Consider the following 111,293-nt stretch of genomic DNA (forward strand, 5'->3'; position numbering starts at 1 on the left):
GACCGCCCACCGCGCCGGCTCCCGGGCGGCCTCCTGGTCCGCGGGCCTCCCCCGGCGCGCCGCCGGACGCCGCTCACGGCGACGACGGGCGGCCTCCTGATCGTGCTCGCGCATCGCCTGGGCGGCCCGCGGCGAGCTCGCCCTCAGCCACTCGCGCGCCAGCGCCGCCCACTCCCTCGCTCCCGCCATCACGACGGCATTTACCCCCAACACTGCCCAATACTCTGTACGAGTGGGTCTAGAGGAGGAGCTGGCGGGCATCGCCGCGGCGTACGGCGGCACGGGCGAGCCCGTGCGACACCAGACACGGACCGACGTGGTCGTGTTACGGATGGGCGAGGTGGTGGTCAAGGCCCACTCCGCCCGCGACGAGGTGGAGCCGCTGCGCGCCCGCCTCAGGGCCGCCGCCGCGGCCGCGGTCAACGGCGTGCTGCTGGCCCCGCTGGAGGCCGAGGTGCTGACGGCGGCGGGCCGCGCGGTCAGCGTCTGGCCGGCCGGCCGGCCGGTCCCCCACGACGATCCCGGGTCCGCCCCCTGGGAGGAGGGCGCGCGGCTGCTGGCCCGGCTGCACGCCGTCCCCCTGACGGTGGTGCCGCCGATGCCGCCCGCCGGGGGCCCGGCGCGGGCCGCCCGCGCGGTGTCCAGGATGAGCGGCGACGGCCCGGTCGAGCAGCTCGTCAGGCACGCGTTCAAGGAGCTGCCCGAGCCCGCCCCGGTGCCGGGCCTGCTCACCCATGGCGACTGGCACCTGGGCCAGCTCGTCTGCCGCGACCGCTGGCTGCTCATCGACGTCGACGACCTGGGCGTCGGCGACCCGGCCTGGGACCTGGCGCGACCGGCCGCCTGGTATGCGGCGGGCCTGCTGGAGCCGGCCGTCTGGGAGCGGTTCCTCGGCGCGTACCTGGCCTCGGGCGGCCCCGCGCTCGGCCAGGGCGACGATCCCTGGCAGCGGCTCGACCTGCCGGCCCGGGCGCTGACCGTGCAACTGGCCGCCGTGGCCGTGCTCAACGCCGAGCGCGAGAACCGGGAACTCGACGAGGTGGAGCACGCGTTAATCGAATCGTGCAGCAGAATCGTCCGAGCGTGACGGGGGCCGCACGCGGTAGGTTTCAGCCTTAGACCCCGGATCCAAGGAGAGCGACTTAGATGCAGTGCCCGAAGTGCCGCGGCAACATGCGGACATATGAGCGCAACGGCGTCCACATCGAGCAGTGCGACAACTGCCGTGGGATCTTCCTCGACTATGGCGAGCTGGAGACCCTGACCCGCATGGAGTCGCAGTACCACGCCGCTCCGCCGCCGCCCCCCGCCCCCGGGCCGGCCTGGGGCGCCCCTCACCACGGCGGTCACCACTACGGCCACCACCGCCAGCGCAGCTGGGTGGGCATGCTGTTCTCGACCTGATCGTCCCGGCAGCCGGAAAAGGGCCGCGCGTTCGCGCGGCCCTTTCGCGTGTGCGGGCCCGGCTCTGGAGGGTCAGCTCGGGAAGTCGTCGGGGTTGACGGGCGCGGTGCGGGCGTTGCCGCCGGAGATGGCGTGCAGGGTGACCCGCCAGTCGTGCCAGAGGATCTGGGTGGCGGTGACCGTGGTCTTGAACTTCACCGACTTCTGGAACCGCTCGAAGCTGCACTGGCGGCTGAAGGACCGGCTCTTGCCGTCCCAGTCCACGCCGTGGGTGAAGTAGATCTTGTACGTGCCGTCGGGCACGCCCCTGACCTTGAACTTGGCCTTCTTGCGCACGTACACGCTGAACGTCTTGCCGCCGCCCCTGACCGCCGTGACGACGGCGTCGCGGGTGCCGCCGTTGTCGACCTCCAGGGAGCTGCGTCCGCCGAGGGAGGTCCGGCGGATGAACGCGCCGTTCTTCAGCCGCCTGTTCTGCTTGCCGCCGGCCTTGACGGTGACGACGTCGGCCGGGTAGTCGCCGGCGCTCTGCAGCGCCTCGCCCGCCTTGTTCAGGGCGGTGAGCTTGGTGTTCAGGTCGCTCAGCACGGCCGAAGGGGTGCACAGCTCGCGGCTGCCGACCTTGCCCGCCGTGGAGCCGAGCTCGGTGGCGAAGTCGCGCAGGCTGGTGACGTACGCGTCGTGCTGGGCGCGGATCTCGGCGGGCGGGGCGATCGCGGACAGGGCGTCGGCGGCGCCGCTCAGCGCCTGCTCGGCCTTGTCCACGCGCTGGTTGAGCGCCTGGACGCCGCGCGCGCCGGCCAGGCCGCTGATCGCGCCGGTCATCGCCTTGTGCCTGCTGTCGAGCTCGCCCTTGTACGCCTCCGGCGTCAGGGCGCTGACGGCGGGGCTGGACCCCGACGAGGGGTCGCCGCCGGGATCGCCACTGGGATCGCCGCTGAAGGCTCCGCCCTTGCCGTCCGCCACGCCGCTGACCTTCGGCTCACCGCCGGTCAGCGGTGGCGGAGAGGAGCAGGCGGCGAGCGTCACCGTCGCCAGGGCGAGAACGCAGGAGATCAACCGGGGTGAAGCCACCTGCCCCACTATTGCCCGGTTGATCCCCAGACGTCAATTACGATTCGGCCAGTCCCTCATCCCGATCCTGTCGCAGCCACCGGGTGATCCCCAGCGTCTCCAGGAACGGGACGTCGTGGCTGGCCACGACGAGCGCGCCCCGGTAGGCCGCCAGCGCCTGGGAGAGCTGGCGAACGCTGGACATGTCCAGGTTGTTCGTCGGCTCGTCCAGCAGGAGCAGCTGCGGCGGCGGATCGGCCGACAGCAGCGCGGCCAGGGCGGCGCGGAACCGCTCGCCGCCCGACAGCGTGCCCACGGGCTGGTCGGCCCGCGTGCCGCGGAACAGGAAGCGAGCCAGCCGCGCCCGCACGTCGTTGACCGAGGCGGCCGGCGCCACGGCCCGGACGTTGTCCACGACGCTCAGCGCGTCGTCGAGGACGTCCAGCCGCTGCGGCAGGTACCCCACCGGGACGTGCGCGCCGTGCTCGACGATCCTGCGCAGCAGGGTCGTCTTGCCCGACCCGTTGGGCCCGAGCAGCGCGATGCGTTCGGGGCCCCGGACGACCAGCCGGTCGAGCGCCTTGAGCCCCTCCCGGCCGGGCGTGCCGTCGGGGCCGCCGGAGCGGTCGGGAGGGTCGAGCGGCAGCGTCAGCAGGGTCCGGCCGGCCGGGACGGCGGTGCCGGGCAGCTCGACGCGGATCTCGGCGTCGTCGCGCACGGCCAGCTCCGCCTCGGTCAGCCTGCCCCTGGCCTCGGCCAGCCGCTCCTGGTGCAGCGCGCGGTGCTTGCCCGCCGACACCTGGGCCTTCATCGTGAGCCCGCCGGCGACGATCTTGGGCACCTTCTTGTTCTCGAACGCCTTCCGCGCGGTGCGGCTGCGCCGGTCGAGCTTGGTCCTGGCCTCGATCAGCTCGCGCTGCTGCCGCCGCACCTCGCCCTCGGCGGTCCTGACCGTACGCTCGGCCGCCTCCTGCTCGGCGGCGACCTGCTCCTCGTAGTCGCTCAGATTGCCGCCGTGCAGGCGCACGGCGGCGTCGCGGAGCTCGGCGACCTGGTCCACGAGGTCGAGCAGCGCCCGGTCGTGGCTGACCACGACCAGCACCCCGGGGTACGCCGAGACCGCGGCGTAGAGCCGCCGCCGGGCGTCCAGGTCGAGGTTGTTGGTGGGCTCGTCGAGCAGCAGCACGGCGGGACGCCTGAGGATCTGGGCGGCCAGCGCGACCATGACGGCCTCGCCGCCCGACAGCGTCGCGACCGTGCGGTCGAGCCCGACGTGGCCGAGCCCGAGCCGGTCGAGCTCGGCCCGCGCGCGTTCCTCGACGTCCCAGTCGTCCCCGATGGCGGTGAAGTGCTCCTCGGCGACGTCGCCGCTCTCGACGGCGTGCAGCGCGGCCCGCTTCCCGCTGATCTCCAGCAGGTCGGACACCGTGCGGCTGCCCTCCAGCGGCACGTTCTGCGGCAGGTACCCCACCTCGCCGGTGACCGAGACCGAGCCCGATCCCGGGGTCAGCTCCCCGGCGATGATCTTGAGCAGGGTGGACTTGCCCGACCCGTTCGCCCCGATGAGCCCGGTACGTCCGGCAGGGAAGGCGGCGTCGAGACGGTCGAGCACCATGGTCCCGTCGGGCCAGCCGAAGGACACGTGATCGACGACAATGGAGAAAGACATGTGGCGGCTCCCATCACAAAAATCGAAATTTCGTGACTTGGCGGGAACACCGCTGCGCGCGCGACAACCGGACAGCTTGAGCTGGGAAGAACCGGGGCGAAGAGGTCGCCGAGGTCGAGGTGCGCACGCGACAGAGCCCGTGACCGGGCGGTAGGCGCGGTGCCCGCGGCCTCAGATCCTCACGTCAGCTGCCCCCAGGGGTCGGCGATACGACCCGGACACACTACCCGAAACACGACCGACGGGCAACGTCCCGGGCGCGATGGGCGGCCACGTTGACCCGGTTCGCGCAGGTCAGGGAGCAGAACCGGCGCCGCCCGTTACGCGAGGTGTCCACATAGACGGTCTCGCACCCCGTCCGGTCGCACCGCCCGAGCCGCCGCCCGTCGGAGAAGCACACGGCCATGGCCAGCCCGCCCGCGGTGGTGTCCTTGGCCCTGGAGACGATGTCGGCCTCGGCGGAGAAGAAGTGCAGGTGGGGTTCGAGGCCGTCGTGGGTGCTGATGTGCGGCCTGGACGCGGTGATCTCCAGCAGCTCGTTGATCAGCCGCACCTGGACGCCGAGGTCGGGCTCCCCGAAGACGGGGGCCAGCCGGCGCGCCCAGGCCGCCAGCTCCGCCGCCTGGGCCGGGGTGACGTCCGTGCGCCACATGGCGTTGGCCGTGAGCGTCTCCCGCACCGCGGCCGGGCTGAAGTCGCTCGCGTTGACCAGGGCCGCGGCGAGTTCGGCGCCGTTGCCGCCGTAAGTGTTGAAATGCACAAGGTCATTACATCAGGTTGGAGTCATGCATCCCGGAGAGCCGCACGACCCCTTCGCCCTGACCCTCGTCTCCTCCCACCGCACCTCCGAGGGCCTGGTCTCCTACCTGCGCTGCGCCTGCGGCGCATGGGAGGTGCGCACGTCCAGGACGGTCGCCAGCGCCGGCCCGCCCCCGGCCGGCGGCAGGTCGATCACGGCCATCGACTGATCCGGCGCACTCGTCCTAGAGTCGGCGGCACACCCCTCAGGAGGTCAGGCATGTCCAGCATTCCCTCCCTGCTGCGCGACCGGATCGCGGCCACCCCCGACGCCGAGGCGTACCGGGTGCCGTCGGGCGAGGCGTGGACCTCCCTGTCGTGGAGCGAGGTCGGCGAGCGCGTCCGCGGACTGGCGCTGGGGCTGTCCAGGCTCGGCGCGGGGCCCGGCAGGCGCGTGTCGATCCTCTGCTCGACCCGGCTCGAATGGATCCTCGCCGACCTGGCCGTGCTCTCCACGGGCGCGGCCACCACCACCATCTACCCGTCGAACACGGCCGCCGAGTGCGCCTTCGTCATCACCGACTCCGGCAGCACGATCGTCATCGCCGAGGACGACGAGCAGGTGGCCAAGCTCAGGTCCGTGCAGAAGGAGCTGCCCGACGTCACGCGCGTGGTGGTCGTCGACGGCTCGGCGAGCGACGACGGCTGGGTGGTCACCCTCGACTCGGTCGGCCAGGGCGAGCGCGACGCGCCGGACGACTACGACGCCCTGGTGGACGCCATCGCCCAGGACGACCTGGCCACGCTCATCTACACCTCCGGCACCACCGGACGTCCCAAGGGCGTCGAGCTCACCCACGACAACTGGCTGTTCGCGGCCGGCTCGGTCCGCGAGATCGGCCTGCTGTCCCCCGCCGACCTGCACTTCCTGTGGCTGCCGCTGTCCCACTCGTTCGGCAAGCTGCTGGAGGTCGTGATGATCGACATCGGCGTGCCGACCGCGATCGACGGCCGCCTCGACCGCATCGCCGACAACCTGGGGGCGCTGCGCCCGACCGTGATGGCCGCCGCGCCGCGCATCTTCGAGAAGATCCACAACACGGTCGTCGCCACCGTGCGCCGCGAGGGCGGGGTCAAGCTGCGCATCTTCGAGTGGGCGCGGGAGACCGGCCTGCGGGTCAGCCGGGCGCGGCAGCGCGAGGCGGCCGTCCCGCTCACCACCCGGGTCGAGCGCGCGCTGGCCGACCGGCTGGTCTTCGCCAAGCTGCGGGCGCGCTTCGGCGGCCGGATCCGGTTCTTCATCTCCGGGGCCGCGCCGCTGTCGCGGGACGTGGCCGAGTTCTTCGACGGCGCCGGCCTGACGATCCTGGAGGGGTACGGCCTGACCGAGTCGTCGGCGGGCAGCTTCCTCAACCGTCCCGAGTCGGTGCGGTTCGGCACGGTAGGCCCGCCGCTGCCGGGCACCGAGGTCCGCATCGCCGACGACGGCGAGATCCTCATCGGCGGGCGCGGCGTGATGCGCGGCTACCACGGCCTGCCCCAGGAGACGGCCGAGGCGCTGGCGGACGGCTGGCTGCACACCGGCGACATCGGCGAGCTCGACCAGGCCGGCCGGCTGCTGATCACCGACCGCAAGAAGGAGCTGATCAAGACCTCGGGCGGCAAGTACGTCGCCCCCACCTACCTGGAGGGCCGGATCAAGGCCGCCTGCCCGTTCGCCTCGCACGTGTTCGTGCACGGCGACCGCCGCAACTACGTGACGGCGCTGGTCACCCTCGACATGGACGTCGTGCGCCCGTGGGCCGAGGCCGAGTCGCTGCCGGCCGACCCCGAGGCGCTGTGCGGGCACCCGCGCATGCGCGAGGAGGTCGACAAGGCGATCCGGCAGGTCAACGCCGACCAGGCCAGCTACGCCACGGTCAAGAAGTTCGCGATCCTGGCCGGCGACTTCACCGTGGAGACCGGCGAGCTGACGCCCAGCCTCAAGATCAGGCGCAAGGCCGTCGAGGAACGCCACGCCGACGTCCTCGACGGCTTCTACGCCGACTGACGACGCCCGCCGACCGACGGCGGCGGGCCCGAGGACCCGCCGCCGGCCGGCGAGCCTGGCGCCGGGGGCCGTCGTCTCACTCCTGGCCGGAGGGCTTGCGGAACTGCTCGATCAGCGCCGTGTAGCCCGCGCCGCCGTGGCCCGCCGCGACGGCCCGGCCGGCCAGCTCCCTGATGAAGCGCGGCAGCGTGGCGTCCACGCCGTGCGACTCGCTCTCGCGCACGAGGTGGTCCATGGCCGCGACGTGCGTGTCGAGGGTCGAGTCGGTGGCCGGGTGCGCGCCCTCGTCGATCTGCCGCGCGTAGTCGGCCAGCCAGCCGGCCACGGTCTCGACGCCGTTCCGCGCGACCGGGGCGAACGCCGCCGCCTCCACCCCGGCGGCCCCGAGCAGCGCGGCGCCCTGGAGGAAGCCGTTGAGGATGTTCCACATCAGGCTCAGCACCCCGACGTCGTAGAGCGCCGACAGGCCGTGGTCCGCGCCGAGGTACGTCGTCGCCCCGCCGAGGCTGCGCAGGGCCGGCTCGTGCAGGTCGAAGGCCGATCGCGGGCCGCTGTAGAGCAGGGCGGCCGCCGGGGTGCCGATGGCGGCGGGGGTGGTCATGATCGCGCCGTCGAGATAGGCGCCGCCGTGCCGGGCCACCCGCGCGGCGGTGTCGCGGGCCTCGGCGGAGGTGCCGGAGGTGAGGTTGACCAGCACCCGGCCGTCCAGGGCGGCGCCCAGCGGGTCGAGCACCTCGCGCACGGCGTCGTACCCGGTCAGGCAGACGACCACGAGCGGGGCGGCGGTCACGGCCTCCAGCGCCGACCCGGCCCGTACGGCGCCCTGCCCGGCCAGCCGGTCGGCCTTGGCCGCCGTACGGTTCCAGACGGTCGTCGGCCGGCCGTCGCGCAGGAGCGCCCCGGCCAGCGCCTCCCCCATCAGCCCCAGGCCGAGGACGGTCACGGGGGTACGGCTTTCCTTCGTCATCACAGTCGCTCTCCCAAAAGAGGTGGTTCAGCAGCTATGGGAGAATCGTCAACGTTCAGACCGGTATGAAGGTCAAGGGGGACGGCCGTGCTGATCGGTGACCTGAGCCGGCGGACCGGCGTCCGCCCGCACCAGTTGCGCTACTACGAGGCCCAGGGCCTGCTGGAGCCCAGCCGCCGCGCCAGCGGCTACCGCGAGTACGACGACGGCGCCGTGCTGACCGTGGCCCAGATCAGGAAGCTGCTCGACGCCGGGCTGTCGACCGACGAGATCGCGTACCTGCTGCCCTGCGTCACGGGCCCCGACCCCGATCTGGTGCCCTGCCCCGAGCTGCTGGACACGCTGCGCGCCCGGCTGCGCGGCCTCGACGAGCAGATCGACACGCTCAGCCGCTCCCGGCGCGCCCTGCGCGGCTACCTGGAGACCACCGAACGGCGCGCGCCGGCCGATGAGGCCGGCCGGGCCCCCGCGGGAGCGCGGCCGGCCTGATCGGGAGCCGGGGAGGCGGTCAGCAGGACAGGTTGCCGCCGGGGGCGACGCCGAGGATCTGGGTGAAGCGCTGGTAGGCGTTGACCCGGCTCTGCACCTGGCCCGGGTTGCCGCCGTTGCACTCCAGGCTGCCGTTGATGCTGCGGATGGTCTCGCCGAAGCCGCGGCTGTTGACCATGGCGTCGTGCGGGGTCATGGTGCCGGGGCCGTTCTGGGTCATCCAGTACCACAGCGCGGTCTTCCAGGCCACGGACGCGTTCCGCTCCACCTGCCAGGGGTCGTTCAGCAGGTTGATGCCGAGGGCGTCGCCGGCGGCCTTGTAGTTGAAGTTCCAGCTCAGCTGGATGGGCCCGCGGCCGTAGTAGGCGGCCTGCCCGGCCGGGCAGCCGTAGGGCTGGGTCGCGTCGCAGTAGTGCGGGTAGTTCGCGGTGTTCTGCTCGACGATGTAGACCAGCCCGCCGGTCTCGTGGCTGACGTTGGCCAGGAAGGCGGCGGCCTCCTGCTTCCTGACGGTGGCCGAGCCGGTCCCGGCGAAGGCGGGGAAGGCGGCGATCGCCGTGGTCAGGCCGCTGTAGCTGTAGAAGGAGTTGCGGCCGGGGAACATCTGGTCGAACTGCGCCTGACTCACCACGAAGCCTCCCGGGTCCGGCGGGTCGGTGGGCGTGCCGCCGCCGTCGCAGGCGTACGGGTCCCAGTACCAGGTGCTGATCACGGGGTCGTAGCCGGGATTGTCGTGGACGGCGATGTAGTAGTTGCCGTCGGTGTAGCGCACGATGCTGCCGGTGGCGTAGTACCGGCCGGCCACCCAGTTCGGGTGGTCGCAGCCGGGCGTGGGGGTACCGCCGCCGCAGGCGCCCTGGTCGGCCCAGACCGCGGCGGTGCCGGGGGTCTCGTTCTGCGTCCACCACCTGGCCGACCAGTTGTGCCCGCCTCGGGACACCACCGCGCCGCCGTTGTAGGCCGTCGAGGCGTTCCACGGCGTCGCGCACGTGGCCGCCCCGGCCGGCGGGGCCGGCACGACGGCCGACAGGACGCCCGCCACCAGCAGCGCGGCGGCGAACAGCGTCAGGCTCCGGCGCACCCCGATCACTTCCCTTCACGGAATCTCTTAAGAAAGTTTCCTAAGAGTTAGCGCGATGGTGGCACGCCGCCGAGGGCCCGGCAAGGCCCAAAGTCAAGCCCGCAGTCAGAGAACGCGCCTGGCCCCCGGCAACGACCGGACCGCGTACGCCAGCCCCCAGCACAACGGCAGCGACACCGCCAGCACGAGGGCGAACTTGACGACCGCCGCCGCGTGCAGCCCCCGCACCGCCCAGGCCACGGCGACCAGCACCAGCGGGTGGATGACGTAGACCGCGTAGGCGTTGCCGGCCAGGAACCTGCCGCGCGGCCCCTGCTCGGCGAACCGCTCCCTGAACAGCACCGTCAGCCCGACGATCATGCCGACGGCGACCACGGACTCCCACAAAGCCATGGCCGCCGACGCCACCAGGCCCGTGGTCAGGCTCGACACCGGCAGCAGCACCAGGCTCGCCACGCCCGTGACGGCGAACCCGGCGCGGGCCGCCCGCCTGGGCAGCGCCTCGAACCAGCCGCGCCGGAAGGCGACCACGCCGGCCGCGAACATCGCCGCGTACTGCGGCAGGAAGTAGGGCGTGGGCAAGCCCAGCACCGGCACGTACGTGCCCTGCGGCACCGGGACGCGCCACAGGACGGTGACCGCCGCCAGCCCCAGGGTGAACAGCACGACGCCCTTCAGGCTCGGCGCCCCGGCCGCCTGCCCGCCGGACCTGCCCGCACGCCGCCACCACGCGTAGATCAGGGCGAAGACGATCAGCACCTCGACGAACCACATCGGCCCCGGGTCCCACGAGACGACGTACCACTTCCAGAACGGCATGCCGTGGTCGCCGAGCGTCAGCAGCGGCCGCAGCAGCAGGACGAAGACCAGCAGCGGCACCCCGAGCCTGACCAGCCGGTCGCGGACGAACGCCCGCCCGCCCTTGCGGTCGTGGGAGCCGGGGGTGAAGAAGCCGGAGATGAGGAAGAAGAACCCCATGAAGAACGCCTGGTTGAAGACCACCAGGAGGTCGAGCGCCACCCCGGAGGGGTCGGTGGCCGGTTCGTCGTAGTACCAAATCGGGATGTTGCCGTACGTGACGGCGACGTGATGGGCGACGACCAGCGCGGTCAGCAGCACGCGCAGGTTGTCGACGGCCAGGAGTCTGGTGCCGGTCTCGGTCTTCATCGCCTGCATGCCCTCTCGAACAGGTCGGCCAGCTCCGCGGCGTGCGCGTCGAGGTCGTGGTCGGGGTTCGCCACCCAGTAGGCGAACATGTCGTCGATGGCGGAGAAGTGGGTGATGGCCATGACGCGGCGGTCGAAGTCGCGGAACTCGCCGCTGGACTGGCCGTAGGCGTAGATCTGCTCCATCAGCTGGTAGAGCTCGTCGTTGGCGTTGACGCCGTAGCGCGGCTCCCCGTCGGCGGTGCGCAGGTTGTAGAAGATCTCGCCGAGGGCCTTGAGCCGGGTGCGGTGGTCGCGCATGTGCTCGGCGACGGCGAGGATGTGCGTGCGCACCATGGCGGTGGGGCCTTCGACGCCCTTCATCCGCGCCATGACGTGTGCGGCGATCTCGCCGTAGACGCTGTTGACCACCTCCTCCATCAGCTCTTCCTTGCCGGCGAAGTGGTAGGAGATGACGCCCTTGCTGATGCCCGCGTGCTGGGCGATGCGCGCCAGCGACGCCTGACCGAACCCGACCTCGGCGATCACCTCCACGGCCGAGGCGATGATCTGCGCCCGCCTGGCCTCCTCGATGAACGAGCGCGCCTTCTGGCCGCCCGACTGATTTTCTGACCGCATGGCCAAAATCTAGCACAGGCGGCCAGAAACGCGGGTGGGTCAGGGGTCGCACAGGGGTCGGAAACCGCGAGAGGTCAGGGACCGCGCCGGGGTCAGGCACCGCGCCGGGGTCAGGGACCGCGCCGGGGTCAGGACAGGCGGTCGCGGTAGACCTCTCTGGCCTGGTCCAGCAGGGCGATGTGGTCGGCGAGCTGGCCGGGGGCGGTCAGGCGGGCGTGCGACCTGATCAGCTCCTCCAGCAGGTCCAGCCACTCCAGGCACCAGCGCACGTCGTCCCGCCTGGCCACCCGGCGGCCGGCCAGGTCCACGTAGACGGGGCTGGTCAGGGCGTAGCCGGTGCCGGTCATGGTGCGCGGGTGGGGGTCGCACACGACCTCGGCCAGCACGTACGTCGGCTCGTCCACGCGCAGGTCGGCCGTCACGGTCAGGCGTTCCTCGCCGTCCGGGCGCCGCTCGCCGGCCGGGCGCCGTTCGCCGGCCGGGCGCCGTTCGCCGGCCGGGCGCCGTTCGCCGGCCGGGAGCCGTTCGCCGGCCGGGAGCCGTTCCGCGCCCGCGCGCACGCCCTCGGCCGTGCGGACGCGCACGGCGGCCACCTCCGGGCCGATCGCGGTGGCGGTGACCCGGACGAGGTCGCCGGGGCGGGCGTCGATGACGTGGCCGGGGCCGTGCCCGTCCACCGTCAGCTCCAGCCAGGGGCCGGTGGTGGCGAACGTGCGGCCCGCCCGTACCGCGTCGGCGAACGCGCGGGCGGTCAGCTCGCCCTCCACCCGGGCGTAGACGCGGGCCCAGCCGGGCGGGTTGGACTGGTTGTCCGAACGCGTGAAGGAGATCATCGAGTCGGTCCCGGCGGTGACGGCGAGCCGGTTGCCGGCGCCGATCAGCCGCCGGTAGACGGCCGCCGTGGACGGGATCGAGGCGTGGGTGAGCACGTCGAGGCTGTCCACCAGGCCGAGCGCGGCGTCGGCGACCAGCTCGCGGGCGGCGCAGTTGCGCGGCGCCGGGGAGACGACGGCCCTGGGCGGGTCGCCGTCGGCGAGCGGCGTGGCGAAGGGGTGGCTGTAGCCGAGGACCGCGCCGAGGCCGCGCAGCTCGCGCAGCCCCTCGGCGTTCGGCGGCCAGTCGGCGTCGCCGGCGAACCCGGTGTGGAACCGGCCCGGCGCGCGCTCCGGGGCGAAGGCGTAGACGTGGCCGAGCAGGTCGTTGCGGTACTCGACGCCCATGCGGGCCAGGTGGGTGGCGTCGGACCAGGGCAGGTCCTCCCCCGCCCAGTGGTCGAGGGCCTCCCGGTCGTAGACGCGCGGCCCCGAGACGTTCCCGGCGAGCAGGTTGAGCACGTGCAGGTCCTCGCCGAGCTGGGCGGCGGCCGCGTCGGCGGGCAGGCCCACCAGGTCGCCGGCCCAGTTGAGGTGGACGTGCAGGTCTCCGCCGTACCAGCCGCGGGCGGCGGCGTCGTAGAGGCGTTCCGGGGTGAGCCGGACCACGCGTTCCTCGCCCGGGGCCAGGGTGACGTCCAGGGCGGACTCGGTGTACTCCATGCCGCGGGTGACGGTGATCGTCAGCGGTTCGGCCGGGACGTCGAGGGTGCGGCCGTCACCGTGGAAGTAGGGCCTGCCGTGGTAGTCGTGCCGGGCCGGGACGCCGGGCGGGTACCAGCCGCGGCCGTCCCCGGAGGCGACGCTCCACCGGCACGGCTCCCCCGCCACCAGCGTGAGCCGGGCGGCCGGGACCGGGCGCAGCAGGGGGTCGAGGCGGACGCGCTGCCCGTCGGCCACGATCACGCTGCCGGCGTCGGCCTCGACCAGCCAGGCCCCGTGGGGGGCCAGCTCGCGGCGGGCGCCGTCCACGCTGACCGGGCAGGGGGTGTCGCGGGAGGAGTCGACGAGCAGGAAGACCTTCTCCGCACCGCGCCCGGAGGGCGACGGCGGCGCCTCGACGGCCGTCGCGGGCCGGGCGTCCGCGACCGGCACCGCGCCCACCCCGCGCGGGCCCGGGTGCGGGCCCTGGTGCGGGCCCGAGTGCGGGCCCGGGTGCGGGCCCGAGTGCGGCTCTCCCGGGGTCAGGACGGTGATCGGCGCTCCGCGCAGCTCGATCCGGTCGGGGCCGACGCGCAGCGCGGTCAGGTGCGGCGGCAGCTCGCCGGCCAGGACGTCGCGCAGCACCCGGTCGTAGTCGGGCTCGGCGAGGTGGGCGGCCAGCCGGTCGATCGGCTGCCCCGGGTGCAGCCGCGCGGCCTCCTCGAAGGCCAGGCGCCAGAACGTGCCGAACAGCGAGGGCGGCAGCACCCTGCGCCGGGCGAAGAACTTCACGTAGTGGATCTCCGGCTCGCCCCAGGTGATGCCGTGCTCGGCCAGCAGGCGACCGTACTCCTCCAGGGCCTCCGCGACCGTTCCGGGCAGCATCGGTTCCGCACACATCTGCGCATCTCCCCACGTCGGTTGCGCGACATCGTGACATGTCCCGCTCAAGCCGTCGGATCGGAGATGACGCTGTGGATGGGGATATTTCTCCCCCGGGCGCAAGTCTGTTCCTCCGAGGAGTGGAGAGCTCCCGGCGCCCGCAGCCGGACGTCAGGGCCACTCGAACACCGACAGCCGGACGTCAGGGGCGCTCGAACAGCCACGGCCGGGCGTCAGGGCCGTTTGAACACCGACAGCAGGCGGTCGGCGGCGAGCGCGGGGGTCAGCTCCCCCGCCAGCACCTCCCGCTCGACCTCTGCCGTGATCGCCGCCACCTCGGGGTCGTGACGCAGCTCGGCGAGCAGGCGGTCGCGGACCAGCGTCCAGGTCCACTGGACCTGCTGACGGCGGCGCTTGGCGGCCAGGTCCAGCGAGTCCTGATGGGCCAGGATCCGCCGCCACAGCTCCTCCAGACCGTCGCCGGTGAGCCCGCTGCAGGTCAGGACGGGCGGCGGCCCGGCGTCCGAGCGGAGCATGCGCAACGCTCCGGCCAGCTCCCTGGCCGCCTTCCTGGCCGCGAGCTCGTACTCGCCGTCGGCCTTGTTGACCGCGATCACGTCGGCCAGCTCCAGCACGCCCTTCTTGATCCCCTGGAGCTGGTCGCCGGTACGGGCCAGGGTGAGCAGCAGGAACGTGTCCACCATGTCGGCCACGGCGGTCTCCGACTGCCCGACCCCGACGGTCTCGACCAGCACCACGTCGAACCCGGCGGCCTCCACCACGACCATGGCCTCCCTGGTCGCCTTCGTGACGCCGCCGAGCGTGCCGGAGGTCGGCGACGGGCGGATGAACGCGGCCGGATCGACCGACAGCCGGGCCATCCGGGTCTTGTCGCCGAGGATGCTGCCGCCCGTCCTGGTCGAGGAGGGGTCGACGGCCAGCACGGCCACCCGGTGCCCCTGGCCGGTGAGGTACGTGCCGAGCGCGTCGATGAAGGTGGACTTGCCCACGCCGGGCACGCCCGAGACGCCGACCCGGCGGGCCCGGCCGGACAGCGGGGTGAGCTCGACGAGCAGCCGCTGGGCCAGCGCCATGTGGTCCGGTCTGGTCGACTCGACCAGGGTGATCGCGCGGGCGATCCACGTACGGGAGCCTGCCCGTACGCCTTGGGCGTAGTCCTCCAGCGAGCGCACGCGGTTCACCCCTTTCTTCTCATTGATCAGCCTAACTTCTGACAAGTCCGGTTATTTGCCAGTAAGGTGCTGGAGTTCTGATCACAGCCGTCACAGGAGTCACTCCCCTCATGCCCAACGTCGAACCCCTCCGCGAGGGCGACCCGGCGGCGGTGGGACCCTACCGGCTGGCCGGGCGGCTCGGCGCGGGCGGCCACGGTGTCGTCTACCTCGCCCGCGGGCGCGACGGCGGTCCGGTGGCCGTCAAGGTGCTCGCCGAGGGCGTCACCGCCGGTGAGCCGTTCGCCAGGGAGATCGCCGCCGCGCGTGCCGTGGCGCCGTCCTGCGTCGCGCGGGTGCTGGACGCCTCGGTCAGGGGCCGGCCGTACGTCGTCACCGAGTACGTGGACGGGCCCTCACTCCAGGACGCCGGCGCCCTGCGCGGCGCGGACGAGCTGCGGCGGCTGGCGGTGACGACCGCGACGGCACTGGCCGAGGCGCACCGGGCGGGCGTCGCGCACCGCGACTTCACGCCGTCCAACGTGCTGCTCGGGCCGGACGGTCCGCGGGTGACCGACCTCGGCGTCTCGGCGGCGTTCGGGACGGGGGTGAGCGCGACCGGGGCCATCACGGGCACGCCCGCGTACATGGCGCCCGAGCAGCTCTCGGGACGGGAGGCGGGCGCGCCCGCGGACGTGTTCGCGTGGGCGTCGGTGATCGTCTTCGCGGCGACGGGGATGCCGCCGTTCGGCGAGGACTCGCTGCCGGCGGTGATCAACCGCATCCTGCACGACGAACCCCGCACCGGCGACCTGCCGCAACCGCTGCTCGGCGTGGTCCTCGCCTGCCTGGCCAAGGACCCCGCCCGCCGCCCGCCCATGGCCGACGTCCTCCGCCACCTGCTCACCATCCCCGCCCCCACCTCCGGCCCCTCCCCCCACCCGGCGCCATCGGGATCCCGACCCCACCCAGCACCGTCGGGACCCCCGACCCACCCGGCACCCGCCGGAGCGTCACCCCACCCGGCACCCGCCGGCCCCTCGCCTCGCCCGGCACCCGCCGGAACGCCGACCCGCCCGGCGGCCCCCGGGGCGCCGGCTCGTCCCGGGCCCGCCGCAGGGCCGGGGGTCGCGTCGGGGACCACCGGACTGCGTCTGGTCGCGGGCACGCCGCCCCTCCCCCACGGGGGATCGCCGGACCCACAGGCCCCGGCCCCACAGGCCCCCGCCCCACAGGCCGCCACGCCGGGAACCGCGCCCAAGGTCAAGGTGCGGCGGCGGGTGAAGACGGCGATGGTGGCCGGGATCTCCGGGGTGTCCGTGCTGGTGTTGTCGGGCGCGATCGTGTGGCTCACTCCCTCGACGCCCACGCCCAAGGCCACCCACGTGGCCGACGTGACCACCGCCCCCACCCCCGCGCCCACTCCCGGCACCGCGACCTCCCCCACCCGACGCCCACGACACACCCGCACACCGGTCCCCGGGCCGCAGGACGAGAGCACCTCCGGCGCCACCCCGGCCCCCGACCGCCTCACCCTGGCCTCCCTGCGCCCGTCCGGCGGCACCAGGAACGGCGACTGCTGGGACGGCGCGGTACGGCTCCAGGCGGCGGTGACCAGGACCGGCGCCCCGGTAACCCTCCGGTACACCTGGATCGTCGACGGCACGGTCACCGCCCGCTCCTCGGCCACGGTCGCCGAGGACGCCCCCCGCCACCTGACCTCGCCGACCGCGCTGACGACCGCCGGCCCCCACAGCGTCACGCTGCGGATCACCGCGCCGGTCACCCGTCAGCGCACCGTCGCCGTCACCATCTGCGACGACGCCCTCTGACCCGGGCGAGCCGCCCGAAGGGTCACGGGCGGCCGGTGCCCCGCCGAGCCGCCCGCAGCGCTACGGGCGGCCGGTGAGCGTCCGGAGAGTGCTACGGGCGGCCGGTGAGCGTCCGGAGCAGGTCGAGGGCGGCGTCGGCGATCACCGTGCCCGGCGGGAAGATGGCGGCGGCGCCGGCGGCGCGCAGCTCGTCGTGGTCGCCCGGTGGGATGACGCCGCCCACCACGATCATGATGTCCGCGGCGTCGAGGTCGGCCAGGGCGCGCCGCAGCGCGGGCACCAGCGTGAGGTGCCCGGCCGCCAGCGACGAGACGCCCACGATGTGCACGTCGGCCTCGACCGCCTGCCTGGCCACCTCTTCCGGCGTCTGGAACAGCGGGCCGACGTCGACGTCGAAGCCCAGGTCGGCGAAGGCGGTGGCGATCACCTTCTGGCCCCGGTCGTGGCCGTCCTGGCCCATCTTGGCGACCAGGATGCGCGGGCGGCGGCCCTCGTCCCGCTCGAAGTCGGCGCAGGCCAGGCGGACGCGCTCGATGGCCTCGGCGTTGCCTGACTCGTCGCGGTACACACCGGAGATGGTACGCACCTGCTCGGCGTGCCGGCCGAACACCCGCTCCAGGGCGTCGGAGATCTCGCCGACGGTGGCCTTGGCGCGGGCGGCGTCCACGGCGAGCTTGAGCAGGTTGGCGTCGAGGCCCGGCGCAGGGTTCTCGGCGGCCTTGGTGAGCGCGTCGAGCGCGCGCTGCACGGCCTCGCCGTCGCGCTCGGCCCGGAGACGGGCCAGCTTGTCGAGCTGCTGGGCGCGTACGGCGCTGTTGTCGACCTTGAGCACCTCGATGGGCTCGTCGTCGGCGGCGCGGTACTTGTTGACCCCGATGACCGGCTGGCGGCCGGAGTCGATGCGCGCCTGGGTACGGGCCGCGGCCTCCTCGATGCGCAGCTTGGGCAGGCCCGCCTCGATGGCCCTGGCCATGCCGCCGGCCGCCTCGACCTCCTCGATGTGGGCCCAGGCGCGCTCGGCGAGGTCGTGGGTGAGCCGCTCGACGTAGTACGAGCCGCCCCAGGGGTCGATGACCTGGGTGGTGCCCGACTCCTGCTGCAGGAGGAGCTGGGTGTTGCGGGCGATGCGGGCCGAGAAGTCGGTGGGCAGCGCGAGCGCCTCGTCGAGGGCGTTGGTGTGCAGCGACTGGGTGTGGCCCTGGGTGGCGGCCATGGCCTCGACGCAGGTGCGGGCGACGTTGTTGAAGACGTCCTGGGCGGTGAGCGACCAGCCGGAGGTCTGGCTGTGCGTGCGCAGGCTCAGCGACTTGGGGTTGGCCGCCCCGAACCGCGACACCAGCTTGGCCCACAGCAGCCGCGCGGCGCGCAGCTTGGCGACCTCCATGAAGAAGTTCATGCCGATGCACCAGAAGAACGACAGCCGGGGGGCGAACCGGTCGACGTCCATCCCGGCGGCGATCCCGGCGCGCAGGTACTCGACGCCGTCGGCGAGGGTGTAGGCGAGTTCGAGGTCGCAGGTCGCCCCGGCTTCCTGGATGTGATAGCCAGAAATGCTGATCGAGTTGAACTTCGGCATCTTTTCGCTCGTATAAGCGAAAATATCCGAGATTATGCGCATCGAAGGGGCCGGCGGATAGATGTAGGTGTTGCGGACCATGAACTCCTTGAGGATGTCGTTCTGGATGGTCCCGGCCAGCTCCTCCGGCGCGACGCCCTGCTCCTCCGCCGCCACGATGTACATCGCGAGCACGGGCAGCACCGCGCCGTTCATGGTCATCGACACCGACATGCGGTCGAGCGGGATGCCGTCGAAGAGCTGCCGCATGTCGTAGATGGAGTCGATCGCCACCCCGGCCATGCCCACGTCGCCGGCCACGCGCGGGTGGTCGGAGTCGTAGCCCCGGTGCGTGGCCAGGTCGAAGGCGACCGACAGGCCCTTCTGCCCGGCCGCCAGGTTGCGCCGGTAGAAGGCGTTGGAGTCCTCGGCCGTGGAGAAGCCCGCGTACTGGCGGATCGTCCAGGGCTGGTTGACGTACATGGTGGGGTAGGGCCCGCGCAGGTACGGGGCCGCGCCGGGATAGGTGCGCAGGAAGTCGAGCCCGTCGAGGTCGGCGGCCGTGTAGAGCGGCTTGACCCCGATGCCCTCGGGCGTCTCCCACACCTCGCCCCCGGGGACGGCCGCCGCGCCGGAGCCGGCCCCCGGCCCGAGCGGGACGCCCGAGAAGTCGGGGATCATCGCAGCACCTCCAGGTCCTCGAACGTCTGACGGAGCACGGCGAGCGCGTCGCACCCCGCGTAGAGGCAGGCGTCCACGCCCTCGTAGTCTCCCTTCCCCGCCAGCCAGACGCGTCTCGCGCCCGCGTGCCGCAGGGCGGCGGCCACGGCGCGGGCGTGCTGGGCGTACAGCTTGTCGGTGGAGCACAGGCAGGCGACGGCGGCGCCGCTCACGGCGAAGGCGGTGGCGATCTGCTCGGGGTCGGCGCCCGGCCCGGCGGTCTCGGTGGCCAGGCCGCCGGCGTGGAACAGGTTGGCGGCGAAGGAGGCCCGCGCGGTGTGCGCGGCGACCGGGCCGATGGTGGCCAGGAACACCTTCGGACGCTCGGGCAGGGCGTCGGCGACGTCGCGCAGCGCCTCGAACTCCTGGGCGTAGCGGGCCACGGGCCGCCCGGCGGGGGCGGGCGGCCGGCGCAGCGGCTTCTCGCCGGGGTCGGGGAACTCGCTGACGCCGGTGATCGGGAAGCGGCGGTGGGCGATGTCGTCGTCGCGGCGGGCCCGGGTGGCCGCGACGCGCCGCTCGATCAGCTCCCCGGCGGCCGCCACGCCTCCGGCGGCCTCGATCTCCTGGAACCACGCCCAGGCACGCTCGGCCAGGTCGGCGGTGCGGCGCTCGACGTACCAGGAGCCGCCGGCGGGGTCGGTCACCCGCCCGATCCCCGACTCCTCCAGCAGCAGCGACTGCGTGTTGCGGGCGATGCGCCGGGAGAAGGCGTCGGGCAGGCCGAGCGCGGCGTCGAACGGCTGCACGGTGACCGCCTCCGCCCCGCCGACGCCCGCCGCGAAGCAGGCCAGCGTGGTGCGCAGCATGTTCACCCAGGGGTCGCGGGCGGTCATCATGGCCGCGCTGGTGACGGCGTGCTGCCGCTGGCCGCCGTGCTCGGCGGCGCCGCACACCTCGGCCACCCTGGCCCACAACCGGCGCGCCGCGCGCAGCTTGGCGATGGTGGCGAACTGGTCTGCGGTGGCGGCGTACCGGAAGTCGATCTGGCCTAGCGCTTGCTCAACCGTGAGGCCGGCGCCGGTGAGCGTGCGCAACTCGGCCACGCCCCGCGCGATCGAGCAGCCCAGCTCCTCGGCGTCGGCGGCGCCCGCGTCGTGGTACGGCGTGGCGTCGACCATGACCGCGCGCAGCCCCGGGACCGCGACGCACCGCCCGGCCAGCTCCGCCCCCTCGACGCCGCTCGCGCCCAGGTTGCCGCTGGGCGTGACGCCCTGCGCGGCGGCCAGGCCGAACAGCGCCTCGGCGGCCTCCCGCGTGTGCTCCCCCGCCTCCAGCACGATCGGGGCCAGGTCGAGGTAGACGTCCTTCAGCACGGCGGGCAGCGCGCCCACCGGGATCGCGCCGTCGCCGACGACCAGCCAGAGCGAGGTGACGCCGTTCTCCAGATCGGCCAGCACCGCCTCGGGGTCGGCCACGGCGTGCCGCTGCCGGACGTCCCAGCCGGGCCGCGCCCGCGCCCCCCGCGTGAACGGCGGCGCGCCCGGCAGCCCCGGATCGCCCGGCAGGTCGCCCGCGTCGTAGAGCGGCATGACCGGCACGCCGTCGTAGGTCGGGCTGGACAGCGCCTCCTCGGGCGAGCCCGCCTCGACCCCCGACTTGCGCAGGACCTCGACCGCCAGCCTCCGCCAGTCGTCGCGAGTGGTGGGAGGAAAGCCCGCTGCCAGTTCCATGCAACGGATAGTAGGCGCTGCCCGGCCGCCGCAGTAATCCGGGGGTTACCCGTCAGCCGTCGGCGCCTCCCAGGCCAGCTTCCACGTGAGCGGGCCCACGATCCCGTCGTCCTCGACGCCCTGCTCGCGCTGGAACTCGCGGCACACGTCGCGGGACCGGGCGCCGTACGCGCCGTCGACGGTCAGGTCGTAGCCGCGCTTGTGCATCTGCCGCTGCCAGGTGCGCACGTCCTCGCCCTCCATGACCGGCGGGTACTTCAGCAACCGGCCGGGGAAGGGCGGCGCGCCCTTGGGCGGCGGCGGGGTGGTGCCGCCGCCGGGGCGGGGCGCGCCGCGCTTGATCCAGGCGTACAGGGGGTCGCCGGGGCAGTCGGTCGAGTAGCCGTCGCGGTGGCCCTTGATCTCCTTGCCGGCGCCGCCCCGGTCGCGCACGTACTGGACGGCGTCGAGGACGGCGTCCAGCATCGCGTCGGGCGGCTGCACGAGCCCGGCGTTGCCGACCAGCCCGAGCACGGCGTAGTGACCGGCGTTGAGCCCGGGACCGTTGGCCGCCGGCAGGTGATGCAGCCCCCGCCCCTCGAACACCTTCCGGTGCGGACAGGCGACGAAGCTGTAGCCGATGTCCATCCAGCCGTTGCCGTCCATGTGGTACGCCTGGATCGATCGCACGAGGGAGACGCAGCCGGCGTGGTCGGACACGATGGCGGGTTCGACCCGGCCGCCGGTGTAGTGGACCTTGACGCCCTTGGTCGAGTCAAGCTGGGTGTAGGAACCGCGGGGCGCGCGGGCCTGCCAGTCGCGGCGTAACACCAGATCGATGTCCACGAGTGCTCTCCGAGAGTAGATATCGGGACGACCGAGCGTAACGCCAGCGAGGTGAGCAGGTCCGGGGATCGCGCTATTTCACGGTCTGATCACCCGCCGTTCGGTCACGATCGCGGTGATCAGATCGTGCGGCGTCACGTCGAACGCGGGGTTCAGCGCCTGTGTGCCCTCGGGGGCCAGGCGTACACCTCCGACGGTGAGGATCTCCTCGGGGTCGCGGTCCTCGATCTCGATGTGGTCGCCGGTCGGCGTGGCGGGGTCGATGGTGGACTCGGGCGCGACCACGATGAACGGCACTCCGGCCCGTTCGGCGCCGAGCGCGAGCGCGTACGAGCCGATCTTGTTGGCGGTGTCGCCGTTGGCGGCGATGCGGTCGGCGCCGATGAGCACCGCGTCCACCTCGCCCTTGGCCAGCAGGTACGGCCCCGCCGAGTCGGCGACCAGCCGGTGCGGCGCGCCCATCCTGGCCAGTTCCCAGGTGGTGAGCCGGGCGCCCTGGAGCAGCGGGCGGGTCTCCAGGGCGAGCACCTCGGCCAGGCGGCCGCGTTCGTGCAGCGTCTGGACGACGCCGAGGGCGGTGCCGCGTTCGACGGCGGCCAGGCCGCCGGTGTTGCACACGGTCATGATCCGCAGCCGGTCGCCCTCCAGCAGGGCGGCGCCGCGCTCGCCCATGGCCAGGCAGGCGGCGATGTCGTCGTCGCGGATCCGCAGCGCGGCCGCCAGGACCGCCTGCCGGCCCTTGTCCACGTGGGCGGCGGCCTGGTCGACGCCCCAGGCCAGGTTGGCGGCGGTCGGGCGGGCCGCGCGCAGTTCGGCGATCTGGCCGCGGTCGCCGTCGGCGAGGACGACGCCGAGCGCGCCGGCCACGCCGAGCGCGGGGGCGCCGCGCACGGCCAGCCGCCTGATCGCCGCGACGAGCTCGGCCACGGTCTCGACGCGCAGCCGCACGCACCGGCCGGGCAGCAGGGTCTGGTCCACGAGCTCGACGGCGTCGCCGGCCCAGTCGATGGTCCTCACGCCGCACACGGTAGCCGACGGGTCGTGGGCCGGGCCGGGGGTCAGCGTTCGGCCAGGACGATCACCGAGTCCCCCCGGCCGAGGACGACGGTGTCGCTCTTGGCGGGGTTCAGCACGATGCCGTAGTGCGGCGGGACGTTCCTGGAGACGTTGTCGCGGTAGCCGATCGCGGTCTCGCCCCTGCGCCGGGCCGCCTCGACGATGGTGGCGAAGGTGACCTCTGTGCCGGTCCGGACGTAGGAGGCGGCGGGCCGGGGGTAGATCTCCGAGCCGTGCGAGTCGAACAGGTAGCCGAACACGTCGGCGAGGTGCCGGTTCTCGGCGAGCTGGGCCAGCAGCAGGCCGATGACGGTGTCGCTGATGACGATGTCGTCGGCCTCGGTGACCTCGGCCAGCGCCCGGTTGCCCTCGTCGTGCATCTCGCTGACGATCGAGTAGTGCTCGCCGAGCGTGCTCTGCATGTCGCGGAGCTGGAGCAGGGTCATGAGCGTGCGGGTGTCGGCGTGGTGGGGGTCGAAGCGGTCGTCGGACAGGACGATGACGTGCTGGTAGAGGCCGACGCCGAGGGATTCCAGCGCGTACCGGTCGGTGGTGTCGCAGTCCTTGACGTTGACGGTGAGGGTGCGCAGCCCGGTCAGGCCGGTGCCGGCCTTGGGGTGGTCGGCGGCGATGTCCAGGACCGAGCCCGTGGAGACGTAGCCGTCCAGGTAGCGCACGATCTGCTCGGCGCGGCCGTTCCAGTTGAGCAGGAGGGTGCGTTCGGGCTCGGGCTGCGGGGCGGCGGCGGTGGTGACGGCCTGTTCGTCGATCGGGGGCTCGCCGGTGGCGAGGGTGATGTGGGAGTCGTCGTGGGCGATGACGACGACCTGATCCTTGGCCGTGATGACGGTGTCCATGGGCGGGTTGAGCACGACGCCGGCCGGGCCGCGTAAGCCGATGACGGCGGCGGTCTCGTAGGCGTGCAGGGCCTTGCTGTAGGTGGCGCCGACCAGTTCCTCGTCGGCGCGCAGGTAGATCTCGCCGCCGTCGAAGTTGAGCAGGTCCATGCAGACGACGGACATGCCGGACTGGCGGGAGGACTGCACGATCAGCCGGGAGGCGGTGTCGTCGGAGTCGACGAGGTGCACGTCCTCGCCGCCGGCCAGCCGGGCGGCGGCGAGGTTGCGGGCGGAGGCCAGGGCGGCGACCACGGGCGGGTGGGAGCCGTCCCGTTTGGCCAGGGCGAGCAGGATCTTGATGACGTGTGCGTCGGGGTCCTCGCCCTCGGGTGAGAGCACGACGACGGACCTGGCGGCGGTGAGGTTCATCAGGCCGAGGTCGCGCGGCTCGGTGGGACGTCCGGTGCGGCAGACCAGGCGGGTCCTGCCGAGGTCGCCGACGTGCTCGCGGATGTCCTCCTCCATGGCGAGCTTGTCGCGGTCGGCCAGGACGGCGATGACCGAGTTCTTCTGGCTGGCGTGCGCCTTGACGAGCTCGGTGACGATCGTGAAGATCTGGTCGGACCAGCCGAGCACCACGGTGTGGCCGGACTCGACGATGCGCGAGCGGCCTCTGCGCAGGCGGTCCACCTTCTGCTTGAGGCCGTTGGACAGCAGGCCGACGAGCATGCTGACGATGAAGATGCCGCCCAGCGATCCGGCGAACATGACGGTCATGTAGCCGAACGAGCCCTTGTCGCTGGCGACCTTGCTGGGGGTGAGGGCGTGCATGAGGGCCACCCACAGCACCTGCCCGGGGCCGCTGACGCCGTCGGGCTCGTCGGGCGCGAGCCAGAGCGTGAGCGCGGCCACCACGAGGATGAGCGCGACCGACACCACCGCGAGCCAGCCGATGAGCGAGGCCGTCCCCCTGGACATGGTGTTGTCGAACCAGTACCGCGCCCGTTCGCGGACCGTGATCCTCGACACTTCCCCGATACCTCCGTGTAAGGAGTGATTTAAACCGACGTCACAAGGTACCGGGCGATCTTGGCTTCCGCATGGCGACCGGTAACGTAGCCGCCATGGTGACCCCCCTCACACCGGACGATCCGGCGTTCCTGGGCGATTTCCGGCTGGCCGGGCGTCTGGGCGAGGGCGGGCAGGGCGTGGTCTACCTGGCCCACTCCGCCTCCGGTGAGCCGGTCGCGGTCAAGCTGCTCAACGCCGGTGACCAGGAGACCCGGGCCAGGCTGGCGCGCGAGCTCGACGCGCTGGAGTCGATCGCCTCCTTCTGCACGGCCCGCGTGCTCGGCGTCTCGACGCGGGGCTCGCGGCCGTACGTGGTGAGCGAGTTCGTGGACGGGCCCTCGCTGGCCGACCGGGTGGCCGGGAACACCGCCGGGAACGCCGCCGGGAACGCCGCCGGGAACGCCGCCGGGCGCGGCCCGCTGCGCGGCGGGGAGCTGGAGCGCCTGGCGGTCGGCACGGCCACCGCGCTGGCGGCCATCCACGCGGCCGGGGTCGTCCACCGGGACTTCAAGCCGTCCAACGTGCTGCTCGGGCCGGACGGGCCGCGGGTGGTGGACTTCGGCATCGCCAGGGCCGAGGGGGCGGCGACGCACACCTCGGGGCTGGTCGGCACGCCCGCGTACCTGTCGCCGGAGCAGATCGCGGGCTCGCCCGCCTCCGGGGCCTCCGACGTGTTCGCGTGGGGGGCGACGATGGTCTACGCGGCAACGGGGGTCAGCCCGTTCGGGGCGGACACCGTGCCGGCGGTGCTGCACCGGGTGCTGCACGCCGAGCCCGACCTGTCGGCGCTGCCGCCCCGGCTGCGCGGGCCGGTCGCCGGCGCCCTGGCCAAGGACCCCGCCCACCGCCCGACGGCCGCCGCCCTCCTGATGACCCTGGTCTCCCCCACCCCGGCCACAGGCGCGGGGCCGGGAGCGGGGCCGGGAGCGGGGCCGGGAGCGGGGCCGGGTGCGGGGGCTCTGAGGGGCGATCCGGGGGCGGCCGACACGCGCGAGAGCCGCGCGGCCCGAAATCGGGGACGCCGCGCCCTCGTCGGCGCCGGAGCGGCCCTGCTGGCCCTGGCCGTGGCAGGCGGCGTGGTCCTGCTGACCACCCGCACGCCCGGCTCGACCGCCACCCTGTCCACCCCGCCGCCGTCCACGGCCGCCGCCGCCCTCTCCACCCCGCCGGCCACGGCCACCGGCCCCGCCACACCCGCCACGACCTCCGGGACGGGCACGGCGGCGGCCACCGCGACCCCCGGCGGCACCGGCGATCTGAAGATCCCGGCCGCCTTCGCCGGCACCTGGTCCGGCCACACCGACACCACCAACCCGCTCGACCCCGACGGCGCCGAGAACGCGGTGGAACTGAAGGCCGGCCAGTCGCGGGCGGCCTGGACGGAGAAGGACTCCCAGGTCGACTGCGCCGCCACGATCACCCTGACCGAGGTGCGCCCGGACCGGCTGACTTTCTCCCTCGGGACGTCCACGGGCGGCTGCATCCCGGGTACTGTCTGGCTGGAGCTTGAAGGCGACACTCTCACCTACACCTGGCGGGACGTGCCCGGCCTGGGCATGGTCACCCAGACCGGCGATCTCGGCAAGAAGTGACCGAACCACTCGTATAACCCTTCGACATCCGAGCCCACGAAGGAGATCCTTTACCTATGTCTGTGATCAGGGAGGTGCCGTTCCCCAGCGCGGACTCCTCGTCCGAGCTGCCGATGAACATCTGGATCGACGACGCCGACTCAGCGATCGACGTCATCGACGCCCTGGCGTTGTCGCCGTTCGCGACCGGCGTCCAGCCCTGGTCCAAGCTGGCCAATCTGGAGCGCGTACGTCCGGACGCCCGGTTGCAGCCGGCCGAGGGCCGGATGCTGCGCACCGCGCAGGTGGAGGACGGTTCGGAGTCGCGGCTCATCTGCGGCGAGGGCTGGACGCTGCGGGTCGTGCGGCACCGCAACCGCACCGCCACGGTGAGCGTGACGGCGGTGAGCGAGGAGCTGGCCGCCTCGGTGCTGAAGGAGAGCATCGACGGCGCCGAGGAGCCGATGCCCGACGCCGACCACGTCGAGATGGGCTTCTGGTGGCGCGGCTCCCACGGCGGCAACCGGTCGGAGAAGCCGATCACCGCCCAGCCGTGGGACGAGATCGGCACGAACTACTCGGCGCAGGTGCGCCCGGCGCTCGGCCGCCTGATGGCGACCACGCCCGCCGACGTCAACGGCCGGCTCATCCTGCTGCACGGCCAGCCCGGCACCGGCAAGACCACGCTGCTGCGCACGCTGGCCAAGCAGTGGCACGACTGGTGCCAGGTCGACTGCGTGCTCGACCCCGAGCGGCTGTTCAACGACCCGGGCTACCTGATGGAGGTGGCGGTCGGCTACGACACCGACGACGACACGCAGCGGTGGCGGCTGCTGGTGCTGGAGGACTGCGACGAGCTGATCAGCTCGGGCGCCAAGGCCCAGGCGGGGCAGGGGCTGTCACGGCTGCTCAACCTCACCGACGGCCTGCTCGGCCAGGGCCGCGACGTGCTGGTGGCCATCACCACGAACGAAGACCTGACCCGCCTGCACCCGGCCGTGATCCGTCCGGGCCGCTGCCTGGCGCAGATCGAGGTGGGCCCGCTGACCAGGGACGAGGCCGTCGCCTGGCTGGGGTCGTCGCAGGGCGTGGGCGCCTCGGGGGCGACGCTCGCCGAGCTGTACGCCCTGCGCGCCGGCCGCGCGATCGCCCCGGCGGGCACGGACGAGTCCACCGGTCTCTACCTCTGATCCGGCTCCGCCGGGGGCGCCATGCGCGTCCCCGGCGTTCCGCGCGCCGGGGGCACGTCCGGGCTGGTACGTAAACCAACCGATGTGCGACACCGGGTGTGAAACCACAATATGGCTGGTGCTCACCGTCGATCTGGCGCGCGTCGCCTTCACCCGTCTCACCGTGCCCGGGGGCACGTGGACCAGCGAGGAACACCGGGTCGGCTTCGCGGCCACCCAGCTCGTGCCCTCGTGGACCGCGCGCACCCCGCCCGGCGGCGGGGTCGAGGTGGAGCTGCGGGCCAGGACCGGGGCGGGCACGCTGACCAAGTGGTACGTCATGGGCCGGTGGTCCGAGCACGGGCCGCGCACCTCGGTGCCCGGCCAGGGCGACGAGGACGGCGACGTGGCCGTGGACACGTTCGTGGCCAGGCGGCCGGTCGTGGCGTTCCAGCTGAGGGTCACCGCGCGCGGCGAGGGCGCGCGGATGACCTCTCTCGGCGTGCTGGCCTCGGCCCTGCCGCAGCGTCCGGTCACGGTGAGCACGCCCGGGGTGGCCGGGCACGTCGAGCTGGACGTGCCCGGCCACTCCCAGTACGCGCACGCCGGGCACCACCCGCGCTGGGACGGCGGCGGCGCGAACTGGTGCAGCCCCGCCTCGGTGGCGATGGTGCTGGCCTTCTGGGGCCGCGGCCCCGAGCCCGGCGAGCTCTCCTGGGTGGGCGCGGACGACCCCGCCCCGGCGGTGGACCACGCGGCCATGGGCACCTACGACGACAGCTACCAGGGCACCGGGAACTGGCCGTTCAACGTGGCCTACGCCGGGCGTTACGGGCTGACCGGCTTCGTGACCAGGCTGCTGTCGGCGGCCGAGCTGGAGGCGTTCGTGCTGGCGGGGATCCCGGTGATCGCCTCGCTGTCGTTCCGGGCCCATGAGCTGCCCGGCTCCGGCTACTCCACGAACGGCCACATCCTCGTCGTCACCGGCTTCACCGCCGCGGGCGACGTCGTCGTCAACGACCCCGCCGCGCCCGCGGACGGCGAGGTTCGGCGGATCTACCCGCGGGCAGCGTTCGAGAACGTGTGGCTGAGGAGCTCGGGCAGCGGCGGCATCGTGTACGTCCTCCATCCGCCCGGGCACCCGCTGCCTCCCTGTACCAACGGCAATTGGTGATCTTTCATGAGTATTCGACCGATCGATGTGGCGCGTACCGACGGCGGCCCCCAGTGGGTGGAGGCCGTCGCCACGCCCGAGGGCGTGGAGGTGTGGTGGGACGAGCCGCGCCCGCACGAGGGCGGCAGGCGCTGCGTGGTGCGCCGCCTGCCCGACGGCTCGCGCGCCGACGCGCTGCCTCAGGGCTGGAACGCCCGCAACCGCCTGGTCGAGTACGGCGGCCGCTCCTGGCGCCCGCTGCCGGGCGGCGGCCTGGTCTTCACCCATTGGGCCGACCAGCGGCTCTACCGCCTGGACGCCGCCCCCGGGACGGCCGCCGAGCCGGTCGCCCTGACGCCCGAGGGCCCGGCCCGGTACGGCGACCTCTACCTGCCGCCCGGCCGCGACGAGGTGTGGGCGGTCCGCGAGATCGACGACGCGCGTGACCTGGTCGCGGTCCCCCTGGACGGCGGCCCGCTCAGGGTCGTCGCCCGCGCCCACCACTTCCTGATGAACCCCCGCCTGTCCCCCGGCGGCACCCGGGTCGCCTGGATCGGCTGGAACCACCCCGACATGCCCTGGGACGGCACCGAGCTGTGCGTGGCCGGCCTGTCCCCGGACGGCGTCGCGGGCCCCCACCGGGTCGTGGCGGGCGGCCCCGAGGAGTCGGTGACGCAGGCCGAGTGGCGCGACGAGGAGTCCCTGTACGCCGTCACCGACCCGACCGGCTGGTGGAACGTGCACCTCGTGCACCTCGACGGCTCCCCCTCGCGCAACCTCACCCCCGTGGAGCTGGAGTTCGGCGCGGCGGCCTGGAAGCCGGGCCTGGCCTGCCTGGCCCCGGCGGGCGAGCAGCTGGTCGTCGTGTACGGCACCGCCGACCACCGCCGCCTGGGCGTGCTGGACCCGGCGACGGGCGGCCTGCGGGAGATCGGCGGGGACGGGCACACGTACTGGGCCTCGACGGTGTCGGCGGCCGGGGGCAAGGCGGTGGCGGTGGGGGCGACGCCGTACACGCCGCTGGAGGTGACGCTGGTCGATCTCGCCACCGGCGGGCACGAGGTCGTCTCGGCCCCCAAGCCGCTGCCGGACCGGGCGCTGCTACCCACGCCGGAGGCGGTGACGATCGAGGGCGTGCACGCCCATCTCCACCCGCCGGCGGGGGTCGCCGGGCCGGCGCCATACGTGATCTTCGTGCACGGCGGCCCGACCGGGAACACGCCGGTCGTGCTGGACCTGGAGGTCGCCTACTTCACCAGCAGAGGGATCGGCGTGGCCGTGGTGAACTACGGCGGCTCCACCGGTTACGGCCGGGCCTACCGCGAGCGGCTGCGGCACCAGTGGGGCGTGGTGGACGTCCAGGACTGCGCGAAGGTGGCGCGCGGGCTGGTGCAGCTCGGCCTGGCGGACGCGGCCAGGATCGCGATCCGGGGCGGCAGCGCCGGCGGCTGGACCACGGTGGCCGCGCTGGTGCACAGCGACGTGTTCGCGGGCGGCGTCGCGCACTACGCGATCACCGACCCGGAGAGCTGGGCGGCCGAGACGCACGACTTCGAGTCGCGCTACCTCGACGGCCTGGTGGGCCCGTTGCCCGAGACGCGGCAGCGGTACACCGACCGCTCGCCGCTCCTGAACGCGGCCCGGGCATCGGGCCCATGCCTCATGTTGCACGGTCTGGAGGACGCGATCGTGGACGTGAGCCAGGCCGAGCGATTCACCGCCGAACTGGACAAGCACGGCAAACAGTGGGCTCTGCTCACCTTCGCCGGCGAGCAGCACGGCTGGCGCAGGGAAGAGACCATCGTGGCGGTGCTGGAGGCCGAGCTGGCCTTCTACGGGCTGATCTTCGACCTGGAGACGCCCGGCGTGCCGCCGCTGACGCTGAAGGGGAGAGCGTGAAGAGCGTCGCCGAGATCTGCTCGGACCTGATCAGGTTCGACACCACCAACCCGGGCTCGGGCGAGCGCCCGGCGGCCGAGTACGTGGCCACGCTGCTGGCCGACGCGGGGCTGGAGCCGGTGGTGTTCGAGTCGGAGCCCCGGCGGACGACCGTCGTGGCCAGGATCGACGGCGACTCCTCCGACGCGCTGCTCGTCCACGGCCACCTGGACGTGGTGCCGGCCGACCCCGCCGAGTGGCGGATGCACCCGTTCTCCGGCGAGATCACCGACGGCTGCGTGTACGGCCGGGGCGCGGTGGACATGAAGGGCTCGTGCGCGATGACGCTCGCGGCCGTGCTGGACATGGCGGCGCGCGGCGTGCGGCCGAAGCGGGACCTGGTGCTGGCCTTCCTGGCCGACGAGGAGGCGACCGGCGACCACGGTTCCCGGTACGCGGTGACCGAGCACCGGCACCTGTTCGACGGCGTCACCGAGGCCATCAGCGAGTCGGGCGGCTTCAGCGTCGAGGCCGGCGGGCGGCGCGTCTACCCGATCGCCGTCGGCGAGCGCGGCACCGCCTGGATGAAGGTGACCGCCCACGGCGTGGCGGGCCACGGCTCGCGGCCCGCCGTGGACAACCCCGTCGCCACGCTGGCCCACGCCCTGTCGCGGGTCGCCGCGCACCAGTGGCCGGTACGCCTGACGCCGTCGGTCGCCGCGCTCCTGGAGAGCCTGTCGGAGATCACCGGCCGGCCGATCGACCTGGACCGGCTGGACGCCGAGGCCGCCCGGCTGGGCGCGCTCGGCGAGCTGTTCCATGGCCAGATCCGCAACTCGGCGAACCCGACGATGCTGGCGGCCGGTTACAAGGTGAACGTGGTGCCCTCGACGGCCTCCGCGCACGTGGACGGTCGGTACCTGCCGGGCCTGCAGGAGGAGTTCCTCGCGACGATCGACGAGCTGCTCGGGCCGAAGATCACCCGCGAGTTCGTGAACCTGGAGGAGGCGCCCGCCGCGCCGTACCCGTCGGCGTTCTTCGACGAGCTGGCGGGGGCGCTGGTGGCCGAGGATCCGCAGGCGCGGCCGGTCCCGTACGTGATGAGCGGCGGCACCGACGCCAAGTCCTTCGCCACCATCGGCATCCAGGGGTACGGCTTCGCCCCGCTCATGCTCCGGCCCGACCTGGACTACTTCGGCATGTTCCACGGCAAGGACGAGCGGGTGCCGGTGGAGGGCCTGGAGTTCGGCACCCGCGTGCTGACCCGCCTGCTCACCTGACCGTCCCGGCCCGGCGACGCCCTCAGGCCGCCGGGCCGAACCAGGCCCTGGACCTGCTGATCGACGGTCTCGCACGAGCTGCCGCAAACTAGTGGAACAAAGCATTCCGTTCTGCTAATATGGAGTCATCTCGAAAGGAGCTCCACATGGGCGACATCATCAGCGGCTGGGACGTTCTGGACGCCTCGCACGAGGCGCTGCGCAAGGCCGTCAGCGGCATCCCGGCCGGCGGCTGGGACCTGCCGACCCCGTGCTCCGAGTGGAGCGTCACCAAGGTCTTCAAGCACGCGGTGGGCGACCAGATCGGCTTCGCCGCCACGCTCACGGGCGAGGCCGGGCCGGCGTTCAACCCGTTCGACCCGCCCGCCGAGCCGGGCGCCGACCCGGCGGCCGAGCTGGAGGACGCGCTGACCCGCTCGGCCAGGGCGTGGGCCGCGGTCGACCGGGACGCCGCCGAGGTGCCCACGCCGGTGCCGCCGAACAAGATGTCGCCGTGGGCGGGCTCGACGGCGTGCGCGCTCGACGCGGCCGTGCACGCCTGGGACATCGCCGTGGCCACCGGTCAGCCCTCGCCGCTGACGCCGGAGATGGCCGGGCCGCTGCTGGAGGTCGCCCGGCAGATCGCCGACCCGCTGCGCCCGTGGGGCGCCTACGCCCCGGCGCTCCCGGACGACCCCTCCGGCGACGAGGTCGGGGCCCTGCTTCGCTACCTCGGCCGCGACCCGCACTGGTCGCCGGCCGCCTGAGGCCCGCGTGCGCCCCGCCCTGAGCGGCGGGGCGCGGCGGGGCGCACTCCCTCGGTCAGGAGAACTTGGTCTGCGGACGCTCCTCGCGCTCGCCGTCGACGAAGATGTCCAGCTTCTCGTTGTAGAAGGCGATCAGCCCCGCCACGCGCTCGCTCTCGGGCAGCGGCGTGCGGTAGGACCAGGCCAGGTCCTTCTTCCCGTTGACCGACCAGTACTCCGCCGTGCCCTTGTACGGGCAGTGGGTCGCGGTGTCGGTGTGCTCCAGCAGGTCGAGCCGTACGTCGGTCTTCGGCAGGTAGTAGCGGGCCGGCAGGCCGGTCTCGAACAGGATGCGGGCGTTGCGCGAGTCGGCCACGGTGACCCCGTCCACCTCCACCCGGATGTGCCGCGAGCTCGGCAGGATGTCCACCCGCGTGTACGGGTCGCGGGCGTGCACGTAGACCTCCTCGTCCTCCTCGAACCAGGCGTCCATGGCGTCCCAGTCGAAGCGCACGTGCCCGCGGATCTCCTCCAGCGGCGAGTCGTCGTAGACCAGCGCCGCCTCCGGGGCCTGCGCGGCGCCCGAGGTGACCGTGTGGACGGCGGCGTCCCCCCTGCTCGGGGAGTGCCTGGACGCGCCGGTCGGCTTGAGCGCCGCCTCATCGACGTCCTGGAGGGGGAAGTAGTAGGTGGGGTAGAAGGGGCCTTCCCACACCAGCAGGGCCCGGGTCGTGTCGGCGATCGGCCGGCCGCCCAGGTAGGTCCGCACGCGCTTGGCCGACCGCTCGACGCGGACCCGGCCCCGGTTCGTGGCATCCATGTCCCCGCCAACCCGCGTGGCGGCGGGGCTATTCCGGCCTTCAGACCCCGAACAGCGCCAGCGTCACCCACGTGGTGAGCGTGCCGGTGACCGCGCCCGCCGCGACCTGCGCCCATGTGTGATGGGCGAGGCGGACCCTGGCCCAGCACACCAGCGCCACCACGGCCGCGCCGGCGATCGCCACCGGCACGGCGGGCAGCACGTGCGCCAGCACCACCACCGTGCCCGCCGAGACGGCGGCGTGGAAGGAGATCTTCCAGCGGGTGGTGATCGGCACGGTCACCGCCAGGGCGACCAGCATCGCGGTCACCGTGGCCACCAGCAGCCGCGGCGCGCCCAGCACGACCAGCAGCGCGAGCGCGACCAGCACGGCGGCCACGGCGGCCAGCAGCGGACCGGTGCGGCGGGCCCGGTCGACGATGTGGTGGGAGTCGAGCCGCCCCGAGCGCACGCCGAGCGCGATCACCGCCGCCGGCACGCCGCCGCAGAACGCCGAGGCCACCAGCCCCCAGGCCGCGCCGGCCCATCCCTGGGCGAGCAGGCCCACGGCGGGCGGCATGACGATCACCAGCACTTGCGGTGCAAGCAGGTTCGTCACCCGCTTCGCCACCAGGTCGGCCATCATGGCATGAAAGATTACGCGATCATGGCCGCTGCCCGTTTCAGCGACGCCCCGGCCGCTCCGGGGCCGCCTGGTCAGCCCTTGCCGGCGGCGTTCACGATGCGGGTCGTGGAGCGGTCGGGGATGGCCGCCATCTCCCAGCACTCGGCGCCCAGGATGGCCGCCGCCGTGGCCCGCGCGCCCGCGTGCGGATCGCCGGCCGTGTGGGCCAGCGCGCCGGGCCGCATCGGCGCGAGCAGGTCGATGTAGTCCTCGGGGCCGTGCGCCTCGGGCGGCCCGGCCACCACGAAGACGCCGGCCACGCAGCGCAGCGCGGCCAGCACCTCGGCCCGCTCCGCCGCCGGGTTGAACGGCCGGCTGGGCCCCTTCCACGCCCGCACGCGCGGGTCGTCCTCCACGCCGACCACCAGGGCCAGCCCGCGGGCGGCCACGGCGCCCAGGTAGCGCACGTGGCCGACGTGCAGGATGTCGAAGACGCCGGTCACGACGGCCGCCCCGGGCCGGTCGTACGGCTCCACCCAGACGGCCTCCAGGCTGCTCACGCGACCTCCTCCGACGGCCGGGCGAGTAGGCTGCTGTGCACGCTTTGCTCCCCCACGGGCCTAGACGACTCGTCGATCGCAGCGTACTCGGTCGCCGCGGCAGGTCGTGCAGGCGACCTTGGAAAGAGCATTCCTACCTTTTCGCGATAATCTCTCGCCCCCTGCCCGCGCGTCTCATGACGTCACCTGATTCGGGGGAGGTCGCCGTGGCGCCGAGGGACTCAGACCATGCCGACGGGGGTGAGACGCCCGGCTTCCGCGACCTCGCGGTCCGGCTGCCGGGGGTCGCGTCCCAGGTCTCGCGGGCCAGGGGGCTCGTGACGGACGCGCTCGGCCGCGATCATCCCTTCCATGACGACGTGGTGCTGCTCACCAGCGAGCTGGCCACGAACGCGATCCTGCACACCAGGTCCGGGGACGGCGGCTCGTTCACGGTGTCGGTGCTCAGCTCGGACACCACGGTCCGGGTGTGCGTGGCCGACGGCGGCGCGGACGGCCCGCCGTGCGTGTGCCGGACCGCGCCGCAGGCGACCAGCGGCCGGGGGCTGCCGCTGATCGAGGCGCTCAGCCACCGGTGGGGGTTCGTCCGCGAGGGGGGCTCGACGACCGTCTGGTTCGAGCTGACGCAGGCCCTCGTGCCCGCCGGGCAGGAGCCGTGCGTCACAGGTCGAGCCGGCACAACCCTTCGGCCAGCGCCTTCGTGGTGAGCCTGGTCCGGCTGTCGCAGCCCAGCTTGGCGAAGATGTGCTCCAGATGGGTGGTCACCGTCCGGACGCTCAGCACCAGGCAGGCCGCGATCTGCGGGTTGGAGTCGCCGGCCGCGACCCGGGTGAGCACGTCGACCTCGCGGCCGGTCAGGTCGTAGGGCAGCGGGCAGGGCCGTTCGGCGGCGACCGCGCCCTGCAGCGAGCCCTGGTAGCCGACGCCGGCCCGCAGCAGCCGCACCTCGTGCCAGCGGCCGCCGCCGTCGAGCCACAGGCCGCGCCGGCTCAGCTCGCGCGAGTCGATGAACGCCCGCGCGAAGGCCGCCATGGCGGGGTCGTCCCACAGCTCGCGGGAGACCTCGTGGCCGGGCACCGCGCGGCGCTCGCCGAGCCGGTCGAAGGCGACCGCGCGGAAGTCGGGCGGCAGCCCGGCGGGGTCGATCACGCACCGGGTCAGGTCGGTGACGTGCGCGAGCATCGGGCTCACGGCGGCGACCAGGGCGCCGGCCAGCAGGGGGAAGGCGTCCTTGGCGGCCAGGTGCAGCAGGCCCGTGTAGCGGCCGCCGTCGGCGAGGAACAGCGGCGCGGTCAGCCCGGCCCGCCATCCGTAGGGGGCCAGGTGGCGGCGGAAGTACCGTTCGGTGCCCGGCTGCGGCATGGGCACCGGCCGCCGCCCGGCGATGGCCTCGCGGCAGGCGTCGAGCGCGGCGTACTCCTCGGCGGCGTCGCGGTCGATGCGGCGGTGGCCGTCGGAGACGACGCTGTGGTGCCGGCCGGTGGCGGGGTCGTAGGCGACGAACTCGTAGGCGTCGAGCGGGACCACCTGGCGCAGCGCCGCCATCGCCGCGTGCGCGCCGCCACCGCCCGCGACCTGGTAGCCGACCTCGGCGAACGCCTGCAACTGGCGGACGCTCAAGGTGATCTCAGCCACGGCTCTTTTATATCATTTGCCATTCCTTGCCCTGCTCTTGAAGATTTTCTTCACAGCCGCCGCGGTGCTACGGTGGCAGGCATGCAGCGCGCTCTCGTCACGACGACGCCGGACACGGTCCCGGCGCGCTGATTCCATGCATCCCGGGCGGGCGCCCGGGAGCTGGTCGTTCGCCCTTTCACCCGCAAAGGACGATCATGAACGACCACCGCAGGCTCGGCCGCGAGCTGGAGATCTTCGGCACCGACCCGCTGATCGGCTCCGGCCTGCCCTACTGGCTGCCCGCCGGGGCCGCCGTGCGCAAGGCCGTGGAGGACTACGTCCACGAGCTCGAACGCCGCCACGGCTACGTGCACGTCAACTCCCCCGTGCTCGGCAAACGCGAGCTGTACGAACGGTCGGGCCACTGGGCGCACTACGCCGAGGACATGTTCCCGCCCATGAACGTGGGCGGCGAGGAGTTCGTGCTGCGGCCCAGCCTGTGCCCGCACCACGCGCTGATCTACCGCTCGCGCGGGCGCAGCCACCGGGAGCTGCCGCTGCGCGTGGCCGAGCTCGGCGGCATGTACCGCTCGGAGCTGTCGGGCGTGCTCGGCGGCCTGACCAGGGTGCGGGCCATCCAGCTCAACGACGGCCACGTGTTCTGCGCGCCGGAGCAGGCGGCGGCCGAGGTGTCGGCCGCGCTCGACCTGATCGAGGCCGCGCACGCCCGGCTCGGCATCGAGGCCGCCCGCTACCGGCTCTCGCTGCGCGGCGAGAGCGGCAAGTTCGTGGACGACCCCGCCATGTGGGCGCGCTCGGAGGCCGTGCTACGCGAGGTGCTGCAGGAACGCGGCCGCGCCTACGACGAGGAACGCGGCGAGGGCGCCTTCTACGGCCCGAAGATCGACATCCAGATCGCCGACCCGGCGGGCCGCGAGAGCACCCTGTCGACCGTCCAGGTGGACCTGTACCAGCCCGAGCGCTTCGACCTGTCGTACGCGGGCGGGCGGCGTCCCGTCATGGTGCACCGCAGCGTGGTCGGCGGGATCGAGCGCCTGGTCGCGCACCTGATCGAGGTGCACGGCGGCGCGTTCCCTGCGTGGCTGGCGCCCGTGCAGGCGGTCGTGCTGCCGCTGTCGGACGCCGAGCTCCCGGCGGCCGAGGACCTGCTGCGGCGGGCGGTGGCCGCCGGGCTGCGGACCGAGCTGGCGCCCGCGGACCGGGGCAGCCTCGGGGCCAGGATCAGGGCGCACCGGCTGGTGCCGTACCAGCTCGTGGTGGGGCCGCGGGAGGTCTCGGACGGCGTGCCGTCCGTCCGGCTGCGGGACGGCGGCCAGGCGGGCCCGGTGCCGGTCGAGAGGCTGGCCGCGGAGTGCCGGCCGCGCTTCTGACGTCCGTCACCGGCGTTCAGAGCCAGTCCTTCTTCTTGAAGACCGCGTACAGCACCACGGACGCCACCGCCACCAGCACCGACGACGCCCAGAAGCCCGAGATGTCCCCGGAGCCGGGGTAGGGCACGTTCTGGCCGTAGAAGCCGGTGATGGCGGTGGGCACCGCGATGATGGCGGCCCAGCTCGTCACCCGCTTCATGATCTCGTTGAGGCGGAAGCCCTGCTGGGCCAGGCGGGTCTCGCGGACGTTGGCGAGCATGTCGCGGATCGCCTCCACCCACTCGGCGACCCGCTGGACGTGGTCGTAGACGTCCTCGTAGTAGGGGGCCATCACCGGGTCGGCGACGATCTCCTGGTCGCGGCGGAGCAGCGTGCCGAGCACCTCCCGCATCGGCATGGAGATCTTGCGCAGCCTGGCGGTGTCCTTGCGCAGCAGGTACATGGCGCGCTGGAGCTGCCTGCCGTCGCGGGGCGCGTCGTCGAACAGCGACTCCTCCATGGCCTCGGCCCGCGCGTCGAGGTCCTGGACGAGGTCGAACTGGCTGTCCACGACGTAGTCGAGCAGGCCGTGCAGCAGGAAGGAGACGCCGTGCCCGGCCAGGCGGGAGGTCGCGTCCCAGCGCCTGACCACCTCGTCGATGTCGAAGCAGGCGTTCTCCCGCACGGTCACCAGGGCGTTGGAGGTGACAAAGGCGTTCACCTCGACGGGGACGAGGCGGGCCTCGTCGAGGTGGATGCCGTACACGGTGATGAACAGGTGGTTGTCGTAGACGTCCACCTTGGGGCGCTGGTGGTCGCTGAGGACGTCCTCGACGGCCAGTTCGTGCAGGCCGAGCTCCTCGCCGACCTGGTTGAGCTGCTCGGGGGTGGGCGAGCACAGATCGAACCAGACGGCGGCCTCGGGATCGCCGACGTGGTCGGAGACCTCCTCGACGGGGAAGCCCTCCTTTTCGAGGACGCCGTTCCTGTACAGACGCGTGCGCATCAGGCGAGTCTGGCAAATCGCCGGGCATCGCGCACGGCCGCTCCCCCCGGATCGTTGTTGAAGTAGACGTGGACGTCCCGCCATCCGGCCTGCTCCACCCTCCTCGCCCAGCTCTTCAGCGCCGCCGCGCCGTAGGAGGGCCGGGGGGCCGCCAGGCCCTCGTGCAGGCGCACGTACCCCCAGTCGGCGGTGCGCCACAGCGGCGTCAGCGGCCGGCCGAGCCGGTCGGCCCAGCACAGCGCGGCACCCCGCGCGAGCAGCACCTCGCGCACCTCGCCGGTCCACCAGGAGTCGTGCCGCGGCTCCACCGCCACCCGCACGCCGCCGGGGAAGCAGCCCAGGCAGCGGTCCAGCAGGGCGGGGTCGGCGCGCAGCGTGGGCGGCAGTTGCAGCAGGACCGGGCCCAGCTTCTCCTTGAGCGCCCCGGCGGCCGCCATGAGCCGGGCGACCGGCTCCTCGGGCCCGGTCAGCCGCTTGATGTGGGTGAGGTAGCGGCTGGCCTTGACCGCCATCACGAACCCGTCGGGCGTGCGCTCCCGCCAGGCGGCGAACGTCTCCGGCGACGGCAGGCGGTAGAAGGCGTTGTTGCTCTCGACCGTGGGGAACTCGGCCGCGTACGTCTCCAGCCACAACCGCTGGGGGACCCCCTCGGGGTACAGCACGCCGCGCCAGTCCTTGTACTGCCATCCGGAGGTGCCCACCAGCGTCGCCACACCCGGCTCCTACCCCGCGCCGGGTGCGTTACTGTCGCAGTCCCGGAAGCCTAGGAGGATCTTTCACGCGATGGGCGCCGATCATTTCCACGGCCATTCCCACGGTCACGGCCACTCCCACGGCGTGGCCGCCGCGCCGCCGTCGCGCGGCGCGGTCGTGGCGAGCCTGGCCGTGCTGGTGCCGCTGGCCCTGGCGACGCTGGCCTGCCTGGTGTGGCTGTGGCCCGCGGGGCAGGCGGCGCCGGCCGGCCAGGACGGGCGGGAGGGGCCGGCGGTCGAGCGGGTCGAGGGCACGATCGCCTCGGTCACGCTCAGGCGCTGCCCGGCCGTCCAGGAGGGCATGCCGGTGCCCGACCCGGCCACCTGCGGCAACGCCACCGTGCGGGTCGGCTCGGGGCCTGACACCGGCCGCGACGTCACGCTGCGGCTGCCGGGCGGCCCGGGGGCCCAGCGGTTCACGGCGGGCGACGACGTGCTGCTGCTGCGCGCCGCCGACGGGGACTACCAGCTCTCCGACCACGACCGGTCGACGACGTTGTGGCTGCTGGGCGGCGCGTTCGCGCTGGCGGTCATCGCGTTCGGGCGGTGGCGCGGGGTGACGGCGCTGGTGGGGCTGGCGGTCACGTTCGGGCTGCTGCTGACGTTCGTCATCCCGGCCGTCCTGGCGGGCGAGCCGCCGATGCTGGTCGCCGTCGTCGGCTCGGCCGCGATCATGCTGACGGTGCTCTACCTCACCCACGGCTTCTCACTGACCACGTCGATGGCCGTGCTGGGCACGCTGGCCAGTCTCGCGCTCACCGGGCTGCTGTCGTACGGGGCGCTCGGCCTGGCCCGGCTCAACGGCGTCACCGACGACACCGCCCTGACGCTGGGCATGAGCCTGTCCATCGACACCGAGGGGCTGCTGCTGGCCAGCATCATCATCGGGGCGCTCGGCGTGCTCGACGACGTCACCGTCACCCAGGCGGTGACGGTGGGCGAGCTGGCCGCGGCCAACCCCTCCTACGGCTTCGCCCGCCTGTACCGGGCCGCGGGACGCGTCGGGCGGGCCCACATCGCCTCGGTGATCAACACGATCATCCTGGCGTACGCGGGGGCGTCGCTGCCGCTGCTGCTGCTGTTCAGCATCGGCGCGCAGCCGCTCGGCGACGTGCTGACCACGCCGGTCGTGACCCAGGAGATCGTCCGCAGCGTCGTCGGCACGCTCGGGCTGATCGCCGCCGTGCCGATCACGACCGCGCTGTCGGCCCTGGTCGCCGCCCGCGGCGCGCGGCCCGCGCAGATGCCGGAGGGCGAGCCGTCCACCAGGCCCGTGCGGGCCGGCGGACCGCTCACCAGGCCCGCCCGGCACCGCCGCTGAGCGGGGTCAGCCGACCTCGGCGCTGCCGTCCACCCGCAGCTTGCGGCGGGCGCGTTCGTAGAAGGTGGTGCCGACGCGGACCACCTTCGCCGCCCCCGGCCAGGCCGTGACCGTGACGGTGTCGCCGGGGCACAGGTGGCCGACCACCCATCCGTCCACCTCGACGGCGAGCCTGCCGCTGGTGGGCAGCACCTCCAGCGTCACCTCCTCGTCGGCGGGCAGCACCAGGGCCCGGTTGAAGGAGGAGTGGGCGGCGGCGGGCACCACGAGAATGGCCTCCACGCGGGGCGAGACGATCGGCCCCCCGGCCGAGAAGCTGTAGGCGGTGGAGCCGGTGGAGGTGGCCACGATCACGGCGTCCGCGGACAGGCTCACGAACGGGCTGCCCGACGGGGTGACCGACACCCCGGCCAGCCCCTCGCCGGGGATGCGCACCAGCGCGATGTCGTTGAACGCGGTCACCGCGACCCCCGCGACCACGCTCCTGATCGCCATCCGCGGCTCGATCGTGTACTCGTGGCGGTCGATGGCCGACAGCGTGCCGGCCAGCTCGTCCACGTCGATCTCGGCCAGGAAGCCGAGCTTGCCCAGGTTCACCCCCAGGATGGGCGTGGGCCGGCCGGCCAGCAGCCGCATGGTCCGCAACATCGTGCCGTCGCCGCCGAGCCCCACCAGCAGGTCGGCCCGCTCGACCAGGGCGACCGCGTCGACCGGCACCGCGCTGCAGTCGATGCGCCCGACCTCCTCGGGCAGCCCGAGGACGGTGGCCCCCTTGTCCGCGGCCCAGCGCAGGATCGTGTCGATCGCCTTCTTGGAGTCGCGCTGGGGATGCAGCACCAGCCCGACCGTCCCGACCATGCCCATGCGACCAGCCTAAACGGTGGCGTACCCGGACATCCGCGGCGGCCCCGGGCACCCGGCGGCTCCGCTAACGTCGGAGGCATGCGGCTTCATGTGGGATGCGCGATGTGGACGCACACACCGTGGAACGGACGTTTCCTGCCCCATCCGCTCCCGCCGGGCGAGCGCCTGCGCGCCTACGCCACCTGGTGCGACGCGGTCGAGGGCAACACCACGTTCTACGCCACCCCCGCCCGCGCCACGGTGGAGTCGTGGGCCCGGCAGCTCGACCCCGACTTCCGCTTCGTGGCCAAGCTGCCCAAGGCCATCACCCACCACCACCGGCTGACCGGCGCCGAGCAGGAGCTGCACGCCTTCCTCGACGCCATCGAGCCGCTCGGGCCGCGCGCGCACGCCCTGTGGGTGCAGTTACCGCCCGGATTCGGCCCCGCCGACCTCGGCACGCTGGCGGCCTTCCTGCACCGCCTGCCCCGCTCCCACCGCTACGCCGTGGAGGTCCGCCACCGCGCCTTCTTCGACGACGCCCGCCAGGCCGGGCAGCTCGAACGGGTGCTGGCCGCCGCCGGCGCCGAATGGGTGCCGTTCGACACGGTGACGTTGTTCCGCACCCCGCCGACCAGCGACGCCGAACGCGACGCGTGGACGAAGAAGCCGCGCGTGCCGCGCCGCACCCGCGCGCTCACCGGCCATCCGATCGTCCGCTACCTGGGCCGGGACTCCGTCGAGGCCACGGTGGAGGGCTGGCGGGAGTGGGTGGACACGGTCGCCGGGTGGCTGCGCGAGGGCCGCTCCCCCACCGTGTTCGTCCACACGCCCGACAACGCCGACGCGCCGATGCTCGCCCGCCGCTTCCACGACGAGGTGCGCGCCCGGGTGCCGGAGCTGCGCCCGCTGCCCGAGCCGATGCCCGCCGAGCCCCCCACGCTGTTCTGACCGCCCGCCGGCTGCGCGGGCGGCCTCACGCGCGCAGCGTGTAGCGGATCGGCAGGTGCTTGATCCCGCCCACGAACGTGGTGGCCACCCAGGCGGGCGCGCCGTCGAACTCCACGCTCTCCAGCCGGGGCAGCAGCTCGGCGAACAGCGCCCGGATCTCCATGCGGGCGAGCGCGGCCCCGAGGCAGAAGTGCACGCCGGAGCCGAAGGCCAGGTGCCGGTTGGGGTCGCGGCCGGCGTCGAAGCGGAACGGCTCGGCGAACACCTCCTCGTCCCGGTTGGCCGACGGGTACGACAGCAGCACCGACTCCCCCCGCCTGACCGGCGTGCCGCGTACGGCGGTGTCGGCGGCGGCGGTGCGCATGAACTCCTTCACCGGGCTGACCCACCGGATCATCTCCTCGGCCGCCAGCGGCAGCAGCCCGGGGTCCCGGCGCAGCCGCCGCAGCTCGCCGGGGTGCCGGATGAGCGCCTCCAGGCCGCCGGCGATGGTGGAGCTGGTGGTGTCGTGCCCGGCGGTGGCGATGATGACGTAGTAGGAGGCGGCGTCCAGGTCGCTCAGCGGCCGGCCGTCCACGCGGGCGTTGGCGATCTCCGAGGCGAGGTCGCCGGTGGGCCTGGCCCGGCGCGCGGCGGTCAGCTCGCGGAAGTAGTCCAGCAGGTCGGCCAGCACGGCGGTGTGGTCCTGGGCGGTGCCGCCGCGCCGGTTGTCGCTGTCGTCCTGGCCGAACAGCTCCTGGGTGAGCCGCAGCATGCGCGGGAAGTCCGACTCGGGCAGGCCCAGCAGCGACAGGATGACGTAGAGCGGGTAGTGCACGGCGACCTGCCGGGCGAAGTCGCACGAGCCGCCGTGGGCGCTCATCCGGTCGACGTAGCGCCGGGCCAGGTCGCGGACGCGCACCTCCAGGGCGCGCATGGCCCTGGGCCGGAACCAGTCGGCGGCGACGGCGCGCACGACGCGGTGCTCGGGGTCGTCCATGTGGACGAGCGTCTTCAGGCCGGTGCCGCGGGCCCGCTGCTCGGCCAGCCGGGCGTCGATCTCCGCGCTCCGCAGCACCGGGCGCGGCGCGCTCAGCCACAGGCCGTTGTTCCGCTCGATCTCCAGCAGATCGGCGTGCCGGGTGACGGCCCAGAAGGGGTTGTAGCCCGGCACCTCCACGCGGTGCACCGGGGACTCGCGGCGCAGCAGCGCCAGGGCCTCGTGCAGCCGGGTCTCGTCGGCGTACGCGGCGGGCGTGGCGAACACGTGCCCGGCCTCCTCCACGGACATGGTCGCGGTCACGGGCGGGCCCTCCTCTGGATGCGGGGGTGATGCGGCCAGGAGAGCCATTCCCCCGTGGCGTGTGCGCCATTCGGCCCTGCGGCGGCCACCGGCAGGGCAAGATCGGATGGCAGCGTCCCCGCGGCGTCCCCGCGGCGTCCCCGCGGCGTCCCCGCGGTGTCCCCGCAGTCGAGTCGAGCAGTGGAGTGGAGCGCACATGACGGCTACCGCCGAGTCGTTACGGCAGTCCTCCGGCGGCGTGACCGCCCGCCTGATGGGCGTCGAGGAGGAGTACCTGGTCGTCGATCCGGCCACCCGCGCCGTGGCCCCCGGGGCGGCGGCCGTCGTCGGGCGCGCCGCGGCCGGGCTGGGCGACCGGGTCTGCACGGAGATCACGCAGTTCCAGGTGGAGGCCAAGACGGCGCCCTGCGCGAGCCGGGCCGAGCTGGAGGCGGAGCTGCGGCGGATGCGCGAGGTCGTGGCCGCCGCCGCGCGCGCCGAGGGGCTGGCCGTGGTCGCCTCCGGCACGCCGGTGATCGGCGACGTCGTCCCGCCGCCGATCACCGAGCACCCCCGGTACGGCGTCGGCATCGACAACTACCGAGCCCTGCACGACGAGCAGGCCATCTGCGCCGGACACGTGCACATCCACGTGCCCGACCGGGAGCAGGCCGTGCTGGTCTGCAACCACGTGCGCCCGTGGCTGCCGGTGCTGCTCGCGCTCATGGCCAACTCGCCCTTCTGGGCCGGCCGCGACACCGGCTACGCGGGCTGGCGGGTGCTGGCCTGGGGCAAGTGGCCGGTGGCCGGGCCGCCGCCGTACTTCCGGTCGCTGGAGCACTTCGAGCGCACGGTCGCGGCGCTGACCGACAGCGGCGCGCTGGTCGACCCCGGGACGCTGTTCTGGGACGTGCGCCCGTCGGCCCGGCTGCCCACGGTGGAGGTGCGGGTGGCCGACGTGCCCGCCTCCACGCGCGAGTCGGTGTTCCTGGCGCTGGTGGTGCGGGCGCTGGTCACGACGTCGCTGCGCCGGGTGCGGGACGGCGATCCGGGCCCCGACGTGCCCGCCGAGCTGCTGCGGGTGGCCTACTGGCGGGCCGCCAGGGACGGGCTGGGCGGGTCCGGCGTCGATCCGTTCACGGGGGCGGCGCGGCCGGTCGCCGAGCTGGTGACGCGGCTGCTGGAGCACGCCGGGCCCGCGCTGGCGGCGGCCGGCGACCTGGAGGCGGCCGAGGAGGGGTGGCGGCTGCTGCGTGAGAACGGCGGCGGCGCCGAGCGCCAGCGGGCCGCGCACGCCCGGCGCGGGGCGCTCGCCGACGTGGTCGACGATCTCGTGGCCCGCTTCTCCGCCCACGACTGAAGCCGGCCGGCTCCTCCTGCGGGTGAAGCCGGTCGGCTCCTCCTGCGGCTGAAACCGGTCGGCTCCTCCTGCGGCTGAAACCGGTCGGCTCCTCCTGCGGCTGAAACCGGTCGGCTCCTACGGCTGAAGCCGGTCGGCCAGGAACGCGCGCAGCGGCTCGACGTGGCGTACGGGGTCGCGCCAGCGGGCCTGGAGGTCCTCCAGAAGGTGCTGCTCGGCGACCGGCTCGCCGTGCCGCCAGGCCCGGACGACGGGATGCAGGAAGGCGCACTCGTCGGCCCGCTCGGGCGTGGGGTGGCGCTGGATGGCGAACACGTCGGCCCGGTCGCGCGGCCCCCAGCGCAGGGTCAGCGTGAGGCACAGCCCGGCGGCGGCGAAGCGCTCGCGGGCGTAGTCCTCCGGCAGGTCCTCGTAGTGCCGCACGACGCCGTCCGGGCCGAGCACGTACGCGTCGGACAGGTACTCGAACTGGGTCCACAGCGCCGAGCTGTGGTTGACCCGGTCGAGCATCGACCCGGTGAGCACGTCGGCGTCGGCGGGCAGCTCGCGCACGGGCAGCGGCCGGCCCTCGTAGCGTTCGAGCAGCAGGGCGGTCAGGGAGCGCAGGTTGTAGCGGAAGCCGTCGATGAACGCCGAGGAGGCCCGTTTGAAGTCGCGGGCCTGCATGAGGGTGCCGGCGAAGTACAGGCCGTCGACGTCGGCCGACTGGAAGTCGGGGCGGATCGCCGGCATCCGGCCGCCGGGGGTCAGCGCGGGCCGGCAGGAGTCGCCGAACAGGCCGGTGTCCATGGTGAAGCCGGTGCAGCGCAGGACGGCGTCGTAGTCGAGCAGCGCCTGCTCGCCGTCGGCCAGCGTGTACGTGATCGCGGCCCTGATCCCGCCGCCCTCGCGCCAGAGGCGGTCGACGGTGCACTCCAGGACGCCGTGCAGGGTCTTGAACCAGTAGCTGTCCAGGAAGGCGCCGTACTGGCCGCGGACGTGGCCGGGGTGCTTGCTCGTCCAGGCCAGGCGGACGGGGCTGGGGCTGGCCAGGTGGATGACCGCGGCGTACGGGAGCAGCGCCTGGGCGGTCTCGAACGCCGAGTTGCCCTTGCCGATGACCAGGACGCGCTGGTCGGCGAAGTCCTCGCCGTTGACGGGGACGTCCTCGTAGCCGGTGGCCAGCTCGATGCCCGGGATGTCGGGGATGTGCGGGCCGCCCCAGCCGGTGGCGACGATCAGGCAGTCGGCGCGGAGGACCTGGTCACCGGTGTGGACGACGAAGCCCGCGCCGTCCTTCTCGACGCGCTCGACGGCCGTCGAGTACCGCACCCGCAGCCCGTGGACGCGCTGGAAGTCGGCCAGGTAGCGGACCAGGTCGTCGGCGTGCGGGAAGTACTCGCGCGAGTAGTTCGGGAACATCAGGTCGGGCTCGTCGTTGAGCAGGGAGTTCCAGTCCCAGCGGAGCTGGATCTCGCGCTCCTTCTCGCCGGTGTGCACCTTGTTCAGCGAGATGAGCCGGCGGTGGCGCGGGTAGCTGCGGAAGAAGCCGCCGGGCGCGTCCTCGCGTTCCAGGGTGACGTAGTCGGCCCCGGCGCGCTGCAGGAAGTAGCTGAGCTGCAGCCCGCCGGGTCCGGCGCCGATGATCACGAACCGGTGGTGTTCCGCGTCCATCAGTCCTGCTGTCCCGCCGCCGGTGGGACGGTCGTGTAGCCGTGCGTCAGGATGCGCTGCGCGGCCAGGTCGTACCCGGCGGGGTCGTCGGGGGCGAAGGTGCCCAGGCCGTCGACGTACCGGTTGAACATGCAGAACGCGGCCGCGATCAGCACGGTGTGGTGCAGTTCCTTGTCGGTGGCCCCCTCCGCCCTGGCCGCGGCCACCAGCTTGTCGGTGACGTCCCTGCCGCTCCGCTGCACGGCGGCGGCGATGGCGAGCAGGGCGCGGAGCTTGGGCGTGACGGGCGCCGTGGCGGGGTCGGCGCGGACCTGGTCGACCAGCGTCATCCCCTCCGGGAGCTGGGCGGCGGCGAACGCGGCGTGCGAGGCCGTGCAGAACCGGCACTCGTTGAGCCCTGACACGTAGGCCGCGATCAGCTCCCGCTCGCCGCGGCTCAGTGTGCTGTCGCCACGCAGGAGGACCTCGGCCAGCGCGTTCATCGGGGCGGCCGTCTCTGGGCTGAACTGGAAAAGTCCGCGGATTCCAGGTTCATCGGAATCGAGGGCAATATGGGGCACGCAAGCTCCCATCGATGCGGTTTTCTCCTAGTCTGCACACTCTGGCAAATTGCGCAAGATCTCGTTAATTGTGCCTCCTTCTTGTCTCCTGCAACTGACGCGCGTAATGTCACGGACGCCACCTAAACCCCGTTTGTGACTGGCGGTCGTCATGGATGAGCATCCCCACATCACCGTTGCCGGCAACACCTACGACGCCATTGCCAAGGGCGACCTGGAGGACCTTCGCCGGCTGCTCGCCGACGACGTGATCTTCCACGTCCCCGGCCGCGGACCGATGGCCCGCGACTACTCCGGCAAGGAAGCCGTGCTCGGCTACCTGGCCGAGCTGCTGAAGTCCACCACCGGCACGCTGCGCCTGGAGCCGGAGTCCTACCTCGTCGGCGGCGACCAGGTCGCCGCCGTCCTGCGCATCCGCGGTGAGCGCGACGGCCGCTCGCTCGACGACCGCGGCATGCAGTTGTTCCGGATCACCGACGGGAAGATCAGCGAGCGCTGGAGCTTCCCGCTCGACCCCTATTCGGTGGACGAGTTCTTCGGCTGATCACGCCCGGGTGGACGGGGCCGCTCAGCCGGCCTCGTCCAGCGCCTCGTCGTTCCACACCTTCACGTATCCGCTGGTCAGACGGGCCCTGTCGGCGTAGTGGCCGGGGTCGTCGGTGGCCAGTGTGGCCAGGCCGTCCACGTACCGGTTGTACATGCAGAAGGCCGCCGCGATCAGCACCGTGTCGTGGATCTCCAGGTCCGTGGCGCCCTCGGCCCTGGCCGCGCGCACGTGCTCGTCGGTGACCTCCCGTCCGCCGCGCTGCACCGCCCCGGCGATGCCCAGCAGGGCCTTGAGCTTGCCGGAGAGAGGGGCCGCCGCCGGGTCGGCGCAGGTCTCGTCGACCAGCGTCATGCCGTCCGGCACGCGGACGGCCGCGAAGGCCGCGTGGGTGTGGAAGCAGAACCGGCACCGGTTGAGCGACGACACGTACGCCGCGATCAGCTCGCGCTCGCCCCGGGTCAGCGGACTGTCCCCGCACAGCAGCACCTCGGAGAGCAGGGTCAGCGGTTCGGCCGCCTCGGGACGGTAACGGAACAACCCCCGAATCCCCGGCTCGTCGGACACCAGCTGGATATGCGGACGCGTCCCGCCCGCGTGATTAACGAATTCACGCCGCCCAGCGTCGTGCGAGACGGAACGTAATGCTGAATTTCCCATTCGGTCCTCCAACGTCCGTTTGCCTGCCTATGGGTTCCAGTGTGCGGGTTCGTCGCGCGCAGATTCCGCCGCGGAACGACCAGGAAGTTGCGTGCCGGTGACCACTTGATGCCAGCGGCGCCGCTGGAACCATCCGCCCGGAATCGGGTTCGGGTGCCCTCCGGCGCGCCGACCCGGCCTCCGACCAGCGATAACGCATTGTGACGATATCCTGGCGACCAGTAGCTGAGGCGCACAACCGGGGGCGGAGCATGAAGATCGGCATCATCGGCGCGGGGAACATCGGCGGCACGCTCACCCGGCGCCTGACCGAGCTGGGGCACGAGGTGGCGGTGGCCAACTCCCGGGGCCCCCAGACGCTCACCGGCCTGGCCACCGAGACCGGCGCGACCCCGGTGACCGTCGAGGAGGCGCCCCAGGGAGCCGACCTGGTCGTGGTCACGATCCCCCAGGGCAAGGTGCCCGAGCTGCCCGACGGCCTGTTCGACGACGTCACCGGCGGCCTGACCGTCGTGGACACCGGCAACTACTACCCCCAGCGCGACGGCCGGATCGACGAGATCGAGGCCGGGATGCCGGAGAGCCGGTGGGTCGAGCAGCAGCTCGGCCATCCGGTGGTGAAGGCGTTCAACAACATCTTCGCCGACCACCTCGCCCACGGCGGCCGCCCCTCCGGCACCCCCGGGCGCATCGCCCTGCCCGTGGCCGCCGACGACGAGCGCGGCAAGAAGATCGTGATGGGTCTGGTGGACGCGCTCGGCTTCGACCCCGTGGACGCCGGCGGCCTCGACGAGTCGTGGCGGCAGCAGCCCGGCAGCCCCGTCTACACCACCGACAAGGACGCCGAGGGCGTCAGGGAGGCCCTGGCCCAGGCCCGCCAGGAACGCACACCGGAGTGGCGCGCCTGACCCGACCGGGACACCTGCCCCCGGTCGGCGCTGCCCAGGCCCGGTCGGCGCTGCCCAGGGCCGGTCGGCGCTGCTCAGGCCGGGCCGGTGCGGAGGAGCAGCATGGCGATGTCGTCGGCGCGGTGCTCGACGGCCGCCGCGGCCGCGATCATGTCCTCGGCCACGTCGGTGAGCGGCTGGTCCGGCGCCGGCGCGAACCCGGCGGCCAGGCCGCCGATGGCCTCGCCGAGATCGTGCCCCGGGACCTCGATGAGCCCGTCGGTGTAGAGGGCCAGCACCGAGCCGGGCGGCAGCGCGAGCTGGGTGGTGGCGTACTCGGTGCCGGGTTCGATGCCGAGCAGCAGCCCAGGGGCGGACTCCACCACCTGGGCGGGCTCGCCGGGCCGGCGCAGCAGCGCCGGCAGGTGGCCCGCGCTGGCCACGCACGCCGTGCTCCGCCCCAGGTCGACGCTGATGTACAGGCAGCTGGTGAACCGGTCCGGGGCCAGCTCGTTGAGCAGGCGGTTGGTGTGCGCGAGCACCTCGCCGGGGTTGGCGCCCGCGCTCGCGTGGGCGTGGATGGCCGTACGCACCTGGCCCATCAGCGCGGCGGCGGTGACGTCGTGCCCCTGGACGTCGCCGATGACGGCGGCGGCCACCTTCTCCTCCAGCCGGATCAGGTCGTAGAAGTCGCCGCCGATGTCCATGCCGGGCGTGGCGGGCAGGTAGCGGGCGACCACCTCCAGCCCCGGGATGCCGGGCAGGGTGCGCGGCAGCAGGCTCGACTGCAGCGACTGCGCGAACTGGTGCTTGACGTCGTAGAGACGGGCGCGCTCGAACGCCTGGGCGATGAGCCCGCTCAGGGCCGTCAGGCTGGCCCGCTCGTCGGTGGTGAAGCGGTGAGGGCGGTCGTAGGCCAGGATGCACATGCCGGCCGTCCGCCCGCCGGCCGTCAGCGGCAGGAACGCCCAGGCCGACATGTCGTCCGACCTGATCGCCTCCGGGTACGTCGCGCGCAGCTCGGCCCAGGTGCCGAAGAAGGCCGGTGCGCCGGCGGCCAGCGGATGGCCGGGCGACAGGTGCATCAGGGGCTGGCCGTCGTACTCCTCGATCGCCTTCTCGCTGTACCCGCGCGAGGCGGCCACCTGCATGCGCCCGCCCCTGGAGGTGAGGATGGCCAGGGCCTGCACGTGGTAGGCGGGCATCACGTGGTCGGCGACCAGGTTGATCACCTCCTGGGCGGTGACGGCCCGCGCCAGGGTGGTGGCCAGGTGCAGCATCTCGTGCAGCGCGACGAGGCGCGGCGGCCGGTCGGCGGCGACGAGCTGGTCGGGCATGACCGGACGCGGGTCGCGGGCCATCGTGCTCGGCGTGACCCGCATGGTGACGCCGGCCAGGCCCGGATAGAGGTGGAAGGCCAGCCACTGGCCGCCCGGGTTGCGGGTGGTGAAGTAGGTGACCTCCTGGCTGACCACGGCGGCGCGGTAGCGGTCCTCGTAGGCGGGCTCGCCCAGCCAGGGCAGGGCGTCCCAGGGGCGCTTGCCGGTCAGCTCGCCCGCCTCGGCCTGCAGCAGCTCCTCGGCGGGGGCGGTGACCAGGGTGAGCCGCCCCTCGACGTCGAGCATGCAGTAGCCCTCGGGCAGCCGGTTGAGGCAGGTCAGCAGGTCCTCGCCGCCGGGCGGCTCCCTGGTCAGCACGCGCGGCTGGTGCCCCGGCGGCACCGGCCGGTTCCCCCTCGGGACGATCTCCGCCAGGTCGGCGCAGGTGGCGGTCAGGACGTCGAGCTGGTGCCGGGTGGGACGGCGGGCCGGGTCGGGCGGCCAGAGCAGCATCATGGCCCCGCGCACCTCGCCGTCGCGGTCGATCAGGGGCGCGACGGCCAGCGCGAACCCGTACGGGAAGGCGAGCGCCACGAGCGGGAACTCGCGGGCCATGGCCTCCCGGTCGGGCACCCACACCAGCCGCCGCTGCCGCACCGCCGCCGCGACCGGCGACTGGTCGGTGGACCTGATCAGGACCCACGAGCGCGAGAAGGGCTCGGGGAGCCCCGACTCGGCGTCCATCATCAGCACGCGCCCGTCCTCGGCCAGGACGAAGAGCACGCACACGTGCGCCTGCGTGCTGGTGGCCGCGCCGAGCAGCAGCCTGTCGACGTGCGCATCGCCCGCCGAGCCACCGTCGTGCGCCTGCGCCTCGTCGTGGAGCCGCCCTTCGTTGCGGGTGCGCTCTTCGTCGGAGGCCCGCCCCTCGTTACGGGCCTGCTCCTCGTTACGGGCCTGCTCCTCGTTACGGGCCTGCTCCTCGTTACGGGCCTGCTCCTCGTTACGGGCCTGCTCCTCGTTACGGGCCTGCTCCTGGTTACAGGCCCGCTCCTCTTTACGGGCCCGTTCCTCTGTACGGGCCCGCTCCTCGGCGTTGGCTCGCGACTCGTCGTGGGCCGGGCCCCCGTTGTGGGCCGGCCCGCCGTCGTGGGCCCAGCCGCCGTCGCCGGCCGGCGGGCCGGGAGGTGGTGGCGGGTTGTGGGGGACATCTCCCATGAAATCAGGTTATGCAAGCTCCCCGTACGGGAATATGCACGGTCCGTAATGGATGGGCAAAGTGTTCCAAGGCGCCGTCAGGCGAGCGGCCCGAGGTACGTGCCACCGGAGACGTCGATGGTCTGCCCGGTCACCCACCGGCCCGCCGGACCGGCCAGGAAGCCGACCACGTCGGCGACGTCCTCGGGCTCCCCGAGCCGGCCGAGCGCGGTGATGGACTCCAGCGCGGCCACCACCTCGGGGATCGAGGTGTAGCCCGCGGTCATGTCGGTCCGTACGGCGCCGGGCGCGACCGTGTTCACGGTGATGCCACGCCGTCCCAGCTCGTTGGCGAGCGTCGGGGCCATCGCCTCCAGCGCCGCCTTGCTGATCGTGTAGCCGATCTGCGTGGTGACGGCGAACCGGCTGGCGGTCGAGCCCATGTTGATGAGGCGGCCGCCGTCGTTCAGCAGCGGCAGCGCGCGCTGGATCACGAAGAACGGAGTGGTGACGTTGACCGTCATCACCCGCTCGAACTCCGCCGGGGTCAGGTGCGCGATCGGGACGGTCGAGGCGATGCCGGCGTTGTTGACCAGGATGTCCAGGCCACGCCCGGCCAACCCGTCGGCCAGCCCCTCGAACAACCGCTCCACCGCCCCCTCAACGCCCCTGCCCTCCTGCGCACCCTCCGCACTGACGACGTCCGCTCCACCATGTACGCCCTCCGCGCCCTCCGCGCCCTCCGCGCCCTCCGCGCCCTCCGCGTCCTTGACGCTCTGCTGGGGCTTCGCGCCGAAGCGGGCCTGCACGGCGAACGCCCGGCCGCCGCGCTCCTCGATCAGGGCGACGGTCTGCTTGGCCGCCTCGTCGTCACCGCCGTAGTGCACGGCCACCAGCGCGCCCTCGGCGGCCAGCCGCAGCGACACCGCCCGGCCGATGCCCCGGGAACCGCCCGTCACCAGCGCCGTCTTGCCGGTCAGCATGCCCATTGTCCGCTCCCCACGTGTGTGGCCTGTGCTCCGCGGTCGCGGAGACAGGTCAACAGTGGCGGGGCCGGCTCACCGCGTCCTCACCGGCGGCTCACCGCTCATCAGGACGGCTCACCACCCGTCCGACAGCAGAGACGGACGGTCGGATCACCGTGGCTAGCTGGCCGCGGGTGAGGAGTCGCCGCCCTGCCAGGGACGCAGGCGGGTGGCGAGGGGCAGACGCATACGCAGCCGCAGCCTGCTGCCTCCTTGCGGATGGTCGATGCCGACCTCGTCGCACAGACGATGGATCAGCCACAGGCCGAGGCGCCGCGCCGAGGGCGAGGGACGCGTGAGCCGGGCGTCGGCCAGATGCTCGGCCCGCAGGCGTCCGGCCGTGTCGCAGACATCGACCGTGAGGACAGTGGCGTCGGTGTAGGCCGTCACCGTGCCGCGACCGCCACCGTGCTCCAGGACGTTCGCGGCGGCCTCGTTGACGGCGAGCACCAGGTGGTCGAGCCGCGCGCCGGACAGCCCCGCGTGGGTGGCGTAGACGCGCACCAGATCGCGGGTGAGCGCGAGATTGTTGGTGATGGTGCACCGCAGGTGGAAGGGTGCTTGCATGGCTTGCCCCTACCGTGTACGGGGGTTACGGCGGCGTAAAGCGCTCGATCGAGGGCAGAGAGTAAGGCGACCGAGTAAACGAGCCGAGCCGGGCGCGCCGCGGGCGCACCTGTCCAGTTCACCGGCGGCCGAAGCCGTGGTGACCTGGACGATGCCTGGCGGAAAGGGTTGATCGCCCGACATCTGCTTCTCCCTCTGCCCGATGTGCCGACGCTGTATGGACGCGCGGCGCGCCGGGCCCTCTTGTTTTCGGCGATCTGTCAGGGGCGCCCGCACCTTCCCTCGACAGGGAACGTGGCGCGGCTCGGCTCTGCCCTAGACGACCGCATTGGTGTGATTTCAATGACCGACCAGACCGGCGACCCTGCCGATGTGCTGCCCATGGTGCACCCCTTCGGCCTGCGCGTACGCGGCGAGATCGACCACCATGGACGGCCCGCACTGGCCCGAGCGCTGGCGTGGGCGTTACGCATCGGCGAGACCGACGTCCATCTGGACCTGTCCGAGCTTACCTTCATCGACGCCGGCGGGCTGCGGCTGATCATCAGCACGGCCACCGACCTGCCGCCGCCGCGCAGGCTGGTGCTCCAGAACGCCTCGTCGACGGTGCGCGAGCTGCTGGAACTGCTCGGCTGGCGGCTGGGGCCGGAGGATCAGCTGTACCAGGTGATCAACGCGTCACATCCCCACGGCCCGGACCCGGCCCCCTCCCCACCGTCCTGACCTGACACCCAGGCCGGCTTCGGGGCCCCTGCCCGTCACCGCCCGCCCGCGCCCCGCAGCCTCCTGCCCCGCCCGGCCTCGCCCGCACCCCCCAGGGCCCGGGCCCGACTCCACTACCGGCCCCTTCCAACCCCACTGCCGGCCTCTCACGGCCGCGCTGCCGGCTCCTCCCGATCCCGCTGTCGGTCCGGCGCCGTGCTGTGACCCTTCACCGGCACATCCGGCCTGGGCGTCCGCCGCGATCCCCGCCGCCCTGAAGGGCCGTCGTCGGGCTCCTGGTCTGAAGCCCTCGCCGCGCCCCTGGCCCGGCTGAGCCGTACTGGGCCCGGACCCGCGCATGTCGTTGCCGAGCGGCCGTGGCCGCCGCCCTCCGCCGCCCTCACCGTCCCTCGGCGGGTCAGGACGGCCAGCCGCGCGGCTTGGCCCAGCTCGCGGTCTCGGCCGGACCGTCGTCCGAAGGGAACAGGCGCGACAGACGGGTGATGTCCAGCAGGCGGGCCAGCGGCCCGTGCACCCCGACCAGCCGGATGCTGCCGCCGCGCCGCTCGGCCTGCCGCTGGCCGACGATGAGGGCCCAGAGGCCGCACGAGTCGCAGAAGGCCAGGTCGGTGACATCGATCACGACCTTCGGACGCTCCGCCTCCAGGAGTTCCGCGAGCGTACGGGCCAGCGGCATGCGGGTCACGCGGTCGAGATCGCCGTCGAGATGCACCACATGGCAGCCCGGCAGACGTTGGACGTTGATCGCTAACTCTGTCATGAGGGGATCCAGAGCTCAGCGCCACCGCTGTCCGCAACCGGCACATCGGCGGCGACATCGAACATCGCGCGCCCCTACCCCTCAGCGGCAGCCTTGCTCCTCCACGCGTACCCAGGTAAGCACGATGTGGCTCAGCCGCCACAGCGTGGGCGGCCGCTTTTCAGCCTGCCGCCTCACATCGTGCGCCTCCCGACAGCTTCGCCGCGTCCTCACCCAGCCCGCCCCCGCGCCGCGCGGACTCATTCGGTACGTGAAACCGCCCGTCCCGGCCGTCTTGGACATATACTAAGTTGGGTGACTGACTCAACGAGGACACGGGCCCGGGGGGCCGACAAGCGGCGCAGGCTGATGGCCGCCGCCGCCCGCGTCCTGCACGAGCAGGGCGTCGAGCGGACGACCATCGCCGACATCGCCGAGGCCGCCGGCGTGCCCGTGGGAAACGTGTACTACTACTTCAAGACCAAGGACGAACTGGTCCTGGCCGCGCTGTCCGAGCACGCCGGGCACCTGGCCGAGCTCACCGCCGAACTCGACCGGCTCCCCGACCCGCGCACCCGCCTCAAGGCCATGGTGGACGCCTGGGTGAGCCAGCGGGACATCGCCGCCCGGTACGGCTGCCCCACCGGCACGCTCGCCTCCGAGCTGGACAAACGTGCGGAGGGCGGCCTCGACGTCGAGGCGGGCCGGGTCGTACGGCTGCTCCTCGACTGGTCGGAGCGCCAGTTCCGCGACCTCGGCCAGCCGGACGCCGACGATCTCGCGCTCACCTTCGTCGGGGCGTACCAGGGGATGTCGCTGCTGGCCAACGCCTTGCGCGACCCGGAGATCATGACCCGCCAGGGCACCCGCCTGACCCACTGGCTCGACTCCCTCCCCACGAACCCCCCTCACCCCACAAACTGACCTCCCCTCCTCCCTCCGCGAAGACCCCCACCGTCCAGACCACCACCTGGACGGCCCAACTTCCTACCTCAAGGCCCCCTGCCGCCTCGGGACGCTGCACCGCCATGCCCGCACCGCGCTCCCCCATCCCCGGCCTGCCCCTCTCCCCTCCGATCGCGCACGGCTCCTCGCCCTAAAGCCCGCGCGCTCTCCCCTCTGGTCGCGCATGGCCTCCTGCCCGAGGCCCGCAGCCCTCCCTCGTTCCTCCCGCGCATGACCTCCCCCAGGCCCTCCTCCGTTCGTCTCGTGTATGACCTGGAGCCCAAGCCCGTCCCTCATCCCTCCGATGGCGCATGGCCTTCCGCCCCGCGTTCGCCCGCCATCCGACAGGGAAATGGCCTCCCGCTCCCCCGTCTGGCCTCGTATGACTCCCGGCCAAAGCCGCGCCCTCCCCACGCGAGGCACCGTGCGGTGGCCGGGCAAAGAGGGGGGCTGGTGCGGCGTGTCGGGGCGGTACGCGGGGCGCGGGACGCCGATCCTTGCTGAAGGCGGGGCAAAGAGGGTGGTCATGGACTTCGCGCGGATCGTGGAGGCGATCGGCCAGGCTGTCGATCTCGCAGGCGTGGCGATCATCGTGCTGGGCGCGCTGACGGCCACCGGGTCCTTCGTGCTGCGGCTACGCGAGAGAGAGGCCCCGCACGGCGTCTACCGCGCCTACCGCCAGGGCCTCGGACGGGCGATCCTGCTCGGGCTGGAATTCCTGGTGGCCGGGGACATCATCCGTACGGTGGCGGTGGCTCCGACGTTCGTGAGCGTCGGCGTGCTCGCGCTCATCGTGCTCGTACGGACCTTCCTCAGCTTCTCGCTGGAGGTCGAGCTGGAGAACCGCCTGCCCTGGCAGCCACGGCGCAGCACCGGCACCCCCGGCTGAACCTGCCCGCCCCGCCCGAACGCGGCCACCCACCCGAACGCAGCGAATCCCATGGAGTGGACCACCTCGCTCGAAATCGCACGCTTCGAAGGAAACGCCCGATTAGGAGCGACGCAGCCATCCGCTTCAAGGCGTCCGGCCGCCTGAGAAGGCGAGGTCGCCAACTCGGGCGGCCGGATCGCCGGGGTCATCTGAAGATGCAGGGCCGCCCGTTGCGATCCACCCCGCTGGACTCATTGAGGTTCACCGCCGAACCGCGCGGCACGGTCGCCCCCGCCCCCGGGCTGCTGAACAACACGGTCCCGCGAACGTCGACGCAGTTGTTGTCGAACGTGACCCCGCCGACCGTGAGACCCGCCCCGGTGATGGAGTTCCGCGCGCTGCCGTCGTCGAAGCCCTGCACGTTGGGCACGGTGGTGAGGTTGCACTGCACCCGGAACAGCTCCCACGACCGCACCTGGGTCGCGTCGCTGTGCACCACGTCGGTGGTGCGGTTGCCGCCGCCCACGGCGGTCAGGAAGTGGCCGTCGACCGTCTGGATCGCGAAGCCGTCGCCGCCCTGGCGGACCAACGCGAACTTCTCCCACGCCTGCAGGAGCGTGGCGTTGGAGTGGATGACGTCGGTCTGCAGGCCGCCGCCGTTCACGGCGGTCAGGTAGTTGCCGGTCAGCGTCCTGATGCCGACGTGCACGCCGTCACCGGCGTCCACGAGGGTGAAGCGTTCCCACGAGCGGGCCACGGTCGCGTCGCTGTGGATCACATCGGTCGTACGGCCCCCGCCGCCCACCGCGGTCAGGTAGTTCCCGGTGTTGACCGTCTGGAACGTACAGGTGGTCGGGGTGGCGAAGGGCAACGCCGCCCACGCGGGGGCGCTCAGCCCCACCATCCCCGCGGCGGCCAGCGCCAGCCCCGCCACCGTGCCGAACGCGCGTGTCAGGTTCATGCGTCTCTCCCTGCTCCCGGCTCCTAGGTCGGAGCCCTCGCCCTGAGGGCGTTCCAGACCGTGCCGCCCCCGTTCCACCGGCATGCGGAACGGGAGCCCTTCCACCGGCATCGGGGACGGGGGCGGCGCTGGAGCGGGAGTGACGCCTACTTCCGGCAGACCCGGGCGTCCCGGATGTCGACCTGCAGGACGGGCTTGCCGTCCACGGGCGGCGTGGGCCCGTCGGGCTCCGGCTGGATGCCGCCCGCGGCGATCCGGTCGAGCGCGTCGAGCCCGGCGGCGTCGACCGTGCCGAAGACCGTGTAGTTGGGCGCGAGACCCGAGTCACCGTAGACCAGGAAGAACTGGCTGCCGTTGGTGTCGGGCCCGGCGTTGGCCATGGCCAGCACGCCCCGCGCGTACGTCTTGCGCACCCCCGTCGGGTCGCCGGGCCACGGCGGCAGGTCGGTGGGCAGTTCGTCCTTGTACCGGTAGCCGGGCCCGCCCTCGCCGGTGAAGCTGGGGTCGCCGCACTGCAGCACCTTCAGCCGGTCGTACGCGGTGAGCCGGTGGCAGGAGGTGACGTCGTAGAAACGATGACGGATCAGGTGCACGAAGCTCTGCACGGTGCACGGCGCCTTGGCCGGGTCGAGGGTGAGCCCGATGTCGCCGTGGTTGGTCCTGAGCACCGCCGAGACCGGACGGGTGGGGGTGTGGCGCGGGTCCGGCGGCAGCGGAACCTTGCGCACGGCCGGGTCGTCGGGGGTCTCGGTGTACGCGCACGGCCCCTTGGTCGTCCGCGGCGGCCGCTCCAGGGCCGTCGCGGAGGCCGGCATCGCGGCGGCCGCGACCAGCGCGCCCGTCGTGACTGCGGATAACGCGGCGCGGGCCGCGAGTCGTACCAACGCTCTGCCGGACATCGTGTCCTCCACTGCGTGATGATCGCCGGGCTTCCTGTGGTCTAGTCGATCTGACCCGCCCAGTCAAGACCGTGGCCGCACGAGGTCGGCGCCCCCTTGTGCGACTTCCGCGGCAGCCTGAGTCCGCCGCTGGTCGGCGCACTGGGGCCGGGCCGAGGTCCGCGTGACAGCCGCCCCTCACCACCTCCCCTTCGCCCTTCGCCCTTCGCCCTTCGCCCTTCGCCCTTCGCCCTTCGCCCTTCGCCGGTGGAGCTTCGCCGTCCTTTGCTCGGCCGGGCGCGGCTACGCTATGGCCTGCGGCCACATGATCTTTGGTTGTCAGCACACCGTTCGATGATCGCGGTGGCCGCACGCGTCTCCGCCCTTGCCCACCGGAACACCGTTGCAGGAGGACGCCAAGTGCGCTGGCTCGACGTGCGCCGACACAGCTTGACCAAGAAGGGCGCGGCACGTGGCCGTGGGTCACACCTGTCGGGTGACGGCATCGCCCTCGCCCGCTTCATCGGCTCCGGAGTCGGTCCCTACGAGCGCGTGGTCACCAGTTCGTCTCCTCGGGCCGTCGAGACCGCTGTCGCGATGGGTTTCGCCGTCGACGACACCATGGAGATGCCGTCGGGTTATGTGCCGGGAGAGATCGCTCGGCACGCGCAATGGGGCTGGACCGAGCCCTACCGGCGGCTCGCGGAGATCATCCGGGAGGGCCGGGAGGCGGCGACCGTGGCCGAGACCCACCGAGCGATCTGGGTGGACACGGTCCGCGACGTCGCGGAGGGCTGCTCGGCGCTCCTGGTCGGGCATGGAGGGGCGATCGAGCTGGCGTTGGCGGCGTGCTTTCCGGACGCTTCACACGACTCCTGGGGGACGCCGTTCGCGCACTGCGACGGTGCACGCCTCGGCTTCGACGACGGCCGGTTCGTGAGCATCGAGTTCCACCGGGCGCCGCAGAGCCCCGTCCGGACGAGTTGAAGATCGCCGGCTGCGGCTGGCGTACTGGCCCAGCAGGACTCGGTCCTTCTCTTCGCGCTCGGGCTTCTCGCGCTCGGGAGCCGAACCGCTCCGGCTGAAGCGTGGGCGAGGAGGCTTCCGTTCGCTCGGATGGCTGCCTACCGGCGGGGCGAGGTGGTCAGCATTGGGTGTTCGGCGGCGGGAGGGTCAGGTCGGTGAAGTAGCGGTTCATCAGGTCGCGGGCGCAGGGGTTGAAGCCGTAGAGGGTGTGACCGGGGCCGTCGTGGCGGATGGTGACGCTGCCGGGGACGGCGGCCAGAGCACGTTCGACCGCGTCCGACTCGCCCCAGGCGCCTGCTCCCAGGACCGGAGGCACACCCTTCGGGAGGGGAGCGGGCGGGTTGGTGACCGGGGCCGGCCAGCCGATGCAGGTGAGGGTCGCCGAGGCCAGCGTGTTGGCGGTGCCGGTGAGAGGGGCGAGCTTGCGGAGGCGGGCGTCGGTGCTGGCCAGTTCCTTGAGGGTCGTGGGGCGCGGCCAGTCGAGGCATTCGGTGACGGGGGTGGTCTGGTCGGGGTAGCGGGCCCCACGGGCTGGGACGAAGTCGGAGGCGTCGCCCTGGCCGGCCGCCTTGCGGATCGCGCGTGCCAGGGCGGTCCAGGCGGGGGCTCCTTGGCGGGCCATGAAGAGGGCGAGGGACTGCAGGTCGCGGGCGTTGTAGGCCATGTTGGCCGTCGTGGTGGGGATGGGCTTGCGGCGGGCTCGTTCGGTCAGCTTGTGCCAGAGGCCGGGTATGTCTTGGCAGTCGTGGGCGGCGCACCAGGTGAAGAAGCGCCGCATGGACTGCTCGTTGGACTTCGCCATCTCCTCCAGTTCGCGCGACCAGTCGGCGGTGCTGTGGTTCCAGGTGCCGTCGAGGACCATCGTGCGGATCTGGTCGGGGAAGAGGCGGGCGTAGTCCTGGCCGTAGAAGCCCGCATAGGAGGCGCCGTAGTAGTTGAGCTTCGCGCCGCCCAGGGCCTTTCTGATCGCCTCCATGTCTCTGGCCTGGTCGGCCGAGCTCATGTTGGCGAACAGTTGGGGGTCTTGGTGGCGGCATGCCTCGGCGAAGCCGCGGTTGGTGTCGGACAGGCGGCCGAAGCCGGCGTCGTCACGGGGGGCTTCCGGGATGGGGATGCGGGTCCAGACGCACGCCAGGCCGGTGCTCAGGCCGCCGAACTGCTCGCCGTAGCCGCGGGTGTCCCAGGTGACGATGTCCATGCGCTCGCGCAGCCGGGCCCACCAGTCGGGGACGGCTGCGGTCGTGCCGATGCCGGGGCCTCCCGGGCCGCCGTAGGCGACCAGGACCGACCCTTCGGAGGCGCCGGTCGCTTTCAGCCTGCCCAGCTTCAGTGTGATCTTGCGGTCGTCGGGCTTGCGCCAGTCGACCGGGACCTGGAGGTCGGCGCACTCCATGCCGATCTTGTCGTTGGGGCAGGGCTGCCAGGTCAGTGAGGTTCCGGCGGTCATGGCGATTGGGGTGACCGAGGAGGGACGGGCTGTGCTCCCGCTGCCGGGTCGGGTCTCGGCGCTCGGGGTGGCGGTGGCCATGGCAGGTTGGCCGGCGATCGCCAGCAGGGTGGCCAGGATCGTGGCGAGGGGTTTCGGCATGCGGTCATGATTGCGGCGCGGGGGTCGGGAGCGCGTCGGACCAGGGTCTGATCTTGGAGCGGGGAAGTCCTACCACGGGTTGTCAGACCGTGGTCTGGCCGGGGCCACGCACCCGCTCTGTGGTCCAGCCGGTGCCACGCACGGCCCATGGTCCAGCCGGTGCCATGCACGACCCGTGGTCCAGCCGGTGCCATGCACGACCCGTGGTCCAGCCGGTGCCACGCACGACCCGTGGTCCAGCCGGTGCCACGCACGACCCGTGGTCCAGCCGGTGCCATGCACGGCCCGTGGTCCTGCCAATGTCAAGCAGGATCCGGAGCCCGGGTTACTGCTCGTGCAGGCTGTCTCGTCACCTAACCGTCGAGGAGTCTGTCCGGTCAGGACGCTCGGTGAGGGGCGGGTCGTCGCTCGGCAGGGGCGCGGGAAGGCGTCGTGCGCGTTCGAATGGCCTGGCAGCACGGCGGGCTCGGCGGGTACGGCTGCGCTAGCCTGCCGGGATGCGGCGGATTCTGGTGGCGGGCATCAGCGGGGCGGGCAAGTCGACGCTCGCGCGCGCACTGAGCAACCGGATTGGCGTGCCCTGTCACGAGATGGACGGCCTGTACTTCGCCGGACCGGGTTGGGCCGTGGACGAGGCGTTCCCGGAGCGGGTCGCCGAGATCGCCGGGACCCCGGCGTGGATCTTCGACTCCTTCGGCTACCCGGAGGTGCGCGACCTGCTGTGGGAACGCGCCGACAGCATCGTCTGGCTGGACTATCCGCGCCGGGTCGTCATGCCGCGGGTCCTGCGGCGCTCGCTGCGCAGGACGGTTCTGCGCGAACCCGTCTTCAACGGCAATCGGGAGACGGTCGCCGGATGGTTCCAGAGTGATCATCCGGCGTGGTGGGCCTGGTCGCAGCACGCGGCGCGACAGGCGGAGATCCGGCGGCGCACCCGTGATCCGCGTTTCGCTCCCCTGCGCGTGCTCCGCTTCACCGGCCCGTACTCGGCGGCGGTATGGCTGCGGTCGGTCGGGCCCGCCTGACGGCGGACCGCCTCCCCTCACAGGCGTCCGTCACCTCAGGGCCGTCTGCTTCACCCACGCGGTCGGCGGGGTGAACGTGGGGTGGGCGGACCGGGATCGCAGGATTCTGGACGTTCGGGGTGTTCGACCTCAAGGTGGGCGGAGGCGGCGCGGGAGAGTCGGGTCATGGTTGAGATGTCGTCCGCGCAAGGCGGCTCGCAGGAGCGCTCCCCCACCGGCCGGGTGCTCATGGCCGTCGCACGTCGCTGGCCCACGGTGCTGGGCGTGGCTTTCATGGTCTTCAATGTCCTCGGGCTGGAGGACGGGCGGGACGCGGCCCTTGTGGTGTTCCTCGCCGCGCTCGTCTACCTCGCCACGGCGGTGACCGGCAGGCCGGAGGTGGCCTGGCCGTTGTTCGGGGCGTCCGTGGTGGCGGTGGCGGTGCTGCGGCTGCTCGGGCTGGCGCCGTGGCCGGGGCTGGTCGGGGGTGCGGTGTGCGTCGCGATCGTCGGCCTGGCGGGCGGGCTGGTGAGGAGGCCGACGCTCGTCGCGGCGCAGGTTCCCGCGATGCTGGTCTTCGGGGCGGTGTCGGTGGCCGCGCTGTCCCTGTCGCCTGCGGTCGGAGGCTGCCTGGTCGCCGCGGCGCTGGTCGGGCATGCCGTTCTGGACGTGGTCCTCTGGCGCAGGAACAAGGTGGTGGTCCGGTCGATGGCCGAGTTCTGCGCCGCGCTCGACCTGACGCTCGGGGTGGTGGTCGTGGTGCTGACGGTCTCGGCCTAGACGGCGGCGTCGGCCGGTGTCGAGGGCCGCAGGGCGAACCCAGCACTACCGGTGGGATTACCTTCATCCGGAGCCGAGAATTCCGACCTCGTGACCCGCGACCGCCACCTCGCACCGGGGCGGCGGCACGAGAAGAGGAACTCGACCATGCCCAAATATCTGATCCAGTCCACGTACACCACAGAGGGTCTCCGCGGCGTGCTGCGGGACGGTGGCACCGGACGCCGGCAAGCGGTGGATCGCCTGGTGGAAAGCCTGGGCGGACGGGTCGAGCAGATGTACTTCGCGTTCGGCGAGACGGACACGTTCGTGGTCGTCGACCTGCCGAGCAACGCGGCGTCGGCGGCGTTGGGGATGGCCGTGTCGGCGTCCGGGGCGGTGCGGACGACAACGGTCGCCCTGCTGACGGCGGAGGAGATCGACGAAGCCACCCGGATGGATGTGGCTTACCGGGCTCCTGGCGCGTGACAACCAGGCGCGGATGCAGGCGCAGGCCCATGCCTGGGCTGGCCCATGCCTAGGCTGGCGGGATGTCGGCGAAGGCAGCCGTCGGACACGGCGGTGAGGCACTACGCAGGTGCGAACCGCGCGGCGAGCGCCAGAGCGGCGGCTTGTACGGCTCGCCGGGGAAGGTCAGGTGCGCTCAACCTCCAGCACTGAGACGCGGTCGGCGATCTTCCGCAGCTTCGCCTCGAACACAGCCCGCGGGTCGTCGACGACGGAGGTGAGGGCCACCATTGCCGTCACGATCACGTCGCACAACTCGTCGGCGAGGTCCTGGCGGGTGTGGGAGGCGGGTTTGCGCGGGTTCTGGCCGAGTTCCCCGATACGGGCCTCGACCGCCTCGCCGAACTCCTCGCCGATCTTCATGACGCGCAGCGTGAGTTCATGAGGGTCCCGGCCGTTGTTGCGGTCCAGCCACGCCACCAGCTCGCCGATCGTGGACCACGGGTCTGTCGAGGTGGGATCAGGCATCGGGCTCCTCCTCCATGCCGGCGTCTGGCGTCGAGGCCGGGCGTCCGCCTCACGGACGGCAGCGTTCGATGGACTCAGAGTGGTGCGCTCAGAGCGCCCAGCGCAATGATCGGTGGCGTGAGTCGAGCTTCTTCACCGTCGTGAGCGTGAGAGGGCTCGGTGTCCGGTGGGCCCGAGGGTCGCCGCCCTTGGGCCCACCGGGTGACGTACGCCCGCCTGGGGAGCGTGCTGCTAGACGTGGGCGAGCAGCACGGCGGGGTTCTCCACGCAGTCGGCGACGAAGCGCAGGAAGCCGCCCGCCGCGCCGCCGTCGCAGACGCGGTGGTCGAAGGTGAAGGACAGCTGGGTGATCTTGCGGGGCACCACCGCGCCGTCGTGCACCCAGGGGCGGTCGATCACGCGGCCCACCCCCAGGAGCGCCGCCTCCGGGTGGTTGATGATGGGGGTGGAGCCGTCCACGCCGAAGACGCCGTAGTTGTTGAGGGTGAACGTGCCTCCCGTCAGCGCGGACGGGGGCAGGCTGCCCGAGCGGGCCAGTGCCGTCAGGCGGGTCAGCTCGGCGGCCAGGCCGGCGGTGGTCATGAGATGCGCGTCGCGGACCACCGGCACGACGAGGCCACGTTCGGTCTGGGCGGCGAAGCCCAGGTTGATGTGGCCGTGGCGGACGATCTCGGCCCGGTCGGTGTCGACCGAGGAGTTCAGCTCGGGGAAGCGGAGCAGGCCGGCCACGCAGGCTCGGGCCAGGAGTGCCAGCAGGCCGATGCCCAAGTCCGGGCTGGTCCGCCGGAGGGTGTCGCGGATGGCGAGCAGGTCGGTGGCGTCCACGTCCACCCAGGTGGTGGCGTCGGGGATCTCGGTGCGGCTGCGGGTCAGCTTGTCGGCGACCGTACGGCGCAGGCCGCGCAGAGGGATGCGCTCCGCCACCAGGGCCACCCGAGACGCGGGGACCGCCGGAGACGCCGCCTGGTCGGCGGACGGGGCCTCAGGGGTTGCGCCGGAGTCGGCGCCCGCGTCGGCGCCCGGGTTGGCGATGGCGTGTTCGACGTCCCGGCGGAGGATGACGCCGTGCGGTCCAGTGGGAAGGACGGCGGCGAGGTCCACGCCGTGCTCGCGCGCCATCCGGCGCACCAGCGGCGAGATCACCCGAGGCGCACGCTCCGACCCGCCCGGGGACGGAGAAGCAACCGCCTCCAGCGCGGGTACCGGTGCGGGACCCGATCCCGAAGCAGGTGCGGGCGCCGGTGCGGGGCCTGATCCCGAAGCGGGTGCGGGGGCCGGGGTGGAGGGAGCCGGGTTGGTGCGGCGGGGGCGGCGGCGGCTCTTGTGGGGGGTGCCGGTGGTGCCGTAGCCGATCAGGACGTTGCCCGAGCCCGCGCGTTCCTCCTCCCGGTACCGCGCCGCCGCCGGGTCCTCCTGCGCGTCCCCGACCTCGATGAGCGGCTCCCCCACCGCCACGACCGCGCCCGCCTCGGCGTGCAGCCGCAGGACGGTCCCCGCGTACGGCACGGGCACCTCCACCGCCGCCTTCGCGGTCTCCACCTCCACCACGATCTGGTCGATCTCCACCGTGTCCCCCACGGCCACCTTCCACTCGACGACCTCGGCCTCGGTCAGGCCCTCGCCGAGGTCCGGCAGCCGGAACACCTGCCGCGCGGCGGTCGCCGTCATGACGCCTCCCGGGTGAGGTGCAGCAGGTCGGGCTGGTCGTCGAACTGGAGCCGGTCCACGGCGTCGAGGACGCGGTCGACGTCCGGGAGGTGCGAGTGTTCGAGTATGGGCGGCGGGTACGGGATGTCGAACCCGGTGACGCGCAGCACCGGCGCGGCCAGCGAGTGGAAGCACCGCTCCTGCACGCGGGCGGCGATCTCCGCCCCCACCCCGGCGAACCCCTGGGCCTCCTGGATCACCACGCAGCGCCCCGTCCTGCGCACGGAGGCCACCACGGTCTCGTCGTCGAACGGGACGATCGTCCGCAGGTCGACCACCTCCAGCGAGAGCCCGTCCCGGGCGGCGGCCTCGGCGGCCTGGAGCGCCACGGGCACGCTGGGCCCGTAGGCGACGAGCGTCGCGTCGCGGCCCTCGCGGCGGACGGCGGCCCGGCCGAACCCGGCGGCGCGGCGGTCTTCGAGGGAGGTCTCCTCCTTGGACCAGTACAGCCGCTTGGGCTCCATGAAGATCACCGGGTCGGGGTCGGCGACGGCGTCGCGCAGCAGCCAGTAGGCGTCGTCGGCCGTCGCGGGCGTCACGACCTTGAGCCCCGGCGTGTGGGCGTAGTACGCCTCGCTGGAGTCGCAGTGGTGCTCGACGCCGCCGATGCCGCCCGCGTACGGGATCCGGATCACGATCGGCAGCGACAGCCGCCCGCGGGTGCGGTTGCGCAGCTTGGCCACGTGCGAGGCGATCTGCTCGAAGGCCGGGTAGGCGAAGGCGTCGAACTGCATCTCGATCACCGGGCGGAAGCCGCCCATGGCCAGGCCCACGGCCAGGCCCACGATCCCCGCCTCGGCCAGCGGCGTGTCGAAGCAGCGCTCCTCGCCGAACTCCTTGGTGAGCCCGTCGGTGACGCGGAAGACGCCGCCGAGCGGCCCGACGTCCTCGCCGAAGACGAGGACGCGCTCGTCCTCGCGCAGGGCGTCGCGCAGGGCGGCGTTCAACGCCTGGGCCATGGTCATCTTCGCGGTCATGTCAGTCCTCCCGCGCGGTCAGCTCGGACGCCAGCAGGGCCCGCTGCTCGTGCAGCTGGGGCGTCGGCTCGGCGAAGACGTGGTCGAACAGCTCGAAGGGGTCGGCCTCGGGATCGGCGTTCATCGCCTCGCGCAGGCGGGCGGCGTACTCCTCGGCGGCCTGGTGCGCGCCGGCGACGTCCTCGGCGCCGAGCAGGCCGCGCCCGCGCAGGTAGGTCTCCAGCCGGGCCAGCGGGTCGGCCGACTCCCACTGCTCGACCTCCTGGCTCTCGCGGTAGCGGGTGGGGTCGTCGGCGTTGGTGTGGGGGTCCATGCGGTAGGTGTGCGCCTCGACGAGGAACGGGCCGCCGCCGGTCCTGGCGTGCGTCACGGCGGCGGTCAGCACCGACAGCACGGCGACGAGGTCGTTGCCGTCCACCTGCTCGGAGGGGATGCCGTAGCCGATGCCCTTGTAGGCCAGCGCCGGGGCCGCGCTCTGCTTGGCCAGCGGGACGGAGATGGCGTACTTGTTGTTCTGGACGAAGAACACGACGGGGGCGCGCAGCACCGCGGCGTAGTTGAGCGCCTCGTGGAAGTCGCCCTCGCTGGTGCCGCCGTCGCCGATGAAGGCCATGACGACGCCGTCCTCGCCCTTGCGGCGCATGGCCTCGGCCATGCCGACCGCGTGGATCGTCTGGGTGGCCAGCGGCGTGCACTGGGGGGCGACGCGCGTGGCGGCGGGGTCGTAACCGCAGTGCCAGCCGCCGCGCAGCAGCGTGAGCACCTCGACCGGGTCGAGGCCGCGGGAGACGAGCGCGACCGAGTCGCGGTAGGTGGGGAACAGCCAGTCGTCCTCGCGCAGCGCGAGCACGCCGGCGATCTGGCAGGCCTCCTGGCCGCGGCTGGAGGGGTAGACGGCCAGCCGGCCCTGCTTGGTCAGCGCGGTCGCCTGGCGGTCGAAGCGGCGGCCCAGGACCATCCGCCGGTACGCCTCCACCAGGTGCTCCCCGGCGGGCTCCGCGTACCCGGCGGGCGGCTCGACGGCGGTGCCGTCCTCGGCGACGAAGCGCACCGGCTCTGGTGAGGGCAGCAGGCCGTCGACCGTCTGGGGACTCCTCCTCACGGACATGGCGACGCTCACTTTCTCTGGACGTTTGTGAGGGAAAGCGTCCGCTCCTGGAGCCATCCGTTCAAGACATCAGGCATGATGAGCGACAAACGGCTTTATATGGGACTAATGGAGGGCCAATTGTCAGCCAACGAGGGCGTCGAGGGCGGCTGGCCGGGACGTTCGGCCGCAAACCTGGACGGAGTGGACCGGGCGATCATCGCCGAGTTGCTGCGCGACGGCCGGATGTCGATGCGCACCCTGGCCGAACGCGTGCACGTCTCGCGCGCCAACGTCTACGCCCGGCTCACCCGGCTGATGGACGACGGCGTGATCACCGGCTTCACCGCCGAGCTGGCGCCGCACCGGGCGGGCCTGGGCACCAGCGCGTACGTGTCGGTGACGATCGAGCAGAACTCCTGGCGCCAGGTCACGGCACGGCTGCGCGAGACGCCGTACGTGGAGCACTTCGCCATGGTCGGCGGCGACTACGACGTCCTGGTGCTGGTCAGGACGCCGGACAACGCCGCGCTGCGGCACGTCGTGCTGGAACGCATCCAGGACATCCCGGGGGTGCGGGCCACCCGGACCTGGCTGGTGTTCGAGGAGGCCCGCGGCCGGGGCGCGGAATGGGGGGCCCACGACAGCTGAGCCCCCACTCCGAGCCCTCGTTCAGCGCCCTCGTTCAGCGCCCTCGTTCAGCGCCCTCGTTCAGCGCCCTCCGAAGGTCGGCCTGCGCTTGGCGAGGAACGCCTCCACCGCGCCCGCGTGGTCGGCGGTCAGTCCGAGGCGGGCCTGCGCGCGGGCCTCCTCGGCGAGCACCGCGCCGAGGCCCTGCTCCCACCCCTGCGCGATGAGCCGCTTGGACTCGGCGTAGGCCGCGGTCGGCCCGGCCGCCAGCCGGGCGGCCAGCTCGCGTCCCGCCACGCACACCTCGGCCCCGGGCACCACCCGCCCCGACACGCCCCACGCGACCGCCTGCGCGGCCCCGAACGGCTCGCCGAGCAGCACCAGCTCCTTGGCCCTGGACTCGCCGACCGCCCGCGTCAGCGTCGCCGACAGGCCGGAGTCGCAGGTGAGCCCGATCCCCGTGAACGCCGTGGCCAGCTTGGCGTCCTCGGCCAGGACGCGCAGGTCGCAGGCGAGCGCGAAGGCCAGCCCGGCGCCCACGCAGGCGCCGTTGACAGCGGCGACGACCGGCTTGGGCATCGTGGCCAGGAGCCGGACGACCGGCGCGTAGTCCGCCTCGACGGTGTCGAAGGCGTGGCCGGGATCGGCGCGCAGGGCCTCGGCGTGCTCGGCGAGGTCCTGGCCGACGCAGAACGCGCGGCCCGCGCCGGTCAGCAGCACGGCCCTGACCGAGTCGTCGGCGGCGACCTCCTCCAGCGCCCGGCGTAGGGCCTGCTTGAGCCCGTCGTTCAGCGCGTTGCGGTGGTCGGGACGGTTGAGCGTCACGACGGCCACGGCGCCGTCGCGTTCGAGCAGGACCGGGGTGTCGTCCACGTCAGCCCTCCGGCCAGGTCTTGGCCACCAGGGTCAGCACGTCGTACGTGGCGACCGGGACGCCGTCCTGGTTGGTCACGGTGGCGTCCCAGCGCACCTCGCCGTAGTCGGCGCCGCTGCGCGGCGTGATCTGCTTGACGGTCAGCGCGACGGCGATGGCGTCGCCGGCCTTGACCGGGGTGAGGAAGCGCAGCCCGTCGACGCCGAAGTTGGCCAGCACCGGGCCGGGCGCCGGGTCCACGAACAGCCCGGCGGCCAGGGACACCACCAGGTAGCCGTGCGCGACGATGCCGCCGAACAGCGGGTTGCGGGCGGCGGCCTCGGGGTCGGTGTGGGCGTAGAAGGTGTCGCCGGTGAACTCGGCGAAGTGCTCGATGTCGGCGAGCGAGACCGTGCGCGGCGCGGAGGCGATGGTGTCGCCCACCCGCAGCTCGGCCAGCGACTTGCGGAAGGGGTGGACGCCGGAGTCGGCGCGGGCCGAGCCGGTCGTCCAGCGGCCGGTGATCGCGGTGAGCTGGTCCGGCGAGCCCTGGACGGCGGTGCGCTGCATGTGGTGCAGGACGCCGCGCACGCCGCCCAGCTCCTCGCCGCCGCCGGCCCGCCCGGGGCCGCCGTGGACGAGGACCGGCAGCGGCGAGCCGTGCCCGGTGGACTCCTTGGCGTCGTCGCGGTCGAGGACCAGGACCCGGCCGTGCCAGGGCGCGAGCCCGAGCACGACGGACCGGGCCACCTGCGGGTCGTGGGTGGCGACGGAGGCGACCAGGCTGCCCTTGCCACGCGCGGCCAGGGCGACCGCCTCCTCGACGCCGTCGTAGGCGAGCACGGTCGCGACCGGCCCGAACGGCTCCACGTCGTGCGGCTCGGCGGCGCCGGGGCGGGCGCGCAGCAGCAGCGGGGTCATGAACGCGCCGCGCTCGGGGTCGCCCTCCAGCAGGGACGCGCCGCGCGGGTCGCCGTGGACGACCTCCGCGCCGGCCCGCAGCGCCTCGACCGCCTTGCGCACCTCCTCGCGCTGGCCCAGGCTGGCCAGCGGGCCCATGCGCACGCCGGGGTTGCGCGGGTCGCCGACGGTGATCGAGGACAGGCGCGCGGCCAGCGCCTCGGTCACCTGGTCCGCCAGGTTCGCCGGCACGAGCACGCGGCGGATGGCCGTGCACTTCTGGCCCGCCTTGACCGTCATCTCGGTGACGACGCCCTTGACGAACAGGTCGAACTCCGGATCGTCCGGGCGCACGTCGGGGCCGAGGATCGAGCAGTTGAGCGAGTCGGCCTCGACGCCGAGCACGACGCCGCCGTCGAGCACGTTCGGGTGGCGGCGCAGGATGCCGGCGGTGTGGGCCGAGCCGGTGAAGGCGACGGAGTCCTGGACGGTCAGCTCGTCGAGCAGCCCGGCGGGGCTGCCGGCCAGGAGTTGGAGCGTCCCCTCCGGCAGGATGCCGGACTCGATGATCTGCCGGACGGCCAGCTCGGTGAGGTAGGCGGTCTGGGCGGCGGGCTTGACGATCGAGGGCAGCCCGGCGAGGAAGGCCGGGGCCAGCTTCTCCAGCATGCCCCAGACGGGGAAGTTGAAGGCGTTGATCTGCACGGCGACGCCCGGCCGCGAGGTGTAGAGGTGCTGGCCGGCGAAGGTGCCGCCCTTGCCCAGGCGTTCCAGGCTGCCGTCGAGGAAGACGGTGTCGTTGGGCAGCTCGCGCACGCCCTTGCTGGCGTAGCTGAACAGGGTGCCGATGCCGCCGTCGACGTCGACCATGGTGTCGCGGGAGGTGGCGCCGGTGCGCGTGGACAGGGCGTACAGCGCGTCCTTGCCTTCGAGCAGGTGCTTGGCCAGCGCCTTGAGCAGGGCGGCCCGCTCGTGGAAGGTCAGGGCCCGCAGCGCCGGGCCGCCGGTGTCCCTGGCGTGCCTGACCATGGCCGCGACGTCCAGCCCCCGGCTGGAGATCCGCGCGACCTCCTCGCCCGTCGCGGCGTCGAGCAAGGGTTCCCCGTCGTCCGACGCGCGGAACCATCGTCCGGCGGCGTAGCTCTCCAGCAGCGCGCTCACGCTGTCTCCTCTCTTGCGCGGAAGCCCCGACTCATGCAACCGTATTACTGACCGAGCGATAAGTAAATAAGACCGATGTCTCGGAGGGACGATGACCACCACGCCGGCGGAGCCGGACCTGGAGGAGCGGCTGCAGTCCGCCTTCGACGCGACCATCGCGGGTCACGACCGGATCGAGCCCCGCGACTGGATGCCGGAGGCGTACCGCAGGACGCTCGTCCGCCAGATCGCCCAGCACGCGCACTCCGAGATCATCGGCATGCAGCCGGAGGGCGAGTGGATCGGGCGCGCGCCGTCGCTGCGCCGCAAGGCGATCCTGCTGGCCAAGGTGCAGGACGAAGCCGGGCACGGCCTCTATTTGTACTCCGCGTGCGAGACGTTGGGCGTCTCCCGCGCCGAGCTGACCGAACTCCTTCTGGCCGGGAAGCAGAAATACTCCTCGATCTTCAACTACCCGACGCTGTCCTACGCCGACGTCGGCACGATCGGCTGGCTCGTGGACGGCGCCGCCATCTGCAACCAGGTGCCGCTGTGCCGCACCTCCTACGGCCCGTACGGGCGCGCGATGATCCGCATCTGCAAGGAGGAGTCCTTCCACCAGCGGCAGGGCTACGAGCTGCTGATGACGATGATGCGCGGCACCGAGGCCCAGCGGGAGATGGTCCAGGACTCGGTCAACCGGTTCTGGTGGCCCTCCCTCATGATGTTCGGCCCGCCCGACGACCGCTCCCCCAACAGCGAGCGCTCGATGGCCTGGGGCATCAAGCGCAACTCCAACGACGAGCTGCGCCAGAAGTTCGTCGACATGACGGTCCCGCAGGCCAAGGCGCTCGGCGTCACGCTGCCCGACCCCGACCTGCGCTGGAACGAGGAGCGCGGGCACCACGACTTCGGGCAGCCGGACTGGTCGGAGCTGGCCGCGGTCATCCGCGGCGACGGGCCGTGCAACGCCCAGCGGATGCGCCACCGCCGCGCCGCCCACGAGGACGGCGCCTGGGTGCGCGAGGCCGCGTCGGCGTTCGCGAGCCGCACGGCGGCCGGGGCGGGCGCCCGATGAGCGCCGACCGCCGGGAATGGCCGCTGTACGAGGTGTTCGTCCGGGTCAAGCGCGGGCTCAACCACGTGCACGTCGGGTCGCTGCACGCCCCCGACGACGCGATGGCCCTGCGGCACGCCCGCGACGTCTACACCCGGCGCAACGAGGGCGTGAGCATCTGGGTCGTGCGCTCCGACGCCATCACCGCCTCCAGCCCGGACGAGAAGGACCCGCTGTTCGCGCCGAGCGGCGACAAGGTCTACCGGCACCCGACGTTCTACGACATCCCGGGCGACGTCCCGCACATGTGAGAGGGGGTCCAGCGTGAGCGATGACCACGAGAGCATCTTCGACGGCCTGACCGGCGGGGACTCCGCGCAGTGGGCGTTCGGCACGGACTTCGAGGACCCGCTGGCGGGCGTGGACACGACCGTGCCCGACGGGGTCGGCTCCGCCGAGCTGGCCGCGTACTGCCTCATGCTCGGCGACGACGCGCTGGTCATTTCGCAGCGGCTCACGGAGTGGTGCAGCCGCGCGCCCGACCTGGAGGAGGACATCGCGCTCGCCAACGTGGCGCTCGACCTGCTCGGGCAGGCGCGCCTGCTGCTGGCGCGGGCGGCCGCGGCCGACCCCGGCGTGGTGCCCGCGCTGCCCGAGGGCTCGCCGGTGCCGCCGGAGGACGCGCTGGCGTTCTTCCGCGACGCCGGGCAGTTCAGGAACGTGTGGCTGGCCGAGGTCGAGAACGGCGACTTCGCGCACGTCGTCGTGCGCCTGCTGCTGTTCTCGACGGCCCGGCTGGCGCTGCTGGAGCGGCTGTCGGCGAGCGCGGACACGGTGCTGGCCGCCGTCGCCGCCAAGGGCGTCAAGGAGGTCGCCTACCACCGGGACTGGGCGGGCCGCTGGTTCCTCACCCTGGCCCAGGGCACCGAGGAGTCGCGCCGCCGGCTCGACGCCGCGCTCGGCGAGCTGTGGCCGCTGCTGGCCGAGCTGGTCACCGCGCACCCCGTCGAGCTCGCGCTCGCCCGTTCGGGCGTCGCCGTGGAGGCCGCCGCGCTGCGCGCCGACGTGGACGCCGTGCTCGGCCAGGTGTTCACCGTGAGCGGCGTGCCCCTTCCGTCCGACGACGACGAGCCGGACGGCAACCGAGGCGGCGGCCGGGACGGCGTTCACACCCCGGCGCTGGCCGGCCTGCTCGCCGACATGCAGTCGGTCGCCCGCGCCCACCCGGCAGGCCGCTGGTGACCGCCGCCGAGCACGCCGGCCCCGCGCCCGGGGACGCCCGCGAGCGCGCCGCCCGGGTCGCGGAGCGGGTGCGGGACCCGGAGATGCCGATGCTCACCCTGGCCGACCTCGGCGTGCTGCGCGGCGTCGAGCTGCGGCCGGGCCCGGACGGCGAGGTCGTGGTCGCCTCGATCACCCCGACGTACACCGGCTGCCCGGCCATGGCGACCATGCGCGACGACCTCGTCCACGGGCTGCGGGCGGCGGGTTTCCCGCGGGTCGAGGTGCGGGTCGTGCTCGACCCGCCGTGGTCGAGCGACTGGATCTCCGAGCGCGGCCGGGACGCCCTGCGGGCCGCCGGACTGTCGGCGCCCGGACCGGCCCGGCGGACGTCCGGGCCGGTGCCGCTGACGCTCGGCCCGGCCAGGACCGCACCGGCCTGCCCGCGCTGCGGCTCCCGGGCCACCCGGCTGACCTCCGAGTTCGGCGCCACCGCCTGCAAGGCCCTCTACGCCTGCGCCGACTGCCTGGAACCGTTCGAGCATGTCAAGGAGATATGAGATGACCACGCTCGCGCCCGCGCCGGCCCGGGCGCACGCCGCCTTCCACGAGCTGACCGTGGCGGCGGTCGACCACCTGTGCGAGGACGCCGCCGCGATCACCTTCGCCGTGCCCGGCGAGCTGCGCCAGGCGTACGCCTTCCGCGCGGGCCAGTCGCTCACCCTGCGCCGCTTCGTGGACGGACGGGAGGAGCGGCGGTCGTACTCGATCTGCGCCCCGGCCGGGGACGCGCCGCGCATCGGCGTCCGGGAGATCCCGGACGGGCTCTTCTCCTCCTGGCTCGTCCGCGAGGTGCGGCCGGGCACGCGGATCGAGGTGCAGACCCCCACCGGCTCCTGGCAGGCCGACCCCGGCGCGGGCGAGCGGCACCTGTGCGTGGCGGCCGGATCGGGCATCACCCCGATGATGTCGGTCGCCTCGACGGTGCTCACCCATCCCGGCGCGCGGGTGTCGCTGCTGTACGGCAACCGCAGCAGCCGCACCGTGATGTTCGCCGAGGAGCTCGGCGACCTGAAGAACCGGTACGGCCCCCGCCTCCAGCTCGTGCACGTGCTCTCCCGGGAGCCGCGCGACGTCGAGCTGTTCTCCGGCCGGCTGGACGGCGACCGGCTGCGGCGGCTGTTCACCGAGCTGGTGCCGATCGAGACGTTCGACCACGTCTGGCTGTGCGGGCCGCTGCGCATGGTCGAGGACGCCCGCCAGGTGCTCGCCGAGCTGGGCGTCCCGGCCGCGAAGGTGCACGTCGAGCTCTTCTACGTCGACGCTCCCCCGCCTCAGCCGAGGCGGCCCGAGGGCGTGCCGGCGGGCGCGACGACCGTGCTGACGACGGTGCTCGACGGAAGGCGCACGACTGCCACCGTCTCGCGCGAGTCCACCCTGCTCGACGGCGCCCAGCAGACCCGCTCGGACCTGCCGTTCGCCTGCCGGGGCGGGGTCTGCGGCACCTGCCGGGCGGTGGTCCGCGAGGGCGCGGCGGACATGCGCCGCAACTACGCGCTCGAACCGGCCGAGGTGGATGCCGGTTTCGTGCTCACCTGCCAGACGTTCCCGGCCGGCGACCGTGTCACCGTGGACTACGACGCCTGACCCCGACGCAGAGGAGTTTTCCGTGACGAAAGCCCGCGCTCCCCAGGCGGAGCGCCCATGACCCTCATCGTCGAGGAGGGCGCCGACCGGGTGGTGTGGCGGCTCAACCGGCCGCAGGTGCGCAACGCGATCGACCGGGAGCTGGTCGCCGCGCTGCACGAGGCGTGCGCCGCCGTCGAGGACGAGCCGCGCGTCGTGCTGCTCACCGGCGAGGGCACGACCTTCGCCGCCGGGGCGGACATCGCCCAGCTCCGCGACCGCGACCGGGGCGACGCGCTGCGTGGCATCAACTCCAGGATCTTCGACCGGATCCACCGGCTGCCGATGCCGACCGTGGCCCTCGTGGACGGTTACGCCCTGGGCGGCGGGGCCGAGCTGGCCTACGCCTGCGACTTCCGGATCGGCACGCCGCGCACCCGGATCGGCAACCCGGAGACCGACCTCGGCATCCTGGCCGCCGCCGGGGCCGCCTGGCGGCTGGCCGAGCTGGTCGGGGAGCCGCTGGCCAAGGAGATCCTGCTCGCCGGCCGGGTGCTGACGGCCGAGGAGGCGCGGGCGGCGCACCTGCTCAACGACGTCGTGGAGCCGGAGGACCTGCTCGCCGCCGGTCACCGGCTGGCCGACCGCATCGCGGCGCGGGCGCCGCTGGCCACCCGGCTGACCAAGGCCGTCTTCCACGCCCCGCGCGCCGCGCACCCGTTCGTGGACGACCTGGCCCAGGCGGTCCTGTTCGAGACCGAGGAGAAGCACGCGCGCATGACGGCGTTCCTCGACCGGCGGAAGGAGCGGCGCTCATGACATCCCCATCACCCCTGCCGCACATCGTCGGCGTCTTCGGCGGCGGGCGGATGGGATCGGGCATCGCGCACGCCTTCCTCGCCGCCGGCAGCCGGGTCGTCGTCGTGGAGAGCGACCCGGGGGCCGCCGCCCAGGCCCTGGAACGGGTGACCGGCAGCCTGGCCAAGGCCGCGGAGAAGGGCAGGCTGGGCAGCCCGCTCCCGGACGTCCTGGCCCGGCTGCGCACGACGGCCGACCCGGCCGAGCTGGCCCCGTGCGAGCTGGTGGTGGAGGCGGTGCCGGAGGACGCGGCGCTCAAGGCCCAGGTGTTCGCCCTGGTCGAGCGGCAGGCGCCGGCCGCGGTCCTGGCCACGAACACCAGCAGCCTGTCGATCGGCGGGCTCGCGGCCGGCCTGGCCGCGCCGGAGCGCCTCATCGGGCTGCACTTCTTCAACCCCGTCCCGGTCAGCGACCTCATCGAGGTCGTCGTCGGCCCGCGGACCGACCCCGAGCTGGTCGAGCTGGCCCAGGAGTGGACGCGGGCGCTCGGCAGGACGCCGGTCACGGTGGCCGACTCGCCGGGCTTCGCCAGCAGCCGGCTCGGCGTCTGCCTGGCCCTGGAGGCGATGCGGATGCTGGAGGAGGGCGTGGCGAGCGCGGCCGACATCGACACGGCCATGACCCTCGGCTACCGCCACCCGACGGGCCCGCTGCGCACCACCGACGTGGTGGGCCTGGACGTGCGGCTCGCGATCGCCGAGCACCTGGCCCGCGAGCTCGGCCCCCGGTTCGAGCCGCCGCGGATCCTGCGCGACCTGGTGGCCGCCGGGCATCTCGGCCGCAAGACGGGCCAGGGGTTCTACACCTGGTGAGCCCCGGGCGCGTGCCCGGCCAGGCCGTCGAAGGCGATCGCGGTGACGGCGTCGGCGACCATCGCCCGGTCGTAGGCGCCGTCCGGGCGGTACCACTCCACCAGCGAGTTGACCATGCCGAACAGCAGCCGGCTGACCAGCGCGGGCGGCACGTCGTCGCGCAGCGCGCCCTCGGCGACGGCGTCGGCGACCAGCGCGGCGAGGCGGTCGTCGAGCCAGCGGCGGCGTTCGAGCGCGGCCAGCTCGACCGGACTGTTGCCGCGCACCCGGAGCAGGAGCGTGACGCTCGGCTGGTGGGCGACCAGCACCTCGACGCTGCGCCGCACGACCTCGCGCAGGCGTTCGTAGGCCGTGCGGCCGGCGGCGTCGCGGGTGGCGGCGGTGACGGCGGCGGTGAGCTCGTCGAGGGCGTCGTCGAGGGCCTGGCCGAGCAGTTGCTCCTTGCTGGTGACGTGGTGGTAGATGGCCGGCTTGGTCAGGCCGAGCTCCTTGGCCAGGTCTCCCATGCTGGTGGCGTCGTATCCCCTGCGGTTGAACAGCTCCACCGCGGCGCGCAGGATCGCGGCCTGGTCGTAGCCGGGTCGGCCGCGCCCGCGGCGCGGGGCGGGCCCGGCGGGCTCGGTCGTCGTCACGAAAGCCAGCATCTCACGGCAGATCAGACCTCTTCCCCGAGGCGGCCGCACCCCCGGGACGCCGGAACGCTCGCGGGGTACAGTCGTGAAGATCTTCTCCTACCCTCCGAGGAGTGAGCCCCATGACGTTGCCCGCCGACAGCCATGTGCACAGCGAATGGTCCTGGGACGCCCCGAAGGGCGACATGGAGCGTTCCTGCGCGCGGGCGGTGGAGCTCGGCCTGCCCGCCATCGCCTTCACCGAGCACGTCGACCACACGGTCTGGACGGTCGACCCCGGCGCCCTCGACGGCCACGACCACCTGCTCGCGCTGACGACGCCGGACGGTCACCTCCCTCCCCCGGCCTTCGACGCCGCGGGCTACCTGGAGGCGGTCGAGCGGTGCCGCGAGCGTTTCCCGCAGCTGCGCATCCTGAGCGGCCTGGAGCTGGGCGAGCCGCACCGGCACGCCGGGGAGGTCGCCCGCGTGCTCGCCGCCGGGCGCTTCGACCGGGTGCTCGGCTCCCTGCACAGCCTGCCCGCCGGCGACGGGTTCTGCGAGCCGCCCGGCCTGTACGCCCGCAGCGCCGCCGCCCAGGTGATCCGGGACTACCTGGCCGAGATCCCCGAGCTGGTCGCGGGCAGCGACGTGTTCGCCGTGCTGGCCCACGTCGACTACCCGGTGCGCTACTGGCCGCAGGCGGCCGGGCCGTTCGACCCGGCCGCCTTCGAGAAGGAGTTCCGGCACGCGCTGCGGGTGACCGCCGGGTCGGGCCGGGCGCTGGAGATCAACACGGTCCTGCCGCTGCACACGACGCTGCTCGGGTGGTGGCGGGAGGAGGGCGGGCAGGCCGTGACGTTCGGCAGCGACGCCCACGAGCCGTCCGTCGTCGCGCGCCGGTTCCGGGAGGCGGCGGAGCTGGCCCGGGCGCACGGCTTCCGCCCGGGCCGGGACCCGTACGACTTCTGGGGCCGTACGGGCTGACCGCCGCCCTCCGGGCCGCCTAGCGGTCCACCAGGCGGGCCCGGAGCAGCGCCAGGTCGTCCGGTGGCAGGCCGCCGGCCAGCAGGTACGCCTGCGCGCCGCCGTGCCGGTCGTCCAGGTGGGCCAGGGCGGCCAGCATGGTGTCCGCGGTGACCTCGGCGAACAGGCGCAGCGCCCTGGCCCGCCCCGCGTCGCCGTCCAGGGCGGCCAGGTGCTCGTCGAGGCGCAGGCAGACGGCCGTCATGGCGTAGTCGGCGGCGATCTCCTGCCGGGAGACGCCGGCCAGCGAGAGGGCCAGCGCGACCGCCAGCCCGGTTCTGTCCTTGCCGGAGTGGCAGTGCAGCAGGACGCCACCGTCCGGCGCGTGGGCGACGGCCGACAGGACGGCGGCGAACCGGGCGGCGCCCCGGTCGAGGATCACCCGGTAGATGCCGGGCAGGGTGTCGTCCAGCGCCTCCAGGACGGTGTCCTCGTCCCGCAGGACGGGCAGGTGGCGGCGGCCCGGCACGTCGGGGCCGGGGTCGGCCTCGCACTCGGCGGCCAGCCGGAGGTCGGCGACGAGCCGGATCCCGTGGGCCCGCAGCGCCGGGACGGCCGTGCCCCTCGGACGGTCGCCCCGCACCAGCGCGCCCCACCGGATGCGCCCGCCGTCCTCGGTGGGCAGCCCGCCGAGGTCGCGCACGTTCTCGCAGCCCGGCCAGCTCAGCACCCGGCCGCCCGACGGCGGCTCCAGGCGCTTCACGCGAGGTCCCGCAGGTTGCTGGTCCAGGCGTCGATGGTGGCCTGCCACTCCTTCGGGTCCTCCGGCCGTCCGGGCACGCCGGGCCTGGTCTGCCAGGGCAGCGGCCCCGACTCCGGCCGGTACTCCACCCCGATCGCCGCCAGCCGCGGCAGGTGGCCCGCCAGCCGCGCGCGGAAGTCCTCCAGGTCGCGTCCGGGCGGCCCCCAGACGGTCTCGGCGAAGGCCGCCAGCCGGGGGAAGACCATGTAGTCGACCCGCCGGTTGGAGTCGATCAGCTCCGTCCAGACCCCGCACTGCGCGCCGAGCACCCGTTCCGCCGCCGGGTCGTCGCGCAGCTGCGCGGGCACGGGCTCGAAGGCGTAGACGTCCTCCAGCGCCAGCACGGTCCCGAACGGCACCGGCTCGTCCTCCCCCGGCCCCTGGCGGTAGTCGAAGTAGACCTGGGTGTTGGAGCAGTTGATGACGTCGTGCCCGCGCCGGGCGGCGGCCACCGCCCCGAGGTCGCCGCGCCAGGACGCCACCACCGCCCCGGGCGCCAGCCCGCCCTCCAGGATCTCGTCCCAGCCGACCAGGCGGCGTCCCCGGGCGGCCAGGAAGTCGTCGAACTGGTGGATGAACCAGCTCTGCAGCTCCTCCTCGTCGCGCAGGCCCAGCTCCCTGATCCGGCGCTGGGCCGACGGGCTCTCCCGCCACTGCTCCTTGCGGCACTCGTCGCCGCCCACGCACACGTACGGGCTGGGGAACAGCTCCAGCACCTCGTCGAGCACGTTCTTGAAGAAGGCGACGGTGGCGTCCTCGGCGTTGAGCACGTTCCGGCCGATGCCCCAGGTCGTGCGGACCTCCAGCGGCGTGCCGAGGTTGCCCAGCTCGGGGTAGGCGGCGATGGCGGCCTGGGTGTGGCCGGGCAGGTCGATCTCGGGCACGACGGTGACGTGCCGGGCGGCGGCGTAGGCGACGATCTCCCTGAGGTCGTCCTGGGTGTAGTAACCGCCGTGGGGACGGCCGTCCATGGCGCCGTTCCAGCCGGTCTGGCTCTCCCGCCGCCACGCGCCGACCTCGGTCAGGCGGGGGTAACGCCGGATCTCGACACGCCAGCCCTGGTCGTCGGTCAGGTGCAGGTGCAGGACGTTCAGCTTGTGCAGGGCCATCAGGTCGATGAACCGCAGCAGGTCGTGCTTGGTCATGAAATGCCGGGCGACGTCGAGGAGGCAGCCGCGCCAGCCGAAGCGCGGCTCGTCCTCGATGTGCACGCCCGGCGCGACCAGGGGTTCGGTGGCGGGCGACCGGCGGTAGGCGGCGGCGGGCAGGAGCTGGCGGAAGGTCTGCGCGCCGTAGAAGGCCCCGGCGGGCCCGCCCGCGTCGATGGCGACGCCGTCGTCGCCCACGCTCAGCCGGTACGCCTCCGGGCCGAGGTCGTCGCCCAGCCCCAGGGTGATCGTCCCCGGGCCCGGCGTACCGGGCAGCAGCTCACCTCCGGTGACCTGGCCGAGCTCGGCGCGCAGCCAGGCGGCCACCCCGGTGAGCGCCGGGTCGGCGGTGAGCGCCGTGCGCCCGTCGAGGACGAACCTCCCGCGCCTGGTCCCGTGGCTGACGGGCCTGGGAACGATCTTCAAGTGCATCTCCTCACTGACAGGTGACGGTGGCGTCGGCGAAGTCGGCGTGGTCGGAGGTGGCGTTGTCCCCGCCGTTGGTCGCGACCAGCCGGACGAACCGGGCGCCCGCGACGGACGCCGTGACCTTCCTGGCGGGCATGGCGCCGGTCAGCACGCCGGAGTGCGCGACCCGGCCGCCGTCGGCCCACACCTCGAAGTCGGCCGAGCCGGCCTGGCCGACCTCGTCGTCGATGCCGGCCTGGAACTCGACCGTCGTGCACCGGCCGGCGGTGTGGAACTCGATGTCGGCGGGGGCGTGCGTGCCCAGGCCCTTGGCGTACCGGACGCCCTCGACGGTGATCGGACGGCCGTCGCCGGCGGCCCGCTCGCCGTTGCTGATGTCCTTCTCGACCGGGCCGAAGTAGTTCGTGGCCCTGGTCCAGGCCAGGTCGCTCAGGTAGGTGCGGCCCGTGCCCGGCGCCCTGGCGACGATGACGACGGCGACGGCGCGCCGGTCGCCCTGGGTGAAGGCGACCTCGTAGGTGCCGGGCGCGGCGTCCGCGGGCGGGGTGACCGTCCAGGTCACGGTGAACGTCTCGGCGGCGCCGAGCCGGGCGGTCGTGGCCGGCGTGCGGGCCTCGGCGCGCCAGCCGTCCGGCGCGGACGCCTTGACCTCGACGTCCCGCAGCGGGGCGGTGGCCCCGGTGTTCGTGACGCGGGTGACCAGCTCGCCGGGCACGCCGGGCTCCAGCACCGAGGGCCGGTCCTCGCCGAGGAAGCGCGGCGGGTCGGCCTCGAAGGTCACCAGCGGCGGCGCCTGCTCCCGGCTCTCCGAGACCCGGTAGAGCACCGCCGCGTGCGCCGGGACCTGCGCCGACAGCACGTCCTTCGTCGAGCTGACCGCGCCGGACCACAGCTCCTCGACCCGGTGGCGGGAGCCCGCGCCGAGCCGGGTGGAGATGACCGCCGCCCGGTCGCTCTCGTTGAACAGCGCGATCGCCCGGTCGCCGCCGTCCAGGGGCTTGGCCAGGACGTGGTACCAGCCGTCGGAGGCGACGAGCCGGCCGTGCGCGCCCAGCCGGTCCTGGTCCACCGCGATCACCTTGGGGTTGGCGACGACGGCCGCCGGTGCCTTGGCCGGGTCGGCCTGCAGGACGAGCGGCGCGGCCCCCATGGCCCACAGCGTGAACTGGGCGCGGTACTCGGTCTCGGTCATCCCGCCGCGCCCGGCCTGGATCAGGTCGGGGTCGGCCCAGCTGCCCGGCCCGGCGTACTCGGCTCTGAGCTGGTTGGTCTCCCAGATGTCCACCATGCTGGGGTAGCTGTCGGGGATGGGCTTGTTGTAGACGTTCGTCCGCCAGGTGGTGGCGCCGGCGTCCTTGCCCCACAACCAGGGCACGGTGCTGCCGTCCTCGTTGTTCATGGCGAACACCACGCCGTCGCCGAGGGCCTGGCGCATGCGCGGGTAGAGGGTTTGGGCGATCTGCTGCACGTTCTGGCCGGGGAAGTCGGCCGTGGGGACGTTGCACCAGTCGTACTTGACGTAGTCGGCGCCCCAGGCCCTGAGCTGGGCGGCGTCGGCGGCTTCCTGCCTGTAGGAGCCGGGGCCGCCGCCGGAGCACGCCTTGGTGCCGGCCGACAGGCTCAGGCCGAGTTTGAGGCCCTTGGCGTGCAGCTCGTCGGCCAGCGCCTTGACGCCGCCCGGGAAGCGGGCCGGGTCGGGGGCCAGGGCGCCGCCGCTGCGCTGGGCGGCCAGCCAGCAGTCGTCGAGCACGACGTACCGGTAGCCGAGCGGCGCGAGCGGGGCGAGGGCGCCGGCGGCCTGGCGGACGGCCGCCTCGGAGACCGAGCAGCCCAGGGACCGGCTGCTCCAGCCCATCGGGGGCGCCGCGACGGCCGCCGCGGTCGCCACGGAACCGGGTAAGGGCGCGAAGGGCAGGGCGAGGAGGGCCGCCGCGACGGCGGCCGTGATCGTGCGCATGGGGATCCCGTCAGGCTGGGTGGAGGCTCGGGTCGCCCGGCTCGACGACGAACGAGCCGGAGGTGTAGGCGGGCGCGTACGGCTCGGTCACCCGGGACAGCGAGCGGAAGTCGACCTTCATCTCCTGCTGGGTGAGCTTGGCGCGGACGTAGCCGCGGCGGCCGTTGAAGAACTTCACGTGCGGGTTCTCGGCGAGCAGCGTCTGGGTGTTGGGGTACTCGTCGAGGCCGTTGCCGGCGCTGGTGACCGACGTGGTGACCAGCTCGACCGCGACGGACTTCGACTCGGGGTCCTGGAAGTCGCGCTTGACCTCCCCGGCCCAGTGGGAGTGCACGTCGCCGGTGAGGACGACCGCGTTGCGCCGGTAGTCGTCGATGGCGGCGGTCAGCCGGTTGCGGGAGGCGACGTAGCCGTCCCAGCCCTCGTTGGAGTAGCCCTTGCCCTCGCCGTTGGTCCAGTCCATCTCCATGAGGAAGACCTGCTGGCCGAGCAGGTCCCAGGTGGCCTGGGAGCCCTTGAGCTGCCCGTCGAGCCAGGACTCCTGCTCGCCGCCGAGCATCGTGCGGTTGGGGGCCAGCCGCTCGGCGCAGTCGGCGCCGACCGTGCCGCTCCTGCCGGTGCAGGCGTACAGGTCGCGGTACTGGCGGGTGTCGAGCATGTGCAGGTTGGCGACCGCGCCCCAGCGGATCGTGCGGTAGAGCCGCAGGGCCGGGCCGTCGGGGCGCTGGGCGCGGCGCAGCGGCATGTTCTCGTAGTACGCCTGGAAGGCCGCGGCCCGGCGGGCGAGGAAGGGCGGGTCGGGCTGCTCGGGCACGTCGCCGGCCCAGGCGTTCTCGATGTCGTGGTCGTCCCACACGACCACCCAGGGGGCGATCGCGTGGGCCAGCCGCGACTCGGGGTCGGCCTTGTGCTGGGCGTGCCGCAGCCGGTATCCGGCCAGGTCGAGGCATTCGCCGCCGGCCTGGTCGCGGACGGGGTACTTGTAGTCGCCGTACTCGTAGATGTAGTCGCCGAGGAAGGCGATGAGGTCGGGGTGGTCCTCGGCCATCCGCCGGTAGGGGGTGAACCAGCCGGTCTGGTAGTCGGCGCAGGAGGTGAACGACAGGTTCAGGGGGCGGGAGCGGGCGCCGGGGGCGGGGGCGGTCAGGGTGCGGCCGACCTCGCTGATCTCGCCCTCGGCGCGGAAGCGGTAGAAGTACTCCGCGCCCGGGCGCAGGCCCTCCAGCTCGACGTGCACGCTGTGGGCCGACTCGCGGCGGGCCTGCTCGACGCCCTGGCGCACGACGTGGCGGAAGTTCTCGTCGGAGGCGAGCTGCCACTGCACCGGCACGACGCGGTCCGGCATGCCGCCGAGCCCGTCGAGCGCGACCGGGTCCATGGCGAGCCTGGTCCAGAGGACGACGCCGTCCGGCGTGGGCTCGCCGGAGGCGACGCCGAGCTGGAACGGGTCGGACAGGGGGGCACGCCGGGCCGCCGCGCGCACGGGTGAGGCACCCAGTGCGGCGGCGAGGCCCAGGCTCGCGCCCCCGGCGAACAACGATCGCCGGGTGATCAATGGAGCTCCTACTCGATGGAGGCGTTGCCGGCGGCCACGGCCTGGTCGGCGGCCTGCTGGGGGGTGAGCTTGCCGAGGTACATCTCGTTGAGGATCTGGTTGAGCTTGTTCTCGAAGCCGGTGAAGCCGGTGGTGACCGGCAGCGGGAAGGTCTGGCCCTCCGACTCCTCCTGGAACGGCGAGACGTCGAGCTTCTTGGACTTCCAGTAGTCGACGTAGCCCTGCGCCAGCCCGTTGAGCGCGGGGAAGACGTAGCCGCCGTCGGCCATCATCTTCTGCGGCTCCTCGGTGCCGAGCCAGGTGGCCAGCTTCATCGCCTCGGCCGGGTGGGCGCTCTTGGCGGAGACGGCCTCGGACAGGCCGTTGAGGTTCACTGAACGGCCCTGCGGGCCCTCGGGCATGGCGGCGACGCCGATCTCGAAGTTGGCCTCCGGCGCGACGAACGGCAGCAGCGCGTTGTTCGCCGGGAACATGGCGACCTTCCCGGCCTTGAACATGTCGGTGACCTTGCCGGTGGGCGGGTTGGTCTGGGTGGCCGGCGGCGAGACGTGGTGCTTGTTGACCAGGTCCACGCCGAACTGCAGCCCCTGGACGGAGGCGGCGTCGTTGAAGGTGTAGTTGCCGAAGGGCTTGTCCAGCAGCTTGCCGCCGTTGGAGCTGACCCAGTTCATCCACTGCGTCTGGTAGTGGTTCCAGGAGGCGAAGCCGTACGTGGTGGCCTTGGCGGGGTCGAAGCCGGGCTCGCCGGGGTGCTTGCCGGCCTCGTCCACGGTGAGCTTGCGGGCGGTGTCGAGCAGGGTGCCGGAGCCGTCGGCCGCCCAGGTGAGCTTGTCCGGCATGGTCACGCCGGCCTTGGCGAACAGGTCCTTGTTGTAGAGCAGGCCGACGATCCCCCAGTCCTTCGGCACGCCGTACAGCTTGCCCTGGTAGGTGAACGAGCCGACCACGGTCTGGTGGTATTTGGAGCCGTCCACCTGGACGGGCGCCAGCACGCCCTTGGTGACGAACTCGGGGAACTGGGTGGGGCTCATCCAGAAGACGTCCGGCGCGGTCCCGGCGACGGCGTCGGCGGTGAGCTTGGTCCAGTACTGGTCGTAGGGCAGCAGTTCTATCTTGACGTCGATGCCCGGGTTGGCCTTCTCGAAGGCGGCCATCACCTTCTCGTAGCCGACCTTCTGCTGGTCGTCCCAGAGCCGGTAGGTGAGCGTGACCTTGCCGGAGTCTCCGGAGCCCGACCCGCAGCCGGACAGGATGAGCGTGGCGGCGCAGAGCAGCGCCCCGGCCCAGCGAATCGGGGGGGATTGCAACATTCGCTGACCTCTTGTTCGTGTGCTACTTGAGGCCGGTGAGGACCACCGACCGGACGATGTGTCTTTGGAAGAAGACGAAGACGGCCACCATCGGCACGAGCGCGATCAGCCCGCCGGCCATCATCAGGTTGTAGTCGACGCCGATGCCGACCTTGAGGGTGGCGAGCGCCACCGTCATCACCCTGGTCTCGTCGCCGCTGGTGATGATCAGCGGCCAGATGAAGCTGTTCCACGACGAGATCACGGTGATGATCGTCAGGGTGCCGAGCGCCGGGCGGCACAGCGGCAGCAGGATGCGCAGCAGGACGGTCATCGCCCCGGCCCCGTCGATCCGGGCGGCCTCCTCCAGCCCGGCGGGCAGGGACTTGAAGAACTGGCGCATCAGGAAGATGCCGTACGGGGTGCCCAGCACGTACGGGATGAGCAGGCCGTACCAGGTGTTGACCAGGCCGAGCTCGCGCATGATGAGGAACAGGGGGATCATCGTGACCGCGCCCGGCACCATCATGGTGGCGACGTACAGCCAGAACAGGGCCTCCCTGCCCCGGAAGCGCAGCCGCGCGAAGGCGTAGGCGGCGAAGGTGGTGAAGACGAGCTGTCCGAGGGTGAGCACGACCGTCATCAGCAGGGTGTTGAGCACGTACCGGGGGAAGTCGCCGCTCAGCAGCCGGGTCAGATTGGCGGTGGTCGGCGGCAGGCCGGGCAGCCACGGCTCGGTGGAGCTGAGCTGCGACTGCGTCTTGAACGCGGTCAGCACGACCAGCAGGTACGGGAAGACGGAGACGAACGCGCCGGCCGCGAGCACGACGTGGAGCAGGGTGCGCTTGATCATGGGGGGCCTCAGCTCAGGTCGTAGGTGGTGCGCTTGCCGAAGAACCTGACCTGCGCCAGCGTCACCAGCAGGATGACCCCGAACAGCAACATCGACAGGGTCGAGGCGTAGCCGAAGTCGAACTGCTTGAACGCCGTCTCGTAGATGCGGAAGTTGAGCACTTCGGTGCTCTGGCTGGGGCCGCCGTTGGTCATGACGTAGACGGTGTCGAACACCTGGAAGGCGCCGATCAGGTTGGTCACCATGACGAAGAACATCGTGGGGTTGAGCAGCGGCAGCGTGATGCGCCAGAACCGCTGGGCGGGGGTGGCGCCGTCGGTGGCGGCGGCGTCGTACAGCTCCTTGGGGATGCCCTGGAGGCCGGCCAGGAAGAACAGCATGGTGTAGCCGGTGTGCTGCCAGACGTTGACCAGCGCGATCGCGGGCAGCGCCCAGGCGGGGTCGGACAGCCAGTCCGGGCCGGTGACGCCGGCCAGGCCGAGCAGGCTGTTGAGCGCGCCGTCGCGCGGGTCGAAGATCCAGTTCCAGACCAGGCCGAGGACGATCGGGGTGGCCATCCACGGGATCAGGTACAACGAGCGGTACAGCCGCAGGCCCTTGACCTTGCGGTCCAGCAGCAGCGCCAGCACCAGGGCCAGCACGGTCTGCAGCGGGATGCACAGGAGGACGTACAGGAGGGTGACGCCCAGCGCGTGCCAGCTCTCGCCGTCGGCGGCCAGCCGGCGGTAGTTGTCCAGCCCGGCGAACGTGGGCTCCGACAGCAGCTCCCAGTCGAAGAAGCTGAGCACCAGGACGATGACGACCGGCAGCAGTAGGAACGCCACCACCCCGAACAGGCTGGGCCCGACGAACAGGTAGGCGTGCCAGTCACGGGTGCGCCTGCGCGGCGGCCGCCGCGGGGCCTCCTTGGCGGCGGCCCGGACCGTCTCGGTGATCACGACGGGTCCGTGGCGGTGGGGACCAGCAGGCGGCGGGTGGTCTCCAGCCCCCACTCGTCGAGGGCGGCGATCGGGTCGCTGGAGCCGCGCAGGCCGCCGGTGCCCTCGATGTGCGCCGCCCACTCCTGCCGGGCCTCCACCTCGGGCCGCACGATGAGGCAGTCGGGGTCGTTGACCCACCAGCGGGCGTGCAGGAACTCGCGGGCCGCGCCGGTCAGCCGGGCGCCGAGCTGGGAGGGCTGGCTGATGTCGCCCGACCGGGGGTGCAGGGTGGGCGCGATGTCGGGGCTGACCCGCATGATGTCGACCAGCCCGATGCTGGGCAGCATGGGCGCGCCGCAGCCGTGCAGGGTGGCCTCGGGGCCCGCGCCGCGCCGCACGAGCTCCAGCCCGCGCCGGTAGGCCGCGATCGGGTCGAGGTCCTCGTGGCGGCGGCCGGCCAGGGCGCCGGCGTAGAGGTAGTCGAGCTTGAAGTGGGTGACGCCCATGGCGGCGAAGGCGGCGAACACGTGGACCAGGTGCTCGGCCGCGCCGGGGTGGGTGACGTCGAGGACGGCGAGGTCCTGGTTCCACATGCGGCCCGCGTACGCGCCGTCCACCAGCCAGTCGGGGTGCTCGTGGAACAGGCGGCTGTCGTGGCCGACCAGGAAGGGGGCGGTCCAGATGCCGGCGCGGCGGCCGGAGCCGGTGACGCGGTCCAGGGCGCGGGCGAGGGAGCCGAAGCCGGGCCTGGGGTCCAGCCAGTCGCCGATGCCGGCCTCGTAGCCGTCGTCGACGAGGAACATGTCGGCGGTCAGGCCGTGCCGGTCGGCCAGCGCCAGGTTCTCCAGGACGTCGGCGTCGGTGACCTTGTCCCAGTAGCCGTACCAGGTGCACCACATGGGAGGGACGGCGGGGAACGTCCTGGGTTCTGCCATGCCGTCCGCCCAGTCGCGCAGGGCCCGGCCGAGGTCGCCCTCCACGCGGTGGTGGCGTACCGGGCCGTCGGCGGAGACGACCAAGCGGTCGCCCTCCCGGCGGGCCCGGACGGAGGGCACCTGGAGCGGTCCGGGCGCGCTCCACAGCTCGACCGCGCCGTCGCCGGTCTCGACGGCCAGCAGCCCCTCGCCCTGGAAGACGCCGTCGGGGACGGGCGTCTCGGGGCGGTAGCAGAGGATCTGGATCGTCTCGTCGGCGGGTCTGGGCGGAAGGTCCCCGAGGCCGTAGGCGCCGGTGGGGCTCCACGACTGCCAGCCGTGCTCGAACACCCGGGTCCGGGCCTGGTCGCACCTGATCTCGCCGACGTCAACGAATGACATCAGACCTCATCTCTCTCAACTTACGAAGGAGCGCTTCATTAGTAGCACCGTCGGTTTCGGAGGGTCAACGCCCAATTTGAAGGGGTTCGTGGGTGGTGCGCCGTCGAGCTGGCCCCTGGCATAATCTCTGCTTACAGAGGAGACCTACGTTAAGGACGGCGATGGCGGATCTACGCGGCGGCGACCTGTCACGGCTGCGACAGCTCAACTCGCTGACCGCCATCCGGGCCTTGCGCCGGGCCGGCCCGCTCACCCTGTCGGCGCTGGCCGAGCGCACGGGGTTGTCGCGGCCGTCCATGAAGGAGGTCGCCGGCGAGCTGATGGACCTGGGCTGGGTGGAGGAGGTGCCGCCGAGCCCCGGCTCGATGGGCCGCCCGGCCCGCCGCTACCGCTTCCGCGCCGACAGCGGCTACCTGGTCGGCGTCGACGTGGGCGGCCACAACATCCGCGCCGCCCTGTCCGACCTCGACGGCGAGATCCTGGCCGAGACCCGCCAGCCGGTGCTGCCGGACGCGCCGCTGGAGGAGCGCCTGGCCGCGATCGAGCGGGCCGTCTCCGGCTGCCTGTCGCTCGGCCGCGTCGCGGTCTCCGACCTGTGGACGATCGCCGTCGGCACCATCGGCATCATCGACATCGAGGGGCGGGTCATCTACTCGGCCGCCGTCCCGTCCTGGCGCGACCTCGACCTGGCGGGCCGGATGCGGGAGATGTTCCCCTGCCAGGTGCTGATCGAGAACGACAGCCGCCTGGCCGCCATGGCCGAGACCCGGCGCGGCGTCGCCCAGGGCGCCAAGGACGTGGTGTTCCTGCACGTCGGCAGGCGCATGGGCGCCGGGCTGATCATCGGCGGCCGGGTCCACCGGGGGTTCGGGGCGGCGGCCGGGGAGATCTCCATGCTGCCCGAGGCCCGCTGGTTCGACGCGCCGGAGCACCTCAACTCGTGCGCGGCCGTCCCCGAGGGCACGCCGCCGGAGGACGCGGCGGGCTACACGCTGGCCGCCGCCAGGAACGGCGACCCGGTGGCGCTGGAGGCGGTCGGGCGCTATCTCGACGATCTGGCCGTGGGCGCGGCCGCCATGGTGCTCGTCCTCGATCCGCAGGTCGTGGTGCTGGGCGGCGGGTTCTCCAGGTCGGCGGACGTGCTGCTCGGGCCGCTGCGCGAACGGCTGGAGCGGCGGTGCATGCGCATGCCGGAGGTGCGGGCGTCTACGCTGGGCGACGAGTGCGTGGTGGCGGGGGCGATCGACTACGCCGTCGACCACCTCGACGAGCAGCTCTTCACCCCCGAGAGCGGCCCGCTGCCCCTCACCCGCTGACCGTTGTCTGCAGAATTACTGCAATCGGTTGTTGCAGAAATGACCACGCCACCAGGCACAACGCTCGAAGCGTTTGCAGTTTTACCTGGACGTCTTGACCTTTCCTCGGCACGAAGCCACTGTTACTGCAACCGGTTGGCAAGGCTCGCGCGGCACCCCCCTTCCACTCCTCCATCGAAACGGAGCTGGACGTGCGTAAGAACCAACCCTTGGCGACGAGACTGGCGGTCGTGCTGACCACCGGCCTGCTCACCGCCGGCGGCCTGGTCGCCGTGCTGAACACGCCCGCCTCGGCGGCACCGGCCGGCGGGAACTACACGCTGGTCAACGGCGGCAGCGGCCTGTGCGCCACCGTGCCGGGGCAGAGCACCGGCGACGGCGTGCAACTCGCGCAGAACGCCTGCGCCGAGGCCGCCGGGCAGGTCTTCACCCTCACCGCCGCCGGGAGCGGCTTCCAGGTCAAGGCGGCGCACAGCGGGAAGTGCGCCGGCGTCCGCGACGCCTCCACCAGCGCGGGCAAGGCCGTGCAGCAGGAGACCTGTACGGGCGCCGCCTCCCAGACCTGGCAGCTCACCGCCGCCGGCGACGCGTACCGGATCGTCAACGCCAACGGTGGGAAGTGCCTCAACGTCAAGGACAACGCCACCGCGCCGGGCGCGCTGCTGCAGCAGAACTCCTGCGACTCGGCCGCCACCAAGCAGTGGACCCTGAAGCCCGCGGGCGGCGGACCCACCACCAGCCCCACCCCGACCCCGACCGTCACGCCCACCGTCCCGCCCACCGACGCCCTGTACGTCTCCCCGACCGGCAGGGACGGCGCGACCGGCACCCGGTCCGACCCGACGACGCTCACCTCCGCCATCACCCGCGTCGCCGCGGGCGGCACGATCTACCTGCGCGGCGGCACGTACGCCTTCAGCCAGACGGTCACCATCGCCCCCGGCAACGACGGCACCGCCGCGGCCCGCAAGAAGTTGTCGGCCTACCCCGGCGAGACGCCGGTGCTGAACTTCGCGGCCCAGAGCGAGGACCCGGCCAACCGCGGGCTCGCCGTCAACGGCTCGTACTGGCACCTGTACGGCATCACCGTCGAGCGCGCCGGCGACAACGGCATCTTCGTGGGCGGCAGCGGCAACATCATCGAACGGTCGGTGACCCGGTACAACCGCGACACCGGGCTGCAGCTCTCCCGGATCGCCTCGGACACGCCGCAGAGCCGGTGGCCGTCCGGCAACCTCGTCCTGAGCACGGTCTCGCACGACAACGCCGACTCCGACGGCGAGGACGCCGACGGCTTCGCCGCCAAGCTGACCGTCGGCCCCGGCAACGTCTTCCGGTACGCGGTGTCCCGCAACAACATCGACGACGGCTGGGACCTGTACACCAAGACCGAGACCGGCCCGATCGGCCCGGTCACCGTCGAGGACTCGCTGGCCTACGGCAACGGCACGCTCAGCGACGGCAGCCAGGCCGGCAACGGCGACCGCAACGGCTACAAGCTGGGCGGCGAGGACATCAAGGTCGACCACGTCGTGCGGCGCAACATCGCCTACCGCAACGGCAAGCACGGCTTCACCTACAACCGCAACCTCGGCACGATGTCGATCACCGGGAACGTCGCCGTCGACAACGCCGAGCGCAACTTCTCCTTCGACGGCGGCACCTCGGTGTTCCGCGACAACACCTCGTGCCGCTCCGGCAGCGGCGCCAACGACAAGATCGTCGGCTCCGCGGACGCGTCCAACCAGTTCTGGTCCGGCTCGAACGGCTCCCGCTGCTCGGCCTACGGCGGCGCCCTGAACTGGTCCTTCGCCGCGGACGGTCGCCTGGTGGTGACCTTCGGCGGCGTCCCGGTCGTCCCGGCGGGCTGACCGGCGGCCCCTGAGGTCCGGGACCCGCGTCAGGGTCCCGGGCCTTCGCCGCGTCGGTGGGGTAAACGAGGCGGAAGTGGAAAAGGTGGCCTTGTGAGGGCCTCCCGGTGAGGCCGCCGCGTCCCGTACGAAGAAAGAGCAGACGCCATGCCGTCTTCTGCCCTGCACCGTTCCATCCAGGTCGCCGAGCCCGGCGGCGCCCTGGCCCAGGCCCCGGCGCATACCCGCGAACCGGGCCCCGGCCAGGTGCGGATCACCGTCGAGGCGTGCGGGGTGTGCCATTCCGACGCCCTGATCATCAGCGGCGCGCTCCCGGGCGCCGCCTTCCCCGTCACGCCGGGGCACGAGATCGCCGGACGCGTCGACGCGCTCGGCGACGGCGTCGCGGGCTGGTCCGTGGGCGACCGGGTGGCGGTCGGCTGGTACGGCGGGAGCTGCGGCCACTGCGACGCCTGCCGGGAGGGCGACGGGGTGCTCTGTCCCGAGCTCCAGGTGCCGGGCGCCGCCTACCCGGGCGGGTTCGCCGACTCGGTCGTGGCGCCGGCCGTCGCGCTGGCCGCGATCCCCGACGAGCTGACCGCGGTGCAGGCGGCGCCCCTGGCCTGCGCGGGCGTGACCGTGTTCAACGCGTTGCGGCGCAGCTCGGCGCGGCCTGGCGACACCGTCGCGATCCTCGGGCTGGGCGGCCTCGGCCACCTGGGCGTGCAGTTCGCCGCGCGGATGGGCTTCGACACGGTCGCCATCGCGCGCGGGAGCGACAAGGAGCCGCTGGCCCGCGAGCTCGGCGCCGCCCACTACATCGACGGCGCCGCCGAGCAGGCCGCCGACGCGCTGCTGGCGCGGGGCGGGGCCAAGGTGGTGCTGGCGACGGTGACCAGCTCGGCGGCGATGTCCGGCACGATCGACGGCCTGGGCCGGCGCGGCGAGCTCGTCACCGTCGGCATCGACACCGACCCGCTGGCCGTCACTCCGCTGCAGCTCGTCGGCGGCGCCCGCCGGGTCTACGGGCACGCCTCCGGCATCGCCGTGGACACCCAGGACACCATGAGGTTCGCCGCGCGGAGCGGCGTGCGGGCCTGGACGGAGGAAGTGCCGCTGGAGGAGGCCGCGACGGCGTACCAGCGGATGATGTCCGGGCAGGCCCGCTTCCGCATGGTCCTGACCACCGGCAACTGAGGAGGGCGGCCATGACCGAGTCCTACGACCCGCGCCGCACCGCGGTGCTGCTGGTCGATCCGTACAACGACTTCATCTCCGAGGGCGGCAAGGTGTGGCCGCGGCTCGGGCCGGTGGCGCAGGCGATCGGCCTGCTGGACAACCTGCGGGCGGTGATCGCCGCGGCGCGCGCGGCCGGCGTGCGGGTGGTGTTCGTCCCGCACCGCCGCTGGCAGCCGGGCGACTACGAGAGCTGGGTCCATCCGAACCCGACGCAGCACGGCATCCAGGAGCGGCACACCTTCGCCCGCGGCTCTTGGGGCGGGGAGTTCCATCCCGACCTCCAGCCGGAGGAGGGCGACGTCGTCGCCGCCGAGCACTGGGCGCAGAGCGGGTTCGCCAACACCGACCTGGACCTCCAGCTGCGGCAGCGCGGCGTCACGCACGTGGTGGCCGTGGGCGTGCTGGCCAACACGTGCGTCGAGTCCACCGGGCGGTTCGCCATGGAGCTGGGCTACCACGTGACGCTGGTGCGCGACGCGACCGCCGCGTACCTGCCGGAGATGTTGCACGCCGCGCACGAGCTCAACGGCCCCACCTTCGCCCACGCCATCCTGACCACGGAGAACCTGGTCGCGGCCTTCTCACGGGGCTGACCGGGCCGGGCCGGGGCTCGGGCGGGCGGGGCGGGTGGCCGTCCAGTAGGACCGGGCCGTCCCGGCGGCCAGGCCGGCCACGACGAGCCCGATGATCCCGTGGTACCAGCGCCAGCCGACGCCGAGGCCGACGAACCCGTCGAGGACCATGATGCCCGCGCCTCCGCCGAGCGCCGCCAGCATCACCGCCAGCACGGCGAGCATCGCGGCCCGCGGCAGCCGGCGGCCCGCGGCGGTGACGGTGGCCACGGCGACACAGGCCCCCAGCACCCCGGAGGCCGCCGCGAACCCCTGCGCGAGTGACGGGTATAGGAAGTAGCGCGCGGCCTCGGCCGCCGGGACGGGCGGCCCGCCGGGGAAACCGAGCCTGCCCTGGACGGCGAAGGCGGCCTTGCCCGCCGCGTACCCGAGCATCAGCGCCGCAAGCCCGTACGCCGGCCAGCGCCGCGGGCGATGAGAGTCGACCATGCCCGCAACGCTAGGGACCGCCCGGCGCCCGCCCCTCCCCACTGCGCGCGAACCTCCTCCCCCGTCAGAGGGATCCCACCCGCCTTCCGCGCCGTCGAGGGGCCCGAGATTCGGTGGCCGGAATTCATGCCATTCTTCTTCCGGAAATTCGGGGCTATCGTTTCGCCATCTCATGGATTCAATGTCCGGACATATCCGTTTCCGGCGTTAATTCATTCCTATGGAGGTGGCTTCATGCCCTCACGGCTGTGGAGAATCGCGGGCGCGCTCGCGCTCGCCGTCCCGTTCACGGTGGCCGCACCGGCCGTGGCGAGCGCGGCGGACCCGCCGTCGGTGGTGATCGACTCCGCCGAGCCGGCCCCCGGCCTGATCCGGCTGACCGGCCGCTTCACCACCGCCTACGACGTGTCCGTGGTGGTGGACGGCGAGCGCGTGGACCGGGCCGAGGTCACCGACCCGGACGCCGACGACAGCGGAACCTGGTCCTACGACCTCGACACCGCCGCCCTGGACGGCGAGATCGAGGTCTACGCCAAGGCCACGGCCGCCGACACCCGCTACGGCGCCTGGTCGCCGCCGCTGACCCTGCGCGTGGACAATCCGCAGGCCAGGGCCCCGCGCGTGGCGATCGCCGAGCCCGCCGACGGGGCCCGGCTCACTCGTCCCACGCCGGTCCGGGTGGACGTGGCCGGCGCGGACGTGCGCTCGGTCCGGGTCCGCGTCAACGGCGGCCCCTGGCAGCCCGCCGCCGGCGCGCGAGGACGCTACGTCACGCTGCTGAACCCGGCCGGGTACGGCGACGTGATGGCGAGCCTGGAGGCCGAGGCGGTCGACGCGCGCGGCCACGTGTCCAGGTCGTCCACCACGTACGTGGCGCTCGGCGCGGCGCGCGGGCAGGCCCCGGTGCCGCACCGGCAGGACCGGGCGATGTGGATCTGGGAGAAGGCGTCCTACAACCTGGTGCTCAACCCGGGGTCGCGCCGCCTGCTGGAGACCGTCCTGCCCGCCGGATCGACGCTCTACCTGGGCGTGGACACCTACGCCGGGCGCGACATGATCGAGGACGCGCGTCCAGAGCTGCGTGACCTGGTGGCCTGGGCGCACGGCCGGGGCATGAAGGTGCACGCCACCGTCGCCGGCGGGACGCGGCCGCCGTACCTGGGGGCGCTGTCCCGCTACCGCGAGCGGGCCGTCGGGGAGATGGAACGGGTGCTCGACTACAACCTGTCCTCCAGGCCGGCGGAGCGGTTCGACGGGATCAACGTCGACATCGAGCCGTACAGCCTGCCCTGGTTCACCAGCGGCAGGCCCGACGTGCAGATCCAGTGGCTGGACACGCTGCGCGCGATGATCGCCCGCCGGGACGCCTCCGGGCAGCCGCTGCTGTTCGGCCCGGCCGTGCCGCGCTGGCTGGACACCTCCGCCTGCTGCACCGGCATCACCTACGGCGGGACCACCCGCACCCTGGCCGAGCACGTCCAGGACCTCAGCGACTACATCGCGATCATGGACTACCGCGACCAGGCGGACGGCGGCGCCGGCATCATCGCGCAGGCGGCCGGCGAGCTGGCCTACGCCGAGCGGATCGGCAAGCCGCTGTCGGTGGTGGTCGGCGTGGAGACGCTGGACATCGCGACCAGCGGCGACCCCGCCGGCATCACCTTCCGCGAGGAGGGCAGGGACGTGCTGGAGGCCGAGCTGGCCAAGGTCTCCCAGGCGTTCGGGGGCAGCCCGGCCTTCGCCGGGATCGCGCTGCACCACTACGACTCCTACCGGGAGCTGCCCACGGTCTGGGGGCCCACGGCCAGGTGGCCCGAGCCGCCCGCCGACTCCGGGCCGCCCACGGGCGTGGCCTCGCCGCCGCGGGCCGTGGCGTTCGGCCACGCCACGGTGGACCTGACGTACGGGCGGGCGCGCGACGACACCGAGGTCGCCCACTACGAGGTGCACCGCTCGACCGAGGCGGGCTTCACCCCCGGCCCCGGCACGCTCGCCGGGAAGGCCCGCGGCCTCACCCACACCGACACCGGCCTGCTGCCCGCCACCACCTACCACTACCGGGTCGTGCCGGTGGACGTGGCCGGTCACCGCGGCCCGCCCTCGGCCCCGGTCACCGTGACGACCGGCGCGAGCGGCCTGCGGCCCATGGTCGTGCAGTCGGCGGCGGTGACGGTGGAGGGCGGCGCGGCCCGCGTACGGCTGCGCGTGGTGGACCTGGAGAGCGGGCAGCCGGTGGCCGCCACGGTCCGCGGGCGGTTCACCTTCTCCGCCGGCCGCTACGTGACGGTGACCGCGAGCGCCGACGGCTGGGCCACCGCGACGTCGGAGGCGCTGAAGCAGCCGACCGGCGAGGTGGGCTTCGCCGGTCACCGCCTGACCGCCGCGGGCCACTACTGGGCCGCCGCCTACGACCGCGACAAGGACGTCACGGCCCGCTGGTGACCCCCAATCGGAGGGAATTCATTCCTAATATGCCGCGAATAACGGAGTGAATTTAGGGTTGACATTACTTTGGAATGGCGAGAAGAATCCCGTTATGGAGCCACCTGAAGGAATGAATTCCCTCCCCAGGGGAAGGCGATTCCGCACCCTCGCGGCGCGCCTGCGGCAGGAGATCGTGCAGGGCCGCTGGCCGGTCGGCGGCCGGCTGCCGACCGAGTCCGAGCTGGCGCAGACCTACTCGGTCGGGGTCAACACCGTGCGCCGCGCGGTCGACCTCCTGGTCGAGGAGGGGCTCGTCCGGCGGCGGCAGGGGTCGGGCACCTTCGTGACCAGCTCCGTCACCCCGGGGGCCAGGCCGCGTCTCATCGGCGCGCTCGTCCCGTCGAACACCTACTACTTCCCGCAGGTCGTGCAGGGCATCGAGCGGGCGGCCACCGCCGCCGGCGTGCAGCTCGTGCTGGCCTGCTCCAACTACGACCCCGACGTCGAGGCCGGGCAGATCCAGCAGCTCGTCGACGTCGGCGTGGCCGGTCTGCTGCTGGTGCCCAACCTGCACCTCGCCGCCGACCCCGACGCCCACCTGGCCCGCCTGCGCGGGCTGCCCGTGCCGTACGTGCTGGTGGAACGCCGCCCGGCCGACCCCCGCCCGGCCGACCCGACCTCCTACGTCTGCACCGACGTGCACGGCGGCGGCTACGCGGCGGTGCAGCACCTCAGCGGGCTCGGCCGCAGCCGGATCGGCTACCTCGGCCGCATCGGCACCGCCAGCTCCGAGCAGGTCTTCGCGGGATACCGCCAGGCCGTCGCCGACCTCGGGCTTCCGGAGATCCCGGAGGCCGTGGCCAGGCAGCCCGTCTGGACCGGCCCTGACATGCTGGCCTACGCCAACACGCTGGTCGCCGAGAAGGTGCGCGCGGTGGTGTGCCTCGGCGACCGCGAGGCCACCGCGCTGCTGCCCTACCTGCGCCGGGTCGGCCTGACCGTGCCCGACGACATCGCCGTCGTCGCCTACGACGACGAGGTCGCCGACCTGTCGGAGGTGCCGCTCACCGCGGTCTCGCCGCCCAAGGCCGAGGTCGGCCGGATGGCGACCGAGCTGCTGCTGCGCCGGATCGAGCTCGGCCCCGCCGCCCCCGTCTGCCGGGTCGTGCTCCAGCCCCGCCTGGCCGTCCGCGCCTCCTGCGGAGCCGCCTCCGGCAGCCTGGTCGAGGTCCGCGTCCCGACGTGACGGCGGCGTCCCCCCTCACCCCCTTCCCCCCTCTTCGTTCCTGTTGGAGGACCCAATGAGAGTGCGCGTGCTCGCCGCTGCCGCGGCGGCCGTCCTCACCGTGGCCGGCACGGCGTCGTGCGGCGGCCCGGCCGACGACTCCGGGGCGGTCACCCTGAAGCTCGGCTTCTACGCCGCCGCGGGCGACCCGGCCGACACGACCATGCGGGAGCTCGTCAAGGAGTTCACGGCCGCCAATCCGTCGATCAAGGTGCAGCTGGAGGTCGCGCCGTACGTCAAGTTCTTCGAGCGGCTCAGGACGCAGATCGCCGGCGGCCAGGCGCCCCAGGTGTGGCTGTCGGACGGCGTGCTCGTGCAGGAGTTCGCCGCCCGCGGCGCGCTCGCCGACCTGAGCGACCGGGTCAAGACGGTCACCGCCGCCGACTTCTCCGGCATCGAGCTGAACCGCGACGCCCAGGGCCGGGTCTTCGGCTTCCCCCAGGGCGCCCAGACCCCGGTGCTCTTCTACAACAAGAAGCTGTTCGCCGAGGCCAAGGTGGCCGAGCCGACGGCCGAGTGGACCTACGACGACCTGGCCGCCGCGGCCAAGAAGCTCACCAAGGACGCCAACGGCGACGGCAAGCCCGACACCTACGGCTTCCGCGCGTACTCGCCGGGGTTCACCGAGAGCTGGTGGCCCATCGTCAAGGCGTTCGGCGGCGACGTCGTCAGCGACGGGGGCCGCAAGGTCGTCGTCGACAGCCCGCAGTCCACGGCCGCGCTCGACTGGATGCTGCGCGCCATGGGCAAGGACGGCTTCGCCCCCGACTACGTGACCACCGAGGCCATGGGCAAGGGCGTGGTGCACACGCTGTTCGCGACCGGCCGGGTCGCCATGTCGTACGGCATCTACGCCCGGACGCTGCCCGCCGTGAGCGCGGGCGTCGACTTCGGCGTGGCGCCGCTGCCGAAGGGCCCGGCCGGGCGCGGCAACGTCGCCATCGTCAACTCCTGGGTGGTCGGCAAGGGCGCCTCCCCCGCGCAGGCCGACGCGGCGTGGAAGTGGATCACCTTCTTCTCCGGCGAGGGCCCGCAGCGCAAGTGGGCCGAGCTGGGCGAGGCGATCCCGATCAACAAGAAGGTCGCCGCCACGGCCCTGCCCGCCGACCGCGGCCCGGTCTTCCTGGAGTCGCTGGACGCGGCCACCGACCTCGGCACCAACGCCGTGTGGTCGGAGTACACCGAGGCCCTGGCCAAGCGCATGAACGAGGCCCTGTCGGGCGCCACGCCGGTCGCCACCGCGCTGCAGACCGGGCAGAAGGAGGCCCAGGAGGTCATCGACCGCTTCTACGCCGGGAAGACGCAGTGACGGTGCTCACCAGGCGCTCCGGGCAGGTGGCCGCCGAGCCGCGGCCGCCCGCCCGGCGGCGGCGCACGGGCGAGCGGGCCTGGGCCTTCGCGTTCGCCTCGCCCTACCTCCTGCACCTGGTCGCGCTGGCCGCCTGGCCGCTGCTGGCCTCGCTGTTCTTCAGCATGACCGAGTACGACCTGATGTCGGCGCCGAGGTTCGTCGGGTTCGGCAACTTCACCCGGCTGTTCGGCGACCCGGTCTTCTGGCGCACGCTGGGCAACACCGCCTACTTCGCGGTGCTGTTCGTGCCGGCGCAGACGGCCCTGGCGCTGGCCCTGGCGGTCGCGCTCAACCAGCGGCTGCGCGGCATGGCGCTGTTCCGCGCGGCCTACTTCGTGCCGGTCGTCTCCTCGTGGGTGGTTGTCGCCTACGTGGCCGACGCCGTCTTCAACCCGCAGACCGGCATCGCCAACCAGGTGCTCGGCTTCCTCGGGCTGCCGGCCGAGAACTGGTTGCAGGATCCGGCGCTGGTGATCCCCACGCTGGCGGCGGTCGCGGTCTGGAAGGGCGTCGGCTACATGACGGTGCTCTTCCTGGCGGGCCTGCAGGCCATCCCCGAGGAGCGCTACGAGGCCGCCAAGATCGACGGCGCGTCGGCCTGGAACCGGTTCCGTTACATCACCCTGCCGGGCATCTCCGGCACCACGTTCCTGGTGCTGGTGCTCACCTCCATCGAGACGCTGCAGTCGTTCGAGCAGGTCTTCGTGATGACCGACGGCGGGCCGCACGGTGCGAGCGAGCTGACCGTGCTCTACCTCTACCGGCAGGGTTTCCAGTTCTTCCAGATGGGCTACGCCTCGGCCGTGGCGTGGGTGCTGTTCGTGCTGGTGCTCGCGCTGACCCTGGTGCAGTTCCGGCTCCAGCGCAGGTGGGTGCACTATGCGTAAGACCGTCTCGTACGTGCTGGTGCTGGCGGGGGCGGCGGTCATGCTGCTGCCGTTCGCCGCGGCGCTGGGCAACTCGCTCAAGAGCTTCGCCCAGTACATCCAGGTGCCGCCCGCGTGGATCCCCGACCCGGTCCAGTGGGACAACTACGCCGAGGTGTGGCGGCGCACGCCGTTCGGGCTCTACCTGGCCAACAGCCTGGTGATCGCGGTGCTCGCGGTGGCCGGGAACGTGCTGACCAGCGCCATGGTCGGGCACTCCCTGGCCAGGATGCGGCTGCCGGGCAAGCAGGCGCTGCTGACGATGGCCCTGGGCACGATGATGTTGCCGACCGTCATCACGATCGTCCCGAACTTCCTGCTGTTCCGCTCGCTGGGCTGGCTGGACTCGATGTTGCCGCTCATCGTGCCGTACTGGCTGGCCACGCCGATCGGCATCTTCCTGATGCGGCAGACGTTCCTCGGCATCCCCAAGGACTTCGAGGAGGCGGCCGGCCTCGACGGCGCCAACCCCTGGCAGGTGTTCTGGCGCATCCACCTGCCGCTGGCCAAGCCCGCCCTGGCCACGCTCGCGGTCTTCACCTTCACCACGTCGTGGAAGGCCGTGCTGGAGCCCACGATCTACCTCACCTCGCCGGAGAACTACACGCTGCCGGTCGGCGTGCTGAGCCTGAAGGGGCAGTTCGTCGGCAACGACCAGCTGGTGACGGCCGCGGCGATGATGAGCCTGCTGCCGATGCTGGTGGTGTTCGTGCTGGCCCAGCGTTACTTCGTCCGCGGAACCATGTCCGCGGGTCTCAAGGGCTGACCAGAGCCCATGTCCGATCCGGAAAGGAAATCGTGACCACAACATCCGGGCTGCGCCTGGGCGTCATCGGCGCGGGCACCATCGCGGAGTTCCACGTGGCCGCCGCCCGCCAGAGCGCCGGGCAGGTGAAGGTCGCCGCGGTGTGCGACGTCCGGGCCGAGGCGGCCGAGAAGCTGGCCGCCGAGGCCGGCGCCCGCGTCTTCACCGACCACCGGGCGATGCTCGACGCCGGCGGCCTCGACGCGGTCGTGATCACCGTGCCGCACGCGCTGCACGCCCCGATCACCCTCGACGCCGCCGCGGCCGGGCTGCACGTGCTCGTGGAGAAGCCGATCGCCACCACCCGCGAGGACGCCGTCCGCATGATCGAGGCGTGCCGGGCGGCCGGCGTGGTGTTCGCCGTCGGGCACGTGCTGCGCTTCGTCCCGATGCTGCGCGCGGCGGCCGGGTTCCTCGCCTCGGGCGAGCTCGGCCAGGTCGTGGTGGCCGCCGAGCGGCGCACCGCCGACTACGCCGATCCCACGCGCCCCCGCTGGTTCCTCGACGCCGACATGGCCGGCGGCGGCATCGTGCTCAACGTCGGCACGCACAGCATCGACAAGCTCCAGATGCTGGTCGGCTCGCCGATCGCGGAGGTCACCGCGCACGTCGCCGGGCCGGCCGGCGGGTCGGTGGAGACCGAGGCGGTCGCCCTGGCCCGGCACGCCGACGGCACCCGTTCGACGATCTCGGTCACCGGCACCGGCCTGCCGTTCACCGACGAGGCGGAGATCGTGTGCGGCGAGGGCGCGCTGCGCATCAGCCGCGGCGAGGGCGTCTGGTCCTTCCGGGGCGGCGTCGCCACGCAGGTCGCCGCGCCCGGCATCGGCGAGATGGCCACCGCGTTCGCCGCGCAGCTCGCCGACTTCGCGCGGGCCTGCGCCGGCCGCACCGCCCCCGAGGTCACCGCCGAGTACGCCCTGTCGGTCCTCGACGTCGCCCTGGCCGTCTACGAGTCCGCCCGCCGGGGCTCCACCGTCACAGTGAAGGGACAGTCATGAACCCGCTCGCGTTCAGCACGCTCGGCATGCCGGGCGCGCCGGCCGAGGAGGTCGTCGCCACCGCCGCCCGGTACGGCTGCGCCGCCGTCGAGCTGCGCTGCGCCGAAGGTGAGATCGTCGCGCCGGACACCCCCGACGCCGAGCTGCGCTCGATCGCCCGGACGTTCGCCGCCGCCGGGATCGGGATCGTCGCCGTGTGCTCCTACACCCGCGTGGCCCGGCCGGACGGCGACCCGGTGGCCGAGGTGCTGCGCCACGTCGAGATCGCCGAAGCGCTCGGCTCGCCGTACGTGCGGGTCTTCGGCGGGGTCGAAGGGCAGGACGACCCGGCCGCCGCCGCGACTCGGAGGCTCGCGGACGTGGCCGGTCGGCTGCCGGACAACGGCGTGGACGTGCTGCTGGAGACGCACGACGTGTTCCTGACGGGCCAGGCGGTCGCCGGCGTGCTGGCCGGGGTCGGCTCGCCGCGCGTCGGCGCGCTGTGGGACGTGGTCAACCCGTGGCGGGCCGGCGAGAGCGCGGCGGCCACCGCGGACGCGCTGGGCCCGTACCTGCGGCACGTGCAGATCAAGGACGCGGCCTCGCCCGCCGACCTCGCGCCGGTGCTGCCGGGCAAGGGCGCGGTGGGCGTGCCGGGCGTGCTGGCCGAGCTGGACCGGATCGGCTACGCGGGCTTCCTGGCGCTGGAGTGGGAGCGCGCCTGGTACCCCGACGCGGCGCCCGTCGGCCAGGCCCTGGCCGCCTTCCGAACGGTGCTGGGACGGTGATCCCCCTGGCCGCCTCGGTACACCGGGGCGAGGGAACGTTCCAGCCCGGCGTGCGCGCGCCGGTCCGCGGGCCGCACGCCGCCCTGGCCAGGGAGCTGCTCGGACCGGCCACCGGCGGCGACGCCCCCGGCGAGATCGAGCTGCGGCTGGTGCCGGACCCGTCGCTCGGCGCGGAGGGCTACACCCTCGGCGTCACCCCGGAGCGGGCGGTGATCGCCGCGGCGGACGTCGCCGGCCTGCGCTGGGGCGTGCAGACGTTGCGCCAGCTCGACGGCCCCGGCGGCGTGCCCTGCGGGACGGTGCGCGACGTGCCCAGGTACGCCTGGCGCGGCGTGATGATCGACGTGGCCCGCTGGTGGCGTCCGCTGTCCTTCCTGCGGTCGTACGTCGACCTGCTGGCGTTGCACAAGTTCAACGTGCTGCACCTGCACCTGACCCCCGACCAGGGCTGGCGGTTCGAGGTGCGCGCGCACCCGCGGCTGACCGAGGCCGGGGCCCGCCGCGCCGAGTCGCCGGCCGGGCACGCCCGCGAGGGCCGGTTCGACGGCGTCCCGCACGGCGGCTTCTACACCCAGCGGGAGCTGCGCGACCTGGTGGCCTACGCGGCGGCGCGCGGCGTGAGCGTGGTCCCCGAGATCGAGTTCCCCGGCCACTCGCAGGCCGCCATCGCCGCCTGCCCGTGGCTGGGCCACCCCTCCGGGACGCCCGTCCAGGTGCGGACGTCGTGGGGCATCTCCTCCCACGTGCTCAACGTGGGCGAGCGGGCCGCCGGGTTCGCCCGCGACGTGCTGGACGAGCTGTGCGAGGTGTTCCCGTCCCGGTACGTGCACATCGGCGGGGACGAGGTGCGCGCCGGCGAGTGGGCCGCCGACCCCGAGGCGGCCCGGCGGGTCGCCGAGGCCGGGCTCGACGGGCCGCGGGCCCTGCTCGGCTGGTGGGGCCGGCTGCTGGCCGGGCACCTGCGCGGGCTCGGCCGCCGCGCGGTGGCCTGGGACGACCTGCTCGACCACGACCCGCCCGAGGACATGGTGATCATGGCCTGGCGGGGCGTGGACCGGATCGAGGCGGCCCTGCGCGCCGGGCACGACGTGGTCGCCGCGCCGCACACGCACACCTACCTCGACTACGCCGAGTCCGACGCCCCGGGCGAGCCGGTCAGCATCTCCGGGCCGCTCCCCCTGGAGACGGTCTACGGGTACGACGCCGGCGACTCCGTGCTCGGCATGCAGGCCCAGCTGTGGGGTGAATACCTGCCCACCAGGGAACGCTTCGACCACAACGCCTTCCCGCGCCTGTGCGCCGTGGCCGAGGCCGCCTGGTCGGCGGGCCGCGACCTGGGCGGCTTCACCCGGCGGCTGGCCGATCACCTCCCCCTGCTGGACCGGATGGGCGTGGCCTACCGGCGACCCGAAGGAGCCCCGCGTGTTCACCTCTGAGCAGGAGCTGGAGGACCGGCTGGCCACCCCGTCGGCCGCGCTGGCCGCCGACGTCGCCGGGCTCGACGGCGACCTCGTCGTGCTCGGCGCGGGCGGCAAGATGGGGCCGAGCCTGGTCCGGCTGGCCCGGCGGGCCCTGGAGGCGGCGGGCCGCGGCTCGGCCCGCGTGTACGCCGTGTCCCGCTGGTCGGACGGCCGGGTGGCGCGGGCGCTGGCCGACGAGGGCGTCGAGGTGGTCGCCGCCGACCTGATGTCCGGCGGCGACCTGGCCGGGCTGCCCGACGCGGCCAACGTCGTGTTCATGGCGGGCGCCAAGTTCGGCACGTCGGCGGCGCCGTACCAGGCGTGGGCGGTCAACGCGGCGCTGCCGGCCGCCGTGGCCCGGCGCTACCGCGACTCGGCGATCGCCGTGTTCTCCACCGGCAACGTGTACCCGCTGGTGGACGTGGCCGGCGGCGGCAGCGCCGAGGAGGACCGTCCGGACCCGGTGGGCGAGTACGCGATGAGCTGCCTGGGCCGGGAGCGCGTCTTCGAGCACGCCGCCGCGGCCTACGGCACCAGGGTCGCGATCCTGCGCCTGAACTACGCGGTGGACCTGCGCTACGGCGTGCTGGCCGACCTCGCGGCCACCGTGACGGCGGGCGAGCCGGTGGACCTCACCACCGGGCACGTCAACGTCGTCTGGCAGGGGTACGCGAACGAGGTCGCGCTGCGGTCGTTGCGCCACGCGCGCGCCCCGGAGGCGTTCACCCTGAACCTGACCGGCCCGGAGACCGCCTCGGTGCGGCGCACGGCGGCCCGGCTGGCCGCCGCGATGGGGACGAGGGCGTCCTTCACCGGCGGCGAGAGCGGCACCGCGCTGCTCAGCGACGCCTCGCGCTGCCACGGCCTGTTCGGCTACCCGGACGTGCCGCTGGACACCCTGATCGGGTGGCAGGCCGACTGGCTGTCGCGCGGGCTGCCCCTGTCGGGCAAGCCGACCAAGTTCGCGGTACGCGACGGGAGGTTCTGACATGTCGATCGGCCTGCTGCGGGAGGGGACGGTCATCCCCGCCCACCCGCTGGCGCTGACCGCCGGGCGCACTCTGGACGAGCGCCGCCAGCGCGCGCTCACCCGCTACTACCTGGCCTCGGGGGCGGGCGGGGCGGCCGTGGCGGTGCACACGACGCAGTTCGAGATCCGCCGGGCGGGGCTGCTGCGGCCGGTGCTGGAGCTGGCCGCCGAGGTCGTGGCGAAGGAGGCGGGGCGGCCGTTCGTCATGGTCGCGGGCGCGTGCGGCGACACCGCCCAGGCCGTGGCGGAGGCCGAGCTCGCCGCCTCGCTGGGCTACCACGCCGTGCTGCTGTCGCCCCAGGTGCCCGGGGCGGGCGAGCCGGAGCTGCTGGCGCGGGCCAGGGCGGTGGGCGAGGTGCTGCCGGTGATCGGCTTCTACCTCCAGGAGGCGGTGGGCGGACGCCGGCTCGGCCCGTCGTTCTGGCGGTCGCTGAGCGAGCAGGAGCCGGTGGTGGCGATCAAGATGGCGCCCTTCGACCGGTATCGCACGCTCGACGTGGTCAGGGCGGTGGCGGCGTCCGGGCGCGGCGACGACATCGCGCTCTACACCGGCAACGACGACAACATCCTGGCCGACCTGCTCTCCCCCGTCGCGGGCCGCCGGATCGTCGGCGGGCTGCTCGGCCAGTGGGCGGTGTGGACGCGGGCGGCGGTGCTCATGTTCGACGAGGTGCGCCGGGCGTGGGCGGGGGACGACGAGGTGCTGCGTTCCCTGCTGGCCCGCGCCGGCGACCTCACCGACGCCAACGGCGCGGTGTTCGACGTGGCGGGCGGGTTCCGCGGCTGCATCGCCGGGGTGCACGAGGTGCTGCGCCGCCAGGGCCTGCTGGCCGGGACGTGGTGCCTGGACCCGGACGAGGACCTGTCACCGGGGCAGGCCGAGGAGATCGCGCGGGTGAGCGCGGCCTATCCCTGGCTGGTGGACGACGACTTCGTCGCCGCACACCTGGACGACTGGCTGCGCTGAGCCGGGAGCCGGGGCCGGGACGCGCGTCCCGGCCCCGGTTTTCGCTGGTCAGACGGTCCAGTGGGCCGTGGACAGGGCGCGGACGGCGTTCTCGTCCACCTCGACGCCGAGGCCGGGGCCGGTGGGCACCAGGGCCGTCCCGTCCGAGACCTCCACCGTCGGGCCGCCGACGTACGCCGAGTGCACGAACTGGCGGCCGTTGAGGTCGACCGGGGTGTCCACGCCGAACGCCGCGAACAGGTGCAGCGAGGCGGCGAACCCCAGGTCGGTGTCCGTCAGCCCCGAGCCCATGATGCACAGCCCGGCGTCCTCGGCCAGCTGGCACAGCCGGCGCGACAACGTCAGCCCGCCCGACCGCTGCACCTTGGCGATGGCGATGTCGACGGCGTCGAGCTTGACGAACGTGGCCAGGTCGGAGGGGTGGCGCAGGCTCTCGTCGAGCGCGACCGGGAGCGGGCTGTGGTCGCGCAGGCGGCGCAGCCCGGTGACGTCGTTGGCGGGCAGCGGCTGCTCGAACGCCGTGACGTCCAGGTCGGCCAGCCGGCGGGCCATGCGCAGCGCGCCGTCCACGGTGTAGGCCTGGTTGGCGTCCACCCACAGCGGGGCGTCGGGGGCCGCCTCCCTGACGGCGGCGACGACGGACAGGTCCGTCGCCTCGTCGTGCAGGCCGACCTTGACCTTGAACGCGTGGTAGCCCTCCGCCCGCCCCTCCTCGACCGCCTGCCGCACCTCGCCGGGCGTCTGACCGGCCACGATCCAGCCGAGCGTGATCCGGTCGCGGCGGCGCTGGCCCCACAGCACGCCGACGGGCACCCCGAGGGCCCGGCCGAGCAGGTCGTGCAGGGCGATGTCGAGCGCGGACTTGGCGATGGGCGACCCGATCGTCAGCCCGCGGTTGATCACCTTCTCGTAGGCCGCGCAGGCGCCGTCCAGGTCCCAGGCGGGGCGGCCGAGGAGGGCGGGGGCCAGGTAGCCGGCGATCGTCGTCGAGATCGACTCCACGGTCTCGTACGTCCAGGCGGGCGTCGGCGTGGCCTCGCCCCAGCCGGTCACCCCGCCGGCCGTCACCTTGACGAGAACCCGCTCGGCGGGCTTCCCCTCGGTGGTGACGTTTCCCCCTGAAATGCTGAACGAACGGATGGACGGCAATTCCACGACGAATATCTCAATACGCTCGACGACCAGCGATTTCATCATTCTCCAATGAGCAGGAATTCATGCTTACCCGAGCATTTAAGCCTCCCGAATCTAGCACGCCGGAATTGATTTCAGAATCAACGGCAGGAATTCATTCGGCCCTTTCGCCGGAGCCTCCTGGCCGCATCCGGACGTTGACCGGCGGCCCGCCCGGGCGCAGGCTTCGGTGGTCCCCACTTCTCCCGTTCACGACGAGGTGATCGTGATGGCCGGAACCCGTCCCGCTCTTCCGGACGCGACCAGCGACAGCTTCCTGGCCGAAGCACTGAACGAGGCCAACGCCTACCGCGCCAAGCACCACGCGCCCCCCATGGAGATGGACGCCAAGCTCGTCGAGTACGCCAAGGAGCGCGCGTCCTCGCGCTCGGAGTACGCGAAGCTGTCGGCCGGCCACGACGGCCTGCGCGACACCACCGGCGAGAACATCTTCTGGGGCATGTCCTCCGGCTCCACGCCGAAGACCGCCGGCGACGCCGTGACCGCCTGGTACAACGAGATCGCCGACTACAACTGGGCGAACCCGCCGGGCGACCCGGCCAAGACCGGCCACTTCAGCCAGCTCGTCTGGAAGGACAGCAGGAGGGTCGGCGCGGCCCGCGTCGCCGGCCAGGGCCCCGACGGGTTCGAGACCTACATCGTGTTCGTCTTCGAGAACCCGGGCAACTACGAGGGCGAGTACCCCCAGAACGTCCTGCCCGCCTGACGGTCACGGGTCGGCGCCCTGGGAGGCGACGTGGTCCTCGTCGAAGATGTCCCCCGCCGAGATCACGATCCGCGGGTCGGGCACGCCGACGACCTCGTCGTCCTTGTCGTCGTAGTCGAAGAGGCTGAGCACGTGGCGCATGGCCTCCAGCCGGGCGCGTTTCTTGTCGTTGCTCTTGATGACGGTCCAGGGCGCCGACTCGGTGTCGGTGTGCAGGAACATGTCCTCCTTGGCCTGGGTGTAGTCGTCCCATCTGCGGAGGGAGGCCAGGTCCATCGGCGACAGCTTCCACTGCCGCACCGGGTCCACCTGGCGGATGATGAACCGGGTGCGCTGCTCGGCCCGCGAGACCGAGAACCAGAGTTTGACCAGGTGCAGCCCCGAGTCCACCAGCAGGTCCTCCAGGCGGGGCACCTGCTCCATGAACTCCAGGTACTCGTGCACGTCGCAGAAGCCCATGACCCGCTCGACGCCCGCCCGGTTGTACCAGGAGCGATCGAACAGCACGATCTCCCCGTTGGCCGGCAGGTGGGCGATGTAGCGCTGGAAGTACCACTGGCCGCGCTCGCGCTCGCTCGGCTTCTCCAGCGCGACCACCGTGGCGCCGCGCGGGTTGAGGTGCTCCATGAAGCGCTTGATCGTGCCGCCCTTGCCGGCCGCGTCGCGCCCCTCGAACAGCACCACCAGCCGGCGGCCGGTGGCCTTGATCCAGTACTGCAGCTTGAGCAGCTCGATCTGCAGCAGCCGCTTGTCCCGCTCGTAGATCTCCCTGGACAGGCGCTCGTCGTAGGGGTAGTGCTGCCGCCAGGTGTCCACCGGCCGCCCGTCGGCGCGCATCAGCACCGGATCGTCGTCGTCGCCGTCGTCCACCCACAACCCGGGAGTGGTGTCGAGCAGTTCGCTGTGCTCCGCGGCCGCCAGGGGGGCGAGGACCACGGGCTGCTCGTCGCCTGGACCGGTCATGCGGCCCGCGACCGGATGTTCGCGTTCATGGCGTCCTCTCTTCACCGGATGCGGCCGGCTAATCGTGCCGGCGGGCCCTATTCCGGGAAATCCCGCGGGCCGTTCAGCTCGTGGCTCCCAGGCGGGCGCGTACCTGGACGAGCAGGTCGTGCGGCAGGGGGGCGTAGCCGTACAGGGCCAGGTAGGACTGTCCGGCGTCGCCGGCGGCGTAGCCGAGGAAGGCGCGCGCCAGCGGGTCCGACCGGCCCGCGCAGATGATCTCGTACGTGACCTGCACGATCGGGTAGGCGCCGGGGACCGGCCGCCTGTGGTCGAACGTCAGCACCAGCCCGCGCTCGCCGCTCTCGACCGTCGCGCCCTGCAGGGCCTTGCTGGCGCTCTCCGGCGACAGCGCGACGAACTCCCCGGCGGCGTTGCGCACGTCCGCGGTGCTCAGGCGGGCGCTGCCGGCGAAGCCGTACTCGACGTAGCCGATGGAGTCCCTGGTGTGCTGGAGCACCTGGGTCATGCCGCTGGAGCTGGTGACGCCCTGGCCGGCACCGGTCCACGTCCTGGACGGCTGGTGCGGCCAGCCTCCGGTCGCCCGCAGGAACTCGGTGAGGTTCTGGGTGGTGCCGGACTGGCCGGAGCGGTGGAAGACGTGGATGCGGGTGCCCGGAAGGGGTTGGCCGGGGTTGTCGGCGGCGATCTCACGGGCGTTCCACCTGGTGAGGCGCCCGGTGAAGATGCCGGTCAGGGTCGCCGGGGACAGCCGCAGGCCGGGCACGGAGGTCAGGTTGTAGGCCACCGCGACCGGGGCGACGACCATCGGCAGGTGCTCGGCCCGGCCGCCGCAGCGCCGGTCGGCCCGCGCCTGCTCCTCCAGGGTCATCGGCACGTCCGAGCCGGCGAACGCGCTGCGGCCCGCGATGAAGTCCTCGATGCCGCGGTCGGAGCCGTTGGCCTCGTAGACGACGCGCAGTTCGGGGTGGACGCGCTGGAACTCGCCGCTCCAGGCGTCCATGGCGCCCTTCTGCGCGGTCGAGCCCGAGCCGTGCAGCCACGCGACCACCGGCTCGGGAGCGGCGCCGTCCTCGCTGCTCATGCTCAGGAACACGGCCCCGGCCGCCGCGGCGGCCCCGCCGGCCAGAACGAGCACGGTGACCAGGACCGACTTGGCCGTCCATGTCAGCCTTGCCATTGCACAAGGCTATGAACCGGACGCGTCCGGACCCGTCATCCCTTGGTCAAGCCCTCGGACACGAAGGGTTACCTTGTCGCCAAGCCGTCCGGTGTCCCGCCGGCCGCGGCGGCCAGGAGGCGGGCCAGCTCGACCGGCTCGGTGAACATGGGCCAGTGCCCGGAGTCGAGGTCGACGAGGTCGAGGTGCTTGACCCGGGCCAGCTCGGCGTCGTCGCCGTCGTCGATCCACTCCCGTGCCTGCGCGGGGCTGAACTCGGGGCACACGACGACGACCGGCACCCCGAACCGCCGCTCGTCCGTCAGCCGCACCACGCCCTTGGCCACCCCCTCGGGGACGGGGACCGCGGCGGCGGCGAACCTCCGCCTGGCCTCCTCGTCGAGGTCGGCCGCGTCCGGCCCCTCGAACGGCGCCCATCCCGGGAACGGCACGACGCCGTCCACGGCCTCGAAGAAGTCGGCGTAGGCAGCGCCGTCGGCGGCGGGGAAACCGCCGATGAAGGCGACCTTGCCCACCTTGTCCGGCCGCGCGTCGGCGGCCAGCCAGGCCAGCGTGCAGGCCGCGGAATGGCCGGCCACCAGGGGCCTGCCGTCGGCCGCGTCCACGGCGGCGAGCACGGCCGCCACCTGGTCGGCGAGCGTGGCGGCGGCGTTCCCGTCCCCCTGGCCGGGGAGGGCGACCGGCACGGGACGGTGGCCGATCGCCTCGATCGCGGGCGTCACCTCGTCCCAGGCGGACGCGTCGAGCCAGAGGCCGCCGATGAGCAGGATGTCCATGTCAGTCTTCTTTCTCCAGTGCGTTCAGGTCGCGTTCCGCGTAGAGCCGGTGTTCCCATTCCTCGTGCAGGACGATGTGCAGGCACTCCTTGAGGGGGAAGCCGGCCAGCCGCGGCCAGCCGGGCTCGTCGCGGGTGACGTGTGAGGCGAGCAGCTCGGGCGTGAGCGAGGCGACGACCCGGCCGACCATCGCCCGGCGGTCCCGGCGGACGGCGAGCACCTCCGCCAGCGGCGGCCGGGCCGCCCGGTCCCACGGGACGCCGTCCCAGCCGGGCGCCTCGTCCCACGGCAGGTCGATCGGGTGCCACGGCGAGGGGTCGCCCAGGATCATCCGGCCGATCCAGGCGGCCGAGGCGAAGTTGAGGTGCCGCAGCGTCTGGACGAAGGACCATTCGCCGTCGACGCTCCGGTGCAGCGCCGCCTCGGGGAACGTCGCGGCGCGGGCGAGGGTGCCCGCCCACAGGCGGTCCAGGATCGCCCACGCCTCGCCGAACCCCTCGGGGTCGTCGGGGCGCATCCGGGCGCGTTCGGGCATGCGGCGGTTCAGCTCGGCCTCGACGAGAGGGGCGATGTCCACGCCGTTCACCACGACGTTCCGCAGCTCGCCGCTGATCTCGACGTCGACGAGCTCGGCGCCGCGCACCCGCACACCGGACAGGTCGGCCGCGCGCACGCGGACGTCGCGCACGCGCAGCCGGGTGAACGTGGCCCGCCGCACGCTCACGTCTTCGACGTGCGGGTCTTCCCGGGAGTCGGTCATGA

General features: G+C 73.1%; 104 protein-coding genes (1 of these 104 cut by a window edge). 50 read left to right on the forward strand and 54 right to left on the reverse strand.

Annotated elements, in window-relative coordinates; all coding sequences use genetic code 11:
- Positions 1-189, reverse strand: partial view of a hypothetical protein gene (locus tag ACFYUV_RS19050; RefSeq protein ID WP_387669944.1) — the 5' portion only. Its footprint begins 123 nt before the window's first position; 189 of the gene's 312 nt are visible here — the first part of the coding sequence; its start codon is at positions 187-189; the stop codon falls past the left edge of the window.
- 43 nt (positions 190-232) lie between these two features.
- Between ACFYUV_RS19050 and ACFYUV_RS19055 the strand changes: the two genes are divergently transcribed.
- Entirely contained in the window at positions 233-1,087 is an 855-nt protein-coding gene (locus tag ACFYUV_RS19055; protein WP_364389668.1) for a phosphotransferase, read from the forward strand.
- Positions 1,088-1,146: 59 nt separating this feature from the next.
- Positions 1,147-1,404 carry a zf-TFIIB domain-containing protein gene (locus ACFYUV_RS19060; RefSeq protein WP_352331027.1) on the forward strand — a complete coding sequence of 86 codons (258 nt, stop codon included), beginning with the start codon at positions 1,147-1,149 and terminating at the stop codon, positions 1,402-1,404.
- A gap of 72 nt (positions 1,405-1,476) precedes the next feature.
- Here ACFYUV_RS19060 and ACFYUV_RS19065 read toward each other — a convergent pair whose 3' ends face one another.
- From ACFYUV_RS19065 to ACFYUV_RS19075, 3 genes are all read right to left on the reverse strand, one after another.
- Positions 1,477-2,478, reverse strand: coding sequence for a hypothetical protein (locus tag ACFYUV_RS19065; RefSeq protein ID WP_387669945.1), 1,002 nt, complete (start codon positions 2,476-2,478; stop codon positions 1,477-1,479).
- 37 nt (positions 2,479-2,515) lie between these two features.
- Positions 2,516-4,126, reverse strand: a complete 1,611-nt coding sequence (locus ACFYUV_RS19070) for an ABC-F family ATP-binding cassette domain-containing protein (protein WP_387669947.1) — start codon at positions 4,124-4,126, stop codon at positions 2,516-2,518.
- A gap of 223 nt (positions 4,127-4,349) precedes the next feature.
- Positions 4,350-4,886 carry a CGNR zinc finger domain-containing protein gene (locus tag ACFYUV_RS19075; RefSeq protein WP_358293235.1) on the reverse strand — a complete coding sequence of 179 codons (537 nt, stop codon included), beginning with the start codon at positions 4,884-4,886 and terminating at the stop codon, positions 4,350-4,352.
- Between the two features lie 25 nt (positions 4,887-4,911).
- Here ACFYUV_RS19075 and ACFYUV_RS19080 point away from each other — a divergent pair, with 25 nt between their 5' ends.
- Both ACFYUV_RS19080 and ACFYUV_RS19085 read left to right on the forward strand, forming a co-directional pair.
- On the forward strand, positions 4,912-5,094 hold the full coding sequence (locus tag ACFYUV_RS19080; protein WP_352354135.1) for a hypothetical protein: 183 nt from the start codon (positions 4,912-4,914) through the stop codon (positions 5,092-5,094).
- Between the two features lie 50 nt (positions 5,095-5,144).
- Complete coding sequence (locus tag ACFYUV_RS19085) at positions 5,145-6,914, forward strand: AMP-dependent synthetase/ligase (RefSeq protein WP_387669948.1); 1,770 nt, start codon at positions 5,145-5,147, stop codon at positions 6,912-6,914.
- Positions 6,915-6,990: 76 nt separating this feature from the next.
- On the opposite strand, the gene ACFYUV_RS19090 is transcribed toward ACFYUV_RS19085, so the two are convergent.
- On the reverse strand, positions 6,991-7,881 hold the full coding sequence (locus ACFYUV_RS19090) for an NAD(P)-dependent oxidoreductase (RefSeq protein ID WP_387669950.1): 891 nt from the start codon (positions 7,879-7,881) through the stop codon (positions 6,991-6,993).
- Between the two features lie 87 nt (positions 7,882-7,968).
- Here ACFYUV_RS19090 and ACFYUV_RS19095 point away from each other — a divergent pair, with 87 nt between their 5' ends.
- On the forward strand, positions 7,969-8,370 hold the full coding sequence (locus ACFYUV_RS19095; protein WP_352354129.1) for a MerR family transcriptional regulator: 402 nt from the start codon (positions 7,969-7,971) through the stop codon (positions 8,368-8,370).
- Between the two features lie 19 nt (positions 8,371-8,389).
- Here the strand turns inward: ACFYUV_RS19095 and ACFYUV_RS19100 are convergent, their stop codons facing one another.
- The 5 genes from ACFYUV_RS19100 to meaB all read right to left on the reverse strand — a co-directional run bounded on the left by ACFYUV_RS19100 (position 8,390) and on the right by meaB (position 14,833).
- Positions 8,390-9,451 carry a glycoside hydrolase family 19 protein gene (locus tag ACFYUV_RS19100; protein WP_387669951.1) on the reverse strand — a complete coding sequence of 354 codons (1,062 nt, stop codon included), beginning with the start codon at positions 9,449-9,451 and terminating at the stop codon, positions 8,390-8,392.
- A 105-nt stretch (positions 9,452-9,556) separates the two neighbouring features.
- Positions 9,557-10,618, reverse strand: a complete 1,062-nt coding sequence (locus ACFYUV_RS19105; RefSeq protein ID WP_387669952.1) for an acyltransferase — start codon at positions 10,616-10,618, stop codon at positions 9,557-9,559.
- The gene (locus tag ACFYUV_RS19110; RefSeq protein ID WP_387669953.1) at positions 10,615-11,235 is read right to left on the reverse strand and encodes a TetR/AcrR family transcriptional regulator; all 621 of its coding nucleotides are present in this window, start codon (positions 11,233-11,235) and stop codon (positions 10,615-10,617) included. Before ACFYUV_RS19110 ends, ACFYUV_RS19105 begins: the two co-directional genes overlap by 4 nt.
- Positions 11,236-11,363: 128 nt before the next feature.
- A complete protein-coding gene (locus tag ACFYUV_RS19115) occupies positions 11,364-13,649 on the reverse strand; it encodes a CehA/McbA family metallohydrolase (protein WP_387669955.1) in 2,286 nt (761 codons plus the stop codon).
- A gap of 215 nt (positions 13,650-13,864) precedes the next feature.
- Positions 13,865-14,833 carry a methylmalonyl Co-A mutase-associated GTPase MeaB gene (gene meaB, locus ACFYUV_RS19120; protein WP_352354119.1) on the reverse strand — a complete coding sequence of 323 codons (969 nt, stop codon included), beginning with the start codon at positions 14,831-14,833 and terminating at the stop codon, positions 13,865-13,867.
- A gap of 101 nt (positions 14,834-14,934) precedes the next feature.
- Here meaB and ACFYUV_RS19125 point away from each other — a divergent pair, with 101 nt between their 5' ends.
- Entirely contained in the window at positions 14,935-16,635 is a 1,701-nt protein-coding gene (locus ACFYUV_RS19125) for a protein kinase (protein WP_387669956.1), read from the forward strand.
- 91 nt (positions 16,636-16,726) lie between these two features.
- Here ACFYUV_RS19125 and scpA read toward each other — a convergent pair whose 3' ends face one another.
- The 5 genes from scpA to ACFYUV_RS19150 form a co-directional block, all read right to left on the reverse strand.
- Positions 16,727-18,871: a methylmalonyl-CoA mutase gene (scpA, locus tag ACFYUV_RS19130; RefSeq protein WP_364334009.1), complete on the reverse strand. Its 2,145-nt coding sequence runs from the start codon at positions 18,869-18,871 to the stop codon at positions 16,727-16,729.
- On the reverse strand, positions 18,868-20,583 hold the full coding sequence (locus tag ACFYUV_RS19135; protein WP_387669957.1) for a methylmalonyl-CoA mutase family protein: 1,716 nt from the start codon (positions 20,581-20,583) through the stop codon (positions 18,868-18,870). The genes scpA and ACFYUV_RS19135 overlap by 4 nt, the downstream gene beginning before the upstream one ends.
- A gap of 45 nt (positions 20,584-20,628) precedes the next feature.
- Positions 20,629-21,408, reverse strand: coding sequence for an N-acetylmuramoyl-L-alanine amidase (locus ACFYUV_RS19140; RefSeq protein WP_387669958.1), 780 nt, complete (start codon positions 21,406-21,408; stop codon positions 20,629-20,631).
- Between the two features lie 78 nt (positions 21,409-21,486).
- Positions 21,487-22,425 (reverse strand): S-methyl-5-thioribose-1-phosphate isomerase, encoded by a 939-nt coding sequence (gene mtnA, locus ACFYUV_RS19145; RefSeq protein WP_387669960.1) that lies wholly within the window; start codon positions 22,423-22,425, stop codon positions 21,487-21,489.
- A gap of 41 nt (positions 22,426-22,466) precedes the next feature.
- Complete coding sequence (locus ACFYUV_RS19150) at positions 22,467-24,332, reverse strand: potassium transporter TrkA (RefSeq protein WP_387669961.1); 1,866 nt, start codon at positions 24,330-24,332, stop codon at positions 22,467-22,469.
- 95 nt (positions 24,333-24,427) lie between these two features.
- Here ACFYUV_RS19150 and ACFYUV_RS19155 point away from each other — a divergent pair, with 95 nt between their 5' ends.
- The 6 genes from ACFYUV_RS19155 to ACFYUV_RS19180 all read left to right on the forward strand — a co-directional run bounded on the left by ACFYUV_RS19155 (position 24,428) and on the right by ACFYUV_RS19180 (position 32,171).
- Positions 24,428-25,966, forward strand: coding sequence for a serine/threonine-protein kinase (locus ACFYUV_RS19155; RefSeq protein ID WP_387669962.1), 1,539 nt, complete (start codon positions 24,428-24,430; stop codon positions 25,964-25,966).
- Positions 25,967-26,022: 56 nt separating this feature from the next.
- On the forward strand, positions 26,023-27,135 hold the full coding sequence (locus tag ACFYUV_RS19160; protein ID WP_358293268.1) for a DUF5925 domain-containing protein: 1,113 nt from the start codon (positions 26,023-26,025) through the stop codon (positions 27,133-27,135).
- Positions 27,136-27,253: 118 nt separating this feature from the next.
- Positions 27,254-28,288 (forward strand): C39 family peptidase, encoded by a 1,035-nt coding sequence (locus ACFYUV_RS19165; RefSeq protein WP_387669964.1) that lies wholly within the window; start codon positions 27,254-27,256, stop codon positions 28,286-28,288.
- Positions 28,289-28,294: 6 nt separating this feature from the next.
- Complete coding sequence (locus ACFYUV_RS19170; protein WP_387669966.1) at positions 28,295-30,166, forward strand: prolyl oligopeptidase family serine peptidase; 1,872 nt, start codon at positions 28,295-28,297, stop codon at positions 30,164-30,166.
- Entirely contained in the window at positions 30,163-31,425 is a 1,263-nt protein-coding gene (locus ACFYUV_RS19175) for a M20/M25/M40 family metallo-hydrolase (RefSeq protein WP_387669967.1), read from the forward strand. The genes ACFYUV_RS19170 and ACFYUV_RS19175 overlap by 4 nt, the downstream gene beginning before the upstream one ends.
- A gap of 146 nt (positions 31,426-31,571) precedes the next feature.
- Positions 31,572-32,171: a TIGR03086 family metal-binding protein gene (locus ACFYUV_RS19180; protein ID WP_387669969.1), complete on the forward strand. Its 600-nt coding sequence runs from the start codon at positions 31,572-31,574 to the stop codon at positions 32,169-32,171.
- Positions 32,172-32,226: 55 nt separating this feature from the next.
- On the opposite strand, the gene ACFYUV_RS19185 is transcribed toward ACFYUV_RS19180, so the two are convergent.
- The 3 genes from ACFYUV_RS19185 to ACFYUV_RS19195 form a co-directional block, all read right to left on the reverse strand.
- Entirely contained in the window at positions 32,227-32,970 is a 744-nt protein-coding gene (locus ACFYUV_RS19185) for a DUF427 domain-containing protein (protein WP_387669971.1), read from the reverse strand.
- Positions 32,971-33,010: 40 nt separating this feature from the next.
- On the reverse strand, positions 33,011-33,595 hold the full coding sequence (locus tag ACFYUV_RS19190) for a hypothetical protein (RefSeq protein ID WP_364334046.1): 585 nt from the start codon (positions 33,593-33,595) through the stop codon (positions 33,011-33,013).
- Positions 33,596-33,666: 71 nt separating this feature from the next.
- Positions 33,667-34,134 (reverse strand): adenylyltransferase/cytidyltransferase family protein, encoded by a 468-nt coding sequence (locus tag ACFYUV_RS19195; RefSeq protein ID WP_387669972.1) that lies wholly within the window; start codon positions 34,132-34,134, stop codon positions 33,667-33,669.
- Positions 34,135-34,340: 206 nt separating this feature from the next.
- On the opposite strand from ACFYUV_RS19195, the gene ACFYUV_RS19200 reads away from it, so the two are divergent.
- Entirely contained in the window at positions 34,341-34,841 is a 501-nt protein-coding gene (locus ACFYUV_RS19200; protein WP_387669974.1) for an ATP-binding protein, read from the forward strand.
- Here ACFYUV_RS19200 and ACFYUV_RS19205 read toward each other — a convergent pair.
- The gene (locus ACFYUV_RS19205; protein ID WP_387669976.1) at positions 34,795-35,769 is read right to left on the reverse strand and encodes a response regulator transcription factor; all 975 of its coding nucleotides are present in this window, start codon (positions 35,767-35,769) and stop codon (positions 34,795-34,797) included. The genes ACFYUV_RS19200 and ACFYUV_RS19205 overlap by 47 nt on opposite strands.
- 197 nt (positions 35,770-35,966) lie before the next feature.
- Between ACFYUV_RS19205 and thrS the strand changes: the two genes are divergently transcribed.
- Positions 35,967-37,142 (forward strand): threonine--tRNA ligase, encoded by a 1,176-nt coding sequence (gene thrS, locus ACFYUV_RS19210; RefSeq protein ID WP_387669978.1) that lies wholly within the window; start codon positions 35,967-35,969, stop codon positions 37,140-37,142.
- Positions 37,143-37,158: 16 nt separating this feature from the next.
- Here the strand turns inward: thrS and ACFYUV_RS19215 are convergent, their stop codons facing one another.
- Together ACFYUV_RS19215 and ACFYUV_RS19220 are read right to left on the reverse strand one after the other, a co-directional pair.
- Positions 37,159-38,127, reverse strand: coding sequence for a magnesium transporter CorA family protein (locus tag ACFYUV_RS19215; RefSeq protein ID WP_387669980.1), 969 nt, complete (start codon positions 38,125-38,127; stop codon positions 37,159-37,161).
- Positions 38,127-38,840 (reverse strand): DUF72 domain-containing protein, encoded by a 714-nt coding sequence (locus tag ACFYUV_RS19220; RefSeq protein WP_352354077.1) that lies wholly within the window; start codon positions 38,838-38,840, stop codon positions 38,127-38,129. The genes ACFYUV_RS19215 and ACFYUV_RS19220 overlap by 1 nt, the downstream gene beginning before the upstream one ends.
- A gap of 70 nt (positions 38,841-38,910) precedes the next feature.
- On the opposite strand from ACFYUV_RS19220, the gene ACFYUV_RS19225 reads away from it, so the two are divergent.
- Positions 38,911-40,200 (forward strand): YibE/F family protein, encoded by a 1,290-nt coding sequence (locus ACFYUV_RS19225; RefSeq protein WP_387669982.1) that lies wholly within the window; start codon positions 38,911-38,913, stop codon positions 40,198-40,200.
- 6 nt (positions 40,201-40,206) lie between these two features.
- Here ACFYUV_RS19225 and ACFYUV_RS19230 read toward each other — a convergent pair whose 3' ends face one another.
- Positions 40,207-41,064, reverse strand: a complete 858-nt coding sequence (locus tag ACFYUV_RS19230; RefSeq protein WP_387669984.1) for an NAD(+)/NADH kinase — start codon at positions 41,062-41,064, stop codon at positions 40,207-40,209.
- A gap of 78 nt (positions 41,065-41,142) precedes the next feature.
- On the opposite strand from ACFYUV_RS19230, the gene ACFYUV_RS19235 reads away from it, so the two are divergent.
- Positions 41,143-41,994, forward strand: coding sequence for a DUF72 domain-containing protein (locus ACFYUV_RS19235; RefSeq protein ID WP_387669985.1), 852 nt, complete (start codon positions 41,143-41,145; stop codon positions 41,992-41,994).
- A gap of 25 nt (positions 41,995-42,019) precedes the next feature.
- On the opposite strand, the gene ACFYUV_RS19240 is transcribed toward ACFYUV_RS19235, so the two are convergent.
- A complete protein-coding gene (locus ACFYUV_RS19240; protein ID WP_387669987.1) occupies positions 42,020-43,276 on the reverse strand; it encodes a cytochrome P450 in 1,257 nt (418 codons plus the stop codon).
- A gap of 196 nt (positions 43,277-43,472) precedes the next feature.
- On the opposite strand from ACFYUV_RS19240, the gene ACFYUV_RS19245 reads away from it, so the two are divergent.
- A complete protein-coding gene (locus ACFYUV_RS19245; RefSeq protein ID WP_387669989.1) occupies positions 43,473-44,615 on the forward strand; it encodes a glutamate--cysteine ligase in 1,143 nt (380 codons plus the stop codon).
- Positions 44,616-44,732: 117 nt separating this feature from the next.
- On the opposite strand, the gene ACFYUV_RS19250 is transcribed toward ACFYUV_RS19245, so the two are convergent.
- Both ACFYUV_RS19250 and ACFYUV_RS19255 read right to left on the reverse strand, forming a co-directional pair.
- Positions 44,733-46,268 carry an NAD(P)-binding domain-containing protein gene (locus tag ACFYUV_RS19250; protein WP_387669991.1) on the reverse strand — a complete coding sequence of 512 codons (1,536 nt, stop codon included), beginning with the start codon at positions 46,266-46,268 and terminating at the stop codon, positions 44,733-44,735.
- Positions 46,268-46,840: a carboxymuconolactone decarboxylase family protein gene (locus ACFYUV_RS19255; protein WP_387669993.1), complete on the reverse strand. Its 573-nt coding sequence runs from the start codon at positions 46,838-46,840 to the stop codon at positions 46,268-46,270. The genes ACFYUV_RS19250 and ACFYUV_RS19255 overlap by 1 nt, the downstream gene beginning before the upstream one ends.
- 139 nt (positions 46,841-46,979) lie before the next feature.
- On the opposite strand from ACFYUV_RS19255, the gene ACFYUV_RS19260 reads away from it, so the two are divergent.
- Entirely contained in the window at positions 46,980-47,372 is a 393-nt protein-coding gene (locus ACFYUV_RS19260; protein WP_352330337.1) for a nuclear transport factor 2 family protein, read from the forward strand.
- Positions 47,373-47,396: 24 nt separating this feature from the next.
- On the opposite strand, the gene ACFYUV_RS19265 is transcribed toward ACFYUV_RS19260, so the two are convergent.
- Positions 47,397-47,912: a carboxymuconolactone decarboxylase family protein gene (locus ACFYUV_RS19265; protein ID WP_358293316.1), complete on the reverse strand. Its 516-nt coding sequence runs from the start codon at positions 47,910-47,912 to the stop codon at positions 47,397-47,399.
- A 320-nt stretch (positions 47,913-48,232) separates the two neighbouring features.
- Between ACFYUV_RS19265 and ACFYUV_RS19270 the strand changes: the two genes are divergently transcribed.
- Positions 48,233-48,940 carry an NADPH-dependent F420 reductase gene (locus ACFYUV_RS19270; RefSeq protein ID WP_387669995.1) on the forward strand — a complete coding sequence of 236 codons (708 nt, stop codon included), beginning with the start codon at positions 48,233-48,235 and terminating at the stop codon, positions 48,938-48,940.
- A gap of 74 nt (positions 48,941-49,014) precedes the next feature.
- On the opposite strand, the gene ACFYUV_RS19275 is transcribed toward ACFYUV_RS19270, so the two are convergent.
- From ACFYUV_RS19275 to ACFYUV_RS19285, 3 genes are all read right to left on the reverse strand, one after another.
- Positions 49,015-51,456, reverse strand: coding sequence for a SpoIIE family protein phosphatase (locus ACFYUV_RS19275; protein WP_387669997.1), 2,442 nt, complete (start codon positions 51,454-51,456; stop codon positions 49,015-49,017).
- A gap of 77 nt (positions 51,457-51,533) precedes the next feature.
- A complete protein-coding gene (locus tag ACFYUV_RS19280; protein WP_387669999.1) occupies positions 51,534-52,424 on the reverse strand; it encodes an SDR family NAD(P)-dependent oxidoreductase in 891 nt (296 codons plus the stop codon).
- 156 nt (positions 52,425-52,580) lie between these two features.
- Complete coding sequence (locus tag ACFYUV_RS19285; protein ID WP_387670001.1) at positions 52,581-53,027, reverse strand: ATP-binding protein; 447 nt, start codon at positions 53,025-53,027, stop codon at positions 52,581-52,583.
- 342 nt (positions 53,028-53,369) lie between these two features.
- Here ACFYUV_RS19285 and ACFYUV_RS19290 point away from each other — a divergent pair, with 342 nt between their 5' ends.
- The gene (locus ACFYUV_RS19290; RefSeq protein ID WP_364334097.1) at positions 53,370-53,750 is read left to right on the forward strand and encodes an STAS domain-containing protein; all 381 of its coding nucleotides are present in this window, start codon (positions 53,370-53,372) and stop codon (positions 53,748-53,750) included.
- A gap of 397 nt (positions 53,751-54,147) precedes the next feature.
- On the opposite strand, the gene ACFYUV_RS19295 is transcribed toward ACFYUV_RS19290, so the two are convergent.
- Positions 54,148-54,510: an STAS domain-containing protein gene (locus ACFYUV_RS19295; RefSeq protein ID WP_387670004.1), complete on the reverse strand. Its 363-nt coding sequence runs from the start codon at positions 54,508-54,510 to the stop codon at positions 54,148-54,150.
- A 294-nt stretch (positions 54,511-54,804) separates the two neighbouring features.
- Here ACFYUV_RS19295 and ACFYUV_RS19300 point away from each other — a divergent pair, with 294 nt between their 5' ends.
- Both ACFYUV_RS19300 and ACFYUV_RS19305 read left to right on the forward strand, forming a co-directional pair.
- Complete coding sequence (locus tag ACFYUV_RS19300; RefSeq protein ID WP_387670005.1) at positions 54,805-55,413, forward strand: TetR/AcrR family transcriptional regulator; 609 nt, start codon at positions 54,805-54,807, stop codon at positions 55,411-55,413.
- Between the two features lie 547 nt (positions 55,414-55,960).
- A complete protein-coding gene (locus ACFYUV_RS19305) occupies positions 55,961-56,323 on the forward strand; it encodes a DUF1622 domain-containing protein (RefSeq protein ID WP_387670007.1) in 363 nt (120 codons plus the stop codon).
- 187 nt (positions 56,324-56,510) lie between these two features.
- On the opposite strand, the gene ACFYUV_RS19310 is transcribed toward ACFYUV_RS19305, so the two are convergent.
- Entirely contained in the window at positions 56,511-57,266 is a 756-nt protein-coding gene (locus tag ACFYUV_RS19310; RefSeq protein WP_387670009.1) for a PASTA domain-containing protein, read from the reverse strand.
- 146 nt (positions 57,267-57,412) lie between these two features.
- Complete coding sequence (locus tag ACFYUV_RS19315; protein ID WP_387670011.1) at positions 57,413-58,165, reverse strand: peptidylprolyl isomerase; 753 nt, start codon at positions 58,163-58,165, stop codon at positions 57,413-57,415.
- Between the two features lie 399 nt (positions 58,166-58,564).
- Here ACFYUV_RS19315 and ACFYUV_RS19320 point away from each other — a divergent pair, with 399 nt between their 5' ends.
- Positions 58,565-59,131: a histidine phosphatase family protein gene (locus ACFYUV_RS19320; RefSeq protein WP_387670013.1), complete on the forward strand. Its 567-nt coding sequence runs from the start codon at positions 58,565-58,567 to the stop codon at positions 59,129-59,131.
- A gap of 157 nt (positions 59,132-59,288) precedes the next feature.
- Here the strand turns inward: ACFYUV_RS19320 and ACFYUV_RS19325 are convergent, their stop codons facing one another.
- On the reverse strand, positions 59,289-60,758 hold the full coding sequence (locus ACFYUV_RS19325; RefSeq protein ID WP_387670015.1) for an alpha/beta fold hydrolase: 1,470 nt from the start codon (positions 60,756-60,758) through the stop codon (positions 59,289-59,291).
- 497 nt (positions 60,759-61,255) lie between these two features.
- On the opposite strand from ACFYUV_RS19325, the gene ACFYUV_RS19330 reads away from it, so the two are divergent.
- The 3 genes from ACFYUV_RS19330 to ACFYUV_RS19340 all read left to right on the forward strand — a co-directional run bounded on the left by ACFYUV_RS19330 (position 61,256) and on the right by ACFYUV_RS19340 (position 63,010).
- Entirely contained in the window at positions 61,256-61,783 is a 528-nt protein-coding gene (locus ACFYUV_RS19330) for a hypothetical protein (protein WP_387670016.1), read from the forward strand.
- Between the two features lie 165 nt (positions 61,784-61,948).
- Positions 61,949-62,542 carry a hypothetical protein gene (locus tag ACFYUV_RS19335; RefSeq protein ID WP_387670018.1) on the forward strand — a complete coding sequence of 198 codons (594 nt, stop codon included), beginning with the start codon at positions 61,949-61,951 and terminating at the stop codon, positions 62,540-62,542.
- 147 nt (positions 62,543-62,689) lie between these two features.
- Positions 62,690-63,010 carry a GYD domain-containing protein gene (locus ACFYUV_RS19340; RefSeq protein ID WP_387670020.1) on the forward strand — a complete coding sequence of 107 codons (321 nt, stop codon included), beginning with the start codon at positions 62,690-62,692 and terminating at the stop codon, positions 63,008-63,010.
- Positions 63,011-63,175: 165 nt separating this feature from the next.
- Here ACFYUV_RS19340 and ACFYUV_RS19345 read toward each other — a convergent pair whose 3' ends face one another.
- From ACFYUV_RS19345 to pdhA, 4 genes are all read right to left on the reverse strand, one after another.
- Positions 63,176-63,517, reverse strand: a complete 342-nt coding sequence (locus ACFYUV_RS19345) for a MazG-like family protein (protein ID WP_387670021.1) — start codon at positions 63,515-63,517, stop codon at positions 63,176-63,178.
- Between the two features lie 231 nt (positions 63,518-63,748).
- Positions 63,749-65,185, reverse strand: a complete 1,437-nt coding sequence (locus tag ACFYUV_RS19350; RefSeq protein WP_387670022.1) for a dihydrolipoamide acetyltransferase family protein — start codon at positions 65,183-65,185, stop codon at positions 63,749-63,751.
- Positions 65,182-66,201 carry an alpha-ketoacid dehydrogenase subunit beta gene (locus ACFYUV_RS19355; RefSeq protein WP_387670023.1) on the reverse strand — a complete coding sequence of 340 codons (1,020 nt, stop codon included), beginning with the start codon at positions 66,199-66,201 and terminating at the stop codon, positions 65,182-65,184. The genes ACFYUV_RS19350 and ACFYUV_RS19355 overlap by 4 nt, the downstream gene beginning before the upstream one ends.
- A 1-nt stretch (position 66,202) precedes the next feature.
- On the reverse strand, positions 66,203-67,303 hold the full coding sequence (gene pdhA / locus ACFYUV_RS19360) for a pyruvate dehydrogenase (acetyl-transferring) E1 component subunit alpha (protein WP_387670024.1): 1,101 nt from the start codon (positions 67,301-67,303) through the stop codon (positions 66,203-66,205).
- Between the two features lie 126 nt (positions 67,304-67,429).
- On the opposite strand from pdhA, the gene ACFYUV_RS19365 reads away from it, so the two are divergent.
- Positions 67,430-67,939, forward strand: a complete 510-nt coding sequence (locus ACFYUV_RS19365; RefSeq protein WP_358005837.1) for an Lrp/AsnC family transcriptional regulator — start codon at positions 67,430-67,432, stop codon at positions 67,937-67,939.
- Between the two features lie 60 nt (positions 67,940-67,999).
- Here the strand turns inward: ACFYUV_RS19365 and ACFYUV_RS19370 are convergent, their stop codons facing one another.
- Both ACFYUV_RS19370 and paaZ read right to left on the reverse strand, forming a co-directional pair.
- Positions 68,000-68,791 (reverse strand): enoyl-CoA hydratase/isomerase family protein, encoded by a 792-nt coding sequence (locus ACFYUV_RS19370; protein WP_387670026.1) that lies wholly within the window; start codon positions 68,789-68,791, stop codon positions 68,000-68,002.
- 1 nt (position 68,792) lies between these two features.
- On the reverse strand, positions 68,793-70,832 hold the full coding sequence (gene paaZ / locus ACFYUV_RS19375) for a phenylacetic acid degradation bifunctional protein PaaZ (RefSeq protein WP_387670027.1): 2,040 nt from the start codon (positions 70,830-70,832) through the stop codon (positions 68,793-68,795).
- Positions 70,833-70,923: 91 nt separating this feature from the next.
- Between paaZ and paaA the strand changes: the two genes are divergently transcribed.
- The 7 genes from paaA to ACFYUV_RS19410 are packed head-to-tail and all read left to right on the forward strand — an operon-like array spanning position 70,924 to position 76,385.
- Positions 70,924-71,889 carry a 1,2-phenylacetyl-CoA epoxidase subunit PaaA gene (gene paaA, locus ACFYUV_RS19380; protein WP_387670028.1) on the forward strand — a complete coding sequence of 322 codons (966 nt, stop codon included), beginning with the start codon at positions 70,924-70,926 and terminating at the stop codon, positions 71,887-71,889.
- Positions 71,886-72,179, forward strand: coding sequence for a 1,2-phenylacetyl-CoA epoxidase subunit PaaB (gene paaB, locus ACFYUV_RS19385; protein ID WP_352324188.1), 294 nt, complete (start codon positions 71,886-71,888; stop codon positions 72,177-72,179). Before paaA ends, paaB begins: the two co-directional genes overlap by 4 nt.
- A 13-nt stretch (positions 72,180-72,192) precedes the next feature.
- Positions 72,193-73,110 (forward strand): 1,2-phenylacetyl-CoA epoxidase subunit PaaC, encoded by a 918-nt coding sequence (gene paaC / locus ACFYUV_RS19390; protein ID WP_387670029.1) that lies wholly within the window; start codon positions 72,193-72,195, stop codon positions 73,108-73,110.
- Complete coding sequence (paaD, locus tag ACFYUV_RS19395) at positions 73,107-73,649, forward strand: 1,2-phenylacetyl-CoA epoxidase subunit PaaD (protein ID WP_387670030.1); 543 nt, start codon at positions 73,107-73,109, stop codon at positions 73,647-73,649. Before paaC ends, paaD begins: the two co-directional genes overlap by 4 nt.
- 1 nt (position 73,650) lies before the next feature.
- Positions 73,651-74,736, forward strand: a complete 1,086-nt coding sequence (gene paaE, locus ACFYUV_RS19400) for a 1,2-phenylacetyl-CoA epoxidase subunit PaaE (protein ID WP_387670032.1) — start codon at positions 73,651-73,653, stop codon at positions 74,734-74,736.
- A gap of 57 nt (positions 74,737-74,793) precedes the next feature.
- The gene (locus ACFYUV_RS19405; RefSeq protein WP_387670033.1) at positions 74,794-75,534 is read left to right on the forward strand and encodes an enoyl-CoA hydratase/isomerase family protein; all 741 of its coding nucleotides are present in this window, start codon (positions 74,794-74,796) and stop codon (positions 75,532-75,534) included.
- Entirely contained in the window at positions 75,531-76,385 is an 855-nt protein-coding gene (locus ACFYUV_RS19410; protein WP_387670035.1) for a 3-hydroxyacyl-CoA dehydrogenase family protein, read from the forward strand. Before ACFYUV_RS19405 ends, ACFYUV_RS19410 begins: the two co-directional genes overlap by 4 nt.
- Here the strand turns inward: ACFYUV_RS19410 and ACFYUV_RS19415 are convergent.
- The gene (locus tag ACFYUV_RS19415) at positions 76,373-77,017 is read right to left on the reverse strand and encodes a TetR/AcrR family transcriptional regulator (protein WP_352329965.1); all 645 of its coding nucleotides are present in this window, start codon (positions 77,015-77,017) and stop codon (positions 76,373-76,375) included. The two genes, ACFYUV_RS19410 and ACFYUV_RS19415, sit on opposite strands and share 13 nt — an antisense overlap.
- Before the next feature lie 122 nt (positions 77,018-77,139).
- On the opposite strand from ACFYUV_RS19415, the gene ACFYUV_RS19420 reads away from it, so the two are divergent.
- Positions 77,140-77,982 (forward strand): PHP domain-containing protein, encoded by an 843-nt coding sequence (locus ACFYUV_RS19420; RefSeq protein WP_387670037.1) that lies wholly within the window; start codon positions 77,140-77,142, stop codon positions 77,980-77,982.
- A 19-nt stretch (positions 77,983-78,001) separates the two neighbouring features.
- On the opposite strand, the gene ACFYUV_RS19425 is transcribed toward ACFYUV_RS19420, so the two are convergent.
- Genes ACFYUV_RS19425 through ACFYUV_RS19460 form a run of 8 tightly spaced genes read right to left on the reverse strand, consistent with a single transcriptional unit; the run spans position 78,002 to position 88,230 of the window.
- Entirely contained in the window at positions 78,002-78,724 is a 723-nt protein-coding gene (locus ACFYUV_RS19425) for a tyrosine-protein phosphatase (RefSeq protein WP_387670039.1), read from the reverse strand.
- Positions 78,721-80,343, reverse strand: coding sequence for a beta-N-acetylhexosaminidase (locus tag ACFYUV_RS19430; protein WP_387670042.1), 1,623 nt, complete (start codon positions 80,341-80,343; stop codon positions 78,721-78,723). Before ACFYUV_RS19430 ends, ACFYUV_RS19425 begins: the two co-directional genes overlap by 4 nt.
- Positions 80,344-80,347: 4 nt before the next feature.
- Positions 80,348-82,297 carry an NPCBM/NEW2 domain-containing protein gene (locus tag ACFYUV_RS19435; RefSeq protein WP_387670045.1) on the reverse strand — a complete coding sequence of 650 codons (1,950 nt, stop codon included), beginning with the start codon at positions 82,295-82,297 and terminating at the stop codon, positions 80,348-80,350.
- Between the two features lie 10 nt (positions 82,298-82,307).
- Positions 82,308-83,852 carry an alkaline phosphatase D family protein gene (locus tag ACFYUV_RS19440; RefSeq protein WP_387670048.1) on the reverse strand — a complete coding sequence of 515 codons (1,545 nt, stop codon included), beginning with the start codon at positions 83,850-83,852 and terminating at the stop codon, positions 82,308-82,310.
- Between the two features lie 8 nt (positions 83,853-83,860).
- Positions 83,861-85,162, reverse strand: a complete 1,302-nt coding sequence (locus ACFYUV_RS19445) for an ABC transporter substrate-binding protein (RefSeq protein ID WP_387670051.1) — start codon at positions 85,160-85,162, stop codon at positions 83,861-83,863.
- A gap of 22 nt (positions 85,163-85,184) precedes the next feature.
- Entirely contained in the window at positions 85,185-85,994 is an 810-nt protein-coding gene (locus tag ACFYUV_RS19450) for a carbohydrate ABC transporter permease (RefSeq protein ID WP_352353992.1), read from the reverse strand.
- 8 nt (positions 85,995-86,002) lie between these two features.
- Positions 86,003-86,932, reverse strand: a complete 930-nt coding sequence (locus tag ACFYUV_RS19455; RefSeq protein ID WP_387670054.1) for a carbohydrate ABC transporter permease — start codon at positions 86,930-86,932, stop codon at positions 86,003-86,005.
- Entirely contained in the window at positions 86,929-88,230 is a 1,302-nt protein-coding gene (locus ACFYUV_RS19460) for a glycoside hydrolase family 36 protein (protein WP_387670056.1), read from the reverse strand. The genes ACFYUV_RS19455 and ACFYUV_RS19460 overlap by 4 nt, the downstream gene beginning before the upstream one ends.
- 161 nt (positions 88,231-88,391) lie before the next feature.
- Between ACFYUV_RS19460 and ACFYUV_RS19465 the strand changes: the two genes are divergently transcribed.
- The 4 genes from ACFYUV_RS19465 to ACFYUV_RS19480 all read left to right on the forward strand — a co-directional run bounded on the left by ACFYUV_RS19465 (position 88,392) and on the right by ACFYUV_RS19480 (position 93,228).
- The gene (locus ACFYUV_RS19465; RefSeq protein WP_387670058.1) at positions 88,392-89,546 is read left to right on the forward strand and encodes an ROK family protein; all 1,155 of its coding nucleotides are present in this window, start codon (positions 88,392-88,394) and stop codon (positions 89,544-89,546) included.
- A gap of 209 nt (positions 89,547-89,755) precedes the next feature.
- The gene (locus ACFYUV_RS19470) at positions 89,756-91,417 is read left to right on the forward strand and encodes an RICIN domain-containing protein (protein WP_387670060.1); all 1,662 of its coding nucleotides are present in this window, start codon (positions 89,756-89,758) and stop codon (positions 91,415-91,417) included.
- A 147-nt stretch (positions 91,418-91,564) separates the two neighbouring features.
- Positions 91,565-92,593, forward strand: a complete 1,029-nt coding sequence (locus ACFYUV_RS19475) for an alcohol dehydrogenase catalytic domain-containing protein (protein WP_387670061.1) — start codon at positions 91,565-91,567, stop codon at positions 92,591-92,593.
- A gap of 11 nt (positions 92,594-92,604) precedes the next feature.
- A complete protein-coding gene (locus tag ACFYUV_RS19480; RefSeq protein ID WP_387670063.1) occupies positions 92,605-93,228 on the forward strand; it encodes a cysteine hydrolase in 624 nt (207 codons plus the stop codon).
- On the opposite strand, the gene ACFYUV_RS19485 is transcribed toward ACFYUV_RS19480, so the two are convergent.
- A complete protein-coding gene (locus ACFYUV_RS19485) occupies positions 93,217-93,696 on the reverse strand; it encodes a hypothetical protein (RefSeq protein WP_387670065.1) in 480 nt (159 codons plus the stop codon). The two genes, ACFYUV_RS19480 and ACFYUV_RS19485, sit on opposite strands and share 12 nt — an antisense overlap.
- A gap of 234 nt (positions 93,697-93,930) precedes the next feature.
- Here ACFYUV_RS19485 and ACFYUV_RS19490 point away from each other — a divergent pair, with 234 nt between their 5' ends.
- From ACFYUV_RS19490 to ACFYUV_RS19535, 10 genes are all read left to right on the forward strand, one after another.
- Positions 93,931-96,138, forward strand: coding sequence for a hypothetical protein (locus ACFYUV_RS19490; RefSeq protein WP_387670068.1), 2,208 nt, complete (start codon positions 93,931-93,933; stop codon positions 96,136-96,138).
- A gap of 112 nt (positions 96,139-96,250) precedes the next feature.
- The gene (locus tag ACFYUV_RS19495) at positions 96,251-97,366 is read left to right on the forward strand and encodes a GntR family transcriptional regulator (protein WP_358293382.1); all 1,116 of its coding nucleotides are present in this window, start codon (positions 96,251-96,253) and stop codon (positions 97,364-97,366) included.
- A 55-nt stretch (positions 97,367-97,421) separates the two neighbouring features.
- Positions 97,422-98,714 (forward strand): extracellular solute-binding protein, encoded by a 1,293-nt coding sequence (locus ACFYUV_RS19500; protein WP_387670071.1) that lies wholly within the window; start codon positions 97,422-97,424, stop codon positions 98,712-98,714.
- Positions 98,711-99,643 (forward strand): sugar ABC transporter permease, encoded by a 933-nt coding sequence (locus ACFYUV_RS19505; protein ID WP_358293385.1) that lies wholly within the window; start codon positions 98,711-98,713, stop codon positions 99,641-99,643. Before ACFYUV_RS19500 ends, ACFYUV_RS19505 begins: the two co-directional genes overlap by 4 nt.
- Positions 99,636-100,448, forward strand: a complete 813-nt coding sequence (locus tag ACFYUV_RS19510; protein WP_352328343.1) for a carbohydrate ABC transporter permease — start codon at positions 99,636-99,638, stop codon at positions 100,446-100,448. The genes ACFYUV_RS19505 and ACFYUV_RS19510 overlap by 8 nt, the downstream gene beginning before the upstream one ends.
- Before the next feature lie 32 nt (positions 100,449-100,480).
- Complete coding sequence (locus ACFYUV_RS19515; RefSeq protein WP_352328344.1) at positions 100,481-101,488, forward strand: Gfo/Idh/MocA family oxidoreductase; 1,008 nt, start codon at positions 100,481-100,483, stop codon at positions 101,486-101,488.
- On the forward strand, positions 101,485-102,255 hold the full coding sequence (locus tag ACFYUV_RS19520) for a sugar phosphate isomerase/epimerase family protein (RefSeq protein WP_387670074.1): 771 nt from the start codon (positions 101,485-101,487) through the stop codon (positions 102,253-102,255). The genes ACFYUV_RS19515 and ACFYUV_RS19520 overlap by 4 nt, the downstream gene beginning before the upstream one ends.
- On the forward strand, positions 102,252-103,691 hold the full coding sequence (locus ACFYUV_RS19525; protein ID WP_387670077.1) for a beta-N-acetylhexosaminidase: 1,440 nt from the start codon (positions 102,252-102,254) through the stop codon (positions 103,689-103,691). The genes ACFYUV_RS19520 and ACFYUV_RS19525 overlap by 4 nt, the downstream gene beginning before the upstream one ends.
- Complete coding sequence (locus ACFYUV_RS19530) at positions 103,678-104,703, forward strand: NAD-dependent epimerase/dehydratase family protein (protein WP_387670080.1); 1,026 nt, start codon at positions 103,678-103,680, stop codon at positions 104,701-104,703. Before ACFYUV_RS19525 ends, ACFYUV_RS19530 begins: the two co-directional genes overlap by 14 nt.
- Before the next feature lies 1 nt (position 104,704).
- Positions 104,705-105,712: a dihydrodipicolinate synthase family protein gene (locus ACFYUV_RS19535; protein ID WP_387670083.1), complete on the forward strand. Its 1,008-nt coding sequence runs from the start codon at positions 104,705-104,707 to the stop codon at positions 105,710-105,712.
- 48 nt (positions 105,713-105,760) lie between these two features.
- Here the strand turns inward: ACFYUV_RS19535 and ACFYUV_RS19540 are convergent, their stop codons facing one another.
- Positions 105,761-106,867: a mandelate racemase/muconate lactonizing enzyme family protein gene (locus tag ACFYUV_RS19540; protein ID WP_387670086.1), complete on the reverse strand. Its 1,107-nt coding sequence runs from the start codon at positions 106,865-106,867 to the stop codon at positions 105,761-105,763.
- A gap of 247 nt (positions 106,868-107,114) precedes the next feature.
- Between ACFYUV_RS19540 and ACFYUV_RS19545 the strand changes: the two genes are divergently transcribed.
- Positions 107,115-107,612, forward strand: coding sequence for a CAP family protein (locus ACFYUV_RS19545; RefSeq protein WP_387670088.1), 498 nt, complete (start codon positions 107,115-107,117; stop codon positions 107,610-107,612).
- 3 nt (positions 107,613-107,615) lie between these two features.
- Here ACFYUV_RS19545 and ppk2 read toward each other — a convergent pair whose 3' ends face one another.
- From ppk2 to ACFYUV_RS19565, 4 genes are all read right to left on the reverse strand, one after another.
- On the reverse strand, positions 107,616-108,575 hold the full coding sequence (ppk2, locus tag ACFYUV_RS19550; RefSeq protein ID WP_387670091.1) for a polyphosphate kinase 2: 960 nt from the start codon (positions 108,573-108,575) through the stop codon (positions 107,616-107,618).
- Positions 108,576-108,678: 103 nt separating this feature from the next.
- On the reverse strand, positions 108,679-109,755 hold the full coding sequence (gene pstS / locus ACFYUV_RS19555) for a phosphate ABC transporter substrate-binding protein PstS (protein WP_387670094.1): 1,077 nt from the start codon (positions 109,753-109,755) through the stop codon (positions 108,679-108,681).
- Positions 109,756-109,823: 68 nt separating this feature from the next.
- A complete protein-coding gene (locus ACFYUV_RS19560) occupies positions 109,824-110,531 on the reverse strand; it encodes an alpha/beta fold hydrolase (protein WP_387670097.1) in 708 nt (235 codons plus the stop codon).
- A gap of 1 nt (position 110,532) precedes the next feature.
- Positions 110,533-111,291 carry a DinB family protein gene (locus tag ACFYUV_RS19565; protein ID WP_387670100.1) on the reverse strand — a complete coding sequence of 253 codons (759 nt, stop codon included), beginning with the start codon at positions 111,289-111,291 and terminating at the stop codon, positions 110,533-110,535.
- Positions 111,292-111,293 lie beyond the last annotated feature (2 nt).

This window comes from Nonomuraea sp. NPDC003560 (genome assembly GCF_042878785.1).
Taxonomy (GTDB): Bacteria; Actinomycetota; Actinomycetes; order Streptosporangiales; family Streptosporangiaceae; genus Nonomuraea.

Bases quoted from the DNA above. Each gene is read 5' to 3' on its own strand.
- ACFYUV_RS19060 (WP_352331027.1), top strand. From the start codon at position 1,147: ATGCAGTGCCCGAAGTGCCGCGGCAACATGCGGACATATGAGCGCAAC.
- ACFYUV_RS19070 (WP_387669947.1), bottom strand. From the start codon at position 4,126: ATGTCTTTCTCCATTGTCGTCGATCACGTGTCCTTCGGCTGGCCCGAC.
- ACFYUV_RS19080 (WP_352354135.1), top strand. From the start codon at position 4,912: ATGCATCCCGGAGAGCCGCACGACCCCTTCGCCCTGACCCTCGTCTCC.
- ACFYUV_RS19085 (WP_387669948.1), top strand. From the start codon at position 5,145: ATGTCCAGCATTCCCTCCCTGCTGCGCGACCGGATCGCGGCCACCCCC.
- ACFYUV_RS19090 (WP_387669950.1), bottom strand. From the start codon at position 7,881: ATGACGAAGGAAAGCCGTACCCCCGTGACCGTCCTCGGCCTGGGGCTG.
- ACFYUV_RS19105 (WP_387669952.1), bottom strand. From the start codon at position 10,618: ATGAAGACCGAGACCGGCACCAGACTCCTGGCCGTCGACAACCTGCGC.
- ACFYUV_RS19110 (WP_387669953.1), bottom strand. From the start codon at position 11,235: ATGCGGTCAGAAAATCAGTCGGGCGGCCAGAAGGCGCGCTCGTTCATC.
- ACFYUV_RS19115 (WP_387669955.1), bottom strand. From the start codon at position 13,649: ATGTGTGCGGAACCGATGCTGCCCGGAACGGTCGCGGAGGCCCTGGAG.
- ACFYUV_RS19125 (WP_387669956.1), top strand. From the start codon at position 14,935: ATGCCCAACGTCGAACCCCTCCGCGAGGGCGACCCGGCGGCGGTGGGA.
- scpA (WP_364334009.1), bottom strand. From the start codon at position 18,871: ATGATCCCCGACTTCTCGGGCGTCCCGCTCGGGCCGGGGGCCGGCTCC.
- ACFYUV_RS19135 (WP_387669957.1), bottom strand. From the start codon at position 20,583: ATGGAACTGGCAGCGGGCTTTCCTCCCACCACTCGCGACGACTGGCGG.
- ACFYUV_RS19155 (WP_387669962.1), top strand. From the start codon at position 24,428: ATGGTGACCCCCCTCACACCGGACGATCCGGCGTTCCTGGGCGATTTC.
- ACFYUV_RS19160 (WP_358293268.1), top strand. From the start codon at position 26,023: ATGTCTGTGATCAGGGAGGTGCCGTTCCCCAGCGCGGACTCCTCGTCC.
- ACFYUV_RS19170 (WP_387669966.1), top strand. From the start codon at position 28,295: ATGAGTATTCGACCGATCGATGTGGCGCGTACCGACGGCGGCCCCCAG.
- ACFYUV_RS19180 (WP_387669969.1), top strand. From the start codon at position 31,572: ATGGGCGACATCATCAGCGGCTGGGACGTTCTGGACGCCTCGCACGAG.
- ACFYUV_RS19185 (WP_387669971.1), bottom strand. From the start codon at position 32,970: ATGGATGCCACGAACCGGGGCCGGGTCCGCGTCGAGCGGTCGGCCAAG.
- ACFYUV_RS19190 (WP_364334046.1), bottom strand. From the start codon at position 33,595: ATGATGGCCGACCTGGTGGCGAAGCGGGTGACGAACCTGCTTGCACCG.
- thrS (WP_387669978.1), top strand. From the start codon at position 35,967: ATGAACGACCACCGCAGGCTCGGCCGCGAGCTGGAGATCTTCGGCACC.
- ACFYUV_RS19215 (WP_387669980.1), bottom strand. From the start codon at position 38,127: ATGCGCACGCGTCTGTACAGGAACGGCGTCCTCGAAAAGGAGGGCTTC.
- ACFYUV_RS19225 (WP_387669982.1), top strand. From the start codon at position 38,911: ATGGGCGCCGATCATTTCCACGGCCATTCCCACGGTCACGGCCACTCC.
- ACFYUV_RS19230 (WP_387669984.1), bottom strand. From the start codon at position 41,064: ATGGGCATGGTCGGGACGGTCGGGCTGGTGCTGCATCCCCAGCGCGAC.
- ACFYUV_RS19235 (WP_387669985.1), top strand. From the start codon at position 41,143: ATGCGGCTTCATGTGGGATGCGCGATGTGGACGCACACACCGTGGAAC.
- ACFYUV_RS19245 (WP_387669989.1), top strand. From the start codon at position 43,473: ATGACGGCTACCGCCGAGTCGTTACGGCAGTCCTCCGGCGGCGTGACC.
- ACFYUV_RS19250 (WP_387669991.1), bottom strand. From the start codon at position 46,268: ATGGACGCGGAACACCACCGGTTCGTGATCATCGGCGCCGGACCCGGC.
- ACFYUV_RS19255 (WP_387669993.1), bottom strand. From the start codon at position 46,840: ATGGGAGCTTGCGTGCCCCATATTGCCCTCGATTCCGATGAACCTGGA.
- ACFYUV_RS19260 (WP_352330337.1), top strand. From the start codon at position 46,980: ATGGATGAGCATCCCCACATCACCGTTGCCGGCAACACCTACGACGCC.
- ACFYUV_RS19275 (WP_387669997.1), bottom strand. From the start codon at position 51,456: ATGGGAGATGTCCCCCACAACCCGCCACCACCTCCCGGCCCGCCGGCC.
- ACFYUV_RS19280 (WP_387669999.1), bottom strand. From the start codon at position 52,424: ATGGGCATGCTGACCGGCAAGACGGCGCTGGTGACGGGCGGTTCCCGG.
- ACFYUV_RS19285 (WP_387670001.1), bottom strand. From the start codon at position 53,027: ATGCAAGCACCCTTCCACCTGCGGTGCACCATCACCAACAATCTCGCG.
- ACFYUV_RS19290 (WP_364334097.1), top strand. From the start codon at position 53,370: ATGACCGACCAGACCGGCGACCCTGCCGATGTGCTGCCCATGGTGCAC.
- ACFYUV_RS19295 (WP_387670004.1), bottom strand. From the start codon at position 54,510: ATGACAGAGTTAGCGATCAACGTCCAACGTCTGCCGGGCTGCCATGTG.
- ACFYUV_RS19305 (WP_387670007.1), top strand. From the start codon at position 55,961: ATGGACTTCGCGCGGATCGTGGAGGCGATCGGCCAGGCTGTCGATCTC.
- ACFYUV_RS19310 (WP_387670009.1), bottom strand. From the start codon at position 57,266: ATGAACCTGACACGCGCGTTCGGCACGGTGGCGGGGCTGGCGCTGGCC.
- ACFYUV_RS19315 (WP_387670011.1), bottom strand. From the start codon at position 58,165: ATGTCCGGCAGAGCGTTGGTACGACTCGCGGCCCGCGCCGCGTTATCC.
- ACFYUV_RS19325 (WP_387670015.1), bottom strand. From the start codon at position 60,758: ATGCCGAAACCCCTCGCCACGATCCTGGCCACCCTGCTGGCGATCGCC.
- ACFYUV_RS19330 (WP_387670016.1), top strand. From the start codon at position 61,256: ATGCGGCGGATTCTGGTGGCGGGCATCAGCGGGGCGGGCAAGTCGACG.
- ACFYUV_RS19335 (WP_387670018.1), top strand. From the start codon at position 61,949: ATGGTTGAGATGTCGTCCGCGCAAGGCGGCTCGCAGGAGCGCTCCCCC.
- ACFYUV_RS19340 (WP_387670020.1), top strand. From the start codon at position 62,690: ATGCCCAAATATCTGATCCAGTCCACGTACACCACAGAGGGTCTCCGC.
- ACFYUV_RS19345 (WP_387670021.1), bottom strand. From the start codon at position 63,517: ATGCCTGATCCCACCTCGACAGACCCGTGGTCCACGATCGGCGAGCTG.
- ACFYUV_RS19350 (WP_387670022.1), bottom strand. From the start codon at position 65,185: ATGACGGCGACCGCCGCGCGGCAGGTGTTCCGGCTGCCGGACCTCGGC.
- ACFYUV_RS19355 (WP_387670023.1), bottom strand. From the start codon at position 66,201: ATGACCGCGAAGATGACCATGGCCCAGGCGTTGAACGCCGCCCTGCGC.
- paaA (WP_387670028.1), top strand. From the start codon at position 70,924: ATGACCACCACGCCGGCGGAGCCGGACCTGGAGGAGCGGCTGCAGTCC.
- paaB (WP_352324188.1), top strand. From the start codon at position 71,886: ATGAGCGCCGACCGCCGGGAATGGCCGCTGTACGAGGTGTTCGTCCGG.
- paaE (WP_387670032.1), top strand. From the start codon at position 73,651: ATGACCACGCTCGCGCCCGCGCCGGCCCGGGCGCACGCCGCCTTCCAC.
- ACFYUV_RS19405 (WP_387670033.1), top strand. From the start codon at position 74,794: ATGACCCTCATCGTCGAGGAGGGCGCCGACCGGGTGGTGTGGCGGCTC.
- ACFYUV_RS19410 (WP_387670035.1), top strand. From the start codon at position 75,531: ATGACATCCCCATCACCCCTGCCGCACATCGTCGGCGTCTTCGGCGGC.
- ACFYUV_RS19420 (WP_387670037.1), top strand. From the start codon at position 77,140: ATGACGTTGCCCGCCGACAGCCATGTGCACAGCGAATGGTCCTGGGAC.
- ACFYUV_RS19430 (WP_387670042.1), bottom strand. From the start codon at position 80,343: ATGCACTTGAAGATCGTTCCCAGGCCCGTCAGCCACGGGACCAGGCGC.
- ACFYUV_RS19435 (WP_387670045.1), bottom strand. From the start codon at position 82,297: ATGCGCACGATCACGGCCGCCGTCGCGGCGGCCCTCCTCGCCCTGCCC.
- ACFYUV_RS19445 (WP_387670051.1), bottom strand. From the start codon at position 85,162: ATGTTGCAATCCCCCCCGATTCGCTGGGCCGGGGCGCTGCTCTGCGCC.
- ACFYUV_RS19450 (WP_352353992.1), bottom strand. From the start codon at position 85,994: ATGATCAAGCGCACCCTGCTCCACGTCGTGCTCGCGGCCGGCGCGTTC.
- ACFYUV_RS19460 (WP_387670056.1), bottom strand. From the start codon at position 88,230: ATGTCATTCGTTGACGTCGGCGAGATCAGGTGCGACCAGGCCCGGACC.
- ACFYUV_RS19465 (WP_387670058.1), top strand. From the start codon at position 88,392: ATGGCGGATCTACGCGGCGGCGACCTGTCACGGCTGCGACAGCTCAAC.
- ACFYUV_RS19475 (WP_387670061.1), top strand. From the start codon at position 91,565: ATGCCGTCTTCTGCCCTGCACCGTTCCATCCAGGTCGCCGAGCCCGGC.
- ACFYUV_RS19480 (WP_387670063.1), top strand. From the start codon at position 92,605: ATGACCGAGTCCTACGACCCGCGCCGCACCGCGGTGCTGCTGGTCGAT.
- ACFYUV_RS19485 (WP_387670065.1), bottom strand. From the start codon at position 93,696: ATGGTCGACTCTCATCGCCCGCGGCGCTGGCCGGCGTACGGGCTTGCG.
- ACFYUV_RS19490 (WP_387670068.1), top strand. From the start codon at position 93,931: ATGCCCTCACGGCTGTGGAGAATCGCGGGCGCGCTCGCGCTCGCCGTC.
- ACFYUV_RS19495 (WP_358293382.1), top strand. From the start codon at position 96,251: ATGAATTCCCTCCCCAGGGGAAGGCGATTCCGCACCCTCGCGGCGCGC.
- ACFYUV_RS19500 (WP_387670071.1), top strand. From the start codon at position 97,422: ATGAGAGTGCGCGTGCTCGCCGCTGCCGCGGCGGCCGTCCTCACCGTG.
- ACFYUV_RS19510 (WP_352328343.1), top strand. From the start codon at position 99,636: ATGCGTAAGACCGTCTCGTACGTGCTGGTGCTGGCGGGGGCGGCGGTC.
- ACFYUV_RS19520 (WP_387670074.1), top strand. From the start codon at position 101,485: ATGAACCCGCTCGCGTTCAGCACGCTCGGCATGCCGGGCGCGCCGGCC.
- ACFYUV_RS19535 (WP_387670083.1), top strand. From the start codon at position 104,705: ATGTCGATCGGCCTGCTGCGGGAGGGGACGGTCATCCCCGCCCACCCG.
- ACFYUV_RS19545 (WP_387670088.1), top strand. From the start codon at position 107,115: ATGGCCGGAACCCGTCCCGCTCTTCCGGACGCGACCAGCGACAGCTTC.
- ppk2 (WP_387670091.1), bottom strand. From the start codon at position 108,575: ATGACCGGTCCAGGCGACGAGCAGCCCGTGGTCCTCGCCCCCCTGGCG.
- pstS (WP_387670094.1), bottom strand. From the start codon at position 109,755: ATGGCAAGGCTGACATGGACGGCCAAGTCGGTCCTGGTCACCGTGCTC.
- ACFYUV_RS19560 (WP_387670097.1), bottom strand. From the start codon at position 110,531: ATGGACATCCTGCTCATCGGCGGCCTCTGGCTCGACGCGTCCGCCTGG.
- ACFYUV_RS19565 (WP_387670100.1), bottom strand. From the start codon at position 111,291: ATGACCGACTCCCGGGAAGACCCGCACGTCGAAGACGTGAGCGTGCGG.